The following is an 83,977-nucleotide window of genomic DNA, read 5'->3' as shown; positions in this document are numbered from 1 at the left end:
CGCCGCACTCGAGGATCGCCGGGGGCACCACCGCTCGTGCCCCGGCGGCGATCACCACCTGGTCGGCCGCGAATTCGTCGCCCGCATCGGTGCGCAACAGGTAGCGGCCGTCGGCCTGCACGCCGCCGAATCGGGTGCGCTGCTTGTAGACATCGATGTTGGGTGCGGCGTTCCGGTAATCCTCACCGCTGACCCCGATCGGGTCGATGCGCCCGAAGACGCGCGAGACGATGTCGTCCCAGCGCACCCGATTCGGCGGCGTGCAGGCCGACGGCCGCTACCTGTTGCGCACCGATGCGGGCGACGAATTCGCGGCCGACCAGGTGGTGATCGCCGCCGGGGCACGAGCGGTGGTGCCCCCGGCGATCCTCGAGTGCGGCGCCCGGTACTACACCAGCGACACGATCATGCGAATCTCGGAGCTGCCCGAGCATCTGGTGATCGTCGGGGGCGGCTTCGTGGCAGCCGAATTCGCCCACATCTTCTCCTCGCTGGGCTCGCGGGTCACCCTGGTGATCCGGGGCTCTGCCCTGCTGCGGCATTGCGACGACATCGTGTGCAAGCGCTTCACCCGCATCGCGTCGAGCAAATGGGAGCTGCACACCCACCGCAACGTCGTGGGCGCCGAGAACCGGGGCTCGGACGTCGCGGTGGAACTCGACAACGGGCACACGGTGCTCGCCGACGCGCTGCTGGTGGCGACCGGGCGGGTCTCCAACGCCGATCGACTCGACCTCGAGCAGGCCGGTGTCGCCGTCGAGGACGGCCTGGTGGCCGTCGACTGTTACCAGCGCACCACGGCGCGTGGCGTCTTCGCCCTCGGCGACGTCTCCTCGCCGTATCAGCTCAAGCATGTCGCCAACCACGAGGCGCGCGTCGTGCAGCACAACCTGCTCTGCGACTGGGACGACACCGACGCGATGGCACTCACCGACCACCGCTACGTGCCGTCGGCGGTGTTCACCGATCCGCAGATCGCCTACGTCGGGCTGACCGAAAACGAAGCCTTCGCACAGGGTTTCAAGATCTCGACCAAGATTCAGGACTACGCCGACGTCGCCTACGGCTGGGCGTCGGAGGACACCACCGGGATCGTCAAGCTCATCGCCGAGCGCGGGACCGGGCGGCTGCTGGGCGCGCACATCATGGGAACCCAGGCATCGTCGATCATTCAGCCGTTGGTCCAGGCCATGAGCTTCGGACTCACCGCGCCGGAGATGGCCCGCGGCCAGTACTGGATCCATCCGGCGCTGCCCGAGGTGGTGGAGAACGCCCTACTGGGCCTGCGCTGACCTCAGCGCAGGCGCGAGCGCGCGTCGCCCTCGTCGTCCTGGCACTGCGGGCACAGGCCGTGCAACGTCAGCCCCGCCGCCTCCGAGAGCGCGAAGGAACTGCCCGCCATCGCGTGCTCGAGCGCCGAACTCAGCTGCCGGGCGGGCACCTCGATGATGGTGCCGCAGTTCGTACATACCGCGTGATGGTGCGGCGCGGTGGCCAGCCCGTAGGTCGTCACGCCGCCCTCGAGCGTCAGCGCGTGCAACACCCCCTGGTCGACCAGCGTCGTCACCGTGCGGTAGACGGTCGCCACGTCGGGCGCATGGGTTCCGGGCGGCAGGCATTCGCGCAGCCGCTTGTCGATCTCGGCGACCGGCAGGTGACCGTTGACGGGCTCGAGCACCGCCAGCACCTGAATTCGCGAGGCCATCCGCCGCAGCCCCCGGGCGCGCAGCAGATCGCCGATCCGCTCGGTGACCGACGCATCCAGTACCGACGGGTTGGGCGTCACCGGTTCAGTGTCGTCCCCATGCGGCCGGATCGCCAGTCCCGGGCGCGATCGGCGGCACGCGAATTCCTGCGACTCACTTGCATCTGGCGAGCCGCGGTACTTACAGTCGTGCCGGTTGTCTCAGCCGATACCGCAAGGACGCGCCGGAAGGACCCCAGTGGCCAGCACCGAGATCGACCGGCGGCCGTCGCGACCGAGCAGGCTTCGCGGCGCCCTGACGCGGGCGGAGCGGTGGCGGCTGGCGACGATGCTGGCGGTGATCGTCGCGCTACACCTGCTCGGCTGGCTCACCATGATTCTGCTCGTGGCACCGGCCCAATACAGCTTGGGCGGTAAGGCATTTGGTGTCGGCATCGGACTGACGGCCTACACCCTGGGCATGCGGCACGCGTTCGACGCCGACCATATCGCCGCTATCGACAACACCACCCGCAAGCTGATGAACGATGGGCAACGCCCGCTGGCGGTGGGGTTCTTCTTCTCCCTGGGTCACTCCACTGTGGTGTTCGGGCTGGCCTTGCTGCTGGCGTGCGGGGTGAAGGCGGTCGTCGGCCCGGTCGAGGACGACTCCTCGACGCTGCACCATTACACCGGGCTGATCGGCACCAGCGTCTCGGGCGTGTTCCTCTACGCCATCGCGCTGCTCAACCTCATCGTCCTGGTCGGAATCCTGCGGGTGTTCACCCGACTGCGGCGGGGCGAATACGATCCCGACACCGACGCGGCCGAACTGGAACGGCAACTGGGCAACCGTGGGCTGATCAACCGGTTGCTCGGCCGCTTCACCAAGTCGATCACCAAGTCCTGGCACTGCTATCCCGTCGGGCTGTTGTTCGGGCTTGGTTTCGACACCGCCACCGAGATCGCCCTCCTGGTGCTGGCCGGCACCAGCGCCGCGGCCGGGCTGCCCTGGTACGCCATCATGTGCCTGCCGGTGCTGTTCACCGCGGGCATGTGCCTGCTGGACACCATCGATGGCTCGTTCATGAATTTCGCCTACGGTTGGGCCTTTTCCAATCCGGTGCGCAAGATCTACTACAACATCACCATCACCGCGCTGTCGGTGGCCGTCGCGTGGGTGATCGGCAGCATTGAACTGCTCGTCCTGTTCGCCGACCAGTTCGGTTGGCGGGGCGCGTTCTGGAGCTGGATCGGCGGGCTGGACCTCAACGCGATCGGCTACATCGTCGTCGCCATGTTCGTCGCCACCTGGGCGGTGGCCCTTCTCGTCTGGCGCTACGGACGCATCGAAGAGAAGTGGACCTCCTGAGTCGACCAAGAGCCTGACCGCAAATCGCCGTTCGGGTGTAGAACAGTGCTCATGGGCTCGTTGGCCTGCGCCCGGCTCGCGGATCGCCGGTGATCGGCGATGCACGAGCTGTCGCTGTGTGAAGCGATCGCCGGTGTGGTCAGGGATCACGCCGCCGGCCGCCACGTCGACGTGGTGCGGGTGCGGGTCGGTGCGCTGCGCCAGGTGGTGCCCGAGTCGCTGTCCTTCTGCTGGACGCTCGTCCGCGACGCCGAGGACATGCCGGACGCCGAACTCGAACTCGAATGCGTCGGCGCCGAAGTCCGGTGCCGCGCCTGCGGCGGGCAGTCCGAGATCACCTCGCCCTGGTCGATCTGGTGTCCGCGGTGTGACAGTCCCGACGTCGAGGTGCTGCGCGGCGACGAATTCCTGGTGACCTCGCTGGACGTGTCATGAAAAAGATGTCTCGTGAAAGGCGTTGACGATGGGTAGATTTCATCGGCACGACGACGGGACCGTGCACACCCACTCCCACGATGACCTCCCGCACGACCACGACCGCGGCGACCATAGCCGCTATCAGACCGGCGGCCAGCGCGTCGAGGTGCTGGAGGCGATCTTCGCCGAGAACGACATGCGGGCCGACGCCAATCGGGCGGCGTTCGAGCGCAACGGGGTACGCACCCTCAACCTGATGAGCTCCCCGGGCTCCGGCAAGACCACCATCCTGCAGGCCACTCTCGACGAACTCGCCGGCGACCTGGCCATCGGGGTGATCGAGGGCGATATCGCCACCGACCTGGACGCGGCCAAGCTCAGGGGCCGCGGCGCCCAGGTGTCACTGCTCAACACCAGCAACGGATTTGGTGGCGAGTGCCACCTCGACGCGCCCATGGTCAACCGGGCACTGCGCGGCCTCGACCTGGCCGCGCTGGATTTGGTGGTCATCGAGAACGTCGGCAATCTGGTCTGCCCGGCGGAATTCGACGTCGGCGAACACGCCAAGGCCATGGTCTACTCGGTGACCGAGGGCGAGGACAAGCCGCTGAAGTATCCGGTGATGTTCCGGTCTGTCGACGTGGTGCTGCTGAACAAGATCGACCTGGTGCCCCACCTGGACGTGGACGTCGACAGCTACATCGCCCACGTCCGCAAAGTCAATGCGACAGCGTCGATTTTGCCGGTCAGTGCCCGCACCGGCGATGGTATGGCCGCGTGGTTCGGCTGGCTGCGGCGCTTCGCCACGGATGAGGACTGAACGGCGCCTCCGCCCGCGCACTCCTGCGAAACGTTCGCAGGAGCAGCGCCCCGTTTCGACGCAACCGTCGCGGCGGATCAGCTAAGCGCGACAAGGCTTTTCACCACTGTACAACACGTGCCTACTAATCAGTAATGTCGAACCGTTGACAACGCCCAATAGCGGGAGTAGACCCAAAAAATAGCGCTGCGCAAGTGGGCCGACGGTCGACTCCGGCGGCGCCAGGAGCCCCAGCCCGGCTCCGGAAAGCTGCAGCATGCCAACGGAAGCAGCAGTCAAGGCAGAACAAACATTGATCCATGTTCTATGGATAAACGCGGGCCTCAGTTGTGACGGCGATTCGGTGGCATTGACTGCTGCCACCCAGCCCAGCGTCGAGGAGATCGCCTTGGGAGCGTTGCCCGGACTCCCCCAGGTCGCGGTGCACTGGCCCCTGATCGACTTCGAATGCGGACCCAACGGAGGCGCGGACGACTTCCTGGAGTGGTTCTTCAAAGCCGATCGCGGCGAGCTGGAACCATTTGTTCTCGTGGTCGAAGGCTCCATCCCGAACGAGAAGATCAAGGACGAGGGCTATTGGTGCGGCTTCGGCAACGACCCCGCCACCGGGCAGCCGATGACCACCAGTGAGTGGCTCGACCGGTTGGCGCCCAAGGCCACCGCCATCGTGGCGGTGGGGACCTGCGCCACCTACGGGGGCATCCACGCGATGGCCGGCAACCCGACGGGGGCGATGGGTGTGCCGGACTACCTGGGCTGGGACTGGAAGAGCAAGGCGGGCATCCCGATCGTGTGCGTGCCGGGCTGCCCGATCCACCCGGACAACCTGTCGGAGACGTTGACCTACCTGCTGTACATGGCGACCGGTCAGGCACCGATGATCCCGCTCGACGACGCGCTACGGCCACAGTGGCTGTTCGGCAAGACCGTGCACGAGGGCTGCGACCGGGCCGGCTACTACGAGCAGGGCGACTTCGCCACCGAGTACGGGTCGCCGAAATGCATTGTGAAGCTTGGCTGTTGGGGACCCGTGGTCAAATGCAATGTGCCCAAGCGCGGATGGATCAACGGCGTCGGGGGTTGCCCCAACGTCGGCGGAATCTGCATTGGCTGCACCATGCCGGGGTTCCCGGACAAGTTCATGCCGTTCATGGACGAACCGCCGGGCGGCAAGATCTCGAGCACCGCGTCGGGCTTGTACGGAGCCGTGATTCGCAGTCTGAGGGGTATCACGGAACGCACCGTCGACAAGGAGCCGCGGTGGCGCCACAACGGCGACCAACTCACCACTGGAGCGCGCCGCACCTGGTAGGTCACCTACCGGGTCGGTGCGCTCCTTATCCACATTCGTAGCCGAAGAGCCGTCGCCGCATCAGCCGACGCGCAAGCAGCCCCAGCGGGAAGAAGTAACGCGATGACAACCATCAGCCCTGAAGCCACCCAAGCCAAGCGGGAACCTGGCCAACTGGTCGACATGGCCTGGGACCCCATCACCAGGATCGTGGGCAGCCTGGGCATCTACACCAAGATCGACTTCGAGAACAAGGAAGTCGTCGAGTGCCACAGCACCTCGTCGATCTTCCGCGGTTACTCGATCTTCATGAAGGGCAAGGATCCTCGCGACGCCCACTTCATCACCAGCCGCATCTGCGGCATCTGCGGTGACAACCACGCCACCTGTTCGTGCTACACGCAGAACATGGCCTACGGCGTCAAGCCGCCGCATCTGGGCGAGTGGATCGTCAACCTCGGCGAGGCCGCGGAATACATGTTCGACCACAACATCTTCCAGGAAAACCTGGTCGGCGTGGACTTCTGCGAGAAGATGGTCTCCGAGACCAATCCGAGCATCCTGTCGCTGGCCGAGAAGACGCCCGCCCCGCACGCGGACGCCCACGGGTACCGGACGATCGCGGACATCATGCGCTCGCTCAATCCGTTCAGCGGTGAGTTCTACCGCGAGGCGCTGGTGGTCAGCCGCTGGACGCGAGAGATGTTCTGCCTGATGGAAGGCCGCCACGTGCACCCGTCGACGCTCTACCCCGGCGGGGTAGGCACCGTCGCGACCGTCCAGCTGATGACCGACTACATGACGCGCCTGATGCGGTACGTCGAGTTCATGAAGAAGGTCGTGCCCATGCACGACGATTTGTTCGACTTCTTCTACGAGGCCCTGCCCGGCTACGAGAAGGTCGGGCTGCGCCGGACCCTGCTGGGCTGCTGGGGCTCCTTCCAGGACCCCGAGGTGTGCAACTTCGAGTACAAGGACATGGAGCGCTGGGGCAACGCCATGTTCGTCACCCCGGGCGTGGTGGTGGACGGCAAGTTGGTCACCCATTCGCTGGTGGACATCAACCTGGGCATCCGAATCCTTTTGGGCAGTTCGTATTACGACGACTGGACCGACCAGGAGATGTTCGTCAAGACCGATCCGCTGGGCAACTCGGTGGACCGACGCCACCCGTGGAACCAGCACACCAACCCGCACCCGCAGAAGCGCGACATGGAAGGCGGCAAGTACAGCTGGGTGATGTCACCGCGCTGGTTCGACGGCAAGGACCACCTGGCGCTGGACACCGGCGGCGGCCCGCTGGCCCGGCTGTGGTCGACGGCGCTGGCCGGCCTGGTCGACATCGGTTACGTCAAGGCGACCGGCAACAGCGTCAAGATCAACCTGCCCAAGACGGCGCTGAAGGGGCCCGTCGAATTGGAGTGGCACATCCCCAAGTACGGCAGCAACACGATCGAACGTGACCGGGCGCGCACCTACTTCCAGGCCTACGCGGCGGCGTGCGCTTTGCACTTCGCCGAGAAGGCGCTCGAGGAGATCCGCGCCGGGCGCACCAAGACGTGGGAGCGCTTCGAGGTGCCCGACGAGGCCATCGGATGCGGGTTCACCGAGGCGGTGCGCGGCGTGCTCAGCCACCACATGGTGATCCGGGACGGCAAGATCGCCAACTACCACCCGTACCCGCCCACACCGTGGAATGCCAACCCCCGCGACAGTTTTGGCACCCCAGGCCCGTACGAGGACGCGGTGCAGGGGCAACCGATCTTCGAGGAGAACGGCCGGGACAGCTTCAAGGGGATCGACGTCATGCGCACGGTGCGCAGCTTCGATCCGTGCCTGCCATGTGGTGTGCACATGTACCTGGGCAAGGGCAAGACGCTCGACAGACTGCACACGCCCACCCAGTCACCCGCTGCGGAGTGACACATGGCGGAGCCGGGCGCAGCGGGTCGGCACCGTTAAAGGAGTGACGCATGGCGGATCGCCCGGCGAACCCCGAGACCGACACGCAGTGGCGCACAGCTGGCGATCGGATCCAGACACTGCTGGATTCCTGCGCCGCGGGCGGGGCCGCCGCGTATGACCATGCGCAACAACTGGTTCGCGAGGTAGTCGGGCTGTACGGCGCCGGGCTGGAGCGGATCATGCGGATGGCCGCCGAGCCCGGGCCGGACGGGGGGCTGGTCGAGCGGCTGGCCACCGACGACCTGGTGGCCAGCCTGCTCCTGGTGCACGGCCTGCATCCGCACGACGTGCACCGCAGGGTCGCCGATGCGCTGGATCGGGTGCGCCCCTACCTGGGTTCGCATGGCGGCGACGTCGACCTGCTCGAGGTCGTTCCAGGCGAACGCCCGGACGAATTCACCGTGCGGCTGGCGTTCACAGGCAGCTGCAAGAGCTGCCCGTCGTCGGCGGTCACCCTGGAGCTAGCCGTGCAGGACGCGGTTCGCGCGGCGGCGCCGGAGGTCTCCTCGATCGAGGCGGTCGCCGCCGCCGACACGACCGCTCCGGCGGGCGTCATCCCCGCCGAATCGCTACTGGCGCACGTGCATTCGAACGGACATGGACCTACCACCTGGCACGCGGCCCCCGAGCTTGCCGAGCTGCACCCCGGTGACGTCGCGGGATTCGTCATCGACGGCGTGACCCTGCTGGCCTGCCGGGTGGGTGACCGGACATTCGCCTACCGGGATCACTGCCCGGTGTGCGCCGCCTCGATGAAGGGTTCCCAACTGCGCGAGCGGCTGCTGCGCTGCGCGGGCTGCGGGACGGATTTCGACGTCGTCCACGCCGGAACCGCGGCGGTCGACGGTTCGGCCGCTCATCTCGAACCGATTCCCCTGCTGACTCACGACGGCCTGCTGTCGGTGGCGTTGCGGGGCGACGCGATGGGCGCGCCGGCATGACCGCCGGCGACGATGCAGAACGAAGTGATGCTGAGGAGCGGCGCATATGACAGGTCCCTTCGACGTCCTGGCCCGCATCAGGAGCGACCGGCGCGCCCCCGAGCCCGCGGGCGAACGCTGCGAGATGTGCGCCGAGCCGATCGCCGACGAGCACCAGCACGTGGTCAATGTGGCCGGCCGCCAACTCATGTGCGTCTGCCGCGCCTGCTATCTGCTGTTCACCGACTCGGCGGCCGACCTGCGCTACCGCGCGGTGCCCGACCGGTACCTGTCGTTTCCCGATTTCGCGCTGGATCGCCTGGTGTGGGAGGCGCTGCAAATCCCGGTGGGGGTCGCCTTCTTCTTCACCAACTCCGCCCTGGGCCACACCGTCGCCTTCTACCCCGGACCGGCCGGAGCATGCGAATCCGAGCTGGACATGAAGGTCTGGGAAACCATCCGCGACGCCGACTCACGGGTGAGCCTGCTCGCCGACGACGTGGAGGCGCTGCTGGTCCGAGTCGCCGACAGCGCCCAGGATGGGGAATTGCCGCAACCGGAAACGTATTTGGTCCCGATCGACGCCTGCTACGAATTCGTCGGACGCCTGCGCATGGTATGGCGCGGCTTCGACGGCGGCCAGCAGGCCCGCGAATTCATCGACGGCTTCTTCGACCGGCTCGCCGCCCGCGCCGTGAAGACACTCCCATGAACGTCAGCTTCGACGTGCTGGACGTGACGGCCGAGCCGTACACCGTCAGCCCGATGTTGACCGCCCGCGTCGCCGTCACCGCGGCCGGCGACGACCCGGTGCACGCCATCGCCCTGCGTTGCCAGGTCCGCATCGAGCCGCTGCGTCGTTCCTACTCCGACGACGAAGCGGCCGGGCTGATGGACCTGTTCGGCGGCCGCGAACGCTGGGCCAGCACCCAGCGCACCTTCCTCTGGCAGCATTGCACCGCCATGGTGCCCGGCTTCACCGGCCACACCACCGCCACCCTGCCGCTGGATTGCACCTACGACTTCGAGGTGGCCGCCGCCAAATATCTGCACGCGCTGCGCGACGGGGCGGTGCCCCTGCAGTTCCTGTTCAGCGGAACGGTTTTCGTCAACTCCGAGCGCGGGTTCTCGGTGCAGCAGGTGTCGTGGGACTGCGAGGACAACTACGCGATGCCCGTCACGGTCTGGCGCGACCTGGTCGCACAGCACTATCCGAACAGCGGATGGATCCGGCTGAGCCACGAAACCATCACCGAGCTGGCCCGCTACAAGTCGGCCCGCGGGATGCTCGACTTCGACCACGCCGTTACCTCGCTGCTGGATGCCACCGATCGCGAGGTGACCCGATGACGTCGAGTTGGGATCGGGCCCGTACGGTCGCCGACGCGGTGCTCTACGAAGGCTATCTGCTCTACCCGTACCGGGGGACGTCGAGCAAGAACCAATCACGCTGGCAGTTCGGGGTTTTGGGGCCAAGCGGTGCGGTTGAGACCGGCCTGGGCGAGGACGATGCCCTTGCCGCACAGTTTTTGGTCGACGGCGCCCGGGCGCTGACGCTGGTGGTGCGGTTCCTGCAATTGCAGCACCGGCGGGCCGAAAGGGCCACCGATGGCGGCGATTTCGAACCCGTCGACGAGCTGAGCACCGCGACCGGATCGTGGCTCACCTGGGACGAGGCGGTGGAGTGCGAGGTCTCCTTCGGCCCCCTCGCGTTCGGCGATCAACCCTGGTCGCTCCCGGTGACGGCACTGGGGGCAACCGACCTCGAGATGTTGGACGGCGGCCGGCTGGTCCGCGAACGCCACGAGATTCGGGGCGTGTTGACCGTCACCAGCCAGCCCGACGGCGACCTGCAACGCGTGTCGGTACGGGTCACCAACACCGGCGCACCCGTGAGCGCACAGGACGATAAAGATTCAGTCATCGCACGATCCTTGATCGGAACGCACCTCATCGCCGAAGTGGTTGGCGGCCGGTTCGTCTCGTTGCTCGAGCCGCCGCAGAGCGCGACCGACGCGGCGTCCCGATGCGCGCAGCATCGCTGCTTCCCAGTGCTGGCCGGCCCCCCGGGCACCGACGACATGCTGCTGATCTCGCCGATCATCCTCTACGACCACCCCGAGGTCGCCGAACAGAGCGACACCGCCCTGTACGACTGCACCGAGATCGACGAGATCCTCACCCTGCGCGTCATGACCATGACCGACGACGAGAAGGCACAGGCCCGGGCCACCGACCCGCGGGCCGCACGGATCATCGACGAATGCGACGCCATGTCGCCCGAGGCCATGGCCCGGCTGCACGGCGTGCTGCGCGATCCGCACGGGCTCGAGGTCTCCGCCGGACTGGTGCCCGAAATTCCCGACGGCATGGACTGGTGGGACCCGATGGCCGACAACGCGGTTCGCCCCGAGATCGACGCGGTGCTGGTGAACGGGGTCCGGGTAGCGCGCGGCAGCAAGGTCCGGTTGCGACCGCGGCGCAACGCCGACGCCCAGGACATCTTCGTCGCCGGCAAGACCGCCCGCGTCACATCGGTGCACGAGGACGTCGAGGGCAACAAGCACGTCGCCGTCGTCGTCGACGAGGACCCAGCCGCCGACCTGCACGACTGGTACGGCCGCTACCTGTACTTCTCCCCCGACGAAGTCGAGCCGCTGCAATCGCAGCACAGCACAAACCCCTGAAAGGAGTTCGTCATGGAAGTCCTCGGTTGGATCTTCATCGCCATGGTCGCGCTGGTGGTCGCAATCGCCCTGGCCCTCGGCGCGATATCCGTGCCCGATGCCCGCCGCTATCTGAAGTTGAGGCGGATGTAGCCGACGCGGGTGCCACCATGACTTCGCGCATCCTGGTAGCCGGGATCGGCAACATCTTCCTGGGCGACGACGGGTTCGGCTCCGAGGTGGTCCGCAACGCCGCACTGCCCCAAGACGATCCGACGGTTCAGGTCATCGACTACGGCATCCGTGGCATGCACCTGGCCTATGACCTGCTCGAGGAGTGGGACACGCTGGTTCTCGTCGACGCCGTGCCCAGCCGGGGCCATCCCGGCACGTTGCACGTCTTTCAGGCCGAGCACGACGGGCCGTCCGAGACGAGCGGCCTGGACGGTCACAGCATGGACCCGGCCGCCGTCTTCGCCAGCCTGCGGGCCCTGGGCGGCCACCCGCCCTACACCGTGGTCGTCGGGTGCGAGGCGGGCAGCGTCCAGGAGGGCATCGGCCTGACCGAGCCGGTCGCCCAGGCCGTCCCCCGGGCGGCGCGGGCGGTCGAAGAGATCGTCGCCGCGCTGCACCCGTCCTCGTCGACCGAAAAGGGGTGCTGAGCCATGTGTTTGGGCATACCCGGCCAGGTCATCGGAATGCTGGACGGTTTCGAGGGCCAGCTGGCACTGGTCGACGTCACCGGCGAACAGCGCAAGGTCAATGTCGGCATGTTGCCGGACGAGACGTTCGCGCCCGGTGACTGGGTGATCATCCACATGGGCTTCGTCGTCGAGAAGACCGATCAGGCCGGCGCCGAACAGGCCATGGCCGGGCTGGAGTTGATGGGCCGGGGCCGCGCGGGCCCCGCACTGAGCCCGGAGGCTTGAGATGACCGAAATTGCCGAAGCCACGATGCTGTTGCGGCCCGAAGAGACCCGGGTGCGGCGACGCGTCATGGTGACCGGCGTGGTTCAAGGGGTCGGCTTCCGCCCGTTCGTGCACCGGATCGCGACCGAACTGGGTCTGGCCGGGTTTGTCGGCAACGACTCGGGTGCGGTGTTTCTCGAGGTGCAGGGCCGGCCGGAGCGGGTGGCGGAGTTCGCGCGCCGGCTGCGGGCGCAGGCGCCGCCCCTGGCGCGGATCACCGGCGTCCACGTCACCGACGTCGCGGTCGACCCCGCCTGCCCGCCCGAATTCCGCATCGCGCCAAGCCGATTGGCTCCCGGGGCGACCACGCCGATCCCACCCGACATCGCCGTGTGCGACGACTGCCTCGCCGAACTGTTCGACCCGCACGACCGGCGGTACCGGCACCCGTTCGTGACCTGTACCAACTGCGGGCCGCGGTTCACCATCATCGAGCGACTGCCGTACGACCGGCCGGCCACCACCATGTCGGCGTTCGCCATGTGTGCGCGCTGCGCCGCCGAATACCACGATCCGGCGGATCGCCGCTTCCACGCGCAACCGATCGCCTGCCCCGACTGCGGGCCGACGCTGTGGTTCACCTCGCCGGCCGGCCGGGTGACCGGCTCCGATGCGGCACTGAGCGCCACCCAGGCCGCGCTGGCCTCCGGCGCGGTGGTGGCCGTCAAGGGCATCGGCGGCTACCACCTGGCGTGCGCCGTCGACGACGCAACCGCGGTCGCCGCGCTGCGGGCACGGAAAGCGCGCGGCGCCAAGCCCTTTGCCATGCTCGTCCGCGATCTCGATGTGGCGCGCCGCTACGCCTACGTCGACGACGCCGAGGCCGCGGTGCTGGCCAGCCCGGCCCGCCCGATCGTCCTGCTGCGTCGGCGCCCTCGCGCCGCGGTGGCCGGGGGCGTCGCGCCCGGCAGCCCGCTGCTGGGCCTGATGCTGCCCTACTCCCCCATGCATCACCTGCTGCTGGCGGCGGTGCCGGACGGTCCCGGACCGGGGCCCGACGCGCTGGTGCTGACCAGCGCCAACCGCTCCGACGAGCCCATCTGCTTCACCGAGGAGGATGCGGCGCAACGCCTTCCCGGTCTGTGCGACGCGGTCCTCGACCACGACCGGCCCATCCATGTGCCGTGTGACGACTCGGTGGTGCGCGTCGTCCACGACGAGCAGGGCGCCCACGAGCTGCCCGTCCGCCGGTCCCGGGGCTATGCGCCGCTGCCGGTCGACCTACACATCGAGGGTCCCACCGTGCTGGCCGTGGGCGGCGAACTGAAGAACACCTGCTGCCTCACCGACGGCGGCCGGGCGTACCTGTCCGGCCACATCGGCGACATGGCCACCTGGGAGACGCTGCGCGCGTTCGAGCGCGCGGTGTCCCAGCTCAGCGAAATCCGCGGCCGGCCCGTGCGGTTGGCCGCCGACCTACACCCCGGCTATCACACCCGCAGCTGGGCCGAGCGCCACGCGGACGAGCGCCCGCTGGACCTGGTGCAGCACCACCACGCCCACGTCGTCTCGCTGCTGGCCGAACACGGTCGCCTCGGCGAACCCATCATCGGGGTCTCCTTCGACGGCACCGGTTACGGGTGTGACGAAACGATCTGGGGCGGTGAGATTTTGGCCCTCGGAACGCGAAGCCACCGTTTCGTGCGGGCCGGACACCTGCTGGCGGTGCCGCTGCCCGGCGGCGACGCCGCCGTGCGCAACCCGTGGCGGATGGCGCTGTCCCAGTTGTGGATGGCCGACATCGACTGGACCCCCGACCTGGCGCCGGTGGCCGCAGCGAGCGCCGACGAACTAGGGCTCATCCGTTCGCAATTGGAGACCGGGACGGGCTGCGTGCCGTGTTCGAGCATGGGCCGCCTGTTCGACGCGGTCGCCTCCCTGCTCGGAGTGCGACACCGCATCGACTACGAGGGACAGGCCGCGATCGAACTCGAGGTCCTGGCCCAGTCGGTCGGCGTGGAGTCCGCGCGGCCGTCGCTGCCGCTGGCGGTGCGCCCCGACGGGGTGATCGATCCCGCCCCGATGGTGCAGACCATGGTCGCGGCGCTGTACGCCGGAACGCCAGCGGCGACGCTGGCGGCGGCGTTTCACCGGGCCGTCGCCGAGGCCGTCACCGAGGTGGTCACCCGGGTGGCGGGCCCCACCCGGCTGGTGGGCCTCACCGGCGGGGTTTTCCAGAACGTGCTGTTGTTACGGGCCTGTCGTACGAGGCTGCAGCACAACGGGTTTGAAGTTCTCACCCATCATGTCGTGCCGCCGAACGACGGCGGGCTGGCGCTGGGCCAGGCCGCGGTCTCGGTGCTGATCGCGCAGGAGGAGTCGACGCGATGATCACCACCGCCATCGATCGCGGCCTGAGTGCCGAACTGGCCGAAGACCTCGCCGCCACCGCCCTGACACTGGCCAAACGATTCGCCGCCGGCGCGACCATGTGGTCCATCGCGCCGTCGTGGGAACCGCACGCGCTGCACATCGCGGTGGAATTCGTGCATCCGGTGATCATGGGCAAGCGGGCCCTGCCGGCGGTCGCGCTGACCGGGCCCGATCTGGTGGATCTGGTCCGGGTCTCGGTGCGGCCCGGCGACATCGTGGTCGCGGTCTCGGGTGCGGACAACGCGCAGGTGCGCTCGGTGATGCGCCGCGCACCGGCCTGGGGCGCCACCACGATCTGGATCGGCAGCGGCGAGCGGCCAGCGGCCGCGATGGCCGATCATGTGCTCTGGCTGGACGATCCCGACCCGCGTGTCCCGGCCACCGGCGGCTTCGTGCTGTTCTACCACCTGCTGTGGGAGCTGACCCATGTGTGCTTCGAACACTCCGGGCTGCTCAAACCCAACCCCGACGACGACGTCTGTGTCACATGCAGCGACGAGGGCCGGCTCGGCGAAGTGGTCAGCGCTTCGATCGGCGGACAAGCACGGGTGCGCACCGCCCGGGGGGTCGAGGACGTGGTCACCACGCTCGTCGACCCGGTGAAGCCCGGCGAGTTGGTGCTGGTGCATGCCGGCATGGCGATCAGTCGCGTGGATGAGGAGGACGTTTCATGAGCCCGGCCGACGAACCCACCAATTTCCTGTACCCGTTCATCGACGCCGAAGAAGACGACCCGTCGGCGCTGCTCGCCGACCTGGCCGCCTCCGCCCACGCCAAAGCGTCGGAAAGCCTGGCGTTGCGGCGGTCCACGCTCGAGGCCAACGCCGAGCTGCTGGCGGCGGCCGCCGCCGAGCTCGCCCGCCGATTCGCCGCCGGCGCAAGGATGTTCACCTTCGGCAACGGCGGCAGCTGCACCGACTGCACCACGCTGGCGAGATTGTTCGCCCGGCCACCCCTGGGCAAGCCGCTGCCGGCGTGGTCGTTGACCGCCGACCAGGCGATCCTGACCGCGTTGGGCAACGACGTCGGGTTCGAGCTGGTGTTCGCCCGGCAACTGATCGCCCGCGCCAAGGACGGCGACATCGCGCTCGCGATGTCGACCAGCGGCGGTTCGCCCAACCTGCTGGCCGCCCTGGCCGAGGCGCACAAGCGCGGCCTGTACACCATCGGCTTCGCCGGCTACGACGGCGGCGCCTTCGTGGACAACCCGAACGTGGACGCCTGCTTCGTCGTTCGTTCGCAGAGCGTGCACCGAATTCAGGAGGCGCAGGCGTTGGTCGGCTACCAGTTGTGGCTGGCCATCCACGAAAACCTCGGCAGCGATCAGGGTTTGGGGGCGGCGTGATGAACAACCCGGCAAGTGACTACCTGTCGTCGGGGCCGCGGTTCGGCGAAGGCGACGTGATCGAGCGGATCGAGTCGTTCCGCCGGCGCCGCCCCCGGCTGCTCGACGATCACGTGACGCTGGCGCACGGCGCCGGCGGCAAGGCATCGGCGGCGCTGGTGGACGCCGTGTTCGTAGAGGCGTTCCGCAACCCGCTGCTCGAGTCGCTGGGCGACGGCGCCGTCCTGGCTTTACCCGGCGGCGAGCGACTGGCGATGTCCACGGATTCGTTTGTGGTGCAGCCCCGCCGGTTTCCCGGGGGTTCCCTGGGTGCCCTCGCCATCCACGGCACCTGTAACGACCTGGCGGTGGCCGGCGCCGTGCCGTCCTGGATCTCGGCGGCGTTCGTGCTCGAAGAGGGTTTTGGAATCGCCGAATTGAAGGAGATCGTCGCCGACATGGCCGCGGCGGCCGCCGCCGCCGGCGTGCAGGTCGTCACCGGCGACACCAAAGTGGTGCCCCGAGGCGCGGCCGACGGACTGTTCATCACCACCACCGGAACCGGTGTCATCCCCGCGGGCCGCACGCTGTCGGCGCAGTCGGTGCGCGCCGGCGACAAGGTGCTGTTGTCGGGGTCCATGGGCGACCACGGCATGGCGGTGATGCTGGCCCGAGGTGATCTGGCCATCGAGGCCGACATCGCCTCCGACACCGCGTCGGTGAGCCCGTTGGTGGAGCTGTTGATGGCGGCCGCTCCGTCCACCCGATGGATGCGTGATGCGACGCGCGGCGGCGTCGGCACGGTGTGCAACGAGCTGGCCCAGGCCTGCGGCCTCGGGGTGTTGCTCGACGAGGAGCGACTCCCGGTGGCGCCCATGGTCAATGGCGCCTGCGAGTTGCTCGGCATCGATCCGCTCTACGTCGCCAACGAGGGCAAGTTCGTCGCCGTCGTCGCGCCGCAGGAGGCCGCGGCCGGTCTGGACGCGTTGCGCTCGCATCCGTTGGGTGCCGATGCGGCCGAGGTCGGGGAAATCGTCACCCAACCCGCCGAAAGCGTGGTCCTGCGTACGGGATTCGGCGGCACCCGGATCGTCGACATGCTCGTCGGGGATCCGTTGCCGCGGATCTGCTAGGAGGTAATCAGATGTGTCTTGGAATTCCGGGCCGGATCGTCGAGATCACCGACCCCGCCAATTGTTTGGCGAAGGTGGACGTCAGTGGTGTGCAGCGGACCATCAGCGTCCGGCTGCTGGAAGACGACTTGCCCGCACCCGACGACTGGGTGCTGGTGCATGTGGGATTCGCGATGGCCAAGATCGACGAGACCGAGGCGTTGCTGACGCTGGCGGCCATCAAGAAACTCGGCGACGCCTACACGACCGAAATGCAGGCCTTCGATTCGTCGGCCATCGTGTAACGAGGAGCGGCAATGAAATTCGTTGACGAGTTCCGCGACCCGGCCGCGGCGCGCAAGCTGCTGGTGGCCATCGAGCACCTGGCCGGGACCGACGGTGCGGAGTTCAAGTTCATGGAGGTGTGCGGCGGTCACACGCACACCATCTACCGGCACGGCATCGAACACCTGCTGCCCGACAACGTCGAACTGGTGCACGGCCCGGGCTGCCCCGTCTGCGTGATCCCGATGGGACGCATCGACGACGCGATGTGGCTGGCCGGCCAGCCCGATGTGATCTTCACCTGCTTCGGCGACATGATGCGGGTGCCCGGCTCGCACGGCAGCCTGCTGGACGCCAAGGCCCGCGGGGCCGACGTCCGGTTCGTCTACTCCCCGCTGGACGCGTGCAAGATCGCGGTCGACAACCCCGACAAACAAGTGGTGTTCTTCGCCATCGGTTTCGAGACCACCGCGCCCTCAACCGCGGTGACGCTGGTGCGGGCCCGCGAGCTGGGCCTGCCCAACTTCAGCGTGTTCTGCAACCACGTCACGATCGTGCCGCCGATCAGGGCCATCCTCGAGTCGCCGGACCTGCGGCTGTCCGGCTTCATCGGACCCGGGCACGTGTCCACCGTGGTCGGCAACCGGCCCTACCGGTTCGTGCCCGAGGTGTACCGGAAGCCGTTGGTGGTGGCCGGTTTCGAACCCCTGGACATCCTCGCCTCGGTCGCGATGCTGCTGCGCCAGATCCGCGAGGGCCGCTGCGAGGTGGAGAACCAGTACAAGCGCGTGGTGCCCGAGCGTGGCAACCCCGCGGCCCTGGCGTTGCTGGGCAGGGTGTTCGCGCTGCGGCCCCACTTCGAATGGCGCGGGCTGGGCTTCATCTCGCAAAGCGCGCTGCGGCTGCACGACGACTTCGCCGAATTCGACGCCGAGCTGCGGTTCGCGATGCCCGGCGTGCGGGTCGCCGACCCGAAGGCCTGCCAATGCGGTGAGGTGCTCAAGGGTGTGCTCAAGCCTTGGGAATGCAAGGTTTTCGGCACCGCCTGCACACCCGAGACCCCGATCGGAACGTGCATGGTCTCGCCCGAAGGGGCGTGCGCGGCCTATTACAACTTCGGCCGCATGCACCGCGACGCGGTCAAGCTGGTGGGGCGCACTTGACCGATTCCCGCGGTGCCGAGATGTTCGCGCGCTACGCCTACGCGCCCAACGCGCTGGGCTACTGCGGTCCGCCGTTGGGAGCCACCCTGCGGGGCGGGTCGGTCGCCGACGTGCGCAGGGCGGCGACGCAGTTCTCCGGGGCCTGGCCGTATCTGCGAGTGCTGTCGGAGCTGACCGGCATCGCCGACCCGTTGGATTACCGCCTGGTCGAATCCTATTGGCTCGGCGGTGGCGTCGCCGCCGACCTCGACCCGCAGCGATTCTTCGACGCGCTGCTCGAGATCATCGGCCCGCAGGCGGGCCACTACTGGTCGCACCTCACCGCGGATCTGGCGGGCGAGGCGGCCGGCAACCACTGCTTCCACGTGTTCGGGGTATATCCGTGGACGCGCTTCCTGGGCCGCGGTACCGACGCACAACCGCTGAGCGTGCTGGACAACTGCCGAATCACTTCCGGCACAGTGCTTTCCCGCGACGCGGACCGCGTTGAGGTGTTGTGCCGCAGCCTGACCTGGGACGGTCAGGCCCTCACGCTGTCGACACCGGCGGCGCGCGTGCTCGACGTGTGGGTTGACGGCTACAGCGCGGTGCCCGACGTGGCCGCCGGCGATGTGGTGGCGATGCACTGGGGCCGGTTGTGCGGCCGCCTGTCGCCGGTGCAGCTGTGCGCGCTGACCGACAGCACGAACCGGCAGCTGCTGGTGACCGGCCATCGACTGGCGCACGTCTGACTTCGCCACCAGACTGGCCCCGTGCCCGGTTCTCTGCGCGACGTGCTGCCCGCCGCGGCCACCCTGCTCGGGGTCCCGGGCGGCTCGCACCCACCGGACGAACTGACGGTGGCGGAGTCGGTGGACGCGGACCGGATCGACCGGGTGCTCGTCGTGCTGGTGGATGGATTGGGCTGGGACCTGCTCCCCCAGCTGGCCGGCAGCGCCCCACTGCTGGCCTCCGTGCTGGCCGGTGGCACCGGCCGACTGACCCGGCTGGACTGCACGTTCCCGTCGACCACGCCGACCAGCCTGGTGTCGCTTGGCACCGGCGCGCAGCCGGGCGAGCACGGGATCCTGGGCTTCACGCTCCGGGTGCCGGGCACCGATCGGGTGCTCAACCACGTCCGCTGGCGTGACGACCCGCCGCCCGCCACGTGGCAGCCGGTGCCGACGTGGTTCGAGCGGCTCCAGGCGGCGGGCGTGAGCGCCCGAGCGGTGTTGCCGGCGGTGTTCGTCGGCAGCGGGCTGACCGAGGCCGCCTACCGCGGCGCCGAGCTGCACCCGGCGGATCCGGCCGACGACTACGCGCGGCTGGTGGCCGACGTGCTGCGCGCGGGGCCCGGGCTGGTCTACGGCTACACCGCCGAGCTCGACACCGCCGCCCACGTCTTCGGGATCGGTTCGCAGCAGTGGCATGCCGCGGCGGCCAACGTCGATGCGCTGCTGACCCGCCTGCTCGAGGCGCTGCCGCCGACCGCGGCGATGCTGGTCACCGCCGACCACGGCGGCATCAACGTCCCAGAGCGGGCGCGGATCGACCTCGACTCCGACCCCAGGCTGAGCGAGGGAATCGAGGTGGTGGCCGGCGAACCGCGGGTGCGGTATCTGCACACCGTGCCGGGGGCGGCCGGCGACGTGCGGGCGGCGTGGGGCGAGCTGCTGGACGGCAGCGCCACCGTGTACGGCCGCGAGGAGGCGGTGGCCACCGGCATGTTCGGGACGGTCGCCCCGCACCACCTGGAACGTCTCGGCGACGTGGTCGTCGTCTGCTCCGGTGACGCTGCGGTACTGGCCAGCGCGCACGAGCCCCCGGAAGCGTCTCGCCTGGTCGGCTTTCACGGCGGAGCCACCGCGGCGGAGATGGCCATCCCGCTCATCGTTTTCGGGCCGTAACTGCGCAAACACACACCGGACTCGGATCGAGTTCACAGCTCGTTTGGACCGTTCGCCGATTTTTGCGCGCTACATTCGGTGCACTGTGGTTTCCCGGGGCGTTGGCGAGACTCGGCGATGGCAGGCGGCCATCGCGGTTGCCGCAGCGCTGGCGGCCTTCACCGCCCTGATCGCGGGTTCGGCGCTGCGACCCGCCTTCTCCGCGGCGGCACCGCCGGAGCCCGCCGCGTGGTCCGCAGGACTCGGCGCGGCCGCGGGACTGACGCACGGTCGTCTGCCCGCCCTCGGCCAGCCCGCCGTGGCGGGGTCGCGCGTCGGCGCGCCGGCGAACAAGACCAACCGCAAGCCGTTCCACAGCGCGTGGATGACGAAGGAGCGGCCCCTGACCTGGAACCGCGTGTCGGCACAATCGGTGCTGGCGCCGGTGCCGTTGTCGTTCACCCCGATAGGGTTTGCGCCCGCCGGCGCCCGATCCCGCGCGCCGGCGGTCACTTTGTCCGACCGAGATATCTTGACCCAGATCTGCGTCGCCCGTAGCTGATCGTGGCGCCCGGGCCGAGCGTGCCTCGCCCACCGGCTTGTAACCCCGGCGTCTATCTCGTGAAGGAACACCCTCATGTTTTCGGGCACAACTCACACCGCCACTCTCGGGCGGAGGCTGTAATGGATTTCGCAACGCTACCTCCGGAGATCAACTCCGGGCTGATGTACTCGGGGCCCGGCGCGGGCTCGATGATGCGGGCCGCGGCGGCATGGGACGCGCTGGCGGCGCGGCTCTTTACCGCGGCGGCCGACTATCGGGCGGTGACCGCGAAGCTGGCTGCGGCCGACGCGGGCTTGGCCTCGGCGGCGCTCACCGCAGCCGCACGCTACGTCGACTGGCTCGAGACGGTCGCGGCCCGCGGTGAGCAAGCGGCCACCCAGCTCGCGGCGGCGGCGGGCGCGCATCAGACGGCCTTCACGGCGACCTTCTCGCCGCAGGCGATCGCCGGCAACCGCGCCCGACGACTCGCGCTGGCCTCGACGAATTGTCTGGGCCACCACAGCACCGTGATCGCGGACGCCGACGCCGAGTACGACGCGATGTGGGCGCAGACCACCGGCGCGATGTACGCCTACGCGCGGGCCGCGGCCGCTGCCACGGCGATGGCTCCCTTTCCCGAACCACCCGGCAATCCTGCTGTGGCCGAACGTAGTTGGGTCCTACAATCGGCCCCGGACGTCATATCGGCCGGCGGCAAGGTGATGTCGGTGATACCCGACGCTTTAGCACGGCTGTCGTCGTCACCACTGCAGACGATCGATGCGTCCCTGTCCCCGGTCACCGCGCCGCTGTCGAAGCTGAACTCGGTGACCGCACCGTCGGATTTCGCGATCGCCCACCTGAATTCGGTGAACAAGACGGCGGCCCTGCAATCGCTCTTCCCGAAGCCGGCCGCCACCAATGGCGTCGAGGCGGCCTGGCGCCGCGCGGCGCCGGTCGGTGCGCTGTCGGTGCCGCGCGCCTGGGCGGCCGCGGCACCCCTGCTGCAGCGCTCGATCGACGACCGGACCGGCGAACCCATCCGCCTGGTCGCGATCAGCGAGCCGCCCGGACCGCATGCGGCCAATGAGCTGGGTTAGAGCGGGGTGACGTAGGCCGCGCTGATGCCGCCGTCGACCATGAACGTCGAGGCGGTGATGAACGACGCGTCTTCGCTGGCCAAAAACGCTACCGCCGAGGCGATTTCGTTGGGATCGGCGAACCGGCCGACCGGGACGTGCACCAGCCGGCGCGCGGCGCGTTCCGGGTCCTTGGCGAAAAGCTCTTGCAGCAGAGGGGTGTTGACCGGCCCCGGGCACAAGGCGTTGACGCGGATGCCCTGCCGGGCGAACTGCACGCCCAGCTCGCGCGACATGGCCAGCACCCCGCCCTTGGATGCGGTGTAGGAGATCTGCGACGTCGCCGACCCCAGGACCGCGACGAACGACGCGGTGTTGATGATCGATCCCTGGCGGGCGGGCACCATGTGGCGCAGCGCCGCCCGGCAGCACAGGTACACCGATTTCAGGTTGACGTCCTGAACGCGTTGCCACGCCGGCAGTTCGGTGTTCTCGATCAGGTCGTCGTCGGGCGGGGAGATGCCGGCGTTGTTGAACGCGATGTCGATGCGCCCGTGCGCGCGCGCCGCGGCATCGAACAGCGCGTCGACCGCGCCCTCGTCGGACACGTCGGTGGGCACGAACAAGCCGGACAGTTCCTCGGCCGCCGCGCCACCGGCGTCGGCGTCGATGTCGCCCACCACGATGGTGGCGCCCTCGGCGCGCATCCGCCGCGCCGCGGCCAGCCCGATGCCGCCGCCGGCGCCGGTGACGACGGCCACCCGGCCCGCCAGTCGTTGGGTGAGATCGACCGCCACCGCCTAGCCCTCCTTGATCGCGATGAACACGTTCTTGGTCTCGGTGAAGTGCAGCGGCGCGTCCGGGCCCAGCTCACGGCCCAGCCCCGACTGCTTGAACCCGCCGAACGGGGTGCTGTAGCGCACCGACGAGTGCGAATTTACCGACAGGTTCCCGGCTTCCACCGCCCGCGAGACGCGCAGCGCGCGGGACAGGTCGTCGGTCCAGATCGATCCGGACAGGCCGTAGCTGGTGTCGTTGGCCAGCGTGACGGCGTCGTGCTCGTCGTCGAAGGCCAGCACCGTGACGACCGGGCCGAAGATCTCGTCGGTGACGCAGCGGTCGGTGCGGTGTGGCGTCAGAACCGTTGGCGGGAACCAGAATCCGCGGCCGGCTGGTGCGGTGCCGCGAAACGCGACCGGGGCGTCGTCGGGCACGTACGACGCCACCTTGTCGCGGTGCGCCGCGGACACCAGCGGCCCCATCTCGGTGTCCCGAGACGCCGGGTCGCCGACGACGACGCGCGTGACGGCGGGCTCGAGCAACTCCATGAAGCGGTCATAGACGCTGCGCTGCACCAGGATTCGGCTTCGGGCGCAGCAGTCCTGACCCGCGTTGTCGAACACCCCGGCCGGCGCGGTCGCGGCGGCACGCTCCAGGTCGCAGTCGGCGAAGACGATGTTGGCGCTCTTGCCGCCCAGCTCGAGGGTCACCCGCTTGACCTGTGCGGCCGCACGGGACATCACCTGCTTGCCGACGTCGGTGGACCCGGTGAACACGATCTTGCGGATGCCGGGGTGGGTGACGAACCGCTCCCCGACCACCGCGCCCCGCCCCGGCAGCACCTGCAGCAGATCCGCGTCGAGGCCGGCCTGCACCGCCAGCTCACCGAGCCGGATCGTGGTCAGCGGCGTCACCTCGGCGGGTTTGACCAGCACGGCGTTGCCCGCGGCCAGCGCCGGCGCGAAACCCCACGACGCGATGGGCATCGGGAAGTTCCACGGGGTGATCACGCCGACCACGCCCATCGGCTCGTTGAACGTGACATCCAGGCCGCCGGCCACGGGAATCTGCTTGCCGGACAAGCGTTCCGGGCTGGCCGCGTAGAAGTTCAACACGTCGCGGACGTGACCGGCCTCCCACTCGGCCGACGCGATGGGATGCCCCGAGTTGGCGACCTCGAGGGCGGCCAGCTCATCGAGATGGGCGTCGACGGCGGCGGCGAAGGCCCGCAGGCCGGCGGCCCGTTCGGCCGGGGCCAACCGCGCCCACCTGCGCTGGGCCGCCCGCGCCCGGACCACCGCGTCGTCGACCGCCGCGACGTCGGCGTGCTCGACCGACCGCAGCACCTCCTCGGTCGCCGGGTTGATCAGTTGCGCGGTGCTCACCTCAGCTCACGCGTCCCGCGTAGGACCGCGCGGCGTCCACGATCGCGGTGAACAGCCGCAGATCGTCCAGCGACTGCTCCGGATGCCATTGCACGGCAAGCACAAACCGGTCCCCCGGCAGCTCCAGCGCCTCGACGACGCCGTCGCCGTCCCGCGCGCTGACCACCAGGCCGTCCCCCACCTTGTCGATGGCCTGGTGGTGATAGCTCGGCGCATCGGCGGCCTCCCCGACCAGCGCGGCCAGCCGGGTGCCCGCCACGGTGCGCACCGGCAGCCGGGTGAAGACGCCGTTGCCCGCCCGGTGTCCGCTGTGCCCGAGCACATCGGGCAGGTGCTGGTGCAACGTGCCGCCCAGGGCGACGTTGAGTATCTGTGCGCCGCGGCAGATTCCGAGCACCGGCAGGCCCCGCCGCAGCGCGCCACGCAACAGCGCGAACTCCCACGCGTCGCGGTCGGTGCGGGGCGCGTCGGTGCTCGGGTGGGGTTGCTGGCCGTAGCTGGCGGGGTCCACGTCGTAGCCGCCCGTGATCACCAGGGCGTGCAGGCTGTCGAGAACCGAATCGACGATCTCGGCGTCCACCGGCTGCGGTGGCAGCAGCACCGCGATCCCGCCGGCCAGGATGACACCTTCGAAGTAGTCGGCGGGCAGGTACCCGGCGGGGATGTCCCAGATGCCGGTCTGCACCCGCTCCAGGTACGTCGTGAGGCCGACAACCGGGCGGGGCGGGCGGCCACCGTCGGACAGTGGCGATCGCAAGCGCGGCGCAGCCGGGCGCAGCGGGTCGCCACCGTCGAACTCAGAGCCGTTCAAACCCACGCATCCTCTCCCAGTCGGTAACCGCCGCGTTGAAGGCCGCCAACTCCACCCGCGCATTGTTCAGGTAATGGGCGACCACGTCGTCGCCGAACGCGTCCCGCGCGAGCGCCGAGCGTTCGAACGCCGAGGCCGCCTCGGCCAGGGTGACGGGCAACCGCTCGACGCCGGGAGTCTGGTAGGCGTTTCCCGCGCAGGGCTCCGGTAGCTCCAGGCCCCGTTCGATACCGTACAGCCCTCCGGCGACGATGGCCGCCACCGCCAGATACGGGTTGACGTCGCCGCCGGGCACCCGGCACTCGGCGCGGGTGTTGGATCCATGACCGACCACCCGCAGCGCGCAGGTGCGATTGTCCAAACCCCACGCCAGCGTGGTGGGCGCGAAACTGCCGTCGGCGAATCGCTTGTAGGAGTTCACGTTCGGCGCATAGAACAGCGTGAGCTCGCTCAGGCTGGCGAGCAGGCCGGCCAGGAAACTGCAGAACGTCGAGGACATGCCGTGCGGGCGGCTGGGATCGGCGAACACGGCACCACCCTGCGAATCGCGCAGCGAGAGGTGCACGTGACAGCTGTTGCCTTCTCGCTCATCGTATTTCGCCATGAACGTCAGGCTCTTGCCATGCCGGTCGGCGATCTCCTTGGCGCCGTTCTTGTAGATGACGTGGTTGTCGCAGGTGACCAGGGCGTCGGCATAGCGGAAACCGATTTCCTGCTGCCCCCTATTGCATTCGCCCTTGACGGCCTCAAAGCGCAGGCCGGCGCCGATCATCCCCTGCCGGATGTCGCGCAGCAGCGGCTCCATCCGCGAGGACGCCGCGATCGCGTAGTCGATGTTGTAGTCACTGGCCGGGGTCAGCCCGCGGTAGCCGTTGGCCCACGCCTGGCGATAGGGCTCGTCGAACACGATGAATTCCAGCTCGGTCGCGACGTCGGCGGCCAGGCCGCGCTCGGCCAACCGGTCCAGTTGGCGGCGCAGGATCGCCCGCGGCGACACGGCGACCGGGCTGCCGTCGGACCAACCCACGTCGGCGATCACCAACGCCGTGCCGGGCAGCCAGGGAATGCGCCGCAGGGTGGACAGGTCGGGCCGCAGCACCGTGTCGCCGTATCCGGTGTCCCAGCTCGACACGGCGTAGCCGCTCACGGTGTTCATGTCGACGTCGACGGCGAGCAGGTACCCGCAGCACTCGGCGCCGTGCGTGGCCACCTCGTCGACGAACAACCGGGCGTCGATCCGCTTGCCGACCAGCCGGCCCTGCATGTCGGCGAACGCCACGATGACCGTGTCCACCTCAGCGGCGCCCACCAATCGCTGCAGGTCCGTCAACGACAGCATCGCGGCGCCGGGATCGGTCACGGCAGGTTCTTCACTGGCCATGACCGTCAGTCAACCAGGCGCTACCAGGTGCTGGTGCGCAGAATGATCTCGGCGGCCAGTTGCGCCGTCGACTCCTGCACGCTGCGGCGCCCCAGGTGCACCACCCGGTAATCGGCGTAGACGTAGCGCTGGCTGGCCTGCGCCACGGCCCGGGCGGCCGGCGAGCTGACCAACACGGTGGTGCCGATCTCGACCGGCGGGCAGTGCCCGTCGGTGACGGCGCCCTCGTAGTTGGAGGCCCGCGGGTGGCCGCGGTCGATCACCACCAGTCCGACGAAGCGGCCCAGCCGCGTGGCGGTCAGCTCCCAGGCGAGCTCGGCGCCGGCGCGATCGCCCATCACCACGGCCCAGCCGATGCCCAGCGCGTCGAGGATGCCGATGAGCGACTTGGGGGTCAGCCGAGAATCGAAGCCGACCACGACCGTCCGAAGCGATGCGGTGTGCAGGCGCTCGCAGACCGCGTCGTACGCCGCCGGGACGCGGTCTTCGTCGCCCAGTATGACGACGACGACGCCGTTCTCCGGGCCGGCCACCACCACCGGCACGGGGAATCCGTCCAGGGTGGTCATCATCGAGGACACCCCAGCACGCTACAACCAAACGGCATCCGTGCGCGACGATTCTTCGGCATCTGGTACGCAAATTCGTTTTTCGGCCGCGTCGTCAACGGCGGCGTTCATACCGCGCTGGGCGCGAATGCCCTAGGGGCGCAAGGCGCTTGCCAGATGCGGTCGCCGCGGCGGGGGACCATCAAGCAAGCTGAGAATACCGTCGATGTCGAGATGGGATGCCAGCAAGTCGGCGGCGACATCGAGTTGCGCGTCGCGGCGGGCGGCGACGTCAACGTCACCGACCACGAATCCGCCGCGGCCTGCCGCGTCTGCGACCCGGCGCAGCCAGCCGCGCCGGAAGTCGTCGTTGTCGAGCAGCCCGTGCCAGTGGGTCCCGAAGACCGCCCCGCGCACCACACCCTGGGGCTGGGGATCGGCGCCGCACTCGAACCAGCTCGCCTCGGCGCAGCGGGTGACCCGGCCGTGGTGGATCTCGTATCCGGACAGCGGCCGCTGCCAGCGGCGCAGGGTCTTGTCGACATCGAAGGCGATGTCGGCGTCCAACAGCCCGAGCCCGGGCACGCCCGTCGTGCCGGATTCCACCGGATCGTCTAGGCGACTGCACAGCATCTGAAATCCGCCGCAGATTCCCAGCACCGGCTTGCCCGCGCGGGCGTGCGCGGCGATCGCGTCGGCCAGGCCCTGACCGCGCAACCACGCCAGGTCCGCGACGGTGGCCTTGCTGCCCGGGATGACGATCAGGTCGGCCACGGTGACGTCGGCGGGGTCGGTGACCCAGCGCACCAGCACGCCCGGTTCACAGGCCAGCGCCTCGACGTCGGTGGAGTTGGAGATCCGGGGCAACCGGACCGCGGCCACCCGCAGCCACTCGTCGCCGCACGGCGGGGCGGGCGTGCCGATGACGCGGTGCGCGACCACCGACAGCGAGTCCTCGGCGTCCAGCCACAGCTCGTCGGCGTACGGGAGGACGCCGTAGGTGGGCCGGCCGGTCATGTCGTGCAGCTGGCGCAACCCGGGTTCGAGCAGCGCGGGATCGCCGCGGAACTTGTTGACGACGAACCCCGCGATCAGCGCCTGGTCGTCGGGCTCGAGGACCGCGACCGTCCCGAACAGGTGCGCCAACAGCCCCCCGCGATCGATGTCCCCGACCAGAAGCACCGGCAAGCCCGCGGCCCGGGCCAGTCCCATGTTGGCCAGATCGGTGGCGCGCAGGTTGATCTCGGCCGGCGAACCGGCCCCCTCGCATATCACCGCGTCGAATTCGGCACGCAGGCTTGCCAATTCGTCGCCGACGATGACTGACAGCCGTTCACGGTGCCGCACATAGCTTTTCGCGCTGACCGTGTCGGCGACCCGACCCTTGATCACCAGTTGCGAGGTGCGGTCACTGCCCGGCTTGAGCAGGATCGGATTGAAGCGCACGCTCGGTTCCAGTCCCGCCGCGCGCGCCTGGATCGCCTGGGCGCGGCCGATCTCACCGCCTTCGACGGTCACCACGGAGTTGTTGGACATGTTCTGCGCCTTGAAGGGGGCGACGCGGACCCCGCGGCGGGCCAGCAACCGGCACAGGCCCGCCACCACCACCGATTTCCCGGCGTCGGAGCTGGTGCCCGCGACCAGCAGGGCTCCGGTCATCCGGCGAAAGTCATGGCAAGGTGAGGATTTCGACGCCGGTGTCGGTGACCAGCAGGGTGTGCTCGAACTGCGCGGTCCACTTGCGATCGCGGGTGACCACCGTCCAGCCGTCGTCCCAGATCTCGTAGTCCAGGCCGCCGAGGTTGATCATCGGTTCGATGGTGAACGTCATCCCCGGTTGCATGATGGTCGACACCGACGGCTGCTCGTAGTGCAGGACCACCAGGCCGTTGTGGAACGTGGTACCGATGCCGTGACCGGTGAAGTCACGAACGACGTTGTAGCCGAACCGGTTTGCGTACGACTCGATGACGCGGCCGACGACCGACAGCGCCCGCCCGGGCTTGACGGCGTTGATCGCGCGCATCGTCGCCTCCCGGGTTCGTTCCACCAGCAACCGGTGCTCCTCGGACACGTCGCCGGCCAGGAAGGTCGCGTTGGTGTCGCCGTGCACGCCGTCGATGTAGGCCGTGACGTCGATGTTGACGATGTCGCCGTCCTCGATCACCGTCGAGTCCGGTATTCCGTGGCAGATGACCTCGTTGAGCGACGTGCAGCACGACTTCGGGTAGCCCTTGTAACCCAGCGTGGAGGGGTAGGCACCGTGGTCGACCATGTACTCGTGGGCGATGCGGTCCAGTTCGTCGGTGGTCACGCCCGGTGCGACGGCCTTGCCCGCCTCCACCAGCGCGCCGGCCGCGATCCGGCCGGCGACGCGCATCTTCTCGATCACCTCGGGGGTCTGCACCCACGGTTCGCTGCCCTCCTGGGCGGTGGGCTTGCCGACGTATTCCGGGCGCGCGATACTGCCGGGCACCGGCAGAGTCGGGGACAACTCTCCAGGGGAAAGCGCGGTGCGAGCAGGCATGCGACCAGCTTAATGGCAGGGCGGATGGACGCTCAGAGCCGCTGACGGCGCAGCAGCGAGCGCCGCGGCCCGCGGATGATCACCGAGCCGCACACCACCCGCCCGGTCAACACCACGTGCGGCCTGCCCTCACCAGGCGGGTCTTTGCGACGGTCGCTGGCGCTGCCCACGTAGACCTCGACGTCGTCGATGGACGCGCTGGCGCCGTCGGGCAATCGAATCTCCACGGAGCCGAATCTCATGTCGAGTTCGATGACCACCACCGGCCCCGCGAAGCGGGCCTTGGTGAGGTCGAGTTCCACCGAGCCCAGCCGGCGGACCAGCGCCAGGCGGGTGGGCACCTGCCATTCGCCGTGGCGCTTCAGCGAACCCGCCCAGCCCCGCAGCTCGACCCGGTCGGCCGCGGAGGTGACGATGGCGCCCGGCCCCGGCAGGTCGCCGACCAGATGGTCCAGCTCGCCGCGCGTGCGCGCGTAGGACACCTGCGACGAGCGCTGCTCGAACTCGTCGATGTCGATCAGCCCGAGTGCGACGGCGTTGTGCAGCCGGCGCATCGTGCCGTTGCGGTCGGCGTCGGAGACCCGCAGGGCCACCATGTCGCCGCCGGTATCGGTCATGTTCGCAATTTACCGCTGAAGCGGGCCGGGGTCGCCCCCGTCAGATCAGGGGCGATCGCAAGCGCGGCGAAGCCGGGCGCGGCGGGTCGCCCCCATCAGATCAGGGGCGATCGCAAGCGCGGCGAAGCCGGGCGCGGCGGGTCGCCCCCATCAGATCAGGCCAGGAAGTTCGGCGGCAGCGCCTCGAACATGAACTTGGTCATCCGAACCGCCCACTCCGAGCTGCCGCCCCCGACGATCAACGAGGCGAAGGCCAGGTCGCCGCGGTAGCCGGCGAACCAGGAATGCGATCCGCCCGGGAACTCGGCCTCACCGGTCTTTCCGTAGATCTCGCCGCAGCCGGCGATCTCCTTGGCGGTTCCGTTGGTCACCACCAGCCGCATCATCGGCCGCAGCGCGTCGATCATCTTCGGGCTGATCGGCGTGGTGTCCCCCTGGACCGCCGTCTGGCGGCCCACGATCAGTTGCGGCACCGGCGTCTTGCCGGCGGCGACCGTCGCCGCCACCAGGGCCATGCCGAACGGGCTGGCCAGCACCTTGCCCTGGCCGAAGCCGTCCTCGGTGCGTTCGGCCAGGTCGACCGTCGGCGGCACCGACCCCGTCACGGTGGTGACGCCGTCCACCGTGTAGTCGAGGCCGATGCCGTATTGGGCGGCCGTCTGGGTCAGGCCGCGCGGCGGCATCCGGCTGCTGAGCTCCGCGAACGTGGTGTTGCACGAGCTGGCGAACGCGCGCGACAGCGACACCACGCCCAGATCGAAGCCGCCGTAGTTGGGCACCGTGCGGTGGCCGATGTCGAGGTGGCCCGGGCAGCCCAGCATCGAGTTGGGCGTGGCCATGCCGCGGTCGACGGCGGCGCCGGCGGTGATCATCTTGAACGTCGACCCCGGCGGGAACAGCCCGTTGGTGGCCGGCAAACCGTCCGCGTCGGCCCCGCCGTTCTGCGCGATCGCGAGGATCTCTCCGGTCGACGGCTTGATGACCACGATCATCGCCTTGCCGCCCTTGTTGTCGACCGCGCGCTGGGCGGCGTTTTGCACCGTGCGGTCCAGGGTGATCGACACCGACGGCGCCGGAGACCCCTGGACCTCGTGCAGCACCTCGACCTCGACGCCGTTCTGGTTGACGCTGACCACCCGCCAGCCCGCCTCACCGTCGAGCTGGTCGACCACCGCCTTCTTCACGGCGGAGATGACCGCGGGCGCGAAATGCGGGTCGGTGGGCAGCATTTCGGGCTGGGGGGTGACCACGACACCGGGCAGGTGCCCGATCAGCGGGGACACCTTGTCGTTGTCGTCGGGGTGCAGCGTCACCCCCAGATCCACCGGATGCGGCGTCGAGCTGGCCTGCTCGGCCAGCAGCTGCGGATCGTTGAGGGCGCCGTTGAAGGGATGCAGCACGTCGACGATGGCGTGCGCCGTGCCGGACAGCGCGGGTCCGGCCTGGGTGGCGTCCAGCGTGTAGTGGTACAGGTAGCCCGGCACCAGCACATCGCTGCCGCCGAGCTCGTTCACCGAAGCGCGATGCGGCCGGTCGGCGCGCAGCGCGAACGTCTGGTGCTCGCCCAACTTGGCGTGCAACGCGGTGGTGGTCCACCGCACGGCCCAGTGCCCCTCGTCGCGGGCCATCCTCAGCTGGCCGTCATAGGTCCACGTGCGGTTCTTGGGCAGGTGCCAGGTGAAGCGGTAGCCGACCGTGCCGCTGTCCTCGGCGTACTTGGCGTTGAGCAGCTGGGCATCGAGGTGGGTTGCCTGCAGGCCGGACCAGGCGGCGTTGAGGGCTTCACGGGCCTCGTTCGGGCTGTCGCTGAGTTGCGCCGCGGTCGCGGTGTCGCCGACGGCCAGGGCGCGGAAGAACTTCTCCGCGGCCGGGCCCGGGCCGTCGGGCCGCGGCGTGCAGCCGGACAGGGCGACGGCCGCGACCAGCAGCACGCCTGAGGCAGATGTGGCAATTGTTGTTCTCGTTACCATCGGTGCTGATGTTAAGAACTGTGGCCTGAACAGGGGCGCCGACACACCGAGACCGAACCGTGATGCGTGGATTTGCGGACCATCTGTGCGCCGAGGGCCCGCCACGCGGGCGTTGGTCACCCGGCGCCCGGCTGGCCGGGCGCTCGCGGCGAACGTGACCGGCTAGTCGAGCAGCACCGTCGCGAAGGTGCCGATCTCGGTGAAGCCCACCCGTGCGTAGGCGGCGCGGGCCACCGTGTTGAAGTCGTTGACGTAAAGGCTGGCGGTGCGCCCGGTGCCGACGATCACCGCGGCCACCGTCGCGGTGCCGGCGGTGCCCAAGCCCAGCCCGCGCCACTCCGGGTGCACCCACACCCCCTGGATCTGGCCGACGCCCGGGGACTGCGAGCCCACCTCGGCCTTGAAGACGACCTGGCCGTGCTCAAACCGCGCCCAGGCCCGCCCCGCCGTGATCAGGCTGGCCACCCGGCGCCGGTAACCGCGGCCGCCGTCGCCGATGCGCGGGTCGACGCCCACTTCGCCGATGAACATGTCGACGGCGGCCACCAGATAGGCGTCCAGCTCTTCGGGCCGGACCTGCCGCACCCCGGGGTCGAGGTCGCAGCTGGGGTGGTTCGACAACGCCAGCAGCGGCTGGCGGTCGCGCACGTCGCGAGCCGGACCCCAGGCCGCCTCGAGCCGCTCCCACATCGGCATCACCAGGTCGGCCCTGCCGACCAGCGACGAGCAGCGCCGCGTCCCGCGCATGGCCTCGTCCGCGAACGCGCTCAGGTCGGCCGGCGCGCCGCGCAGCGGAATCAGGTTGGCGCCGGCAAAGCACAGCGATTCGTCGGCGCCGCGCAGCGTCCACAGTTCGCCGCCGATCGAGTTGGGATCGATGCCGTGGTCGGCCACCCGCGCCGCGACCATGCAGGAGGCGACGGGATCGTCGTCGAGCACCCGCCAGACGGCGGCCGCGTCGCGCACCACCGACACCCGTCGCTCACCGACAAGGCGGAACAGGGGCGGAGCCGACATAGGGCGAACTCTCTATGGTGCGAATTCTCAGACCAGAACGTCGCTGGCCTTCATCAGCTTACGGTGACAACAGGTGAACCGCTGGATGTTGCTTCGGGCCCGTCGCCGCTGTTCATCTCGTGGCCCATTTCAGCGGCGATGCGCATCGCCTCTTCGATCAGCGTCTCGACGATTTGGGCTTCGGGCACGGTCTTGATTACCTCGCCGCGAACGAAGATCTGGCCTTTGCCATTTCCCGATGCGACGCCGAGGTCCGCCTCGCGGGCCTCCCCCGGGCCGTTGACGACGCAGCCCATCACGGCCACGCGCAGCGGCACGTCCAGCCCGTCCAGGCCGGCGCTGACCTCGTTGGCCAGGGTGTAGACGTCGACCTGGGCGCGGCCGCAGGACGGGCACGACACGATCTCGAGCCCGCGCGGGCGCAGGTTCAGCGACTCGAGGATCTGGATGCCGACCTTGACTTCCTCGACCGGCGGCGCCGACAGCGACACCCGGATGGTGTCACCGATCCCCCGCGACAGCAGCGCACCGAAGGCGACCGCCGACTTGATGGTGCCCTGGAAGGCGGGGCCGGCCTCGGTGACGCCCAGATGCAGCGGGTAGTCGCATTGCTCGGCCAGCTGCTCGTAGGCGGCGACCATCACGACGGGATCGTTGTGCTTGACGCTGATCTTGATGTCGCCGAAGCCGTGCTCCTCGAACAGCGAGGCCTCCCACAGCGCGGACTCGACCAGCGCCTCCGGGGTGGCCTTGCCGTACTTCTGCATGAACCGCTTGTCCAGCGAGCCCGCGTTGACGCCGATGCGGATCGGGATGCCGGCCGCACCGGCGGCCTTGGCGACTTCGCCCACGCGGCCGTCGAATTCCTTGATGTTGCCGGGGTTCACCCGCACGGCGGCGCACCCGGCGTCGATGGCGGCGAAGATGTACTTGGGCTGGAAGTGGATGTCGGCGATCACCGGGATCTGGCTGTGCCGGGCGATTTCGGCCAGCGCGTCGGCGTCCTCCTGGCGCGGGCAGGCCACCCGGACGATGTCGCAGCCGGCGGCGGTCAACTCGGCGATCTGCTGCAGCGTCGTGTTGACGTCATGCGTCTTGGTGGTGCACATCGACTGCACCGAGATCGGATAATCGCTGCCGACCCCTACGTCGCGGACCATCAGTTGGCGCGTGGGGCGCCGGGGCGCAAGCGTGGGCGCCGGGGTCTGCGGCATGCCCAGGCCGATAGTCATGTGCGCTGCCTTCTCTCTACTGGAACAGCCGGATCGGATTCACCAGATCGGCGGTGACGGTCAGCAGCATGTAGCCGACCACGAACACCAGCACGACGTATGTCGCGGGCATCAGCTTGAGGTAGTTCACCGGGGCGGCCGCGACCATGCCCCGCGCCGACCGCACCAGGTTACGGATCTTCTCGAACACCGCGATGGCGATGTGGCCGCCGTCGAAGGGCAGCAGCGGCACCAGGTTGATCGCACCCAGGATGAGGTTCAGCTGGGCCAGGAAGAACCAGAACGCCACCCACAACCCGTGGTCGACGGTGTCGCCGCCGATGATGCTGGCGCCGACGACGCTCATCGGGGTCTGCGGATCGCGCTGCCCGCCGCCGATGGCGTGCACCAGCGCACCGACCTTCGTCGGGATCGCAACCAGCGCCTTGCCGACCTCGCCGGTGAGGTCACCGGCGAAGGCGACGGTGGCCGGGATCGCGGTGAACACCCCGTAGCGGGTGGGCGCCACCTTGACGGCGCCGACGCCGATGGCGCCGACCGTCGAGGGTTGTTGCCGAGCGCCCTGCCCGTTGCCCAGGTAGCGCTGGGTGGTGGTGACGTCGACGTAGGTGGTGATTTTGGTGCCGTTGCGCTCGGCGACGATCGGGACATTGCCGTGCACCTTGCGGATGGCGGCGGCCATGTCCTCGAAGGTCGACACCGGGGTGTCGCCCACCTTGACGATGACGTCGCCCGGCCGGATTCCGGCCAGCGCCGCCGGCCCGGGGCCGGTGCAGTCCGCGATCTTTCCCGGCGCCACTTCCGGTGCCACACAAGCGGTTTCGCCGACCACGGCCTGGGTGGGCGGGTGCAGGTTCGGCAGCCCCCAGATGAGCGCGATGCCGTAAAGCAGCACCAGGCAGATGATGAAGTTCGCGGCGGGACCGGCGAACAGCACCGCGACCCGCTTCCAAACCTTCTGCTTGAACATGGCGCGGTCGGTCTCGTCGGGCGCCAACTCCTCCACCGACGTCATGCCGGCTATGTCGCAGAAGCCGCCCAGCGGCACGGCTTTGAGGCCGTATTCGGTTTCGCCGCGCCGGGTCGACCACAGCGTGGGCCCGAAACCGACGAAGTAGCGGCGCACCTTCATGCCGGTCGCGCGCGCGACCCACATGTGCCCGCACTCGTGCAGGGCCACCGAGATCAGGATGGCCAGTGCGAACAGCACAATGCCGATTACGAACATCATCTGGTCTCCCAGGACCTTTCTCACACCATTCCGGAGGCTTTTGCCGACACCTCGGCGGGCCGGGCGTGTGCGACGGAACGCCGCGCCCGCTCGCGTGCCCAGCGCTGCGCGTCGAGTACCTCATCCACGGTAGCGGGTGACACGGCCCATTGGTCGGCGGCGTGCAGCACGTCGGCGATGGTTTTGACGATCGCGGGGAACCCGACCCGTCCCGCGAGGAAGGCCGCCGCCGCCTCCTCGTTGGCCGCGTTGTAGACGGCGGTCATGCAGCCGCCGATCTGCCCGGCGTGCCTGGCCAACTCGACGGCGGGGAAAACGTCGTCGTCCAGCGGCTCGAAGTCCCAGCTAGAGGCCGTGCTGAAGTCGCAGCTGGCGGCCGCGCCCGCAACCCGCTGCGGCCAGCCGAGGGCGAGCGAGATCGGCAGCTTCATGTCCGGCGGGCTGGCCTGGGCCAGGGTAGAACCGTCGATGAAGGTGACCATCGAATGAACAATCGACTGGGGGTGCACCACGACCTCGATGCGGTCATAGGGAATGCCGAACAGCAGGTGGGTCTCGATGAGTTCGAGCCCCTTGTTGACCAGCGAGGCCGAGTTCAGTGTGTTCATCGGGCCCATCGACCACGTCGGGTGGGCGCCCGCCTGCTCCGGGGTGACGTCCTCCAGCTGGGTGGCGGTCCAGCCGCGGAACGGGCCGCCGGAGGCGGTCAGCACCAGCTTGGCGACCTCGTCGGGGGCCCCGCCGCGCAGGCACTGGGCCAGCGCGGAGTGTTCGGAATCGACGGGCACGATCTGCCCCGGCTTGGCGGCCCGGAGCACCAGCGGACCGCCGGCGATCAGCGATTCCTTGTTGGCCAGCGCCAGCCGGGCGCCCGACTCCAGCGCGGCCAGCGTCGGCCGCAGGCCCAGCGCGCCCACCAGCGCGTTGAGCACGACGTCGGCCTCGGTCTCCTGCACCAGCCGGGTGGCCGCGTCGGACCCGCAGAACGGGATGTCACCGACCCGCTGCGCCGCGCGCTCGTCGGCGACCGCGACGTTGGTCACGCCGGTCTCGGCGCGCTGCCGCAACAGGGTGTCCAGGTTGGCACCGCCCGCGGCCAGGCCGACCACCTCGAAGCGGTCCGGGTTGGCGGCGATGACGTCCAGCGCCTGGGTGCCGATGGAGCCGGTGCTGCCGAGCACCAGGACGCGCAGCCGGTCCCGCGTTTGCCCGTCGGTCGTCGGGTTGGTCACTCATTCATTGTGCCGCCCGGCACCGACCGGGGCCATCCGCCGGACCGCGGCCGTCGAGCCAGGCGGGGGTATGCCAGAATTTGGGTTCGACAAGCCAATCCGATCCGAAGGGGATTCGCCGTGGCCAGTACCGAGGTGGAGCGCTTCACCGGCGTCGACGACGTCGAGGTGCCGTCGGCAGCGTGGGGTTGGAGCAGGATCAATCACCGGACCTGGCACATCGCCGGCCTGATCGGCTTCGGATTCCTGCTGGCGATGCTGCGCGGCAACCATGTCGGCCACATCGAGAACTGGTTCCTGATCGGGTTTGCCGCGCTGATCCTCGTGGCGCTGATCCGCGACCTGTGGGGCCGCCGCCGCGGCTGGATCAGGTAGCCGGCAGCGTGTTTGCCCTAGCGGCGCACCCGGCGATGCCAGGCGCCCCCGATCACCACGGCCGTCAATGCGAACACGGCCACCAGCCACGGCCACATCCCGTGCTGATGCACCCAGCCGGCCATCGCGCCCTGTAGCCGCCCGGCCGCGGTGATCACCGCGTCCCGCGGGTCGCCGCCGGCGCCGAACAGTCGCACCTCGTAACCGCCGTAATAGGCCACGTACAGCCCGACCAGCACCAGCAACGCGCCACCGATCCGGTTGACGAACGGCAGGAGCCGGCGCAACCGGTCCACCAGCGCCGTGCTCGCCGTGGCCGCGGCGACCGCCAGCACCCCGACCACCAGGGTCAGCCCCGCGCTGTAGGCGAGATAGATCGCCACCCCGGTGACGGCCGATCCCCCGCGTAAGCCGGCCGCCGTGACGGCCAGGAACGGCCCGACGGTGCACGACAACGAGGCGATCGCGTAGCTGATGCCGTAGCCGTACATGGAGCCCAGCCGCGCGGTGGGCGCCCACCGCGGGCCCAGCGGTCGTGGGGTCAGGGCCGACAGTCCCCGGCCCGCCAGCAGCCACGCCCCGAGCCCGATCAGCACCACACCCACGCCCACGGTGGCGTATGGCAGGAACCGCTGCACGGTGCTCGCCGCCGAGACGGTCAGGGCGCCGAACGCGCCGAACACCGTCAGGAAGCCCAGCGCCATCCCCGCGGTGGCCGCCAGCGCACGCCCGGCCGCCGCCGCACCCGAGACCGCCGCCGAACCCTGGCCGCGCACCACCAGCAGCAGGTAGCCGGGCAGCATGGCAAAACCGCACGGGTTCAGCGCGGCCACCGATCCGGCGGCGAAGGCCAGGCCGACCAGACCCTGGTCCACCGAGTCAGGACCTCAGGGCCGAGACCCGGTCGGAAAGCTCCTGCTGGGACATCGCCGAGGTCGGGTTGTTGACGAACGTCGAGCTGCCGTCGGCGCGGTAGAACACGTAGGCGGGCTGCCAGGGGACGTTGTAGCGGGCCCAGATCGAGCCGTCGGCGTCGTTGAGGTTGGTGAATCTCAGGCCGTACTTGGAGACGAAGTTCTGTTCCGCGCCGACATCCGAGTGACCGGCAACGCCGACGAAGGTGACGCCGGGATTGGCGGCCGCCACCTGGCTGACGCCTGGGGCCTCGGCGTTGCAGAACGGGCAAAACGGCGCCCAGAACCACAACACCGCGGGTCTGCCCTGCAAGCTGGCGCCGTTGAACGGCGCACCAGCCAGGGTCGTGCCGCTGAATTGCAGCCGGTCATCGGCGGCGGCCGCGCGCGGCGCGCCACCGAGCACCACTATCAGTGCCGCGGCGATGAGGGCCGCGACAAACAACTTGAGCGGAGAGAACAAGCGGATCACGGCACACCCCCGGGTTGCTGAAGTTATGCCTTTAAGACGTGCGCGTCGCCCTACGGGTTCACCCGGCGACCGCGCGCTACCCGCCTTCGGCGGCCAGCTGTCCGCACGCTGGTGCCTGATCGCCTGCGCTCAGCTACCCGCCTTCGGCGGCCAACTGTCCGCACGCTGGTGCCTGATCGCCTGCGCTCCAGCTACCCGCCTTCGGCGGCCAGCTGTCCGCACGCTGGTGCCTGATCGCCTGCGCTCCAGCTACCCGCCTTCGGCGGCCAACTGTCCGCACGCGGCGCTGATCTCGCGGCCGCGCGTGTCGCGCACCGTGCAGGAAACGCCTTTGGCGCGGACGCGCCGGACGAACTCCCGCTCGACCGGCTTGGGGCTGGCGTCCCACTCACTACCCGGGGTGGGGTTGAGTGGAATCAGGTTCACGTGCACCAGCGGGCCGAGCGCGCGATGCAGCCGCTGCCCCAAAAGGTCTGCGCGCCAAGGCTGATCGTTGACGTCGCGGATCAACGCGTACTCCACCGACACCCGCCTGCCCGTGACGTCGGCGTAATGCCGCGCGGCGTCGAGGGCTTCGGTGATCTTCCACCGGTTGTTCACCGGCACCAGGGTGTCGCGCAGTTCGTCGTCGGGCGCGTGCAACGACAGCGCCAACGTCACCCCGAGCCGTTCGTCGGCGAGCTTGCGGATGGCGGGCGCCAGCCCCACCGTCGACACGGTCACCGAACGGGCCGAGATGCCGAAACCGTGGGGCGGCGCGGCGGTGATGCGCCGCACCGCGGCCACCACGCGGGCGTAATTGGCCAGCGGCTCCCCCATGCCCATGAACACCACGTTCGACAGCCGGTCCCCGAAGTCGTCGCGCAGGGCCGCGGCGCCGGCGCGGACCTGCTCGAGGATCTCCGCCGTCGACAGGTTGCGAGTCAGCCCGCCCTGACCGGTCGCGCAGAACGGACACGCCATGCCGCAACCGGCCTGCGACGAAATGCACACCGTGTTGCGTTGCGGGTAACGCATCAGCACCGACTCGACGGTGACCCCATCGAGGGCCCGCCACAACGTCTTTCGCGTCTGGCCTGCGTCGCAGGTCACCTCGGCGGCCGCGGTGAGCAGGATCGGGAACATCGTCTCGGCGAGGGCGTCGCGCAGGCCCGCCGGAAGGTCGGTCATCTGCCGCGGGTCGGCGATCAGCCGCGCGTAGTACTGATGCGCCAGCTGCTTGGCGCGAAACGCCGGCAGGCCCAGCTCGGTGACGGCGGCCGTGCGACCGTCCTCGTCGAGGTCGGCCAGGTGCCGCGGCGGCCTGCCGGGACGCGGCTCGGAGAAAACCAGTTGTGCAACCATGACCTGTCCAGTATCGCCTCTCGACCGGACCGGCCTAGGGAACGAGGGTCAGCACCGTCCAGGCGGCGACCGCCGAGGGCAGGACGCCGTCGAGCCGATCCATCAGTCCGCCGTGGCCGGGCAGCAGCCGTCCCATGTCCTTGATGCCGAGGTCGCGCTTGACCTGAGACTCCACCAGATCCCCCAACGTGCAGGTCAGCACCAGGATGACGCCCAGCAACGCGCCGATCCACCATGGTTTGTGGGCCAGCAAAGTCGCGGTCAGCGTCGCCGCGGTGATGCCGAACACCAACGATCCGGCGAACCCCTCCCACGACTTCTTGGGGCTGATCGCCGGAACCATCGGGTGCTTGCCGAGTAGCGCCCCCACAGCATACCCGCCGGTGTCGGAGGCGACGACGGTGATCATCAGGCAGAACACCCGTCCTGCGCCGTCGTGCGGGTAGACCAGCAGCACGCCGAAGGAGGCGAACAGCGGCACCCAGGCGGCCAGGAACACCGTCGCCGAGGCGTCCCTGAGGTAGTTGGCCGACGGCGACCCGTCGAACGGCTCGGGCCGTTTGCTGTTGTCCTGCATGAACAGCCGCCAAAAGTTGCAGACCACCACGGTGACGCCGAAGCCGGCCAGGGCGCCCGCGGCGTGGAACGGCCAGGTCAGCCAGACGGTGAGCTGGCCGCCGGCCAGCAGCGGGATGACCGGGATGACGTAGCCGGCTTCGCGCAGTCGCCGCACCACTTCGTGGGTGGCCACCATGATGGCGAGCGCGACGATGGGGACCCAGAACCGCGGCGCGAACACCAGCGTGACGATGAGCACGCCGCCGATCCCGGCTCCCACCGCGATGGCGGCGCGCAGGTCGCGTCCGGCCCGGGACGTCTTCTTGTCCGGTTGCGCGCTCGTCTTCTTGGCGGCGCGCGCCCGATTGTCGGGCGGGTTGCCTGCGCCGGGTTCTGGGGTTGCCACTGGCCTGGATGAACTTAGCTGCTGAGCGGTCGCTAGACCTCCAGCAGTTCGCCTTCTTTGTGCTTGACCAGCTCTTCGATCTGAGTGATGTACTGGTGGGTGGTCTTGTCCAGGTCCTTTTCGGCCCGGCCGACCTCGTCCTCGCCGGCCTCGCCGTCCTTGCGAATGCGGTGCAGCTCCTCCATCGCCTTGCGGCGGATGTTGCGCACCGAGACCTTGGCGTCCTCGCCCTTGCCCTTGGCCTGTTTGACCAGCTCGCGGCGGCGTTCCTCGGTGAGCTGCGGGACCGCCACCCGGATCAGGGTGCCGTCGTTGGTGGGGTTGACGCCCAGGTCGGAGTTGCGGATCGCCGTCTCGATCGCGCCGACCTGGCTGGCCTCGTAGGGCTTGATGACGACCAGGCGCGCCTCGGGCACGTTGATGCTGGCCAGTTGGGTGATGGGCGTGGCCGAGCCGTAGTAGTCGATCACGATCCGCGAGAACATGCCGGGGTTGGCCCGCCCGGTTCGGATGGTCGACAGGTCGTCGCGGGCGACCGCTACGGCTTTCTCCATTTTCTCTTCCGCGTCGAAGAGAGCCTCGTCAATCATGTGCGCCGCTCCTCCTCAGCTGCGTTGCGGATCCTCGCAAGCGCAGATCATCGCGTCTTCGGTTCAGGTGGTGACCAGAGTCCCGATCTTCTCACCAGCGACCGCCCGGGCGATATTGCCATTGGTCAGCAGGTTGAACACCAGGATCGGCATGCCATTGTCCATGCACAGGCTGAACGCGGTGGCATCGGCCACTCGTAACCCCCGGTCGATGACCTCGCGGTGGCTGATCGCGGCGATCAATTCGGCGTCGGGATGCTGCCGCGGATCCGCGGAGAACACGCCGTCGACGGCCTTGGCCATCAGGACCACCTCGGCGCCGATCTCCAGGGCGCGCTGCGCGGCCGTCGTGTCGGTGGAGAAGTACGGCAGTCCCATGCCGGCCCCGAAGATCACCACCCGCCCCTTTTCCAGGTGACGCACGGCGCGCAGCGGCAGGTAGGGCTCGGCCACCTGGCCCATGGTGATCGCGGTCTGGACGCGGGTGACGATGCCTTCCTTCTCCAGAAAGTCTTGCAGCGCAAGGCTGTTCATGACGGTGCCCAACATGCCCATGTAGTCCGACCGGGTGCGTTCCATGCCGCGCTGCTGAAGCTGCGCGCCCCGAAAGAAGTTGCCACCGCCGATGACGACGGCCACCTGCACACCGCCGCGGACCACCTCGGCGATCTGCCGGGCCACCCGCGCCACCACGTCCGGGTCCAGGCCGACCTGCCCGCCGCCGAACATCTCACCGCCGAGCTTGAGCAGCACTCGCGAGTACCTGGCCCGGCTCGGGGACTGGCCGCCAACCAGGCCGTTGTCCGGTGCGGATTTCGGTATGCCGTTGCTGGCGGTTGTCGGCTCCGGCCTTCCAGCCGCCGCGCCGGCGACTTGGGGGTCCCTGGACTCCGTCATCAGACTCCTCGCATGAGAGTGCCATCCCGGGCGATCTCCATCCGGAACGGCATTTCACATCCTGCCTCATCGCAGCACAATGCGACGTCGGCGGGGTGCATTATGCGCATAGTTGGCGTGCCGGACCAATTTTCGAGTCTCCAGGTACCGGAATTCGTCCACGCCGATGCCGCCGTTGCCCCGCGTTTGAGCGATGCATGGCATGGGAACCCGCAACAACGCGGCAGAATTACGCGGTCTCAAGCAACGAGGACCAGCCTCGCCGTATGACCGGGTTGATCGCTCGCGATCGCCGTTGAGCGTGGATCGCTCAGAGTACGCCAACGAGGAGGAACACTTTCCATGGCTGAAGAAAACAAGTCGGGACCTGCCGAAGCTGTCAAGGGCGTCGTCGAGGACGCCAAAGGAAAGGCCAAGGAGGCCGTCGGCGCGGTGGCGGGTCGTGATGACCTGACCCGCGAGGGCCAGGCGCAGCAGGACAAGGCCGACGCGCAGCGCGACGCAGCGAAGAAGGAAGCCGAGGCGGAAGCCGCGCGCGGTGGCGCCAAGGCGGCCGAGGAGCGCCAGAAGGACAACCAGTAACAGGGCTGTGAACGATGGGCCCGATCCGTGAAAACGGGTCGGGCCCATCGTCTTTCTTTCCGGCAGGTTCGGCCGGTGAAAGGCCTGAGGTTGCATAGCTTTGCATAGTTTTCGGCGGGACGGGTATCCAGGCGTAGCGCTGTAAGACATCTCCACAGAGGTGCCTACGGACCGGGGGGGAAGCCGGGACGTGACGAGGTTTGGAGATGCTGTTGGACGTGGTGGTGCTCACCGACGAGGACGATTTCGAATCGGCCCTGCCGGACTTGGCCGCGTTCGCCCAACCGATTCGCCGCATCGCCCTGACGGCCGAGACCGACGGGCATCTCGCCACCGCGGACGTCGCGATTATCGACGCGCGTAGCAACGTGGCGCTGGCCCAGGCGGTCAGCCATCGCCTCACGACCGACAGCCCCGCCACCGCGGTGGTCGCCCTGGTGGCGCCGGCGGACTGTGCGGCGGTCGACGTCGATTGCAATTTCGACGACGTGATGCTGCCCGGCACCTGTGCCGAGGAGTTGCAGGCGCGGCTCCGGCTGGCGATCGGGCGGCGGCGCAGCGTGATCGACGGCACGCTGAAGTTCGGCGACCTGGTCCTGCATCCGGCCAGTTTCACCGCGTCGCTGGACGGCCAGGATCTGTGTCTGACCCTCACCGAGTTCAAACTGCTGAATTTCCTTGTGCAGCATGCCGGTCAGGCGTTCACCCGGACCCGACTGATGCAGGAAGTGTGGGGTTATGACAGCACCGGCAAGGTGCGCACCGTCGACGTGCACATCCGGCGGTTGCGCACCAAGCTCGGCGCCCGGCACCAATTCCTGGTCGACACCGTGCGAGGTGTCGGCTACCGGGCGGCGACGCCGCCGCAACCCGAATGGATCGTCGCCGACGCCGGTCTCCACCTCAACGGAACGCGGGCAGGCTGACCCTAACGGCCGTAATTAGCTGCGCTGCAGCGCTTCCGTGCCTGGTCAGCCGAATAAGGGGAACGCGCGCTTGCGCGCCAGCGCATTCATCCCGTCCTGGATGGCGTGTTGCACCTCATGGTATTTGCGTTCGACGTATTGGTCGTCGTCAGCCTTCGCGGGATCGTTGTCGAGTTCGACCGCGGGCATGAAGCGGGTGCGGATCTTGGCCGGCAGGGGCAGCTGCGGCAGCGCCGCCGGCGCGATACCCCACGGCAACGAGACGGCCAACGGGAACACCTTGAGCCGCAGGATCTTATCCAGGCGCAGAGCTTTCGACAGCCGGTCCCCGCGGATCAGCACCGGCATCGCGTCGGCGCCGCCCACGGTGGCGATGGGCACGATCGGCACCCCGGCCCGGATCGCCATCTTGACGAAGCCGGTCCGCCCCGCCAGGTTGGCCTGATCGCGCTCGGTCCACGGGCGCAGCGAATCCACTTCCCCGCCGGGCCACAACGCCACGTCACGCCCCTCTGCCAGGGCGGTCGCGATCGCGTCGGGGGCGGCCGGCAAAACGCCCATGGACCGGAAGTAGCGCCCGAACAACGGAATCGCCATCAACGCATCGTGGGCGGTCCCGTGCAGGGTGCGCTCCTGTCCGAACCGCCGCCACCATTGCAGACCGACGGTCCACGCGTCCCACACGAACGGCGCCCCGGAATGAATCCCCACCAACAGCGCCGGTGGCGACTCGGGGATGTTCTCCCAGCCGTCGATCTCCATGCGAAACCAGTAGTCCACCAGCACATTCCACAGATACTTCTGGCGCTGCAGGGCGGTCTCGTCCTGACCGGACAGATCCCATCTCCCCGCGCGTTCGGCCACCCAACCGCTCACCCCGCCGGTTTGCTTGCTGCGTCGTTCTTCCATGGCCTCGCGGGCTTGCTCGGCGTTCCGCTTCGCCTGGGCACGCACCGGCGCCGGCCTGTGATCCGGGTTACTCATGAGTAGTCGCATACCCGATTCGAGCGCGCACGATTCCCCTCAATGCAAATCTCCCCGCGCCACGGCGGTGTGGCGCGGGGAGATTTACTCAGATCAGGCGTGTGCCGCGGGTGCGGGTGCAGGCGCCGGCGGCGCACCCGGTGCCGGGCTGTTCGGCGCACCCGGCGCCGCGCCACCCTCGACGTTGGACGTCCAGATCAGGATGTCCTGGTTGCCGTCGTTGTAGACGACGCCGTTCGGCGGCGCGCCGGTCACGTCGAAGTACAGCGTGCCGGTCGACTCGTTGCCCGGCGCGATCGGCGCCGGGTTGAGCCCGTTGGGCGCCCCCACCTTGTCGATCACGCGGTAGTTCTGGCCGTTGGGCCCGCGGGCGATGAAGTCGTTGACCATCGGGGTGACCAGCCCACCGTCCGACCTGGCGCTGATGTCGGCCTGGTACAGCGTGCCTTTCGGCGTGTACCCGGGAATCGTGACATTGCTGGGCTGCAGGTTGCTGACCGTGTAGTTGGTGATCAGCGGCCCGTCCACCAGTTGTTCGCTGGTGCCGAACCCCTGAATGTTGGGCGCGGCGGCCGCGGGCGTCGCTGCGAAGACGCTCGCCACCGCTATCCCCCCGGCAGCGGCAGCTGTCGCGACGGCAGTCTTGGTGACCTTCATTGTCCATTCCTTTCGTGTCGAACAATTGCCCCCCGGAAGGGCATGACGATATAAGCAGCAAATAGCCAACCGACTTCCGCTTTAAACACCGACGTTCGCCCCATTAGCCAAATTGCCCGGTTAGAGACGCAAAATTGTTGCTTTCGCGGGGAGCACCTTCAGCCTCAGTTGATAACAGCTGCACCATCATTCACATTCGGCACGGTGATTAGTCCGGGTGCTGAGGGGTAACCGGTGCGCTGAGGCCCGCGTCTGGCAAATGTCGGGGGCGCAAGCCGAGACAGCCGCAAAGGGGGCAGTTAGGTGCAACGCGGAAACTCCAAGCACGGCTCACGCGAGGCCGACGCGCTCAAGGAGGAACTGGAGGGCACGATTCGCGGCAATCGATCCAGTCGCAGCGAGGAATGGCGCGATCCGGAGCCGCCCGCCGACGACGACCCCGACGTTCCCACGGCGGGCCCGGCGCAGCGCGACTGATAAAGCGGTGCACCGTTAAAACCGGCAAGATGCTCGGCCTGCCCGAAACGTCAATCACACAACAAACTTCGAATCGGTAAAGGAAATGGCATGGGCTTCGTGGCGCAGCAACAATCCGTTCCTGGCGTACAGGCGCAGATGGACCCGATTCCCGACTGTGGTGAAAACAGTTACCAGGGCTCGGGAAAACTGCTGGGCAAAAAGGCGATCATCACCGGCGGCGATAGCGGCATCGGGCGCGCCGTCGCGATCGCCTTTGCGCGCGAGGGCGCTGACGTGTTGATCGCCTACCTCAACGAGGACGACGACGCGCGTGACGTCGCCCGTTACGTCACCAATGCCGGTCGCAACTGCGTGTTGGTGCCCGGCGACCTCTCCGATGCCGCGCACTGCCGCGCCGTGGTGGACCGCGCGGTGCAGGAGTTGGGCGGCGTGGACATCCTGGTCAACAACGCCGCCTTCCAGATGATGCACAAGAGTCTCGACGAGATCAGCGACGAGGAGTGGGAGTACACGTTCCGGCTCAACATCGGTGCGTACTTCTACCTCGCCAAGGCCGCTGTGCCGCACATGCGCCCGGGCTCGTCGATCATCGGCAGCTCGTCGGTGAATTCCGATAGTCCCAATCCGACCCTGGCGCCGTACGCGGCGACGAAGGCGGCGATCGCGAATTTCTCGGCCAGCTTGGCTCAACTCCTGGGCGACAAGGGGATTCGCGTCAACAGCGTGGCACCCGGACCGATCTGGACGCCCTTGATCCCGTCGACGATGCCGCCGGACAGCGTGGAATCCTTCGGGGACAACGTGCCCCTGGGGCGCGCGGGTCAGCCGGCCGAACTCGCCGCGATCTACGTGTTGTTGGCCTCCGACGACGCGAGCTACATCTCCGGGGCCCGGGTGGCCGTGACTGGCGGCCGGCCGATCCTCTAGCGAAAAGCGTTACACCGCGGCGCATCCCGCCCTAGCACGGTCCGCGCTGCCGCTCAGCGACCCCGGACCTTGCGGTTGTGCTTCTTGATCGCGTCCACCAACTCCGACTTGTTCATGCTGGACCGGCCGGCGATGTCGAGCCGACGGGCCAGGTCGAGCAGGTGTTTTTTGCTGGCGTTGGCGTCGACACCCTCGGCCGATTGACCGGTCGGACGCCGGCCACCGCTCTTGGCCCGCTCGTCGGACGGGCCCTTTTTGTCCTTGGGCTCCCAGTGATCGCCCACCTTCTCGAAACTGTGCTTGACGGCGGAGTAGGCCACCCGGTGGGCGCGCTCCTCGCTGCCGTACTCCTCGGCGGCCGCATCATGGGTTTTCGCGAACGTGCGCTGGGCCTTGGCGCTGGAACGTTGCAACGTGCTGGGCAATTCGCTCTTCTTGGCCGCGCCGCCCTTTGTCGTCTTCGGCATCGAACCTCCTCGGGTACCACAAGCGCTTTCGGGTAGCCAACCGGTTACCCCGTTGCGGCGCGGACAATCACGGTCTGCCCGATGTGCGCGTCGGTCCGGCATAAATATGTCAATATCGTTGACATGATTCAGGCCGACGATGCTCCGCTGGGTTACCTGCTCTACCGGGTGGGCGCGGTGCTGCGACCCGAGGTTGCCGCCGCGTTGGGCCCGCTGGGCCTGACCCTGCCCGAATTCGTTTGCCTGCGCATTCTTTCGATGTTCCCGGGAATGTCGAGCGCCGAGCTGTCTCGCCACACCAACGTCACCCCGCAGGCGATGAACACCGTGTTGCGCAAGCTGGAAGAAATCGGGGCGGTGGCGCGCCCGTCGTCGGTGTCCTCTGGGCGGGCGCTGCCGGCCAACCTGACCGGGCAGGGCCGCGCCCTGCTCAAGCGCGCCGAAGGAGCGGTCCGCGGTGCCGACGCCCGCATCCTGAGCAAGCTCACCGAAACCCAGCAGCGCGAATTCAAAAGGATGCTCGAGAAACTCGGCTCCGACTAGCACTAGCGGCGATCGCAAGCGCGGCGAAGCCGGGCGAAGCGGGTCGCCGCCATCAGGACCGGCGATCGCAAGCGCGGCGAAGCTCGATCACCCGGCGGCCTGGATGCGCGCCCATGGCCGCGCCTCTTCGAGCTCGTAGGCCAATTCGAGCAGCAGCGCTTCCTGACCCATATCGGCCGACAGCATCATGCCCACCGGCATGCCGTCGGCGGACTGGGCCAGCGGCAGCGAGATCGCGGGTTCCCCGGTGACGTTGTGCAGCGGGGTGAACGACACCCAGTCGATCAGCCGGCTGATCACCTGCCGGTAATCGGTCGGCGCCAGGAACCCGATGCGCGGCGTCTCGTCGGCGACGGTCGGCGTGAGCACCGCGTCGTAAGTGCGGGCGAATCGCGCGGTGCGCCGGCGCGCCCGGCGCAGCCGCATGATCGCCGCCGGTAGGCGGTGCAGGTTGCGGCTGGTGTGCCGGAGCAGACCCAGCGTCAGGCTGTCGAGCTTGCTGCGATCGAACGTCTCACCGAACATGTGTCGCCCGCCGCTCACCTGGCCCAGCGCCAGGAAACCCCAATACAACACGAAGTCGTCGACGAAACTGGCCGCGACCGGGGGCTGGTCGACGTGTTCGACCCGGTGGCCCAGCTCCTCGAGCAGGCCAGCGGACTTCAGCGTCAGCTCGCGCACCTGCGGGCTGCACTCGCGCTGTATCGAACGGGTGAGCACCGCGATCCGCAAGCGCTGCCGGCTGGGCCCGGTGACGTCGCCGATCGGTGCCAGCTTGGGGTTGCGCCAGATGCGTTCGGCCTCGCGGTAGAAGGCCGCGGTGTCGCGCACCGAACGGGACACCACCCCGTTGACGACGACGCCCACCGGCATCCGGCGCAGCGTCGCGTCCAGGGGCAACCGCCCGCGCGACGGTTTGAGCCCGACCAACCCGTTGCAGGCGGCCGGAATTCGGATCGAGCCGCCGCCGTCGTTGGCGTGCGCCATGGGCACCACGCCGGCGGCGACGAAGGCACCCGATCCCGACGACGACGCTCCGGCGGTGTAGTCGGTGTCCCACGGGTTGCGGACCGGGCCCAGGCGAGGGTGTTCAGCCGACGCGCTGAAGCCGAATTCCGACAGCTGCGTCTTGCCCACCGAGGTCAGCCCGGTGGCGAGATAGAGCTGAGTGAACACGCTGTCGGCGACGGCATTGCGGCGCGCCCACGCATCGGTGCCGTGCATCGAAGGCTGCCCGGCGACGTCGATGTTGTCCTTGATGAACGTCGGGACGCCGCCGAAGTAGCCCGCCACCGGGGCGGCCGCGCCGGCCCGCGCTTGGTCAAAAGCCGCGTACGCCAAGCCATTCAGCAGCGGGTCGACGGCCTCGGTGCGGGCGATCGCGGCCTCGATGACCTCGGCCCGGCCCACCCGGCCGGTCCGAAGGGCGTCGGCCAGGCCGACCGCGTCCAGATCGCCAAGGGCATCGTCGCCGAACGCGTGCACGTGTCGCATAGCACTGACGCTAACCCGCGCACCCTGCCGACCGGGAGGTTTCCCGGCTTGTCCGCGGCCGGGGCGGTCAGGCCTCGATCAGGCCTGACCCACCTCGAAGCGAACGAACCGCGTGACGGTGACACCGGCGTCCTCGAGCAGCGCCTTGACGGTCTTCTTGCTGTCGGACACCGACGGCTGCTCAAGCAGCACCGCGTCCTTGAAGAAGCCGTTCAGCCGGCCCTCGACGATCTTGGGCAGGGCCTGCTCCGGCTTGCCCTCCGCCTTGGCGGTCTCCTCGGCGATGCGGCGCTCGCTGGCCACCACGTCCTCGGGCACGTCCTCGCGCGAGAGGTAGCGGGCCTTGAGCGCGGCGATCTGCAGCGCGACGGCGTGCGCCGCCTCGGTGTCCGAGCCCTGGTATTCGACCAGCACGCCGACCGCGGGCGGCAAATCGGCCGCCCGCCGGTGCAGGTAGGTCTCGACGGTGCCGTCGAAGTTCGCGACGCGGCGCAGCTCCAGCTTCTCGCCGATCTTGGCCGAGAGCTCCGCGATGGCCTGCTCGACGGTCTTCGTGCCCGAGGCTTGGTCAATAGAAGAAGCCTTGAGCTCGTCGATGTCCTTGGCCTTCGACGACACGGCCGCCGCCACGATCTGGTCGGCCAGCGCCTGGAACTCCGCGTTCTTGGCGACGAAGTCGGTCTCGCTGTTCAGCTCGATCAGCGCGCCGCCCTGGGCCGCGACCAGACCTTCGGCCGTCGCACGCTCGGCACGCTTGCCGACGTCCTTGGCGCCCTTGATCCGCAGCGCCTCGACGGCCTTGTCGAAGTCGCCGTCGCTTTCGGCCAGCGCGTTCTTGCAGTCGAGCATGCCGGCACCGGTGAGTTCCCGAAGCCGCTTGACGTCGGCAGCGGTGAAGTTCGCCAATGTTCAGCCTTCCTAAGAGGGGTCAGTTGTTGATTCCGGGGTGCCCGCAGCGGCGTCGGTGGGGGCGGTGGTGGTAGCGGACGCCAGCAGCTCCTGCTCCCATTCGGCGAGCGGCTCTGCGGCTTCCGCCTCGGGCTTGCCGTCGCCACGGCCGACCCCGGCGCGGGCCTGCAGGCCCTCGGCGACGGCGGAGGCGATCACCTTGGTCAGCAACGCGGCCGAACGGATCGCGTCGTCGTTGCCCGGGATCGGGTAGTCGACCTCGTCGGGGTCGCAGTTGGTGTCCAGGATCGCGATGATCGGGATGTTCAGCTTGCGAGCCTCCGCAACCGCGAGGTGCTCCTTGTTGGTGTCGACGACCCAGATGGCCGACGGCACCTTGGCCATGTCGCGGATACCGCCGAGGCTGCGCTCGAGCTTGTTCTTCTCGCGGGTCAGCATCAAGATTTCCTTCTTGGTGCGGCCCTCGAAGCCACCGGTCTGCTCCATCGCCTCGAGCTCCTTGAGGCGCTGCAGCCGCTTGTGCACGGTGGAGAAGTTGGTCAGCATGCCGCCCAGCCAGCGCTGGTTGACGTAGGGCATGCCGACGCGGGTCGCCTCGGCGGCGACGGACTCCTGCGCCTGCTTCTTGGTGCCGACGAACAGGATGCTGCCACCATGCGCGACCGTCTCTTTGACGAACTCGTACGCCTGGTCGATGAAGGTCAGCGTCTGCTGCAGGTCGATGATGTAGATGCCGTTGCGGTCGGTGAAGATGAACCGCTTCATCTTGGGATTCCAGCGACGGGTCTGGTGCCCGAAGTGGGTGCCGCTGTCGAGCAGCTGCTTCATGGTTACGACGGCCATGGTTGTGCCTTACTTGTGTCGGTTGTCGCCTGGCATCGGGTGAGGCCGGGCCCTGGCGGCTGCTGCGATGCCGGACCCAGCCGGGAAAACCCGGTCGGGACCGCCCGGCATGCGATTGCGAACTCCTCGTGGAACCAGAGACGCGATGCAGACGCGCGAAGTCAGCCCGCGAACGAGCTGCGACCAGCAGTTTACACCGACTCAGCAGGTGCATTTACCACGCTTCCCCAACCGGGCCGCTCCTGCACAGACCCGGCGGGACTCGGCTGGACCGGCCGTTCGGGACCCGCTGAACTGCCTGGATGCGGTGGAGTGCGCTGCTGTTGTGTGCGGGCCTGGTCAGCGCGGTGCCGGCGGTTGCCGCTGCGGATCGCCTGCAGTGGCCGCTGCGCCCGCCGCCGGCCGTCGTCCGGGGATTCGACGCCCCGGCCCAGGACTGGCATCCCGGACACCGGGGCGTGGACCTGGCCGGGGCGGCGGGCCAGCCGGTGTACGCCGCGGGCACCGCGACGGTGGTGTTCGCCGGGTCGCTGGCCGGACGGCCCGTGGTGTCGCTGGCCCACCCGGGCGGGTTGCACACCAGTTACGAGCCGGTCCGGGCGAGTGTGCGGGTCGGTCAGCCGGTGACGGCCGCGACCGTGATCGGTGAGCTGCTCGCCGGGCACCCCGGGTGTCCGGCCTCTCGAGCGGGAGGGGCGTGCCTGCACTGGGGCGCGATGTGGGGGCCGGCCTCGGGCGCGCGCTATGTCGATCCGCTCGGCCTGCTGGAATCCACGCCGATCCGGCTCAAACCGCTGCAGCCGTGAGGCGGCTCAGGCCCGGGGGTGGGCCTGGTCGTGCACCGCGCGCAGCCGGGACACCGCGACGTGGGTGTAGAGCTGGGTGGTCGACAGGCTGGAGTGCCCGAGCAGCTCCTGGACCACCCGCAGGTCCGCCCCGCCCTCGAGCAGATGGGTGGCCGCGCTGTGCCGCAGGCCGTGCGGCCCGAGGTCCGGCGCGCCGTCCACCGCCGCGACCGTCTGGTGCACCACCGTGCGCGCCTGGCGGACGTCGAGGCGGCGGCCCCGCGCGCCCAGCAGCAGCGCCGGACCCGACTCCGCGTTGGCCAGGGCGGGACGCCCGTCGGCCAGCCACGCGTCGAGCGCCTCGGCGGCGGGACGCCCGAACGGCGCGCTGCGCTGCTTGTTGCCCTTGCCCAGCACGCGCACCAGGCGATGGTGGGTGTCGACGTCGTCGATGTCCAGGCCACACAGCTCGCTGACCCGGATCCCGGTGGCGTACAACATCTCGACGATCAGCCGGTCCCGCAGTGCCAGCGGATCACCCTGCTGCGCACCGGATTTGGCGGCGGCCATGGCGTCGGCGGCCTGATCCTGGCGCAGTACCGCGGGCAGGGTGCGGTGCGCCTTGGGGACCTGCAGCCGGGCGGCGGGATCGGCGCTGAGCAGGCCGCGGCGCAGCGCCCACGCGGTGAAGGTCTTGACGGCCGAGGTGCGCCGGGCCAGCGTCGTGCGGGCGACGCCGGCCGCGGCCGCGGCGGACAACCACGAGCGCAGCAGCGGCAGGCTGAGCCCGTCCAGACCCGCGCCGCGGTCGCCGATGAAGGCGAGCAGCGAGCGCAGGTCACCGAGGTAGGCGCGGCGGGTGTGCGCCGAGCGCCCGCACTGCAACTCCAGGTACTCGTCGAACTCGTCGAGGATCGCCTGCACTCCCCCACGGTCGCAGGGCGCAGGTGGGCGCTCTAGTCGACGCGCCGAAGCGTGTCCGGGGTGAGATCTTTGAGCGTGGGATAGCCGTCGACGGCCATGATGAGGTCGGCCTCGGCCAGGATCGAGCGCAGCACGTGCACGATGCCGTCGACTCCCCCGAGCGCCAGGCCATAGGCGTACGGCCGGCCGATGCCCACCGCCGTGGCGCCCAGCGCGAGCGCCTTGACGACGTCGGCGCCGCTGCGGATGCCCGAATCGAACAGCACCGGCAGCCCGTCGGCCGCTTCGACGACCCCCGGCAGGCACGCCAGCGCGGGCAGGCCCCCGTTGGCCTGGCGCCCGCCGTGGGTGGAGCAGTAGATGCCGTCGACGCCGCCGTCCCTGGCGCGCCGGGCGTCGTCGGGGTGACAGATGCCCTTGATGATCAGCGGCAGGTCGGTCAGCGACCGCAGCCACCCGAGGTCGTCCCACGTCAGCGGGTTCCCGAAGGTGGTCACCCACTGCAGGACGGTGCCTTGCGGGTCCTCTTCCGGCGGGCGCTGCAGGGCGGCGCGAAAGACCGGGTCGCTGGTGTAGTTGCTCAGGCAGAGCCCCCGCAGCTGGGGAAAGTTGGCCGTGGTGAGGTCGCGCGGGCGCCATCCCGGAATCCAGGTGTCCAGGGTGACGATGATGCCCTGGTAGCCGGCGGCCTCGGCCCGCTGCACGAGGCTGGCGGCCAGGTCGCGATCCTTCGGCGTGTACAGCTGGAAGAAGCCGGGGGTGTCACCGAACTGCGCGGCGACGTCCTCCATCGGGTCGGTGGTCAGGGTGGAGACCATCATCGGGACGCCGGTGGCCGCGGCCGCGCGTGCGGTGGCCAGGTCGCCGTGGCCGTCCTGGGCGCAGATGCCGATGACGCCGATCGGTGCCATGAACACCGGCGACGGCAGGGTCAGCCCGAACAGCTCCACCGACAGGTCACGCGCGGCGGCGCCGACGAACATTCGTGGTATCAGGCCCCAGCGATCGAAGGCTTCGCGATTGGCCCGCTGCGTGCGTTCGTCGCCGGCGCCGCCGGTGACGTAGCTCCACACCGACGGTGACATGGCCCGTTCGGCGCGGGCCTCCAGCTCCGCGAACGCCATCGGCAGCGCGGGCGCCACCCCGCCCAGTCCCTTGAAGTAGATCTCGTTCTGGTAATCGCCGAATGCCATGGAACTGACAATGCCAGGCGGCCGTCAGGCTGACGAGTTCGCCGACTCGGCCTGCGCCAGCTCTTTCTTCCACTGCCGGAACGTCTCTTCGGTGCGGCCGCGGCGCCAGTAGCCCGAGATCGACGATGCCCACTTGGCGTCCACGCCACGCTCTTTGCGGATGTAGGGCCGCAGATTGTGCATGACGGCCTGGGCCTCGCCGTGGATGAAGACGTGCACCTGTCCCGGCAGCCACGGGGCGCTCTTGACCGCCTCGATCAGCGGCGCGTGATCGCCGGCACGGTCCTCGGGCACCAGGTCGGCACGCCCACCGCGGTACACCCAGTGCACCTCGACGCCTTCGGGGGCGCTCAGAGCGATCTCGTCTTCTGGGCCCGCGACCTCGATGAACGCCTTGCCGACCGCGCCGGGGGGCAACGCCTCGAGGGCCGCGGCGATGGCCGGCAGGGCCGATTCGTCGCCGGCCAGCAGGTGCCAGTCGGCGGCCGGGTCCGGGGTGTATGCGCCGCCCGGGCCCATCAGGTAGATCGGCTGGCCGGGCTGGGCCGTCGACGCCCACTGCCCCGCCATGCCATGCTCGCCGTGCACCACGATGTCCAGCGTGATCTGGCGCTTGTCGACGTCGACGCGGCGCACGGTGAGGGTCCGCACCGACGGCTTTTTCTCCGGTGGCAGGTCGGCGAAGCTGTCGAGGGTCAGCGGCTCGGGCAACCCGGCCACGTCGACGTCGTCGGCGACGAACACCAGCTTGACGTAGGAGTCGGTGAACTTGCTCGGCACGAAGGCGTCAAAATCCTTGCTCCCGAGCACTATCCGCACCATGTGCGGTGTGAGTTGTTCGGTACCGACGACTTCGAAGCATTGCAGTGGTCGACCTGCCACTTGTCCTCCTGTTCAAACCCCGACCCCCGCTCGACTATACGAGTCGCGCGGTCGCTGCAGCTTGGCCTGCGGACGCCCGGACGATTCGCCACCTCCCCTCCTGCCGCTGCACCAGCCCGGCCAGCTCGAGCATCGCCAGCGGTCCCAGCGCCAGCTCAGGCACCATGCCCGAGGCGACCGCGATCTCGTCGACGGTGACGGCGCCGCGGCCCGGCAGCGCCTCGTAGACCCGGCGTTCGGCGTCGCTGAGGCCGTCGAGCGGCGTCGCGGGGTGCGAATCCTGCGCCGCCAGTTCGCCGATATGGCCGATGAGCTCGATGACGTGGTCGGCCCGGGTCACCAGCTCGGCGCCGTTGCGCAACAGCGCATGGCAGCCCGCCGACGCCGAGGACGTCACGGGTCCGGGCACCGCGGCCACCACCCGCCCCAGCGCCCGCGCCCAGGCCGCGGTGTTGGCCGCGCCGCTGCGCAGACCGGCTTCCACCACCACGGCGGCCCCGGCCACGGCGGCCACCAGCCGATTGCGGGTCAGGAATCGGTGGCGGGCGGGGCGGATACCTGGCGCGTATTCGCTGAACAGCAGCCCGTGCTGGGCGATCCGGTGCAGCAGCGCGGTGTGACCGCTCGGGTAGGGGACGTCGAGCCCGCCGGCCAGGACCGCGACGGTGATGCCGTCGCAGTCCAGCGCGGCGCGGTGCGCCGCGCCGTCGATGCCGTACGCGCCTCCCGAGACGATCGCGACGTCGCGCTGCGCCAACCCGGCCGCCAGTTCGCCGGCGACGTGCTCGCCGTACGCGGTGGACGCGCGCGTCCCGACCACGGCGGCCGCCCGGTGCGCGACCTCATCGAGCCGGACGGGTCCCAGCGCCCACAACACCATCGGCGGCACCGTCGGCGCACCGCCACCCGGGCGCGGTGCGGCACCGTGGAACGCGGCGAACGCCAGCAGCGGCCATTCGTCGTCGTTAGGGGTGATCAACCGGCCGCCGCGCCGGGCGAGTAGCTCGAGATCGGCTGCACTGCAGTCGATTTCTCGCCTGGCCTCGGTGCGACGAGCCAGGTCGTCGTCGACCAGGCCACGGCGGACCCGTTCGGCCGCCTCGACCGGGCCGACGCCCCGCACCAGCGCGGCGAGTTCGGCGCAGGGTGGCTCGGCCACCCGGGACAGATACGCCCAGGCGCGCAGCGCGGGGTCGTCGAGCGCCGTCGTCATCGCCGCGCCCCCCGGGCCGAGAACGCGCCAAGAATCCTTTGAGCCCCGCGCGCGAGTGTGGTGTCATCAGCCGCCCGCCGCACGCCGGCCCGCAACGAACGGAACGACCCATGATCCTCGACCTGCCGATGGTGTACAGCGTGTCCGAGCGCCCAAAGAACCCCTGGGCCGTCGCGGCGTTCGTGCTCAGCCTGGTCAGCTGGATCGGTTTTCCCGTTCCCTTGATCAGCATCGGCCTGGCCTGCCTCGGGCTGCGCGAGATGGAACACCGGGGCGAAAGTGGCCGTGCCATGGCCCAATTCGCCCGTGCGTTCGCGATTCTGGTGAGTGTCGCGATAGCGGTGCGGGGTGGGCACACCGATTGGCTGAGCATGGCGCGCTGGTAGCGCGCCCGGGCGCTGCCTCGCCGCGCTCATAGCTGCGCCCCGGGTTGACGGAAGCTCAGTGCGGCGGCGACCTCGTCGGTCCCGGGCGACGTGCGGCCCGCCAGGTCGGCCAGGCTCCACGCGACCCGCAACGTGCGGTCGAGGCCACGGATGCTGAGTAGCCCGCGGTCCAGCGCGCGTTGCAGCGGCTCCATGGCCGCGTGGCTGGGACGGAACTTCCGGCGCAGCAGCGTCCCGCTGACTTCACCGTTGGTGCGAAACCCGTGCGGTAGCCAGCGCTGCGCGGCGGCCGCGCGGGCCTGCGCGACCCGGCGGCGAACCTGCGCGGTCGATTCGGCGTCCCCACCCGCGAACGCCCCGGCCTTCACCTGATGCATCTGCACGCGCAGGTCCACCCGATCCAACAGCGGTCCCGAGAGCTTGCCCAGGTAGCGGCGCTTGGCCGCCGCCGCGCAGATGCAGTCCTGCGGGTCAGCCGGCGCGCACGGGCACAGGTTGGCGGCCAGCACCAGCTGGAACCGGGCGGGATAACACGCCACGCCGTCGCGGCGGGCCAGGCGAATCTCGCCGTCCTCCAACGGTGTTCGCAGGGCCTCCAGCGCGCTGACCCGAATCTCGGCGCACTCGTCGAGGAACAGCACCCCGCGATGTGCGCGGCTGACCGCGCCCGGGCGCGCCATCCCGGACCCACCGCCGACCAGCGCGGCGACGCTGGAACTGTGATGGGGCGCCACGAACGGTGGCCTGGTGATCAACGGGGTGTCGCCCGACAACAGCCCGGCCACCGAGTGAATCGCGGTCACTTCCAGGGACTCGTCGTCCGTCAGCGGCGGCAGCAGCCCCGGAAGGCGTTGCGCGAGCATCGTTTTGCCGACGCCGGGCGGGCCGGTGAGCATCAGGTGGTGCGCCCCGGCGGCGGCCACCTCTACCGCGAACCGCGCCTGGGTCTGCCCGACCACGTCGACCAGGTCCGCGGCGGGCTCGCCGTCCGTGGGTTTGACGTCGATCCGGCCGTCGAGGGCGCCGGTGCCGCTGAGCCACTTGTGTAGCTGCTTCAGGGTCCGCGCGCCCCACACGTCGATGCCGTCGACCAGGCTGGCCTCGGCGAGGTTGTCCACGGGAACCACCACGGCCGGCCAGCCGTCGCGCTTGGCGGCCAGCACCGCGGGCAGCACGCCGCGCACCGGCCGGACCCGGCCGTCCAGGGACAGCTCGCCGAGCAGCACCGTCTTCTCCAGCCGATCCCAGGGGTTTTTGCGCTGCGCCGAGAGCACCGCGGCAGCCAGGGCGATGTCGTAGACCGACCCCATCTTGGGCAGGGTCGCCGGCGACAGCGCCAGGGTGAGCCGCGCCTGGGGCCAGGAGTTGCCACAGTTGGTGACGGCGGCCCGGACGCGGTCGCGAGACTCCTGCAGGGCGGCGTCGGGCAGGCCCACCAGGTGCACGCCCGGCAGCCCGGAGGTGATGTCGGCTTCGATCTCCACGGTCTGCCCGTCCACGCCGTGCACCGCGACGGAGAACGCGCGTCCCAACGCCATCAGCCGATCCCTTGCAGGTGGGTGATCTCGGGGGTGCGGCGGCGCCCGACCCGCACCCCGATCACGTCGATGCGGATCGCGGCCCAGCGCTGGTGCTGGCCGGCCAGCCACAGCCCGGCCAGCCTGCGCAACCGCCGCACCTTGCGCGGGGTGACGGCGTGCGCCAGCCCGCCATAACCGTCGCCGGTGCGGGTCTTCACCTCGACGAACACCACCGTCGAGGTGGCGTCGTCGCGGGCGATGATGTCGAGTTCGCCGTAGCGGCAGCGCCAATTGCGCTGCAGGATGCGCAATCCCATCCGGGTCAGGTGATCCACGGCGAGCGCCTCACCCATCGCCCCCAGCTGGATCCGGGTCATGGTCGTTTCGGTTGTCATGCGGGCCACGGTGCCCGGTGACCCCGACGGGACGGGCCGTCGACGCCACCCGAGGCCGCCCGCGGCCCCCGGTTATCCCCAGTGCGGCGTCCATCCACAGCCGGCGCAGAAACGCTAGCGGCGATCGCAAGCGCGGCGTAGCCGGGCGCCGCGGGTCGCCGCCATCGACCTAGCGGCGATCGCAAGCGCGGCGTCGCCGGGCGCCGCGGGTCGCCGCCATCGATCTAGGTGATCCGATCCGCCCTGGTGTAGATGTTCATCGAGTCCTCCCGCAGGAACGCCACCAGCGTGATGCCGGACTCCTCGGCCAGCGAGACCGCCAGCGACGACGGCGCGGACACGGCCGCCAGCACCGGAATCCCGGCCATCACGGCCTTCTGCGTCAACTCGAACGACGCCCGCCCGCTGACCAGCAACACGGTGGACTGCAGCGGCAATCGCCGGTGCTCGGTCGCCCAGCCGACCACCTTGTCGACCGCGTTGTGCCTGCCGACGTCCTCGCGCACCACCAGCATCGCGCCGTCCGCGCCGAACAACGCCGCAGCGTGCAGGCCCCCGGTGCTGTCGAAAACCTTTTGCGCGGAACGCAATTGACCGGGCATCGCCTCGAGGGTGGCTGCGGCCACGGTCGCGCGATCGGTGCCGGGCGAGAACCGGCTGAGCAGCCGCACCGCGTCGAGTGAGGCCTTGCCGCACACGCCGCACGACGAGGTGGTGTAGAAGTTGCGGGTGACGTCGAGAACGGGCTTCGGTACGCCGGGGATCAGGGTCACGTCCAGCACGTTGTACGTGTTCGCGCCGTCGTCGTCGCGCCCGGCGCAGTAGCGGATGCTGTGCACGTCGTCGCGGCCCGCGATGACGCCCTCGGTGAGCAGAAAGCCTTGGGCGAGTTCGAAATCCGATCCCGGGGTGCGCATCGTCACGGTGACCGCCGCGCCGTCGACCCGAATCTCCAACGGCTCCTCGACGACCAGGGTTTCCGGTCGGGTGATCGCTTCACCGGCGGACAGATGCGTCACCCGCCGGCGCGACGTGACGTGACCCACTAGGCGATTTCACCGCCGGCGGCGACGTCGCGAGACGCGGCGAAACGCTCAAGTCCCATCGGATCAAACTACCTTGGCCGGCGGGCGGGCGCCGAGCAGAACAACGCTCTCACACCCCCGAGGCCAGCGCTTCCAGCGTCTCGGCCGACGAGTGCAGCGGGCGCCAGCCCAGCTGGGTCTTGGCCTTGGTGGTGTCCATGACCATCGACGTCCGCGCGGTGTGCAGCCATTCCAGCATGGACGGCACCCGCGGCACCCGTGAGATCGCCGCCGAGGCCGCCGTGGCGGCGACGGCGGGAACCCGCACCGGCCGGCCACCCAGCGCCCTGGCCACATCGGCCACGGTCACGACCCCGTCACCGGCGATGTTGTACACCCCCGGCGGCGCCGGGGCGGTGGCCGCCAGGGCGATCGCCGTCGCGACGTCATCGTGGTGGACCAGCTGCAGGGGGTAACCCGGATCGGGCACCACGGGCTTGAGCACCGGGACGGCCTTGACCACCGCACGCACCGGGCCGGGCAGCTGGTTCCACGGCATGGCGTCGGCCAGCGCGGTGGCCTTCGGGCCCGCGACGATGCACGGCCGCAGAACGAACACCTCGAGCGGCGAATCCTTGGTGATGTCGGCCAGCAGCGCCTCGCAGGCCGCCTTCTGCTCGGAGTAGTAGTGCTCGGCGGACCCGCGGGGGGCGACGTCCTCGGTCAGCGGGACGGGATTGTCGGAGTGGTAGCCGTACGCCGCCACCGACGAGGTGTACACCAGGCGGCGCGGCCGCTCGGCGGCCACCGTCGCCTCGAACAGATTGCGGGTGCCCTGCAGGTTCACCCGGGCGCTCTCGTCGCGCGACCCCATGATGATGAAGGCCAGGTGGATCACCACGTCGGCCCGCGCGACCAGGGCGTCGACGGCCTCACGGTCCAGGATGTCGCCCTGCTGGTAGGTGGTTTTCAGCCAGCCGCGCGACGACGGGTCGAACGGCCGGCGGGCCATCCCGATGATCGCGTCGACGGCGGGCTCGCGTTCCAGCGCCGTCACCGCGGAGATACCGATCTCCCCGGTTGGTCCGGTCACCGCGACGGTCACTCCCATTCAGAACGTCCTTCCCTCCTGCGGCCAGCCGAAACCTCGCGCACGTGGTAGAACCATCTTTCCAATGTCTCGCGATTCGTGAGTGTTTGGACGTGCCTTCCGCGCATCGTCAGCGGGTTTGGCGGTCAACGGTGACCAGCAAGATCCCCGAGATCGGCGCATCAGGACGAAACGGCGTGTAAGGCTGGTACCGGCGGCGGATAATCTACGGCGATCGAACGCGGATAACACCGCCGACACCGCAGGAACGAGGCATGACATGGCGGACCAATCGATGACTGGCGCGGACGAGCCCGCGACGGGCGGAGAGAAGGCCGACCCGGCGACGGTTTTCGCCGCCCTCGCAGAAATCATTTATCAGGGCTCCGACGCCAATCAGATGTATGCGGCCATCTGCATCGCCGCCACTCTGACGGTCCGTGGCTGCGACCACGCCAGCCTATTGGTGCGCGAGAACGACAAATACATCACCGTGGGTGCCAGCGACCGGCTCGCCAAACAGATCGACGACATCGAAAGGCGGGCCGGCGACGGCCCCTGCATCGATGCCATCGAAGAGGAGACGCCGCAGATCGACACCGACCTGACGACCCCGTCGCTGTGGCCGCGACTGGCGAAAATCCTGGTCGCGGAGACCCCGGTGCGCGGCGCGATGGGGTTCCGCCTCCTGATCGACAAACGCAAGGGGGCGGCGCTGAACCTGTTCAGCGACACCCCGAACATGTTCGACTCCGAGTCCGCCGGGCGGGCCGCGGTGCTGGCCGCGTTCGCCAGTGTCGCCATTAACGCGGTCGCCAAGGGCGAGGACTCCGCCAGCCTGCGCCGCGGGCTGCTCAGCAACCGCGAGATCGGCAAGGCCGTCGGCATGTTGATGATGCTGCACGACATGGACGAGGACGAGGCGTTCGATCTGCTGCGGCGCCACTCCCAGGCGCTCAACATCAAGCTGGCCGACGTCGCGCGTGAGGTCATCGAGCAGCGGGGCCAGCTGCCCACCCCCGGCGAGCTTCCGACCAATATCTGACGGCGGCTATTCGGGAAGCCGCAACTCGGGTTTTTCGACCTCTTCGATGTTGACGTCTTTGAAGGTGACCACCCGAACCTGCTTGACGAACCGCGCCGGCCGGTACATGTCCCACACCCAGGCGTCGGACAGGCGCAGCTCGAAGTAGACCTCGCCGTCGGCGTTGCGCGGCGTCATCTCCACGCTGTTGGCCAGGTAGAAGCGCCGTTCGGTCTCCACGACGTAGCTGAACTGGCCGACGATGTCCTTGTATTCGCGGTACAGCGAGAGCTCCATCTCGGTTTCATACTTTTCGAGATCTTCTGCACTCATCTGCTCAGACGTCCTTCTCCGAAGACAGTTTTCCCGGACCTCCCGGCGCTAGCCGCCGTTCGCCGGGGTGGGAATCCTGTTCCCATCTTTCCTCACCGAGATCCGTCGCGCTGCAGGGGTGGGTCCGGTTTGCACTCGGCCACCACCCGGCCGCCCGCGCCGTTGGCCACGCGCCGCACGTTGATGAACGAATAACGATGCTCGGGGCACGGGCCCAGCCGCGCCAGCGCCGTGCTGTGCGCCGGCGTGCTGTAGCCCTTGTGCAGGGCGAAGCCGTAACCGGGATGGTCGGCCTCCATGGCGATCATCAACCGGTCCCGGCTGACCTTGGCCAGCACGCTGGCCGCCGCGATACACGCCGCGACCGCGTCGCCGCCGATGACCGGCAGCGACGGCACGGCCAGCCCGGGCACCCGGAAGCCGTCGCTCAGCACGTAGCCGGGCCGCACCGACAGGCCGGCGACGGCACGCCGCATGCCCTCGATGTTGGCGACGTGCACACCGCGCCGGTCCACCTCGGCCGGCGGGATGAACACCACGTGGTAGGCCAGCGCATAGCGGCGAATCAGCGGGAACAGCTTTTCCCGGGCGGCCTCGGTGAGCTTCTTCGAATCGTCAAGGGCGGCAAGGCTTTCCATTCGCCCCGGCCCGAGCACGCAGGCCGCCACCACCAGCGGTCCGGCGCAGGCGCCGCGACCGACCTCGTCGACGCCGGCCACCGGGCCCAACCCGCTGCGGTACAGCGCCGATTCCAGGGTGCGTAACCCCGACGACTTACGGATCACCGTCCGCGGCGGCCACGTCGTTGCCATGGTTACTTACTCTGCTGCGGGTTCACCGATCCCACGCCACCCCACCGGGACGGCGGCCACACGATGAACCTGGCTTTCCCGATAACGTTGGACACCGGCACGGTTCCCGAGGTGGGGTCGCCGGTGCACAACACCCCCTTGAGGGCTTCGGCCGGCACGCTGGTGCAGTGGGCGCGCGAGTCCGCCGAGTGCGTCCGGTTGTCGCCCATCACCCACAGCCGTCCCGCCGGGACGGCGACCGGCCCGAACTCGCTGCCCAGGCACGGGTAGACCGACGGGTCGGCCGCCATGGTGTTGCGGTCCAAGTAAGGCTCCTTGAGCGGCTTGCCGTCGACCGTCAGCCCGGTGTCGGCCCGGCATTGCACCGTCTGCCCGCCGACCGCGATGACGCGCTTGACCAGGTCGTTTTCGTCCGGCGGCACGAAACCGACGAAGGACAGGGCGTTCTGCACCCAGCGCAGCACGGTGTTGTTGGACCGGATCGACTTGTAGCCGAGGTTCCACGGCGGCGGGCCCTTGAAGACGATCACGTCGCCGGGGCGCGGCGCGCTGAAGCGGTAGCTGACCTTGTCGACCATGATCCGGTCGCCGACGCAGCCCGTGCACCCGTGCAGCGTGGGCTCCATGGATTCCGACGGGATCAGGTAGGGCCGCGCCACGAAGGTCAACATGACGTAGTAGAGGACCACGGCGATCACCGCCAGGATCGCGAATTCGCGCAACGTCGAACGCTTGGGGTCCGCCGGATCGGCCGCCTCGGGTGTTTCCGTCACCGGCGCCGGTTCGGGGATCGACTCGGCGGTTGTCGCGGCGTCGTCCGGCCGCATCTGAAGGTTGCGGGTGGAGACCTTCGGATCTGACTCGCCGGCGTGGGGCTCGGGCTTCGATGAATCCGCGGTATCGGTCACGAGATCAGCGTAGCCAGCACACGTTGTGGCCCGGTAAACCGGCAAGCGATCCGCACCGGAGGGCCGAAGGACGAATCATCAGCGCCGCCAAGGCGTCCCGGCTCAGCGCTTCTCCTTGATCTTGGCCTTCTTGCCGCGCAGTTCACGCAGGTAGTACAGCTTCGCGCGGCGGACGTCACCGCGGGTCACCACCTGGATGTGGTCGATGTTGGGTGAGTGCACCGGGAAGGTGCGCTCGACGCCGACGCCATAGCTCTCCTTGCGGACGGTGAAGGTCTCACGGATGCCACCGCCCTGGCGGCGGATCACCACGCCCTTGAACACCTGGATGCGCTCCTTGGCGCCCTCGATGACCTTCACGTGCACGTTGATGGTGTCGCCCGGGCCGAAAACCGGGATATCGTCGCGCAGCGACGCCTGATCGACGAAGTCCAGCCGGTTCATGCGAGACACTTCCTTGCGGTCGCGGCCGGCGGCAGCTACCCACACGCAGGTGTGGGGCGGTCGCCAAGCCGATGGTTTCGGGCTTTCTGGCGTATCTCGCAGCAGGCGGGAAACGGCTCAACCGGCCTGCAACCGCTGGAGACAACTGGTCAATTGTGCCAGACGGGGCGCGTGCCGCGAAAATCACAGCAAGTCGGCGGTTCGTGACGCGCCAAACGCGCTGGTAAATGGTACATATGACTGGGGTCAGAACGCGCTACCCGCACGCAAGCGTGATGGCCGGTGCAGGTGGCGCGACGGGTCCCGCCCTTGCACTGTGTCGCAGTCACGCCGGAGGAGACGAATGCGGGTACGTCCGCTGACGCTGGTCACCGCCACCGCGGCGGTGACGTTGGTGGTTGCCGCCGGCTCCGAGGCGCTCGTCCAGGCGAAGGTGTACACCCTGCCGGTCACCGCGCCCGTTCGGGTCATCTCCGCGCCCCCCACCTCAGCTCCCCCATCGGGTCCCCCGCAGTCCGCCACCGTGCGGCTGGAGGCGGCCGCCCCGTCCCAGCCGCCGCAGGCGCTGGCGAACCCCGGATTCTCCCAGCTGCAGGCCCGCATCCAGCAGGCCGCCGACGAGGCCGCCGGCAGCGGCGCCGCCCTGTCGGTGGCCATCCTCGACCGCACCACCCACCAGCTGATCGCCAACGGCAACAGCCAGATCATCGGCACCGCGTCGGTGGCGAAGCTGTTCATCGCCGACGATCTGCTGCTGCACGAATCCGAGGGCAAGACGCCGCTGAGCGCCGACGACCGCCAGGCGCTCGACATCATGCTGCAGTCCTCCGACGACGGCGCGGCCGAGAGGTTCTGGGGTCAGGGCGGCGGGGCCGCCATCATCACCGAGGTGGCCGCCCGCTACGGCCTGGCCTCCACCACCCCGCCCAGCGACGGGCGCTGGTGGAACACCATGAGCTCGGTGACGGATCTGATCCGCTACTACGAGATGCTGCTGGACGGCTCGGGCGGGCTGCCGGCCGACGACGCCAAAATCATCGTCAACGACCTGGCCCAGTCCACCCCCACCGGGCTGGACGGCTACCCGCAGCGATTCGGCATCCCGGACGGCCTGTACGCCGAGCCGGTTGCGGTCAAGCAGGGCTGGATGTGCTGCATCGGCAGCGACTGGATGCATTTGTCGACCGGCGTGATCGGGGCCGACCGCCGCTACATCATGGTGGTCCAGTCCCTGCAGCCCGCCGACGACGCCACCGCCCGCGACACCATCACCCGGGCGGTCAAGACGATATTCCCCGAGGGCCGCATCGAGGCGCCCCGGCACGGGCTTTAACGAGCCGAGTCGCCGTCGGGCTCTGACAATTCGGGCTCCGACAATTCGGGCGCTGACAATTCGGGCTCTAGCAGTTCCGGCCGGCGTTCGCGGGTGCGTTGCAGCGAGATCTCGCGGCGCCAGGCGGCGACCCGCGCGTGGTCACCCGACAGCAGCACCTCGGGGACGTCCAGCCCGCGCCAGCTCGGTGGCCGCGTGTAGCTGGGTCCCTCCAGACGCCGGTCCAGTGCCGGCGAGTGCGAATCCTCGCGGTGCGACGCGGGATTGCCAAGGACCCCGTCGAGCAGGCGCAGCACGGCCTCGATCATCACCACGGCCGCCGACTCGCCGCCGGGCAGCACGTAGTCGCCGATCGAGACCTCTTCGACCCGCATGCGCCGCGCGGCGTCGTCGATGACCCGCTGGTCGATGCCCTCGTAGCGTCCGCAGGCGAACACCAGGTGGGTCTCGGCGCTGAAGCGCGCGGCCGTCGCCTGCGTAAACAGGCGGCCGGCCGGGGTGGGAACAACCAAAAGTGTTTCCTCCGAGGCGATTTCGTCGAGCGCCTCGCCCCACACCGGCGCCTTCATCACCATGCCCGGGCCGCCGCCGTAGGGCGCGTCGTCGACCGAGCGGTGCACGTCATACGTCCAGCGCCGCAGGTCATGAACCCGCAGATCGACCAGGCCGGACCGGATCGCCTTGCCCGGCAACGATTGCCGCAGCGGATCCAGATAGGCCGGAAAGATCGTGACGACGTCGATTCTCATATCGAGGGCCTACAGGTCCAGCAGGCCTTCGGGCGGATCGATCTCGACGGTGCCGTCGTCGAGGGACACCGCGGTGACGATCGCGGACACGAACGGCACCAACACTTCCCGCTCCTGGTCGCCGGATTCGCGCCGCACCGCGAGCAGTTCACCGGCCGCGGTGTGCAACACCTCGGCGACGACGCCCACCTGCTCGCCGGCGGTGGTATGCACGCGCAGACCTTCGAGCTGATGGTCGTAGTAGGTGTCCGCCTCGTCGATGTCGGGCAGGTCCTCGGAGTCGACCACGAACAGGGTGCCGCGCAGCGCGTCGGCGGCGTCGCGGTCGGTGACCCCGGCCAGCCGCACCAGCAGCCGCCCGCCGTGCTCGCGCGCACTCTCGATGACACAGCTGCGCTCCGTACCCCCGCGAGAGGGCTTGGCGCGCAACGTGTTACCCGGCGAGAACCGGGCGGCGGGATCGTCGGTGCGGATTTCCACCACCAGCTCGCCGCTGATGCCGTGGGCTTTCACCACGCGCCCGACAGTCAACTCCAAGGGAGTTCCATGAGCCGCGCCCCGCTACTGGTCGGTGTCCACCACGTCGACGCGGATGCCGCGACCGCCGATCCCGGCGACCAGCGTGCGCAATGCGGTCGCGGTGCGACCCCCGCGACCGATCACCTTGCCCAGATCGTCGGGATGGACGTGCACCTCGACCGTCCGTCCCCGGCGGCTGGTCACCATGTCCACCCGGACGTCGTCGGGGTTGTCGACAATCCCGCGAACCAGGTGCTCAACAGCGTCAACGACAACCGTACTCATCGCCCCGATCAGCTTTCGGTGGTCGACTCGGCCTGCTCGCCGCCCTCGGCGGGCGCCTCGGCCTGCGCGGCGTTCTCCGCCGGGGCCTCGGCCGCGGCCTGCGGCTCGGCGGCGTCGGCAGACTCCTCTGTGCCCTTCGCCGCCTTCTTGGCGGGGGCCTTCTTCTTCGGCTTCGCGGCCTCGGTGGTCGGGCCGCCATCGGCCTCGGCCAGGGCGGCGTTGAACAGTTCGAGCTTGCTGGGCTTGGCCGGGGCGACCTTCAGGCGGCCCTCGGCGCCGGGCAGGCCCTTGAACTTCTGCCAGTCGCCGGTGATCTTCAGCAGCTTGAGCACGGGCTCGGTGGGCTGGGCGCCCACGGACAGCCAGTACTGGGCGCGCTCGGAGTTGATCTCGATGAGGCTCGGGTCTTCCTTAGGGTGGTAGCGGCCGATGACCTCGATGGAGCGGCCGTCGCGCCGGGTGCGGGCGTCGGCGACGGCGATGCGGTACTGGGGATTGCGGATCTTGCCAAGCCGGGTGAGCTTGATCTTCACAGCCATGGTTAAGCGATTCTCCTGTGTGTGTCACGCTGCAATTCGGCGATCGGGGCCCGATGCCCGGATCCGGTTTTGCCTCGCGTGTAGTGACCGGCCGGGCCCCGAAAAGAAACGGTGATCGCTCGGCGGACAGCCGCCCATTGTGCCAGACCAGGGGCGGTGATCAGAAATCGCGCACGCGGTGACAGGCGGGGCTCATGTTGCCGACTCACATCACCTTCTGGAAGACCTTCGTCTCCGCCCGCCGGGTCATGCGCCAGCCGTCGGGCGTGCGCACGAACTCGTCGTCGTACCAGAGCCCGCAGAACAGCGCTCTTTCCTCTTCGCCGTCCTTGGTGCCACCAAGCACCATGGGGTTGAAGCAGATCACCCGCGACGAGGCCGTGTTCCCCTCGATCCGGACCGAGAAGTTGCCGAGCATGTGCGCATACACCGGGAAGTTGGGCAGCACCTCGGCCAGCCACTTCTTCACCTCCGGGTACCGACCCTCGATGCCGCCGAGCGCCGTGTAGTCGATGTAGGCATCGGGCGTGAACACGTTGTCCAGATCGTCGAATCGCCGGTTGTCGATGGCGGTGGAGTAATCCACCAGCAGCTGCTGGATCTCGAGCCGATCCGAGATCTCTTCCAGGCTCAACATGCATCGGACAGTACTGAAGATCCGCCCCGGGCAGGGGCGGAAGTTAGACTTTGCGGCCATGCGCAAGCTCACGGCCCTGGGGCTCAGGGTGGCCGCTACCGTCGTCGCAGTCGGTACCTGCACCGCCACCGTCGCCATGTCCACCGCGTGGGCGGACAGCATGCAGCCGGTCGGCTCGATGCCCATTCCCGACGGTCCGGCGCAGACCTGGATCGTGGCCGACCTGGACAGCGGGCAGGTGCTGGCCGGCCGTGACCAGAACGTGGCCCACCCGCCGGCGAGCACCATCAAGACGCTGTTGGCCCAGGTGGTCCTGGACTCGGTGAGCCTGGACTCGACCGTCGTCGCCGACGTCGCCGACACCCAGGTGGAGTGCAACTGCGTCGGCATCAAGCCGGGGCGCACCTACACCGCGCGCCAACTCCTGGACGGCCTGCTGCTGGTCTCGGGCAACGACGCCGCCAACACGCTGGCGCACATGCTGGGCGGCCCGGACGCCACGGTCGCCAAGATGAACGCCAAGGCGGCTTCCCTGGGCGCCACCAACACGCACGCGGCGACACCGTCCGGGCTGGACGGGCCCGCGGGTTCGGGCGCGTCGACGGCGCACGACCTGGCGGTCATCTTCCGCGCCGCGATGGCCAACCCCGTGTTCGCGCAGATCACCGCCGAGCCGTCGGCGATGTTCCCCGGCGACAACGGCGATCACCCGATCACCAACCAGGACGAGCTGTTGCAGCGCTATCCCGGCGCGATCGGCGGCAAGACCGGCTTCACCAACGCCGCGCGCAAGACCTTCGTCGGGGCCGCCGCCCGCGGGGGCCGCCGGCTGGTGATCGCGATGATGTACGGGCTGATCAAAGAGGGCGGACCGACGTACTGGGATCAGGCGGCGACGTTGTTCGACTGGGGATTCGCGCAAAGCCCGCAGTCGAGCATCGGCTCGCTGTAAGTCATTCAGGAGTCGGCGTCGGGTAGCGCCGCGGTGAGCAGCGCCATCAGGACGGGAATGCGGTGTGCCGCGATTTCTGGTTGCGGCAGAACGCCTTCCACCACCGCGGCCCCGTCGAACACGTTGGTCATCAACGCCACGAACACCGGGAAGGTGTCCTCGGGAAAGCGGTCGGCGCCCGGCAGCGCGCGTGCGGCGTCGTGGATCTTCGCGGCGTACTGCCCCAGCTCGTGTTGCAAAGTCTCCCTGAGCTTTTCGTCGGTGCGGGCGGCCACCAGCAGCTCGTAGATGACCGCGTTGGCCGGGCCGCTGGTGATGTCGCGCAAGATCCCCAGCGCCGCCTCCAGCGCCGGCCGGTCGGCGGGTATCTCGGCGACCCCCTTGGTGAACGACTCCAGCTGGCGGCGCAACACCTCGGACGCGGTCGCGGCCATGAAATCGCCCATGGTGTCGAAGTGCCGGAACAGCGCGCCCACCGACACCCCGGCCCGCTTGGTGATCACCGCGGCGGATGCCCGCGCGTAGCCGACCTCGATGATGGTGGCGATGCACGCGTCGATGAGCCGCCCGACGGTTTCCTCGCGGCGCTGCTGCTGGGTCCTGGCCATGTCAGGCGGTGACGCTCAGCGCGCCGCGTTCCCGACGCGCGCGCTCCCCCGCCCGCAGGTAGCGGCCCGACCGCACCGATTTGCCGTAGCCGTCCCGGAATTCGCCCTTGGAGTGGCTGCCGCCGTAGACCACCACGCCGCCCACCCCGGTGGCGATTACGGCGTCGTCGTTGCGGTTGACCATGCGCCGCAGGCCGCCGTAGAACGGCACCGCCTCCTCGTGGTAGCCGTCGACGGACTCGTCGAGCCCGGCCGGGTCGATCACCACGAAGTCCGCGCGGTCGCCCTGGCGCAGCGTGCCGGCGTCGATGCCGAACCACTCGCCCAGTTCACCGGTGAGCCGGTGCACCGCGTGCTCGATCGACATGAAGGGCGCGCCGGCCCGGTAGGCGTCCCGGGTGCGCTTGAGCATTCGCAGCCCGAAGTTGTAGAAGGCCATGTTGCGCAGGTGCGCCCCGGCGTCCGAAAAGCCCATGTGCACACTGCCTTCGGTGGCCAGCGCGTCCAGCAGCTTGGGCCGATGGTTGGCCACGACGGTGGTCCAGCGGACGTTGCGTTCTCCGTTTTCGACAAGCACGTCCAAAAACGCGTCGAGCGGGTGCAGCTTGCGCTCGTCGGCGATCTCGCCAAAGCTCTTGCCGATCAACGACTCATCCGGACATTCGACGATGACGGCGTCATGGAAGTCGCGGTGCCACAGCGACGGTCCGAGCTTGATGCGGTCGAACTCGCGCCGGAATTTGCGGCGGTATTCCTTGTCCGCCAGTAACTCGTTGCGCTCCAACTGGTCCCGCAGGTGCAGGGCGGCCGTTCCCGCGCCGAACTCCTCGAAGACCGGCAGGTCGATGCCGTCGGAGTACAACTCGAACGGCACCGGCAGGTGCTGGAATTTCACGCTGGCGCCCAGCAGCCTGTTCAGCAGCCGAGTCCCGGGGCCGAAGACGTAAACCGACAGCGGCATCGACTTGGCGTCGGCGGACACCAGCATGCTCATCCGAACACCCTTGCCCCAGTTCAATATCCGGCTGCTGGCCAGAAAGAAGAGCATTCCGGTTGACGGCTTCGCCACGTTCGGGGCGCTCTGCAGGATTCGGCCGCGCTTGCGCAGCACCTTGATCAGCCTGCGGCGCTCCCGCCACGTCGCGAAGGTGGACGGCAGGGCACGCGAGCGGAAGCGTTCACCGTCGAGTTTGTCGATGGGCGCGTCCATCCCGGACATGCCGAGCACACCGGCGTCGAGCGCCTCGCCCAGCAGGTCGGCCATCTTCTCCAGCTCGGCCTCGGTGGGCCGCACGGCGTCGTCGGTGGCCCGATCCAGCCCGAGCACCGCCGTCCGCAGGTCCGAATGTCCAAGCAGCGAACCGATATTGGGCCCCAGTGGCAGGGCGTCGATCGCCTTGATGTACTCCGCGGCCGTCGACCAGGTGCGGTGGGAATCCAGTGCGCCGAACACGTATTCGCGCGGCACCGCCTCCACCCTGCTGAACAGGTCGGCGGCGTCCTGGGAATCGGCGTAGACCGTCGACAACGAGCAGTTGCCCAGCAGCACGGTGGTGACGCCGTGGCGCACCGACTCGCGCAGTCCGGGATCCAGCAGCACCTCGGCGTCGTAATGGGTGTGCACGTCGAGGAAGCCGGGCACCACCCATTTGCCGGCCGCGTCGATCACCTCGGGGCAACCGGTCTCATCCAGCCGCTCGGTGCCGACCGTGGCCACCACGCCGTCGCGGATGCCGAGCGTGCGGGTCAGCGGCGCGCTGCCGGTGCCGTCGAACCACAATCCATCGCGAATGATCACGTCGTAGGCCATGGGTTCCTCCGTCGTCGATGGTCGGAACGCTAACATAGATAGCAAGCACTCGCAATCTTTTCTCAGCGAAACTGAAGGAATCGACCCGGCTGTGGGCTCAGTGTGCGCCACCGGGCGGCGCCGCGGGCGCAACCGCGGTGCGCTCGGCGCGGCGGCCGGGGTGCGCGGCCATCATGGGAAAGCCCGCGCGGCGCGCGGCTAGGCGGGTGAGCGAAAGACTTTGCCGCGCAACATGATCAGATCGGGACTCTTCAGCACGGCGGGGCCCGACCGCGGGTCTTGCGCGTAACACAGCAGGTCGGCCGAGGCGCCGTGGTCGAGGCCGGGCCGGCCGAGCCAGCGACGCGCGTCCCAGCACGCGGCGCCCAGCGCCTCGGTCGGGCTCATCCCGATGCTCTTGAGCGCCTCGACCTCGTCGGCGATCCGCCCGGGCGCCACCATGGTGCCCGCGTCGCTGCCGGCGTAGATCGGCACGCCCGCCTCGCGGGCCGCGGCGATCCGGGACAGGCCGCGGGCGTGCAGGTCGCGCATGTGCGCGGCATACGCCGGATACTTCGCGGCGGCCGCGGCGATCCCGGGGAAGTTCTCCACGATGTTGACCAGCGTCGGGACCAGCACGGTGCCGCGGGAGACCATCAGCTCGATCGTCTCGTCGGTCAGGCCGGTGCCGTGCTCGATGCAGTCGATGCCGGCGTTGATCAGCCCGGGCAGCGCGTCCTCACTGAAGACGTGCGCGGTGACGCGGGCGCCGTGGGCGTGCGCGGTGTCGATGGCGGCCTTGAGCACCTCGTCGGACCACAGCGGGGCCAGGTCGCCGACGCTGCGGTCGATCCAGTCGCCGACCAGCTTGATCCACCCGTCGCCGCGCTTGGCCTCCTGCGCCACCGCCGCGGGCAGTTGCCATTCGTCTTCCAGCTCGCGCGAGAAGCCCGCCGCGTACCGCTTCGGCCTGGCCAGATGCTTCCCGGCGCGGATGATGCAGGGCAGATCGTCGCGGTCGTCGAGGCTGCGGGTGTCGGTGGGCGAACCGCAGTCCCGCAGCAGCAGCGCGCCGACATCGCGTTCGATCTTGGCCTGGGCGATCGCGTCGTCCAGCGGGATCTCGCCGTGGTCCCCGAGGCCGACGTGGCAGTGGGCGTCGACCAGCCCGGGCACGATCCAGCCGCCGTCGAAAACGGTGTCGGCGCCGGCGACCGGTTCGGCGCTGATGCGGCCGTCGACGATCCACAGGTCGATCGCGGTCTCGTCGGGCAGCCCCACGCCCCGCACGTGCATGCGCACCGGGCGGCTACTTCCGACCGTGACGACCCGCTTCGCGCGGCGCGGCCGCGCTCGCGATCGTCACGACTTGCCCGGGAACTTCAGCTTGGACAGATCGAAGTCGGCCAGACCGGGCGGCAGCTCGTTGAGGCCCTCGGGCATCTGCGACAGATCGGGGAATCCGGCCGGCATGCCCGGCATCCCGGCGGCCAGCGGGTTGCGCGCCTTCGGCGGTGTCGGACCGCGTCCGCCCTTCTTACCCTTCTTGCCCGCCTTGCCCTTGGCCCCCTTGGACTTTCGCGTCGCTGACTTGCGGCCGATACCGGGGATGCCCATGCCGCCGAGCATGGACGACATCATCTTGCGGGCCTCGAAGAAGCGATCCACCAGCTGGTTGACCTCGGACACCGTGACGCCCGACCCGTTGGCGATGCGCAGCCGCCGCGACGCGTTGATGATCTTCGGATCGGCGCGCTCGGCCGGGGTCATGCCGCGGATGATGGCCTGCAGGCGGTCCAGCTGGCGGTCGTCGACCTGGGCCAGCGCGTCCTTCATCTGCCCGGCGCCGGGCAGCATGCCCAGCAGGTTGCCGATCGGGCCCATCTTGCGGATGGCCAGCATCTGTTCCAGGAAGTCCTCGAGCGTGAGCTCGCCGCTGCCGATCTTGACGGCGGCGGCCTCGGCCTGTTCGGCATCGAAGACCTGCTCGGCCTGCTCGATCAGGCTCAGCACGTCGCCCATGCCCAGGATGCGGCTCGACATCCGGTCGGGGTGGAAGACGTCGAAGTCCTCCAGCTTCTCGCCGGTGGAGGCGAAAAGGATTGGGACGCCGGTCACCTCACGCACCGAGAGCGCGGCACCGCCGCGGGCGTCACCGTCGAGCTTGGTCAGCACCACCCCGGTGAAGCCGACGCCCTCGCGGAACGCCTCGGCGGTGTTGACGGCGTCCTGACCGATCATTGCGTCGAGGACGAACAGCACTTCGTCGGGATTGATGGCGTCGCGGATGGCCGCGGCCTGCGCCATCAGCTCGTCGTCGATACCCAGCCGGCCGGCGGTGTCGACGATGACGACGTCGTGGTGCTTGGCCCGCGCCTCGGCGAGCCCCGCGGCCGCGACCGCGACCGGGTCGCCGGGCCCGGATCCGGGCGACTCGCCGGGATGCGGCGCGAACACCGGCACCCCGGCCCGCTCACCGACGACCTGCAGCTGGTTGACGGCGGCCGGGCGCTGCAGGTCGCACGCGACCAGCAGCGGGGTGTGCCCCTGCCCGCGCAGCCAGGCGGCCAGCTTGCCGGCCAGCGACGTCTTACCGGAACCCTGCAGACCGGCGAGCATCACCACGGTCGGCGGCGTCTTGGCGAACGCCAGCTGCCGGGTCTGGCCGCCCAGGATGCCGATGAGTTCTTCGTTGACGATCTTGACGACCTGCTGCGCCGGATTGAGCGCACCGGAGACCTCCGCGCCCTTGGCGCGATCCTTGATCCGGGTGACGAACGCGCGCACCACGGGCAGCGACACGTCGGCTTCCAGCAGCGCCAGCCGAATCTCGCGGGTGGTCGCCTCGATATCGGCGTCGGTCAATCGACCCTTGCCGCGCAGCCCCGCGAGGGCACCGGTCAATCGGTCGGACAGCGATTCAAACACCCCGCCAGCCTAGTGGAGCCCGGTGCGGCGGATTCGTCGCCGCCCGCCGACCGCAACACTGAAACTGTGCACACGACACGCCGGGAATGATGTTCGTGGTTTCAGTCTCGCGGGGACGGCGAGCGGGTTTGAATGGTCGAGTGCTCGAGGTGATCGGCAAAGGGTCCTGCAGCGAAGCGCATCCGGTGCCGCTGCTCTTCGTGCACGGCGGCTGGCATGGCGCCTGGTGCTGGGAACACTTCCTGGACTACTTCGCCGACGCCGGCTACCGCGCGGTCGCCATGAGCCTGCGTGGGCACGGCGCCAGCCCCAGCCCCAAGCCGCTGCCGAAGGTGTCCATGGCCGACTACATCGACGACGTCCGTTCGGTGGCCGACGGCCTGGGCGGCGCGCCGATCCTGATCGGCCATTCGCTCGGCGGGTTCGTGGTCCAGCGCTACCTCGAAGACCGAGACGCCCCGGCCGCGGTGCTGGTGGGTTCGGTGCCGCCGCAGGGCGTGCTGACGCTGGCGTTGCGGGTGTGGCGCCGCCGGCCGTCAATGACGATGGAATCGTGGAGCGATCCCACGCTGCTGAAATTCCTCGCCACCCCGGCGCTGGCCCGCGAGTACCTGTTCTGTCCCGACACGCCCGAGGACGTCGTCGAAGCCTGCCGGCAACGCGCCGGCGCCGAGAGCGTCCGCGCCGCCATGACCGACCCGATCGTCCGCCGCGTCAGAACCAAGCGGGTGAAAACGCCGATTCTGGTCCTGGGCGCCGAGTACGACGGCTTCGTCAGCGTCCGCGAGGTGCGCAACACTGCGCGCGCCTATGGGACCGAGCCGGAATTCTTTTCGATGGGCCACAACATGATGCTCGAACCGGGCTGGGCCGACGTTGCCGCACGCATCCACGAGTGGCTGCAGACCCGCGAAACGTTGAGCCGGACACGATAGCCAGTCGAGTCGTTACTGCGCCGAAAAGCGTTGGCGTGCTAGATTTCACAGCCGCGACTCAATCGAGTTGGCCACATCGACGAGCAACGAACGGGGGGCCTGTGTCGGTGCCGCTCAGCAGCATCCAGGCGCGGGCCGACGACGATCCCAGCGACACCAGCGGCACCCGCGTGCTGCGTGGCTGGCAGCGCAGGGCGCTGGTCAAGTACCTCGCCGCCCAGCCGCGCGACTTCCTGGCGGTGGCCACCCCGGGCTCGGGCAAGACGACGTTCGCCTTGCGGGTGGCGGCCGAACTGCTGGGCCAGCGCGCCGTCGAGCACGTCACCGTGGTGGTGCCCACCGAGCATCTGAAGATTCAGTGGGCCCAGGCCGCGCAGCGCTACGGCATCGCCCTGGATCCGAAGTTCTCCAACAGCAACCCGCGGATCGCGCCGGAGTTTCACGGCGTGATGGTCACCTACGCCCAGGTCGCCGCGCACCCGACGCTGCACCGGGTGCGCACCGAACAGCGCAGGACCCTGGTCATCTTCGACGAGATCCACCACGGCGGCGACGCCAAGACGTGGGGCGACGCCATCCGCGAGGCCTTCGGCGACGCCACCCGCCGGCTCGCCCTGACGGGGACGCCGTTTCGTAGCGACGACAGCCCCATCCCGTTCGTCACCTACGAGGCCGGGCCCGACGGGATACGGCGGTCGCAGGCCGATCACACCTACGGCTACACCGACGCCCTGGCCGACGGCGTGGTCCGGCCGGTGGTGTTCCTCGCCTACTCCGGGGAGGCGCGGTGGCGCGACAGCGCCGGCGAGGAGCACGCGGCCCGGCTGGGCGAGCCGCTATCCGCCGAGCAGACCGCGCGCGCCTGGCGCACGGCGCTGGACCCCGCCGGCGAATGGATGCCCGCGGTGATCACCGCCGCGGATCTGCGGCTGCGCCAGCTGCGCACGCACGTGCCCGACGCCGGCGGCATGATCATCGCCTCGGATCAGACCGCCGCGCGCGCCTACGCCGCCCTGCTGACCAAGCTGACCGGCGAGGCGCCGACGCTGGTGCTCTCCGACGACCCGGGCTCGTCGGCGCGGATCAGCGAATTCGCCGCGAGCACCAGCCGCTGGCTGGTCGCGGTGCGCATGGTCTCCGAGGGCGTCGACGTGCCGCGGCTGTCGGTCGGGATCTACGCCACCAGCGCCTCGACGCCGCTGTTCTTCGCCCAGGCCATCGGCCGGTTCGTCCGGTCGCGCCGCCCGGGGGAAATCGCCAGCATCTTTGTGCCGTCGGTGCCCAACCTGCTGCAGCTGGCCAGCGAGCTGGAGGCCCAGCGCAATCACGTGCTCGGCGAGCCGCACCGCCCGTCCGAGGGCGACCCGCTCGACGGCGACCCCGCCACCAAGACGCAGGACGAGAAGACCGACCTGGACAAGGGGTTCACCTCGCTGGGCGCCGACGCGGAGCTCGATCAGCTGATCTTCGACGGATCATCGTTCGGCACCGCCGCGCCGGCCGGCAGCGACGAGGAGGCCGACTACCTCGGCATCCCCGGGCTGCTCGACGCCGAGCAGATGCGGGCGCTGCTGCACCAGCGTCAGGACGAACAGCTGCAGAAGCGGGCCCGCCTGCAGAAGGAGGCCGGATCGCCGGCGGCCGTCGAAGCCCCGGCCACGGTGCACGGCCAGCTTCGGGAGCTGCGCCGCGAGCTCAACACCCTCGTCTCGATCGCCCACCACCGGACGGGCAAGCCGCACGGCTGGATTCACAACGAACTGCGGCGCCGCTGCGGGGGTCCCCCGATCGCGGCGGCGAGCCGCGAACAGCTGCGGGCGCGCATCGACGCCGTGCGCCGGCTCAACGCCGAGCACTCGTAACCGTCGACACGGCGGTCGGGTAACACTGAGCTATGCAGGACGTCGTCGAGCACCGCTATGGCCCCGATGACATGCGGTTGGTGACGGCGTCCTTTCGCACGCACCACTTCGTCCCCCACTCGCACAGCGAGTACGCTGTCGCCGCGATCGAGCGTGGGGTGGAGGCCGTCCGCTACCGCGGCGGCACCGAACACGCGCCGGCGGGAAGCCTGCTGCTGCTGGATGCCGACACCATCCACGCCGGACGTCCCGCGGCCGCCGACGGCTGGGATTACCGGGTCTTCTACCTCCCTCCGGCGCTGCTGGAAGAACTCGCCGGGCACCGTCCGACCTTCCCGGTTTCGACACCGCACGACCCACGGCTGGCTGATCGATTGGTCCGGCTGCACCGTCGTCCGAACCAGCAGACACTGGCGGCTCGAGAAGAATTCGAAGCAGTGTGCACCGAGATCCTCACCCGCTACGCGCGGTGCACGATCCCCAGACAACCGCCGCTTGCTGTCGGAAAAGTGCTGCGCCACTTGGCTGCTGACCTGCAGCGCACACCCACCCTCGACGAGCTCGCCACCGTCGCGGGCCTGCCCCGGTTCCAATTGCTGCGCGCCTTTCGCCGCGAAACGGGCGTGACCCCGCACCGGTACCTGCTGCAACTGCGGCTGCGATGCGCCCAACAGTTACTCACCGCAGGGCACGCCGTGGCTTATGCCGCCGCGCAGAGCGGCTTTTATGACCAGGCGCATCTTCATCGCCATTTCCGCCATACCTTCGCGGCCACACCGGGCGGGTTCGCGCGCAACGACGTACAAGACCCGCGCCGACCGTCTACCTAGTGTTCTCGGGCGTGGACGATTACCTCAGCCCGGAATTCTCCCGCAGCGCCCTGCTCACCATCGACCTACAGCGCGACTGGGTCACCGACATCGCCGGCACCGCCGAGGTACTTCCCGCGGTGCGGCGGCTGACCGCTGCCTTCCGCGACAGCGGGCGCCCGATCGTGCACGTCGTGCGCTTGTACCTACCGGACGGCAGCAACGCCGATCTGTGTCGACGAACCCTGCGAGACAAGGCCGTTGCGGGCTCGCCCGGTTCGCAACTCGCCGACGGCCTCGGGCCCGTCCGGGAATTGGATCCAGACATCTTGCTTGCCGGGGCCACGCAGCAGGTCGGGCCCGACGAGCACATCCTTTACAAGCCGCGCTGGAGCGCCTTTTTCGGGACCCGACTGCTTGAGCACCTCTGCGAACGGGGCGTGACCACGGTGGTCGTCGCCGGTTGCAACTATCCGAACTGCCCACGCTCCACACTCGTCGACGCCACCGAACGAGACCTTCGTACCGTCGCGGTGTACGACGCGATCTCGGGCTGGACCACCGACGCGGACCGGGAGATGCCGGGCATGGGTATCGTTTGCCGCACCACCGACTCGGTGATCGCCGCGCTTGCGTGCACGCGCACGTCCGAGTCGCCGATCGCCGATTGACGGGCCTCATTGGCCTCATCCGGCTAGTCGCCGACGGGCTCTTCGAGCACCTCGACGGCGGGGCCGCCCAACACCGCCAGCAGACCCTGCTCGACCGCGTCGCGCGCGCCGTGCTCGGCGTCGCCGGCCGCTGCGGCCGCCTGTTCCGACACCGTCACACAGAAGACGTCGGCCGCCGTCGATCCGAAGGTGTTGACCTTCGCCCACACGATGTCGGTGCCCGCCCGCTCCAGCGCGCGGGTCAGCAGCGCGAGCAGCCCGAGGCGGTCCATCGCGCGGACTTCAACGATCAGCTGATCGGGTGAGCCCGAGTCGATCCACAGGATGCGCGGCGGGGCGCTCGACCGCGTGACGGGCACCCCGACCTGGACCTCGCCGGCCCGGCTGGTCGCCGCGCTGACGGCGTCGCTGTCACGCTTTTCCAAACTGCCCAGCACGTCGACGTCGCCCGCGAGCGCGCCGCTGAACTGCTGGCGCAGCAGGCCCGCTTCCGGCGGCGAACCGAACAGCGGCGACACCACGAATTCGACGATGGCGAAGCCCTCGTGGGTGCTGGCCGAGGCCGAGTGGATGCGCAGCGAGTTCAGCGCCAGCACGGCGGCGGCTTTCGACACCAGCCCCCGCTGATCCGACGCGGCCATCACCACGTCCAGGCGTTCACCGCCGCTGGGCTTGATCTCCACGTGGACGCCGCGATCGGCGGCGAGCGAAAGGTATTGCGGCGCAGCGGGTTCGACCTTCGGAAGCGGCTCGCCGGCCATCACCAGTCGGCAGCGCCGCACCAGGTCCTCGATCAGCGACGCCTTCCAGTCGCTCCACACCCCCGGACCGGTGGCCTTCGAGTCCGCCTCGGTCAGCGCGTGTAGGACCTCGAGCAACAGCGCGTCACCGCTGAGCGTTTTCACCACGCGCTCAATGGTTTTGGGGTCGTTGAGGTCGCTGCGGGTGGCCACCACCGGCAACAGCAGGTGGTGGCGCACCAGCTGGGCGAGCAGATCGACCTCGGCCGGTGCCATGCCCAGCCTCGGTCCGATCTCGAGCGCCAGGCCCGCCCCGAGCACGCTGTGGTCGACGCCGCGGCCCTTGCCGATGTCGTGCAGCAGCGCGCCGAGCGCGAGCAGGTCGGGTCGCGCCACCCGGGTGGACAGCGGTGCGGCGTTGACGGCCGTCTCGATGACGTGGCGGTCCACCGTCCATTTGTGCGCGACGTCGCGGGGCGGCAGGTCGCGGATGGCGTCCCATTCCGGCAGCAGCCGCCCCCACAGCCCGGTGCGGTCCAGGGCCTCGATCGTCGCCACCGTGGTCGGCCCGGCGGACAGCACAACCAGCAAGTCGTCCAACGCCTCTCGCGGCCAGGGCACCGGCATCTCGGGCGCGCTGGCGGCCAGGCGGCTCAGCGTGGCGGCGCCGATCGGCAGCCCGGTGTCGGCCGAGGCCGCCGCCACCCGCAACACCAGACCCACGTCGGTATCCGGGCGTGCGTCGCGGGCCAGCACGATCTCCCCGGCGTATTCGACGACGCCCTCGTCCAGCGGGCGGCGCTTGGGCCGCCGCACCAGGGCCGTCACCCCGCGGCGCGGCAGCGCGTTCTCCGCGGTCCGGATGCCCGTCTCAGCGTGGTAGGCGATGGTGCGCCCGGCGTCGGATAGCTTGCGCGCCAAGTCGAATCGATCACCGATGTGCAGGGCGGCGCTGATCTCGTCGGCGTATTGAGCCTGCAGCTGATCGCGTCCGCGTCCCGAGACCCGGTGCAACTCGGTGCGCACGTCGAGCAGCGTCAGGTGGGCGTCGTCGAGTGAGCCCCCGGGCGACTCCGGACGGGCCATGCCGTGGCGGTCGATCAGTTGCGCCACGCCCAGCGCGTCGAGCAGTTGCACGTCGCGAAGCCCGCCGCGGCCCGATTTCAGGTCCGGCTCGGCCCGCTGTGCGATCCGGCCACACCGTTCCCAGCGGGCCTGCGTCATCTCGACGAGCTCGTTCATCCGGGAGCGAATTGCGCTGCGCCACTGCCGTCGTGCCCCGGCGATCAGTTCGTCGGACAGTCGCGCGTCACCGGCGATGTGGCGGGCGTCGAGCATGCCCAGCGCGGCGATCATGTCGGCGTTGGCGACGCCGAGGGCACCGGAGACGGTCCGCACACTGTGGTCGAGCCGAACGTTGGCGTCCCACAGCGGATACCACAACTTGTCGGCGACCTTGCCCAGCACGTCGTCGGAGAAGTTGTCGTGCAACAGCATCAGGTCGAGATCGGAATACGGCAACAACTCGTGGCGGCCCAATCCGCCGATCCCGACGATCGCGAAGCCGCTGTCGTCGCCGATCCCGATCTCGGCCGCCTTGGCCATCAACCACGATTCGTGCAGATCCAGCCAGGCGTGCCGCAGCTCGGCGGCGTGCAGCTTGCTGCCCTCAGACAACAGTTGGCGCCGCGCGGCAGCCAGATCGACTGCCGCGCAGGCGCTTTCTGTCCCGGCTGGGTGCCCGGACGAGTCGGGGTCGTTCGGGGTCATGCCCTCCCGGCCCGCCCGGGTCGAATCAGCAAGTGACAGCGGACGTCATAGCGCATCGGTTCCGCGCTCGCCGGTACGCACCCGCACAATCGTTTCCACGGGGCTCACCCACACTTTGCCGTCACCGATCTTGCCGGTGCGCGCGGCCCGGACGATGCTGTCCACGACCTTGTCGACGATGGAGTCGTCGACGACGACCTCGATGCGCACCTTGGGCACGAAGTCGACCGAGTATTCGGCGCCCCGGTAGACCTCGGTGTGACCCTTCTGCCGTCCGTAGCCCTGGATTTCGCTGACCGTCATGCCCAGGACACCCGCGTCCTCCAGGCTGGTCTTCACGTCATCGAGCGTGAACGGCTTTACGATCGCGGTGATCAGCTTCATGACTGCTCTGCCTCCACTTTGTCGCTCACTCGCTCCTCCTCCAGGCCGTTGCGGGTATCCGCCACAGCGACCCGGGGCGGCAGAACCGAACCGGTAGCCACGGCGAAATCGTAACCACTCTCGGCGTGCTCGGCCTCGTCGATGCCCGTGGCTTCCGCCTCTGGGTTGAGACGAAGCCCGATGGTGTACTTCAGGATCAACGCCAGGATCAGCGTAACCACCCCAGAGTAGATGAGAACACTGAACGCGCCGACTGCTTGCCGCTCGAGCTGAGCCCAGCCGCCGCCGTAGAACAATCCCTTGGATACGCCGGTGACGCCGTTGATGGCCGGGGACTCCGGTGCGGCGAGCAGCCCCACCAGCAGCGTGCCGGCCAGACCGCCGATCAGATGCACCCCGACCACGTCGAGCGAGTCGTCGAAGCCGAGCTTGAATTTCAGGCCGACGGCCAGCGCGCACAGCACGCCGGCGACCAGGCCGACCACCAGGGCGCCCAGCACGTTGACCGACGAGCAGGACGGCGTGATGGCGACCAGGCCCGCGACGATGCCCGACGCCGCGCCCAGCGTCGTCGCCTTGCCGTCGCGGATGCGTTCGGTGAGCATCCAGCCCAGCATCGCGGTGGCCGTCGCGACCGTCGTCGTCATGAAGGTCGACCCGGCGACACCGTTGGAAGTGGTGGCCGATCCGGCGTTGAACCCGTACCACCCGAACCACAGCAACCCGGCGCCGAGCATCACGAACGGCAGGTTGTGCGGCCGGAACAGCGTGGTGGGCCAACCGCGGCGCTTGCCCAGCACGATCGCCAGCATCAGGCCCGCCACACCGGAATTGATGTGGACCGCCGTCCCGCCGGCGAAGTCGATCGCGTGCAGCTTGTTGGCGATCCAGCCACCCTTCTCGGAGGCGAAGCCGTCGAACGCGAAAACCCAATGGGCGACCGGGAAGTAGACGAACGTAGCCCACAGACCGGCGAACACCAGCCAGGCGCCGAACTTCAGCCGGTCGGACACAGCGCCGGAGATCAGGGCGACGGTGATGATCGCGAACATCAGCTGGAAGGCCACGAACACCGTGGCGGGTAGGGTGCCCGCCAGCGGAATGTCAGTGGCCGCAACACCTTTGCTCGGATCGGCGGCCACCGCGTTGACACCGATGAGGCCCTTGAGGCCCCAGAACGAGGTCGGCTTGCCTACGACGCCGCCGGCGTCATCGCCGAACGCGATCGAATAGCCGTAGAGCACCCACAGCACGGTGACCACGCCCATCGCGCTGATGCTCATCATGAGCATGTTCAGCACGCTTCGGGCGCGCACCATACCGCCGTAGAAGAACGCCAGACCCGGCGTCATCAACAGCACCAGCGCGGAACTGGCCAACATCCAGGCGGTATCGCCGGTATTGGGCTGGCCCAGTATCGGGTATGTCACTCGCAATCTCCTCCGGTCGGCCCACGATTGGCCGCCAGACACACGTCTGATGACCTGACCAGAAGATTGCGCAATCGTTGTTTCGGCGATGGTGCGGCAGTGTTTCGGTGGGATTAACGTCCCGCTCGCCGTGTAAGGGGTTTCAGCCGAGCAGCGCGTCGACGAAAGCCGCCGGTTCGAACGGCGCCAGATCGTCGGGACCCTCCCCCAGCCCGACCAGTTTCACCGGTACGCCGAGTTCCTGCTGAACCCGAAAGACGATGCCGCCCTTGGCCGTTCCGTCCAGCTTGGTCAGCACGGCGCCGGTGATCTCGACCACCTCGGCGAACACCCGCGCCTGGGCCAGTCCGTTCTGCCCGATGGTGGCGTCGAGCACCAGCAACACCTCGTCGACCGCGGCCCGCCGTGTTACGACCCGCTTAACTTTGTCCAGCTCGTCCATCAGTCCGACCTTGGTGTGCAGCCGTCCCGCCGTGTCGATGAGCACCACGTCCGCGCCCGCGGCGATGCCCTTGTCGACGGCGTCGAAGGCCACCGAGGCCGGGTCGGCGCCCTCGGCCCCGCGGACCACCTCCGCCCCGACCCGCGACGCCCAGGTCTGCAGCTGATCGGCCGCCGCGGCGCGGAAGGTGTCGGCGGCGCCCAGCACGACCCGTCGCCCGTCGGCGACCAGGACCCGGGCCAACTTGCCGACGGTGGTGGTTTTCCCGGTGCCGTTGACGCCGACGATCAGCAACACCGAGGGATGGTCGGCGTGCGGCAGCGCCCTGATCGACCGGTCCATGCCGGGCTGCAGCTCCGTGATCAGCACGTCGCGCAGCACGGCCTTGGCGTCGGCCTCGGTGCGCACGTCGCTGCTGGCCAGCCGGGTGCGCAGCTGGGAGATGACGGATTCGGCGACCACCGGGCCCAGGTCGGCGATCAGCAGCGTGTCCTCGACGTCCTGCCAGGCGTCCTCGTCCAGGTCGCCGCCGCCGATCAGGCCCAGCACGCTGCGCCCCAGCGCGTTCTGCGACCGGGCCAGCCGGCCGCGCAGCCGCTCCAGCCGGCCCTCGGTGGGCGCGATCTCCTCGAGCGCGGGGGCGGCCGGGGCCTCGGGGGCCGCGGGCTCGTTGATCGCGGAGATCGACGGCACCGCCGACGACGATCCGTGGT

84 protein-coding genes and 5 pseudogenes are annotated in these 83,977 nt (G+C 69.2%); 37 read left to right on the top strand and 52 right to left on the bottom strand.

The annotated features are described in order from the left end of the window. A pseudogene (locus A5624_RS27655) lies at positions 1-253 on the bottom strand (mycothione reductase); the annotation flags it as partial. On the opposite strand from A5624_RS27655, the pseudogene A5624_RS20820 reads away from it, so the two are divergent. Beyond that, a pseudogene (locus tag A5624_RS20820) lies at positions 246-1,292 on the top strand (mycothione reductase); the annotation flags it as partial. The pseudogenes A5624_RS27655 and A5624_RS20820 sit on opposite strands and share 8 nt — an antisense overlap. A 2-nt stretch (positions 1,293-1,294) precedes the next feature. Here the strand turns inward: A5624_RS20820 and A5624_RS20815 are convergent. Next, positions 1,295-1,786, bottom strand: coding sequence for a Fur family transcriptional regulator (locus tag A5624_RS20815; protein ID WP_066870354.1), 492 nt, complete (start codon positions 1,784-1,786; stop codon positions 1,295-1,297). A gap of 157 nt (positions 1,787-1,943) precedes the next feature. Here A5624_RS20815 and A5624_RS20810 point away from each other — a divergent pair, with 157 nt between their 5' ends. The 21 genes and pseudogenes from A5624_RS20810 (at position 1,944) to A5624_RS20710 (ending at position 21,870) form a co-directional block, all read left to right on the top strand. After that, the gene (locus A5624_RS20810) at positions 1,944-3,056 is read left to right on the top strand and encodes a HoxN/HupN/NixA family nickel/cobalt transporter (protein ID WP_066870351.1); all 1,113 of its coding nucleotides are present in this window, start codon (positions 1,944-1,946) and stop codon (positions 3,054-3,056) included. 99 nt (positions 3,057-3,155) lie between these two features. Further along, positions 3,156-3,491 (top strand): hydrogenase maturation nickel metallochaperone HypA, encoded by a 336-nt coding sequence (locus tag A5624_RS20805; protein ID WP_066870348.1) that lies wholly within the window; start codon positions 3,156-3,158, stop codon positions 3,489-3,491. A gap of 28 nt (positions 3,492-3,519) precedes the next feature. Beyond that, positions 3,520-4,293: a hydrogenase nickel incorporation protein HypB gene (hypB, locus tag A5624_RS20800; RefSeq protein ID WP_066870345.1), complete on the top strand. Its 774-nt coding sequence runs from the start codon at positions 3,520-3,522 to the stop codon at positions 4,291-4,293. A 256-nt stretch (positions 4,294-4,549) separates the two neighbouring features. Next, on the top strand, positions 4,550-5,605 hold the full coding sequence (locus A5624_RS20795; RefSeq protein ID WP_066870342.1) for a hydrogenase expression protein HypE: 1,056 nt from the start codon (positions 4,550-4,552) through the stop codon (positions 5,603-5,605). Positions 5,606-5,707: 102 nt separating this feature from the next. Then, complete coding sequence (locus A5624_RS20790) at positions 5,708-7,507, top strand: nickel-dependent hydrogenase large subunit (protein WP_066870337.1); 1,800 nt, start codon at positions 5,708-5,710, stop codon at positions 7,505-7,507. Positions 7,508-7,557: 50 nt separating this feature from the next. After that, a complete protein-coding gene (locus tag A5624_RS20785) occupies positions 7,558-8,490 on the top strand; it encodes a NifU family protein (RefSeq protein WP_066870335.1) in 933 nt (310 codons plus the stop codon). A 46-nt stretch (positions 8,491-8,536) separates the two neighbouring features. Then, positions 8,537-9,181, top strand: coding sequence for a DUF5947 family protein (locus A5624_RS20780; RefSeq protein WP_066870332.1), 645 nt, complete (start codon positions 8,537-8,539; stop codon positions 9,179-9,181). Then, positions 9,178-9,819 carry a DUF6084 family protein gene (locus A5624_RS20775; protein WP_066870329.1) on the top strand — a complete coding sequence of 214 codons (642 nt, stop codon included), beginning with the start codon at positions 9,178-9,180 and terminating at the stop codon, positions 9,817-9,819. The genes A5624_RS20780 and A5624_RS20775 overlap by 4 nt, the downstream gene beginning before the upstream one ends. Further along, positions 9,816-11,178, top strand: a pseudogene (locus A5624_RS20770) (hypothetical protein); the annotation flags it as partial. The gene A5624_RS20775 and the pseudogene A5624_RS20770, both read left to right, overlap by 4 nt. Before the next feature lie 127 nt (positions 11,179-11,305). Next, positions 11,306-11,797 carry a hydrogenase maturation protease gene (locus tag A5624_RS20765; RefSeq protein WP_066870323.1) on the top strand — a complete coding sequence of 164 codons (492 nt, stop codon included), beginning with the start codon at positions 11,306-11,308 and terminating at the stop codon, positions 11,795-11,797. 3 nt (positions 11,798-11,800) lie between these two features. Beyond that, the gene (locus tag A5624_RS20760; protein WP_066870320.1) at positions 11,801-12,064 is read left to right on the top strand and encodes a HypC/HybG/HupF family hydrogenase formation chaperone; all 264 of its coding nucleotides are present in this window, start codon (positions 11,801-11,803) and stop codon (positions 12,062-12,064) included. A gap of 1 nt (position 12,065) precedes the next feature. Beyond that, positions 12,066-14,435: a carbamoyltransferase HypF gene (hypF, locus tag A5624_RS20755; RefSeq protein WP_066870317.1), complete on the top strand. Its 2,370-nt coding sequence runs from the start codon at positions 12,066-12,068 to the stop codon at positions 14,433-14,435. After that, positions 14,432-15,151 (top strand): HypC/HybG/HupF family hydrogenase formation chaperone, encoded by a 720-nt coding sequence (locus A5624_RS20750; protein ID WP_066870314.1) that lies wholly within the window; start codon positions 14,432-14,434, stop codon positions 15,149-15,151. Before hypF ends, A5624_RS20750 begins: the two co-directional genes overlap by 4 nt. Continuing rightward, the gene (locus tag A5624_RS20745) at positions 15,148-15,822 is read left to right on the top strand and encodes an SIS domain-containing protein (protein ID WP_066870311.1); all 675 of its coding nucleotides are present in this window, start codon (positions 15,148-15,150) and stop codon (positions 15,820-15,822) included. The genes A5624_RS20750 and A5624_RS20745 overlap by 4 nt, the downstream gene beginning before the upstream one ends. Beyond that, positions 15,822-16,934 (top strand): hydrogenase expression/formation protein HypE, encoded by a 1,113-nt coding sequence (hypE, locus tag A5624_RS20740; RefSeq protein ID WP_082990622.1) that lies wholly within the window; start codon positions 15,822-15,824, stop codon positions 16,932-16,934. Before A5624_RS20745 ends, hypE begins: the two co-directional genes overlap by 1 nt. 11 nt (positions 16,935-16,945) lie before the next feature. Then, positions 16,946-17,218 carry a HypC/HybG/HupF family hydrogenase formation chaperone gene (locus tag A5624_RS20735; RefSeq protein WP_066870309.1) on the top strand — a complete coding sequence of 91 codons (273 nt, stop codon included), beginning with the start codon at positions 16,946-16,948 and terminating at the stop codon, positions 17,216-17,218. A gap of 12 nt (positions 17,219-17,230) precedes the next feature. Further along, positions 17,231-18,361 carry a hydrogenase formation protein HypD gene (gene hypD / locus A5624_RS20730; RefSeq protein ID WP_066870306.1) on the top strand — a complete coding sequence of 377 codons (1,131 nt, stop codon included), beginning with the start codon at positions 17,231-17,233 and terminating at the stop codon, positions 18,359-18,361. Next, on the top strand, positions 18,358-19,092 hold the full coding sequence (locus A5624_RS20725; protein WP_255400057.1) for a DUF6390 family protein: 735 nt from the start codon (positions 18,358-18,360) through the stop codon (positions 19,090-19,092). The genes hypD and A5624_RS20725 overlap by 4 nt, the downstream gene beginning before the upstream one ends. A gap of 21 nt (positions 19,093-19,113) precedes the next feature. Next, positions 19,114-20,247 (top strand): alkaline phosphatase family protein, encoded by a 1,134-nt coding sequence (locus A5624_RS20720; RefSeq protein WP_066870300.1) that lies wholly within the window; start codon positions 19,114-19,116, stop codon positions 20,245-20,247. A gap of 85 nt (positions 20,248-20,332) precedes the next feature. Continuing rightward, complete coding sequence (locus A5624_RS20715; RefSeq protein WP_066870297.1) at positions 20,333-20,788, top strand: hypothetical protein; 456 nt, start codon at positions 20,333-20,335, stop codon at positions 20,786-20,788. Positions 20,789-20,910: 122 nt separating this feature from the next. Beyond that, complete coding sequence (locus A5624_RS20710; protein WP_066870294.1) at positions 20,911-21,870, top strand: PPE family protein; 960 nt, start codon at positions 20,911-20,913, stop codon at positions 21,868-21,870. Here A5624_RS20710 and A5624_RS20705 read toward each other — a convergent pair. From A5624_RS20705 to dxr, 13 genes are all read right to left on the bottom strand, one after another. Continuing rightward, complete coding sequence (locus tag A5624_RS20705) at positions 21,867-22,646, bottom strand: 3-oxoacyl-ACP reductase (protein ID WP_066870291.1); 780 nt, start codon at positions 22,644-22,646, stop codon at positions 21,867-21,869. The genes A5624_RS20710 and A5624_RS20705 overlap by 4 nt on opposite strands. 3 nt (positions 22,647-22,649) lie before the next feature. After that, positions 22,650-24,014 (bottom strand): aldehyde dehydrogenase, encoded by a 1,365-nt coding sequence (locus tag A5624_RS20700; protein ID WP_066870288.1) that lies wholly within the window; start codon positions 24,012-24,014, stop codon positions 22,650-22,652. Between the two features lies 1 nt (position 24,015). Then, positions 24,016-24,825: a gamma-glutamyl-gamma-aminobutyrate hydrolase family protein gene (locus A5624_RS20695; RefSeq protein WP_066870285.1), complete on the bottom strand. Its 810-nt coding sequence runs from the start codon at positions 24,823-24,825 to the stop codon at positions 24,016-24,018. After that, entirely contained in the window at positions 24,812-26,185 is a 1,374-nt protein-coding gene (locus tag A5624_RS20690; RefSeq protein ID WP_156749108.1) for a glutamine synthetase family protein, read from the bottom strand. Before A5624_RS20690 ends, A5624_RS20695 begins: the two co-directional genes overlap by 14 nt. A gap of 41 nt (positions 26,186-26,226) precedes the next feature. Next, positions 26,227-26,778, bottom strand: coding sequence for an alpha/beta hydrolase (locus A5624_RS20685; RefSeq protein WP_066870371.1), 552 nt, complete (start codon positions 26,776-26,778; stop codon positions 26,227-26,229). A 129-nt stretch (positions 26,779-26,907) separates the two neighbouring features. Continuing rightward, positions 26,908-28,413, bottom strand: coding sequence for a cobyric acid synthase (locus A5624_RS20680; RefSeq protein ID WP_066870279.1), 1,506 nt, complete (start codon positions 28,411-28,413; stop codon positions 26,908-26,910). 10 nt (positions 28,414-28,423) lie between these two features. Next, entirely contained in the window at positions 28,424-29,281 is an 858-nt protein-coding gene (gene map, locus A5624_RS20675) for a type I methionyl aminopeptidase (protein ID WP_066870276.1), read from the bottom strand. A 32-nt stretch (positions 29,282-29,313) separates the two neighbouring features. Continuing rightward, positions 29,314-29,898, bottom strand: a complete 585-nt coding sequence (locus tag A5624_RS20670; protein ID WP_066870273.1) for a DUF1707 domain-containing protein — start codon at positions 29,896-29,898, stop codon at positions 29,314-29,316. A gap of 155 nt (positions 29,899-30,053) precedes the next feature. Further along, entirely contained in the window at positions 30,054-31,868 is a 1,815-nt protein-coding gene (locus A5624_RS20665; protein ID WP_066870270.1) for a penicillin-binding transpeptidase domain-containing protein, read from the bottom strand. A 162-nt stretch (positions 31,869-32,030) separates the two neighbouring features. Further along, positions 32,031-32,885 carry a GNAT family N-acetyltransferase gene (locus A5624_RS20660; protein ID WP_066870268.1) on the bottom strand — a complete coding sequence of 285 codons (855 nt, stop codon included), beginning with the start codon at positions 32,883-32,885 and terminating at the stop codon, positions 32,031-32,033. A 53-nt stretch (positions 32,886-32,938) separates the two neighbouring features. Next, on the bottom strand, positions 32,939-34,117 hold the full coding sequence (ispG, locus tag A5624_RS20655) for a flavodoxin-dependent (E)-4-hydroxy-3-methylbut-2-enyl-diphosphate synthase (protein ID WP_066870266.1): 1,179 nt from the start codon (positions 34,115-34,117) through the stop codon (positions 32,939-32,941). 16 nt (positions 34,118-34,133) lie between these two features. Further along, complete coding sequence (locus A5624_RS20650; RefSeq protein WP_066870368.1) at positions 34,134-35,348, bottom strand: RIP metalloprotease; 1,215 nt, start codon at positions 35,346-35,348, stop codon at positions 34,134-34,136. A 20-nt stretch (positions 35,349-35,368) separates the two neighbouring features. Beyond that, on the bottom strand, positions 35,369-36,580 hold the full coding sequence (gene dxr, locus A5624_RS20645; protein ID WP_066870263.1) for a 1-deoxy-D-xylulose-5-phosphate reductoisomerase: 1,212 nt from the start codon (positions 36,578-36,580) through the stop codon (positions 35,369-35,371). Positions 36,581-36,700: 120 nt separating this feature from the next. Between dxr and A5624_RS20640 the strand changes: the two genes are divergently transcribed. After that, positions 36,701-36,955 carry a DUF2631 domain-containing protein gene (locus tag A5624_RS20640; protein ID WP_066870261.1) on the top strand — a complete coding sequence of 85 codons (255 nt, stop codon included), beginning with the start codon at positions 36,701-36,703 and terminating at the stop codon, positions 36,953-36,955. Positions 36,956-36,972: 17 nt separating this feature from the next. On the opposite strand, the gene A5624_RS20635 is transcribed toward A5624_RS20640, so the two are convergent. The 6 genes from A5624_RS20635 to pyrH all read right to left on the bottom strand — a co-directional run bounded on the left by A5624_RS20635 (position 36,973) and on the right by pyrH (position 42,136). Continuing rightward, positions 36,973-37,830, bottom strand: a complete 858-nt coding sequence (locus tag A5624_RS20635; protein WP_066870258.1) for a cytochrome c biogenesis CcdA family protein — start codon at positions 37,828-37,830, stop codon at positions 36,973-36,975. Between the two features lie 4 nt (positions 37,831-37,834). Continuing rightward, positions 37,835-38,341 (bottom strand): protein disulfide oxidoreductase, encoded by a 507-nt coding sequence (locus A5624_RS20630; RefSeq protein WP_066870256.1) that lies wholly within the window; start codon positions 38,339-38,341, stop codon positions 37,835-37,837. 249 nt (positions 38,342-38,590) lie between these two features. Then, complete coding sequence (rlmN, locus tag A5624_RS20625; protein ID WP_066870253.1) at positions 38,591-39,685, bottom strand: 23S rRNA (adenine(2503)-C(2))-methyltransferase RlmN; 1,095 nt, start codon at positions 39,683-39,685, stop codon at positions 38,591-38,593. Between the two features lie 34 nt (positions 39,686-39,719). Continuing rightward, entirely contained in the window at positions 39,720-40,649 is a 930-nt protein-coding gene (locus tag A5624_RS20620) for a phosphatidate cytidylyltransferase (protein ID WP_066870250.1), read from the bottom strand. 32 nt (positions 40,650-40,681) lie between these two features. After that, complete coding sequence (gene frr / locus A5624_RS20615) at positions 40,682-41,239, bottom strand: ribosome recycling factor (protein WP_066870247.1); 558 nt, start codon at positions 41,237-41,239, stop codon at positions 40,682-40,684. A 63-nt stretch (positions 41,240-41,302) separates the two neighbouring features. After that, positions 41,303-42,136, bottom strand: coding sequence for a UMP kinase (gene pyrH / locus A5624_RS20610; RefSeq protein ID WP_066870244.1), 834 nt, complete (start codon positions 42,134-42,136; stop codon positions 41,303-41,305). Between the two features lie 342 nt (positions 42,137-42,478). On the opposite strand from pyrH, the gene A5624_RS20605 reads away from it, so the two are divergent. Both A5624_RS20605 and A5624_RS20600 read left to right on the top strand, forming a co-directional pair. Next, positions 42,479-42,718 carry a general stress protein CsbD gene (locus tag A5624_RS20605; protein ID WP_066870241.1) on the top strand — a complete coding sequence of 80 codons (240 nt, stop codon included), beginning with the start codon at positions 42,479-42,481 and terminating at the stop codon, positions 42,716-42,718. 206 nt (positions 42,719-42,924) lie between these two features. Beyond that, complete coding sequence (locus tag A5624_RS20600) at positions 42,925-43,644, top strand: response regulator transcription factor (RefSeq protein ID WP_066870238.1); 720 nt, start codon at positions 42,925-42,927, stop codon at positions 43,642-43,644. Between the two features lie 45 nt (positions 43,645-43,689). Here A5624_RS20600 and A5624_RS20595 read toward each other — a convergent pair whose 3' ends face one another. Together A5624_RS20595 and A5624_RS20590 are read right to left on the bottom strand one after the other, a co-directional pair. Continuing rightward, entirely contained in the window at positions 43,690-44,628 is a 939-nt protein-coding gene (locus A5624_RS20595) for a lysophospholipid acyltransferase family protein (RefSeq protein WP_066870234.1), read from the bottom strand. 93 nt (positions 44,629-44,721) lie between these two features. After that, on the bottom strand, positions 44,722-45,285 hold the full coding sequence (locus A5624_RS20590; protein WP_066870231.1) for an MPT63 family protein: 564 nt from the start codon (positions 45,283-45,285) through the stop codon (positions 44,722-44,724). A 303-nt stretch (positions 45,286-45,588) separates the two neighbouring features. Here A5624_RS20590 and A5624_RS28715 point away from each other — a divergent pair, with 303 nt between their 5' ends. Together A5624_RS28715 and A5624_RS20585 are read left to right on the top strand one after the other, a co-directional pair. Then, positions 45,589-45,762 carry a hypothetical protein gene (locus tag A5624_RS28715; protein WP_197519002.1) on the top strand — a complete coding sequence of 58 codons (174 nt, stop codon included), beginning with the start codon at positions 45,589-45,591 and terminating at the stop codon, positions 45,760-45,762. Positions 45,763-45,852: 90 nt separating this feature from the next. After that, complete coding sequence (locus tag A5624_RS20585) at positions 45,853-46,692, top strand: SDR family oxidoreductase (protein WP_066870228.1); 840 nt, start codon at positions 45,853-45,855, stop codon at positions 46,690-46,692. A 53-nt stretch (positions 46,693-46,745) separates the two neighbouring features. Here A5624_RS20585 and A5624_RS20580 read toward each other — a convergent pair whose 3' ends face one another. Then, positions 46,746-47,159, bottom strand: a complete 414-nt coding sequence (locus A5624_RS20580; RefSeq protein ID WP_066870225.1) for a ChaB family protein — start codon at positions 47,157-47,159, stop codon at positions 46,746-46,748. Between the two features lie 123 nt (positions 47,160-47,282). Between A5624_RS20580 and A5624_RS20575 the strand changes: the two genes are divergently transcribed. Continuing rightward, positions 47,283-47,702 (top strand): MarR family winged helix-turn-helix transcriptional regulator, encoded by a 420-nt coding sequence (locus A5624_RS20575; RefSeq protein ID WP_066870222.1) that lies wholly within the window; start codon positions 47,283-47,285, stop codon positions 47,700-47,702. Positions 47,703-47,789: 87 nt separating this feature from the next. Here A5624_RS20575 and A5624_RS20570 read toward each other — a convergent pair whose 3' ends face one another. The 3 genes from A5624_RS20570 to rpsB all read right to left on the bottom strand — a co-directional run bounded on the left by A5624_RS20570 (position 47,790) and on the right by rpsB (position 50,948). After that, entirely contained in the window at positions 47,790-49,196 is a 1,407-nt protein-coding gene (locus A5624_RS20570; RefSeq protein WP_066870219.1) for an amidase, read from the bottom strand. A gap of 78 nt (positions 49,197-49,274) precedes the next feature. Beyond that, positions 49,275-50,102, bottom strand: coding sequence for a translation elongation factor Ts (tsf, locus tag A5624_RS20565; RefSeq protein WP_066870216.1), 828 nt, complete (start codon positions 50,100-50,102; stop codon positions 49,275-49,277). Positions 50,103-50,114: 12 nt separating this feature from the next. Beyond that, positions 50,115-50,948 carry a 30S ribosomal protein S2 gene (rpsB, locus tag A5624_RS20560; protein WP_066870213.1) on the bottom strand — a complete coding sequence of 278 codons (834 nt, stop codon included), beginning with the start codon at positions 50,946-50,948 and terminating at the stop codon, positions 50,115-50,117. A gap of 302 nt (positions 50,949-51,250) precedes the next feature. Here rpsB and A5624_RS20555 point away from each other — a divergent pair. Next, positions 51,251-51,745 (top strand): annotated as a pseudogene (locus A5624_RS20555) (M23 family metallopeptidase); the annotation flags it as partial. A gap of 15 nt (positions 51,746-51,760) precedes the next feature. Here A5624_RS20555 and A5624_RS20550 read toward each other — a convergent pair. Genes A5624_RS20550 through dprA form a run of 4 tightly spaced genes read right to left on the bottom strand, consistent with a single transcriptional unit; the run spans position 51,761 to position 55,945 of the window. Further along, positions 51,761-52,657 (bottom strand): tyrosine recombinase XerC, encoded by an 897-nt coding sequence (locus A5624_RS20550; protein WP_066870207.1) that lies wholly within the window; start codon positions 52,655-52,657, stop codon positions 51,761-51,763. A 32-nt stretch (positions 52,658-52,689) separates the two neighbouring features. Beyond that, complete coding sequence (locus A5624_RS20545; RefSeq protein ID WP_066870204.1) at positions 52,690-53,850, bottom strand: lactate 2-monooxygenase; 1,161 nt, start codon at positions 53,848-53,850, stop codon at positions 52,690-52,692. Positions 53,851-53,874: 24 nt separating this feature from the next. Continuing rightward, a complete protein-coding gene (locus tag A5624_RS20540) occupies positions 53,875-54,732 on the bottom strand; it encodes a siderophore-interacting protein (RefSeq protein WP_066870201.1) in 858 nt (285 codons plus the stop codon). A gap of 34 nt (positions 54,733-54,766) precedes the next feature. Beyond that, positions 54,767-55,945, bottom strand: a complete 1,179-nt coding sequence (gene dprA, locus A5624_RS20535) for a DNA-processing protein DprA (protein WP_066870198.1) — start codon at positions 55,943-55,945, stop codon at positions 54,767-54,769. A 110-nt stretch (positions 55,946-56,055) separates the two neighbouring features. On the opposite strand from dprA, the gene A5624_RS20530 reads away from it, so the two are divergent. Further along, the gene (locus A5624_RS20530) at positions 56,056-56,331 is read left to right on the top strand and encodes a DUF4190 domain-containing protein (protein ID WP_066870196.1); all 276 of its coding nucleotides are present in this window, start codon (positions 56,056-56,058) and stop codon (positions 56,329-56,331) included. A gap of 26 nt (positions 56,332-56,357) precedes the next feature. On the opposite strand, the gene A5624_RS20525 is transcribed toward A5624_RS20530, so the two are convergent. The 4 genes from A5624_RS20525 to A5624_RS20510 form a co-directional block, all read right to left on the bottom strand. Further along, positions 56,358-57,869: a YifB family Mg chelatase-like AAA ATPase gene (locus A5624_RS20525; RefSeq protein ID WP_066870193.1), complete on the bottom strand. Its 1,512-nt coding sequence runs from the start codon at positions 57,867-57,869 to the stop codon at positions 56,358-56,360. After that, a complete protein-coding gene (locus A5624_RS20520; RefSeq protein WP_066870365.1) occupies positions 57,869-58,246 on the bottom strand; it encodes a YraN family protein in 378 nt (125 codons plus the stop codon). The genes A5624_RS20525 and A5624_RS20520 overlap by 1 nt, the downstream gene beginning before the upstream one ends. Positions 58,247-58,470: 224 nt before the next feature. Next, positions 58,471-59,292, bottom strand: a complete 822-nt coding sequence (gene fdhD, locus A5624_RS20515) for a formate dehydrogenase accessory sulfurtransferase FdhD (protein ID WP_066870190.1) — start codon at positions 59,290-59,292, stop codon at positions 58,471-58,473. Positions 59,293-59,401: 109 nt separating this feature from the next. Continuing rightward, complete coding sequence (locus A5624_RS20510) at positions 59,402-60,382, bottom strand: NAD-dependent epimerase/dehydratase family protein (protein WP_066870187.1); 981 nt, start codon at positions 60,380-60,382, stop codon at positions 59,402-59,404. A 259-nt stretch (positions 60,383-60,641) separates the two neighbouring features. Here A5624_RS20510 and A5624_RS20505 point away from each other — a divergent pair, with 259 nt between their 5' ends. Next, complete coding sequence (locus tag A5624_RS20505) at positions 60,642-61,406, top strand: GAF and ANTAR domain-containing protein (protein ID WP_066870184.1); 765 nt, start codon at positions 60,642-60,644, stop codon at positions 61,404-61,406. Between the two features lie 6 nt (positions 61,407-61,412). Here A5624_RS20505 and A5624_RS20500 read toward each other — a convergent pair whose 3' ends face one another. The 4 genes and pseudogenes from A5624_RS20500 to rplS form a co-directional block, all read right to left on the bottom strand. Then, the gene (locus tag A5624_RS20500; protein ID WP_003875077.1) at positions 61,413-61,718 is read right to left on the bottom strand and encodes a DUF2469 domain-containing protein; all 306 of its coding nucleotides are present in this window, start codon (positions 61,716-61,718) and stop codon (positions 61,413-61,415) included. 4 nt (positions 61,719-61,722) lie between these two features. After that, positions 61,723-62,530, bottom strand: a pseudogene (locus A5624_RS20495) (ribonuclease HII). Between the two features lie 2 nt (positions 62,531-62,532). After that, positions 62,533-63,438: a signal peptidase I gene (lepB, locus tag A5624_RS20490; RefSeq protein WP_066870178.1), complete on the bottom strand. Its 906-nt coding sequence runs from the start codon at positions 63,436-63,438 to the stop codon at positions 62,533-62,535. Between the two features lie 102 nt (positions 63,439-63,540). Continuing rightward, the gene (gene rplS / locus A5624_RS20485) at positions 63,541-63,882 is read right to left on the bottom strand and encodes a 50S ribosomal protein L19 (protein WP_064877853.1); all 342 of its coding nucleotides are present in this window, start codon (positions 63,880-63,882) and stop codon (positions 63,541-63,543) included. 343 nt (positions 63,883-64,225) lie between these two features. On the opposite strand from rplS, the gene A5624_RS20480 reads away from it, so the two are divergent. Next, a complete protein-coding gene (locus A5624_RS20480) occupies positions 64,226-65,215 on the top strand; it encodes a hypothetical protein (RefSeq protein ID WP_066870176.1) in 990 nt (329 codons plus the stop codon). Here A5624_RS20480 and trmD read toward each other — a convergent pair. From trmD to A5624_RS20455, 5 genes are all read right to left on the bottom strand, one after another. Further along, positions 65,212-65,964 (bottom strand): tRNA (guanosine(37)-N1)-methyltransferase TrmD, encoded by a 753-nt coding sequence (trmD, locus tag A5624_RS20475; RefSeq protein WP_066870174.1) that lies wholly within the window; start codon positions 65,962-65,964, stop codon positions 65,212-65,214. The genes A5624_RS20480 and trmD overlap by 4 nt on opposite strands. Positions 65,965-65,973: 9 nt before the next feature. Beyond that, complete coding sequence (gene rimM, locus A5624_RS20470) at positions 65,974-66,501, bottom strand: ribosome maturation factor RimM (RefSeq protein ID WP_066870169.1); 528 nt, start codon at positions 66,499-66,501, stop codon at positions 65,974-65,976. Positions 66,502-66,525: 24 nt separating this feature from the next. After that, on the bottom strand, positions 66,526-66,768 hold the full coding sequence (locus tag A5624_RS20465) for an RNA-binding protein (RefSeq protein ID WP_003878715.1): 243 nt from the start codon (positions 66,766-66,768) through the stop codon (positions 66,526-66,528). A gap of 8 nt (positions 66,769-66,776) precedes the next feature. Next, entirely contained in the window at positions 66,777-67,307 is a 531-nt protein-coding gene (gene rpsP, locus A5624_RS20460; RefSeq protein WP_066870166.1) for a 30S ribosomal protein S16, read from the bottom strand. A 205-nt stretch (positions 67,308-67,512) separates the two neighbouring features. After that, positions 67,513-67,944: a nuclear transport factor 2 family protein gene (locus A5624_RS20455; RefSeq protein ID WP_066870163.1), complete on the bottom strand. Its 432-nt coding sequence runs from the start codon at positions 67,942-67,944 to the stop codon at positions 67,513-67,515. Positions 67,945-68,002: 58 nt separating this feature from the next. Here A5624_RS20455 and A5624_RS20450 point away from each other — a divergent pair, with 58 nt between their 5' ends. Next, the gene (locus A5624_RS20450; RefSeq protein ID WP_066870159.1) at positions 68,003-68,896 is read left to right on the top strand and encodes a D-alanyl-D-alanine carboxypeptidase family protein; all 894 of its coding nucleotides are present in this window, start codon (positions 68,003-68,005) and stop codon (positions 68,894-68,896) included. A 5-nt stretch (positions 68,897-68,901) separates the two neighbouring features. On the opposite strand, the gene A5624_RS20445 is transcribed toward A5624_RS20450, so the two are convergent. From A5624_RS20445 to ffh, 4 genes are all read right to left on the bottom strand, one after another. Continuing rightward, complete coding sequence (locus A5624_RS20445; RefSeq protein ID WP_066870156.1) at positions 68,902-69,504, bottom strand: TetR/AcrR family transcriptional regulator; 603 nt, start codon at positions 69,502-69,504, stop codon at positions 68,902-68,904. A 1-nt stretch (position 69,505) separates the two neighbouring features. After that, positions 69,506-71,350 carry an amidohydrolase family protein gene (locus A5624_RS20440; protein ID WP_066870153.1) on the bottom strand — a complete coding sequence of 615 codons (1,845 nt, stop codon included), beginning with the start codon at positions 71,348-71,350 and terminating at the stop codon, positions 69,506-69,508. Between the two features lie 162 nt (positions 71,351-71,512). Then, on the bottom strand, positions 71,513-72,589 hold the full coding sequence (locus tag A5624_RS20435; RefSeq protein ID WP_156749107.1) for an amidohydrolase family protein: 1,077 nt from the start codon (positions 72,587-72,589) through the stop codon (positions 71,513-71,515). A gap of 66 nt (positions 72,590-72,655) precedes the next feature. Beyond that, complete coding sequence (gene ffh / locus A5624_RS20430) at positions 72,656-74,221, bottom strand: signal recognition particle protein (RefSeq protein WP_066870146.1); 1,566 nt, start codon at positions 74,219-74,221, stop codon at positions 72,656-72,658. Between the two features lie 140 nt (positions 74,222-74,361). Between ffh and A5624_RS20425 the strand changes: the two genes are divergently transcribed. From A5624_RS20425 to A5624_RS20410, 4 genes are all read left to right on the top strand, one after another. Further along, complete coding sequence (locus tag A5624_RS20425; protein ID WP_066870143.1) at positions 74,362-75,156, top strand: alpha/beta hydrolase; 795 nt, start codon at positions 74,362-74,364, stop codon at positions 75,154-75,156. A 101-nt stretch (positions 75,157-75,257) separates the two neighbouring features. Beyond that, positions 75,258-77,018: a DEAD/DEAH box helicase gene (locus A5624_RS20420; protein WP_066870138.1), complete on the top strand. Its 1,761-nt coding sequence runs from the start codon at positions 75,258-75,260 to the stop codon at positions 77,016-77,018. A 32-nt stretch (positions 77,019-77,050) separates the two neighbouring features. After that, positions 77,051-77,848, top strand: coding sequence for an AraC family transcriptional regulator (locus tag A5624_RS20415; RefSeq protein WP_066870135.1), 798 nt, complete (start codon positions 77,051-77,053; stop codon positions 77,846-77,848). Between the two features lie 11 nt (positions 77,849-77,859). Beyond that, positions 77,860-78,498: a cysteine hydrolase family protein gene (locus A5624_RS20410; protein WP_066870362.1), complete on the top strand. Its 639-nt coding sequence runs from the start codon at positions 77,860-77,862 to the stop codon at positions 78,496-78,498. A gap of 23 nt (positions 78,499-78,521) precedes the next feature. Here the strand turns inward: A5624_RS20410 and A5624_RS20405 are convergent, their stop codons facing one another. From A5624_RS20405 to ftsY, 4 genes are all read right to left on the bottom strand, one after another. After that, on the bottom strand, positions 78,522-81,008 hold the full coding sequence (locus tag A5624_RS20405) for a [protein-PII] uridylyltransferase (protein ID WP_066870132.1): 2,487 nt from the start codon (positions 81,006-81,008) through the stop codon (positions 78,522-78,524). Positions 81,009-81,053: 45 nt separating this feature from the next. Continuing rightward, positions 81,054-81,392, bottom strand: coding sequence for a nitrogen regulatory protein P-II (glnB, locus tag A5624_RS20400; RefSeq protein WP_003878721.1), 339 nt, complete (start codon positions 81,390-81,392; stop codon positions 81,054-81,056). Beyond that, positions 81,389-82,774, bottom strand: a complete 1,386-nt coding sequence (locus A5624_RS20395) for an ammonium transporter (protein WP_066870360.1) — start codon at positions 82,772-82,774, stop codon at positions 81,389-81,391. The genes glnB and A5624_RS20395 overlap by 4 nt, the downstream gene beginning before the upstream one ends. 190 nt (positions 82,775-82,964) lie before the next feature. Continuing rightward, on the bottom strand, positions 82,965-83,977 hold a 1,013-nt coding region (gene ftsY / locus A5624_RS20390), incomplete at its 5' end, for a signal recognition particle-docking protein FtsY (RefSeq protein WP_066870129.1).

Source organism: Mycobacterium sp. 1482292.6 (genome assembly GCF_001672995.1).
In the GTDB taxonomy this organism is placed as follows: Bacteria; Actinomycetota; Actinomycetes; order Mycobacteriales; family Mycobacteriaceae; genus Mycobacterium; species Mycobacterium europaeum_A.
The sequence above is the reverse complement of the archived record's forward strand: the minus strand, read 5'-3'. Positions and strand labels throughout refer to the sequence as shown.

What these genes read in the sequence shown, in the direction of transcription:
- hypE (WP_082990622.1), top strand. Translation starts at nt 15,822, where the DNA reads ATGAACAACCCGGCAAGTGACTACCTGTCGTCGGGGCCGCGGTTCGGC.
- ispG (WP_066870266.1), bottom strand. Translation starts at nt 34,117, where the DNA reads ATGACTATCGGCCTGGGCATGCCGCAGACCCCGGCGCCCACGCTTGCG.
- A5624_RS20510 (WP_066870187.1), bottom strand. Translation starts at nt 60,382, where the DNA reads ATGGGAGTGACCGTCGCGGTGACCGGACCAACCGGGGAGATCGGTATC.
- rlmN (WP_066870253.1), bottom strand. Translation starts at nt 39,685, where the DNA reads ATGGTTGCACAACTGGTTTTCTCCGAGCCGCGTCCCGGCAGGCCGCCG.
- A5624_RS20665 (WP_066870270.1), bottom strand. Translation starts at nt 31,868, where the DNA reads ATGGTAACGAGAACAACAATTGCCACATCTGCCTCAGGCGTGCTGCTG.
- rplS (WP_064877853.1), bottom strand. Translation starts at nt 63,882, where the DNA reads ATGAACCGGCTGGACTTCGTCGATCAGGCGTCGCTGCGCGACGATATC.
- A5624_RS20585 (WP_066870228.1), top strand. Translation starts at nt 45,853, where the DNA reads ATGGGCTTCGTGGCGCAGCAACAATCCGTTCCTGGCGTACAGGCGCAG.
- dprA (WP_066870198.1), bottom strand. Translation starts at nt 55,945, where the DNA reads ATGACGACGGCGCTCGACGACCCCGCGCTGCGCGCCTGGGCGTATCTG.
- A5624_RS20670 (WP_066870273.1), bottom strand. Translation starts at nt 29,898, where the DNA reads ATGACCGATACCGGCGGCGACATGGTGGCCCTGCGGGTCTCCGACGCC.
- rpsP (WP_066870166.1), bottom strand. Translation starts at nt 67,307, where the DNA reads ATGGCTGTGAAGATCAAGCTCACCCGGCTTGGCAAGATCCGCAATCCC.
- A5624_RS20455 (WP_066870163.1), bottom strand. Translation starts at nt 67,944, where the DNA reads ATGTTGAGCCTGGAAGAGATCTCGGATCGGCTCGAGATCCAGCAGCTG.
- A5624_RS20595 (WP_066870234.1), bottom strand. Translation starts at nt 44,628, where the DNA reads ATGAGTAACCCGGATCACAGGCCGGCGCCGGTGCGTGCCCAGGCGAAG.
- A5624_RS20775 (WP_066870329.1), top strand. Translation starts at nt 9,178, where the DNA reads ATGAACGTCAGCTTCGACGTGCTGGACGTGACGGCCGAGCCGTACACC.
- A5624_RS20570 (WP_066870219.1), bottom strand. Translation starts at nt 49,196, where the DNA reads ATGCGACACGTGCACGCGTTCGGCGACGATGCCCTTGGCGATCTGGAC.
- frr (WP_066870247.1), bottom strand. Translation starts at nt 41,239, where the DNA reads ATGATTGACGAGGCTCTCTTCGACGCGGAAGAGAAAATGGAGAAAGCC.
- trmD (WP_066870174.1), bottom strand. Translation starts at nt 65,964, where the DNA reads ATGAGAATCGACGTCGTCACGATCTTTCCGGCCTATCTGGATCCGCTG.
- A5624_RS20795 (WP_066870342.1), top strand. Translation starts at nt 4,550, where the DNA reads ATGCCAACGGAAGCAGCAGTCAAGGCAGAACAAACATTGATCCATGTT.
- A5624_RS20680 (WP_066870279.1), bottom strand. Translation starts at nt 28,413, where the DNA reads ATGACCGGAGCCCTGCTGGTCGCGGGCACCAGCTCCGACGCCGGGAAA.
- A5624_RS20660 (WP_066870268.1), bottom strand. Translation starts at nt 32,885, where the DNA reads ATGTCGGCTCCGCCCCTGTTCCGCCTTGTCGGTGAGCGACGGGTGTCG.
- A5624_RS20750 (WP_066870314.1), top strand. Translation starts at nt 14,432, where the DNA reads ATGATCACCACCGCCATCGATCGCGGCCTGAGTGCCGAACTGGCCGAA.
- rpsB (WP_066870213.1), bottom strand. Translation starts at nt 50,948, where the DNA reads ATGGCCGTCGTAACCATGAAGCAGCTGCTCGACAGCGGCACCCACTTC.
- A5624_RS20735 (WP_066870309.1), top strand. Translation starts at nt 16,946, where the DNA reads ATGTGTCTTGGAATTCCGGGCCGGATCGTCGAGATCACCGACCCCGCC.
- A5624_RS20605 (WP_066870241.1), top strand. Translation starts at nt 42,479, where the DNA reads ATGGCTGAAGAAAACAAGTCGGGACCTGCCGAAGCTGTCAAGGGCGTC.
- hypB (WP_066870345.1), top strand. Translation starts at nt 3,520, where the DNA reads ATGGGTAGATTTCATCGGCACGACGACGGGACCGTGCACACCCACTCC.
- A5624_RS20530 (WP_066870196.1), top strand. Translation starts at nt 56,056, where the DNA reads ATGATCCTCGACCTGCCGATGGTGTACAGCGTGTCCGAGCGCCCAAAG.
- A5624_RS20805 (WP_066870348.1), top strand. Translation starts at nt 3,156, where the DNA reads ATGCACGAGCTGTCGCTGTGTGAAGCGATCGCCGGTGTGGTCAGGGAT.
- A5624_RS20415 (WP_066870135.1), top strand. Translation starts at nt 77,051, where the DNA reads ATGCAGGACGTCGTCGAGCACCGCTATGGCCCCGATGACATGCGGTTG.
- A5624_RS20480 (WP_066870176.1), top strand. Translation starts at nt 64,226, where the DNA reads ATGCGGGTACGTCCGCTGACGCTGGTCACCGCCACCGCGGCGGTGACG.
- A5624_RS20575 (WP_066870222.1), top strand. Translation starts at nt 47,283, where the DNA reads ATGATTCAGGCCGACGATGCTCCGCTGGGTTACCTGCTCTACCGGGTG.
- A5624_RS20405 (WP_066870132.1), bottom strand. Translation starts at nt 81,008, where the DNA reads ATGACCCCGAACGACCCCGACTCGTCCGGGCACCCAGCCGGGACAGAA.
- A5624_RS20500 (WP_003875077.1), bottom strand. Translation starts at nt 61,718, where the DNA reads ATGAGTGCAGAAGATCTCGAAAAGTATGAAACCGAGATGGAGCTCTCG.
- A5624_RS20600 (WP_066870238.1), top strand. Translation starts at nt 42,925, where the DNA reads ATGCTGTTGGACGTGGTGGTGCTCACCGACGAGGACGATTTCGAATCG.
- A5624_RS20650 (WP_066870368.1), bottom strand. Translation starts at nt 35,348, where the DNA reads ATGATGTTCGTAATCGGCATTGTGCTGTTCGCACTGGCCATCCTGATC.
- map (WP_066870276.1), bottom strand. Translation starts at nt 29,281, where the DNA reads ATGCCTGCTCGCACCGCGCTTTCCCCTGGAGAGTTGTCCCCGACTCTG.
- A5624_RS20440 (WP_066870153.1), bottom strand. Translation starts at nt 71,350, where the DNA reads ATGTTAGCGTTCCGACCATCGACGACGGAGGAACCCATGGCCTACGAC.
- A5624_RS20760 (WP_066870320.1), top strand. Translation starts at nt 11,801, where the DNA reads ATGTGTTTGGGCATACCCGGCCAGGTCATCGGAATGCTGGACGGTTTC.
- A5624_RS20395 (WP_066870360.1), bottom strand. Translation starts at nt 82,774, where the DNA reads ATGTTGGCCAGTTCCGCGCTGGTGCTGTTGATGACGCCGGGTCTGGCG.
- A5624_RS20685 (WP_066870371.1), bottom strand. Translation starts at nt 26,778, where the DNA reads ATGATGACCACCCTGGACGGATTCCCCGTGCCGGTGGTGGTGGCCGGC.
- A5624_RS20790 (WP_066870337.1), top strand. Translation starts at nt 5,708, where the DNA reads ATGACAACCATCAGCCCTGAAGCCACCCAAGCCAAGCGGGAACCTGGC.
- hypD (WP_066870306.1), top strand. Translation starts at nt 17,231, where the DNA reads ATGAAATTCGTTGACGAGTTCCGCGACCCGGCCGCGGCGCGCAAGCTG.
- A5624_RS20590 (WP_066870231.1), bottom strand. Translation starts at nt 45,285, where the DNA reads ATGAAGGTCACCAAGACTGCCGTCGCGACAGCTGCCGCTGCCGGGGGG.
- A5624_RS20445 (WP_066870156.1), bottom strand. Translation starts at nt 69,504, where the DNA reads ATGGCCAGGACCCAGCAGCAGCGCCGCGAGGAAACCGTCGGGCGGCTC.
- A5624_RS20505 (WP_066870184.1), top strand. Translation starts at nt 60,642, where the DNA reads ATGGCGGACCAATCGATGACTGGCGCGGACGAGCCCGCGACGGGCGGA.
- A5624_RS20780 (WP_066870332.1), top strand. Translation starts at nt 8,537, where the DNA reads ATGACAGGTCCCTTCGACGTCCTGGCCCGCATCAGGAGCGACCGGCGC.
- A5624_RS20450 (WP_066870159.1), top strand. Translation starts at nt 68,003, where the DNA reads ATGCGCAAGCTCACGGCCCTGGGGCTCAGGGTGGCCGCTACCGTCGTC.
- A5624_RS20435 (WP_156749107.1), bottom strand. Translation starts at nt 72,589, where the DNA reads ATGCACGTGCGGGGCGTGGGGCTGCCCGACGAGACCGCGATCGACCTG.
- A5624_RS20525 (WP_066870193.1), bottom strand. Translation starts at nt 57,869, where the DNA reads ATGGCGTTGGGACGCGCGTTCTCCGTCGCGGTGCACGGCGTGGACGGG.
- A5624_RS20710 (WP_066870294.1), top strand. Translation starts at nt 20,911, where the DNA reads ATGGATTTCGCAACGCTACCTCCGGAGATCAACTCCGGGCTGATGTAC.
- A5624_RS20520 (WP_066870365.1), bottom strand. Translation starts at nt 58,246, where the DNA reads ATGACAACCGAAACGACCATGACCCGGATCCAGCTGGGGGCGATGGGT.
- pyrH (WP_066870244.1), bottom strand. Translation starts at nt 42,136, where the DNA reads ATGACGGAGTCCAGGGACCCCCAAGTCGCCGGCGCGGCGGCTGGAAGG.
- glnB (WP_003878721.1), bottom strand. Translation starts at nt 81,392, where the DNA reads ATGAAGCTGATCACCGCGATCGTAAAGCCGTTCACGCTCGATGACGTG.
- A5624_RS20545 (WP_066870204.1), bottom strand. Translation starts at nt 53,850, where the DNA reads ATGGCATTCGGCGATTACCAGAACGAGATCTACTTCAAGGGACTGGGC.
- A5624_RS20765 (WP_066870323.1), top strand. Translation starts at nt 11,306, where the DNA reads ATGACTTCGCGCATCCTGGTAGCCGGGATCGGCAACATCTTCCTGGGC.
- A5624_RS20785 (WP_066870335.1), top strand. Translation starts at nt 7,558, where the DNA reads ATGGCGGATCGCCCGGCGAACCCCGAGACCGACACGCAGTGGCGCACA.
- A5624_RS20465 (WP_003878715.1), bottom strand. Translation starts at nt 66,768, where the DNA reads ATGAGTACGGTTGTCGTTGACGCTGTTGAGCACCTGGTTCGCGGGATT.
- A5624_RS20580 (WP_066870225.1), bottom strand. Translation starts at nt 47,159, where the DNA reads ATGCCGAAGACGACAAAGGGCGGCGCGGCCAAGAAGAGCGAATTGCCC.
- A5624_RS20745 (WP_066870311.1), top strand. Translation starts at nt 15,148, where the DNA reads ATGAGCCCGGCCGACGAACCCACCAATTTCCTGTACCCGTTCATCGAC.
- hypF (WP_066870317.1), top strand. Translation starts at nt 12,066, where the DNA reads ATGACCGAAATTGCCGAAGCCACGATGCTGTTGCGGCCCGAAGAGACC.